Origin of the sequence: Schlegelella aquatica (genome assembly GCF_026013905.1) — a bacterium.
In the GTDB taxonomy this organism is placed as follows: Bacteria; Pseudomonadota; Gammaproteobacteria; order Burkholderiales; family Burkholderiaceae_C; genus Caldimonas; species Caldimonas aquatica.
This window is the reverse complement of sequence record NZ_CP110257.1, coordinates 508594-621306: the sequence shown is the minus strand read 5'-3', so window position 1 is coordinate 621306 and position 112713 is coordinate 508594. Positions and strand designations below refer to the sequence as shown.

The window sequence follows — 112713 nt, the reverse complement described above, 5'->3', positions numbered from 1 at the left end:
GCACCAAGGAAGGCCGGGAGGGTCGCCGCGAAGGCACGCGCGCCGAAGGTCGGACCGGCCAGGAGCGCGGCGAGCGCGCCGAGCGCCAGGACCGCCGGCCCAAACCCGAGCGCGCCGAAGCCGAGGCCGCGGAGGCGCGCCGGGAGCGCGAGCCTCGCGCCGAGCCGAGCGCTCAGGAAGGCCGCCAACGTCCCGAGCGCGAGCGCCGGGGTCCGCGTCCCGAGCGTGTCGAGCAGGAGGCGCCCGCGGCCGTCATGCCGCCGCCCGCGCAGGCCGCTAAGCCGGCACAGGAGTTCGCCGACACCGTTCCGCAGCCTGCCGGCGCCGAAGCCGGCGGTGAAGGCGCGGGGCCCCGCGAAGGGGGCGGACGCCGTCGCCGCCGCGGGGGCCGCGGCCGCCGCGGCGAGCGCGCTGCGGGCGCCGAGGGCGCGCTGGCCGATACCGGCGAGGAGCTGAGCCCGCTGGAAGCCGAAGCCGTGAGCCCGGCCGTCAGTGAGGTGGAGCCCGAGGCCGCCGCAGCGGCCGCCGCCGAAACGCCGGCCGACGACGTGCCGCGCGAGCCCGGCGAAGGCGAAGGCCGCCGGCGCCGTTCGCGCGACCGTTTCCGCCGCGAGCGCCGGGAAGGCGAAGCCGCGGCAACCCCGGAGGCTGCGGCTGAAGAGCAGGCGGCCGCGGGCGCGCCCGCGGCCGCCGAAACCGCCGCCGCGGCCCCGGCGCTGGCAGCGGCCGTCGAGCCCACCGGAGTTGCCACCGAGGCTGCGACCGGCGCGGCCCCCGAGCCCCTGGCCGAGCCTGTCTCAGCGGCCCCCGCGCCGGCCCAGGTCGAGGCGGGCCCCGCCGTGACGGCCGCCGAGTCTTACGTGCTGCCCTTGGACGAACTGCGAGCCCTGGCACAGGCAGCCGGCCTGGAATGGGTCAACTCCGACGCCGACAAGGTACGCGCGGCCCAGGAGGCGATCGCCCGTCAGCCGGCCCCGGCGCGCGTGCCCCGAGAACGCAAGCCCGCGGTGCAGATCGACAACGGGCCGCTGGTGCTGGTCGAAACGCGCCTGGACCTTGCGGACTTCAAGCTGCCGATCGACGGCGCCGGCGTGCCGGCTGCAGCGCGCGAATCGACCCCCGTCTGACAGCCCGCGGCCTCGTCCGCGTCATCGAACAGAAAGCCCCGCCTCGGCGGGGCTTTTGGTTCCACTTTACCGAGTGGCCGATGGGAGACGCACCGTGTGAAGCTCGGGCACGAGACATGTCGCGTCTTGGCGGCGGCCCCCGCCCGCCGTGCCGGCCCTCACGGCAGCCGTGACAGCGCCTGCAAGTACGGGGCGTGGTGCATCAACTCGTCCCACGGACGGGGCGCCGTCTGCGGCAGCAGGTCCAGGCGCCGGGCCTCGCTTCGCGCACAGGCCTGCCAGCGGCCCTGCTGCAACGCGTCCCACAGACCGTCCAGCAACTCGTCCACCGGGCGCCCCCCGTCGAGCGACTGGTTGCACAGCAAAACCAGGTCGCACCCGGCGTTCAGCGCGGCGAGCGCCGCCTCCACCGGGGTGCCCGCCACGCTCGCGCCTTGCATGCTGAGATCGTCGCTGAAGATCGCACCCGTGAAGCCCAGCCGCCCGCGCAGGATGTCTTGCAGCCAGCGCTCGGAGAAGCCCGCCGGCTGCTTGTCCACCTTCGGGTAGATCACGTGCGCCGGCATCACGGCGGGCAGCGAGGTGCTGAGCCATTCGTAGGGCTTGGCGTCGTCTTCGAGGATCGCCTTGAGCGAGCGGCGGTCGACCGGCACGTCCACGTGCGAATCGGCGGCCACGTAACCGTGGCCGGGGAAGTGCTTGCCGCACGATTGCATGCCGGCCAACAGCAGTCCGTGCATCACGCTCTTGGCGAGCATCGTCACCACGCGCGCGTCGCGGTGGAAGGCGCGGTCTCCGATCACGCCGCTCGGCCCGTGGTCCAGGTCGAGCACAGGGGTGAAGCTCAAGTCCACGCCGCACGCGCGCAGCTCGCTCGCCAGCACATAGCCGCAGGCGGTGGCCGCGTCGGTGGCCAGCAGCGCATCGCGCATCCACAACTCGCCGAGCGTGCGCATCGGCGGCAGGTGGGTGAAGCCGTCGGTGCGGAAGCGCTGCACGCGCCCGCCTTCGTGATCCACGCATATCAGCACATCGGGCCGGATCGACTTGATCTCGGCCGTCAGTTCGGTAAGTTGCCGGCGGTCTTCCCAGTTGCGGGCGAACAGGATCAGCCCGCCCGTCAGCGGGTGTTCCAGTCGGCGCCGGTCGTCATCGTTCAGACGGGTGCCGGCGATGTCGAGCACCACGGGGGCGTGGATGGAGTGGGTGTTGTTCATCTCGTGTCGTCGGTCAGGCAGTCGGTCGTGCATGCGATCGGGTGTCGGCAAGGCGTGCTGTCTGCAGCGCTCAGGCATCGGCCGTGGGTGTGGTCTCCACCACCACGAAGCTCGCCGCCATGTCGGTCTCGTCCGTCACGCTCACATGCGCGCGCAGCGAGCGCGCTTCGAACCAGGCCTTCAGTTCGCCGTGCAGCCGAATCTCGGGCTTGCCGCTCGGGGCCTTGACGACCTCGCAGTCGCGCCAGGTCATCGGCATGCGCATGCCCAGCCCGATCGCCTTGGAGAACGCCTCCTTGGCCGAAAAGCGCGTCGCCAGGTACCGCAGGCCGCGCGCTTCGACCCGGCTCATGCGGGCGTGGAAGACTTCCAGCTCGTGAGGTCCCAGCACCCGGCGCGCGAAACGCTCGCCATGCCTGCGCCAGGCTGCCTCGATGCGGCGCACGTCGCACAGGTCGGTGCCGATGCCGTAGATCATGCCGCCGCCCGCCGGGCTCGCACCGCCTCGGCCTTGAAGTCCGCGATCGCCTGGCGCAGTCCGACGAACACCGCCCGCCCGATGAGCGCGTGCCCGATGTGCAACTCGGCCACCTCCGGCAAGGCAGCGACCGCGGCCGTGCTGCTGGGGCGGGCCTGAGGGCCTGCATCGTCCGAAAGCGCGAGCCCATGGCCCGCATGGGTGCGCAGGCCCAGGGCGCGCGCGCGCCGCAAGCCCTCGCGCAAGCGGTCCAGTTCGCGCTGCATCCCCGCAGCATCGCCGTCCCACCAGGCGTTCGCATAGGCGCCCGTGTGCAGTTCCACGCACGGCGCGCCGGTGCCCGCGGCGGCCTCGATCTGCGCCGGCTCCGCCCCGATGAAGAGGGACACACGGCACCCCGCCTGCGCAAGGCGTTGGCAGGCCTCGCGCACACGGTCGAACTGGCCGGCCACGTCCAGCCCGCCTTCGGTGGTCACTTCCTGGCGCCGCTCGGGCACCAGGCACACATGTTGCGGCCGCACCCGCTCGATGATGCCGAGCATCTCGTCGGTGACGGCCGCCTCGAAGTTGAGCGGCACCGCGATCGCCTCCTTCAGGCGCTCGACGTCCTCGTCGCGGATGTGCCGGCGGTCTTCACGCAGGTGGAAAGTGATGATGTCGGCCCCGGCCTCGACGGCCAGGCAGGCTGCGGCGACGGGATCGGGGTGGCGCCCCCCGCGCGCATTGCGCAGCGTGGCGACGTGGTCGATGTTCACGCCCAGCAAGGGCGCGTCCGAGGGGCCGGCGAAGATCATGGCGGCAGCAGTTCGATGAGGAGTTGGCGGGTGCGCAGCACCGACGTGCCCAGATGATAGTGAAGCAGCGGCCGCAGGGCCGCCTTGAGCTCGGGCAGGGCGGCCTCACACGCCTGCTGCACGTCGGCGGGGCCACCCGTGACCGGCCACGCTTGGAGGGCTCGCTCCAGCGACCTCAGCACACGGCCCGGCACGCCGGGCTCGCCGGCCGGCGCCTCCATCACGCCTGCGTCGCCATGCACTCGGTACACCGTCTCATCGCTCACCGAGGCCTGGGTGAGCGTCACCACGTCCAGCTCGGGCAAGACACCCAGCTCGCGCAGGAGCAGCAGCTCGAAGGCGCGCAGCGCACGCTGCACCTCGCGCTCCGGCCCTCGCAGACTCGGCAGCGTGGCCGCGTAGGCATCGAAGAGCCGCGGATGCGGATCGGCCCGCGCCAGCAGCTTCATCAGCAGCTCATTGAGATAGAAGCCGGTCAGCAAGGCCGCCCCGGTGAGCATGGCTGCGCCGCCCGCCCACTCGGCCGCCTTGAGGGTGTGGACCTCGCCGCCCTCCTCCTCGCGCACGCTGAAGGCCACGGCCAGGCGCTGGAAGGGCAGCAGCGCCGAGCGCAACTGCGAATAGGGCCGCTTGGCCCCTTTGGCCACCAGCGCGACACGCCCGTGGTGACGCGTGAAGACGTCGAGGATCAGGCTGGACTCGCTCCAGTCGTACCGGTGCAGCACGTAAGCCGGCTCGCCGGTGATGCGTTGCACCGGGGTGCGCGAGCGGGCGGAGGTCACGGCAACGCGCTCCCTGGGCAGCCGGGCCTCATTCGTACCCGTAGCTGCGCAGGCGCTCCTCGTCGTCGGCCCAGCCCGAGCGCACCTTGACCCACAGCTCGAGGAAGACCTTGGCGTCGAGCAGCTTCTCCAGCTCCAGGCGCGCCTCGGTGCCGATGCGCTTGATCCGCTCTCCGCCCTCGCCGATCACGATTGCCTTGTGCGCCTCGCGCTCCACGACGATGGTGGCCGCGATGCGACACAGGCGACTCTTCAGTGCGGGGCGTCGGGGCGCGGCACCGTCCTTGGCCGCGGCTGCGCTCGCCGCTTGCATCGGCTCCTCCTCGAACTGGTCGATCACGACCGTGGAGGTGTACGGCAGCTCGTCGCCGGTCAGCCGGAAGAGCTTCTCGCGCACGATCTCGGCCGCCAGGAACCGCTCGCTGCGGTCGGTCAGCGCCTGCGGGTCGTACCACCACGGCTGCTGTGGCAGGTAGGGCCGAACGATGCCGAGCAGCTTCTTCACGTCGTCCGGCCGCTTGGCGGACATGGGCACGAACTCCGCGAAGGGATGCCGCTCCTGCATGCTCTTGAGCCACGGCGCCAGTTCGGCGCGCCGCACCACCTTGTCGAGCTTGTTGGCCACGAGCAGCGTGGGGATCTGCGACGGGATCACCGCCAGCGCCTTCGCATCGTCCAGGCCGAAGCGGCCGGCCTCGACGACGAAGAGCACGACGTCCACGTCGCTCACCGTGGCCAGCACCGTGCGGTTGAGCGTGCGGTTGAGCGCATTGCTGTGGCGCGTCTGGAAACCGGGCGTGTCCACGAACACATACTGGCTGTCGCCTTCGGTGCGGATGCCGGTGATGCGGTGGCGCGTCGTCTGCGCCTTGCGCGAGGTGATGCTGACCTTCTGGCCCACCAGCGCATTGAGCAGCGTGGACTTGCCCACGTTGGGGCGACCGACGATGGCGACGAGGCCGCAGCGCTGCGCCTCGGGAGCGATCTCGGCCGCGGAGACGGTGGAGTCCGGGGACTCGGAAGGGGTCACGGGTTCTTGGTTCACGGGTGAGGCGGTGGACGGGCCACCGGATGCGCGGGCGTCTTATCGCCCGCCAGACTTCAGTGTAGCGAGGACGGCGCGGGCGGCCTCCTGCTCGGCGGCGCGGCGCGAGCTGCCCTCTCCTTGCGCCGACACGCCCAGCGCGTCGACGCTGCAGCGGACGACGAACACCTGCTGGTGCGCGTGCCCCCGCGTCTCGACGATGGCATAGACGGGCAAGGCCATGCGCCGCCCCTGCAGCCATTCCTGCAGTTCGGTCTTCGGGTCCTTCGCGGCGGCTTGCAAGTCCGAGGCGGCGAGCGCTTGGGCGAACAGGCGTTGCACGACGGCCAGCGCGGCCGGAAAGCCCGCGTCGAGGTACACCGCGCCGACCAGGGCCTCCAGTGCGTCGGCGAGGATCGAGGCGCGCTGCGCGCCGCCGCTGCGGGCCTCGCCTTCGCCGAGGCGCAGGCAGCGGGGCAGTTCGAGTTGCAAGGCGACCTGGTGCAGGCTGTCCTGGCGAACCAGGCGTGCCCGCACGCGCGAGAGGTCGCCTTCGTCGGACGCCGCGAAGCGCTGGTACAGCAGGGCGGACATCGCCAGCCCGAGCACCGCGTCCCCGAGAAACTCCAGCCGCTCGTTGTGATCGGCCCCGAAACTGCGGTGCGTGAGCGCGGTATGCAGCAGGGCCGGGTCGCCGAAGCGATGTCCGAGGCGCTGCTGCAGGTCGTCCAGGGCGTGGGTCACGGGCGTCGGGCCGCCCCGCAAGCCGGAAGGCGGCTCAACGGGAACTGCCGGAGTACTTGATCAGCAGGTAGACCGGGCCGAACAGCTCGATCTCCTTGTCGTAGGCGAAGCTCACGACGATCTGGTCGTTGACCTTCGTCACGTCCAGATCCTTGCCCGAGATCGAGGTGATGGAGTACTCGATCTGCTTCTGCCGCTCGAAGGCCGCGCGGATCTCGGGCACCGTGGTGCCGCCTTCATGCGCCACCTTGCGCACCGTGCGCTGGATCGTCCAGTACTCGTTGAGCGTCGGGAAAACGCGCATCGCGATCAGACCCAGGAACGAGATGACGATGGCCCAGAACAACAGGCCGATGAGCGTGATGCCGCGCTGATGCCGCGCCAGGCGTGGGATCATCGGACAGCTCCTGCGAAATACGGAAAGGGTGCTCACTTGAACGAACCGATCCGGCCGAGGTTACCCAAATTCATCCAAATGAAAAAGGCTTTTCCGACGATGTTCTCGTCGGGCACGAAGCCCCAGTAGCGCGAATCTTGCGAGTTGTCGCGGTTGTCGCCCATCACGAAGTAGTGGCCGGCCGGCACCTTGCAAGCCACACCCTCGGCGGTGTAGCGGCACTGGTCGCGATGCGGGTACTCGTCGGCCGCCATCACGAAGGGCGGCGCCTCCTTCTGCGTGAGCACCCGGTGCTCCACCGCGCCCAACTGCTCGCTGAACATCTGTGCGTAACGACGGCTGTCCTCGTCGTAGTACTCGCCCAACGGCTGCGTCGGCACCGGCTTTCCGTTGATGAAGAGCCGCTTGTTCAGATAGGCCACCTCATCACCCGGCACGCCCACCACCCGCTTGATGTAGTCGATGGAGGTGTCCTTCGGGTAGCGGAAGACGATCACGTCACCACGCTCGGGCGTGTGGTTCTCGACGATCTTGGTGTTGGCCACCGGCAGGCGAATGCCGTAGTGGTACTTGTTGACGAGGATGAGGTCACCCACCAGGAGCGTGGGCACCATCGAGCCGGAAGGGATCTTGAACGGCTCGAACAGGAACGAGCGCAGCAGGAACACCGCGCAGATGACGGGAAACAGCCCCGCCGTCCAGTCGAGCCACCATGGCTGGGCCAGCACCTGCCGCCGTGCCGCCTCGACGTCACCGTCGACCTGCTGGATGCCCTGGCGAGCCAGTTCCGCCCGGCGCGCCTGCGCCTGTTGGGCCAGCCGCTCGGCGGCGCGCTCGCGGGCCGGACGGAAGTGGAAACGCTCGGCCAGCCAGTAGGCCAACGTCACCACCGTGAGGATCAGCAGCAGCAACGAGAAGTTGCCGCGCCACATTCCGAGATACCAGCCGCCCAGGTAAAAGATCAGGCAGGCGTACAACGCTCCAGTGAGCAGTCCCATCCGGGCTCCACAGGTAAAGTCAGGACCGGTCGCAGCCGAGCGAACGCGGCACTTCAATCGTCGACTTGAAGGATGGCCAGGAAGGCTTCCTGCGGCACCTCGACGGAGCCGATCTGCTTCATCCGCTTCTTGCCGGCTTTTTGTTTTTCAAGCAACTTGCGCTTGCGGGTGATGTCACCCCCGTAGCATTTTGCCAGCACGTTCTTGCGCAGCGCCTTGATCGTTTCGCGGGCGATGATGTTGCTGCCGATCGCCGCCTGGATGGCCACATCGAACATCTGGCGCGGGATGATCTCGCGCATCTTGGCCGCCACCTCACGCCCGCGGTGCTGCGCCTGCGTGCGGTGCACGATGATCGACAGTGCATCGACCCTGTCGCCGTTGATGAGCATGTCCACCTTGACGACATCGGCCGCGCGGTACTCCTTGAACTCGTAGTCCATCGACGCGTAGCCGCGCGAGACGGACTTGAGCTTGTCGAAGAAGTCCAACACGATCTCGGCCAGGGGCATGTCGTAGGTGAGCATCACCTGCCGGCCGTGGTAGGCCATGTTGAGCTGCACGCCGCGCTTCTGGTTGGCCAGGGTCATCACCGGGCCGACGTAGTCCTGCGGCATGTACAGGTGCACCGTGACGATCGGCTCGCGGATCTCGCGGATGCGCCCCTGGTCGGGCATTTTCGACGGGTTCTCGACCTGCAGCACCGTGCCGTCGTTCAACTCGACTTCGTACACCACGCTCGGCGCGGTGGTGATGAGGTCCTGGTCGAACTCGCGCTCGAGCCGCTCCTGCACGATCTCCATGTGCAAGAGGCCCAGGAAGCCGCAGCGGAAGCCGAACCCGAGCGCCTGCGACACTTCGGGCTCGAAGCGCAACGACGAGTCGTTGAGCTTGAGCTTTTCCAACGCGTCACGCAGCGAGTCGTACTCGCTCGCCTCGGTCGGGTAGAGCCCCGCGAACACCTGCGGCTGGATCTCCTTGAAGCCGGGCAGCGGCTCCGCTGCCGGCCCCAGGCAGTTCGGCGTCTTCTTCTCGTGGGTGATGGTGTCGCCCACCTTGGCCGCCTGCAACTCCTTGATGCCGGCGATGACGAACCCCACCTCGCCCGCCGCCAGCACGTCGCGGGGCACCGACTTCGGGGTGAAGATGCCCAGTTGCTCGGCCGTGTAGGCCGCCCCCGTGGCCATCAGCTTGATGCGGTCGCCGCGCCTGAGACCGCCGTCGACCACCCGCACCAGCATCACGACGCCGACGTAGTTGTCGAACCAGGAGTCGATGATCATGGCGCGCAGCGGGCCATCGGGGTTGCCCCGCGGGGGCGGCATGCGGGTGATGATGGCTTCGAGGATGTCGTCGATGCCCATGCCCGTCTTCGCGGAGCACGGGATCGCATCCGTCGCATCGATGCCGATCACGTCCTCGATCTCCGCCTTGGCCCGGTCCGGGTCCGCCTGCGGCAGATCCATCTTGTTGAGCACGGGCACCACCTCGACGCCCAACTCGATCGCGGTGTAGCAGTTGGCCACCGTCTGCGCCTCGACCCCCTGGCTCGCGTCGACCACGAGAAGCGCACCCTCGCAGGCCGAGAGCGACCGGCTGACTTCGTAGGAGAAGTCCACGTGGCCCGGGGTGTCGATCAGGTTGAGGTTGTAGGTCTGGCCGTCGCGCGCGGTGTAGGTGAGCGCGGCCGTCTGCGCCTTGATGGTGATGCCGCGCTCGCGCTCGATGTCCATCGAGTCGAGCACCTGCGCTTCCATCTCACGGTCGCTCAGGCCCCCGCAACGCTGGATCAGACGGTCGGCGAGCGTGGACTTGCCGTGGTCGATGTGGGCAATGATCGAGAAGTTGCGGATGTGGTTCATGGATGGGGACGACAGGTGCATTCACGCCGCGCCGAGCGCACCGCGCGCGCTCCTCGAGGGGCCGCCGCAGTGAAAAAAAAGGCGCGTCGAATCGGCGACGCGCCTTCCAACAAAAAGGTATGGCAACTGCTTTGTTGGACCTTCATTGTAGCCAAAACCCCTCTTCGCCAAGCCGCGCCACGTGTCGCCGGGGCCACGTTGCACGTCGCCAACAGGCTTTTTGTGAACAGCTTATCAACAGGGGCTTGTGGACGATTTGGGGATAGCCGGAAGCGGCCGGAACTACAACGAAACCGTAGCCAGAAACGCGCGCGTACCGGTTCGATTGTATCGAAATCCCGACCCAATCTCCGCCCGGCAGGCGGAAATGTTAGTGCGCACACACATCTCGCGTCGGTCGACTTGTCCACACCGCGACCCTGCTTCTCTCATCTGACGAAAAAACCCGACAACCTAGTCGGTTGCCGGGTCCACTTTACGGCGCGCGGCGTCCGAGCCCCGCCGCCCCCGCTCAGCGCGGGCGGATCACTGCGTACTGCGCCCACTCTCCTCGACGGAAGAGGACATTGAACGGTTTGGTGCGGTCCATGCGTGAGAGCAGCTGCTCGAACTGTCGCGCGTCCTTCACCTCGGTGTTGGCCACCGCAAGGATCACATCGCCCTCGCGCAGCCCGGCGCGCGCGGCCGGCCCTTCGGCCGCCTCCACACGCACGCCGCCGCGCACGTTCAGTTCGCGCTGCTGCGCGGGGGTGAGGTCGCTCACCACCAGCCCCAGCGAGCCGGCCACCCCCGCAGAAGGGCCGCTCGGGCGCGGCTCTGTGGGCGCCGCACGCGCGCTGCGCTCCGGCTCGAACTCGGCCACCGTGACGTGCATGTTGCGCGTCGCCCCGCGGCGGAAGACCTGCACCTCCACCTTGCTGCCGGGCTTGGTGTTGCCCACGATGCGCGGCAGGTCCGAGGCCTTCTCGATCGCCTTGCCGTCGAAGCGCGTGATGATGTCACCGGGCTCCATGCCGGCACGCGCCGCCGGGCCGCCTTCCTCGACGCTGCGAACCAGCGCGCCCATCGCCTTGCCGAGCCCGATGGACTCGGCGACCTCGCGGGTGACCTGGTCGATCTGCACGCCGATGCGGCCCCGGATCACGCGCCCCGTGGTGCGCAGCTGTTCGGCGACGCGCATCGCCTCGTCGATGGGGATGGCGAACGAGATGCCCATGAAGCCGCCCGAGCGGCTGTAGATCTGCGAGTTGATGCCGACGACCTCGCCGCGCATGTTGAGCAGCGGGCCACCGGAGTTGCCCGGGTTGATCGCGACGTCGGTCTGGATGAAGGGCAGGTAGTCACCCGTCTCGCGCGCCTTGGCACTCACGATGCCGGCGGTCACGGTGTTCTCCAGGCCGAACGGCGAGCCGATGGCCACGACCCACTCGCCCACCTTGAGCTTGCCGACGTCGCCGATGCGCACGGGCTGCAGGCCACTCGCGTCGATCTTGACCACCGCCACGTCGGTGCGCTTGTCGGCCCCGACGATCTTGGCCTTGAACTCGCGCTTGTCGGCCAGCGTGACGTACACCTCGTCGGCGCCGTCCACCACGTGCGCATTGGTCATGATGTAGCCGTCCGCACTCAGCACGAAGCCCGAGCCCAGTCCGCGCGGCTGCTCTTCCTCGGGCGCCTGGCGCGGCCCGCGGCGCGGATCCTGCCTCGGGCCGGGCAGCGGAATGCCGAAGAAGCGCCGGAAGAACTCCTGCATCTCCTCGTCCATCTGCGGGCCCGGCATCTGGCCGGGGCGCACCTTCTCGGTGGTGCGAATGTTGACCACCGAAGGCCCGACGCGGTCGACCAGTTCCGTGAAATCGGGCAGCGCCGCGGCCGCCTGGGCCCGTCCGGGCAGCGGCCAGAGGATCAGGCACGCCAAGGCCGCGAGCAGTGTCACGGCCAGGCGCTGCCAGCGCAGGGTCACTGCATGCGTTGTATGGGTTCTTGCAGTCATCGCTCACCTCAGGGAACACGCCGCGCGTCGCCGCGCGGCCACTCAAGGCCGCGGGACGCACTCACGGACGCCGCTCGAGGCCTTGCACGAACAGACGCAACCCCGCGGGCGGCACCTCGCCCACCGCGGTGATCCACCAATCCTTGTAGCGCTGCGTCAGGGTCTGCGTGGCGCCCATGCTCACCAGCATCTCCTTGCGATGCGGCTTCGCGTCGTAGGGTTCCACGAACAACGAGACGTGGGCCAGTCCGTCGGAGAAGATGGCCTGCAGCACCGCAGCGGGGGCCGCCTCCTCGACCTCCTGCGCCACACCCGGCTTCAACCCGCGCCGCACGACGCTGACCTGCCGGAAGCCGGGCACCTTGGCGCGGAACGTCCACCCTTCCTGCTCGAAGGAGGTCTTGACCATCTCCGGGCGTGCCACCTTGTAGCCGTCCAGCCGCTTCATCGGCCCCAGCACCGCCTCCGGCTGAGGCTTGACGCCGATGGCCACATCGGAAAAGGCCGACGACTCGAGCACCTGATCCTGCTCGTCGAGCATCTCGGCGCGCAGCAGCAGCCCCGTCTTGCGTTCGGACCACAAGCGGTAGCCGTACCGCAGCGTGTCCTTCGGCTTGACGAGCAGCACGTCCGCCTCGTGCCCCGCGACCCGCTCCACGCCCAGCCGGTGCACGTCGTAGTGGTCGGTCAGGCGTTCGCCGTCGCTTTGCAGCAGCCCGGGGAAGGTCGTCAGGGTCTCCCGATGCTCGACCATCGCCGTGCGCGAGGCGGGCCACAACGTGATGACCGTGGCGTTGTGACGAAACACCTTGCGCATCTGCCCGTCGAGCGACTCGATGCGCTCGAACTGGTTCGGGCCTTCGCAGTAGTGAACGATGCGCGCGCTGGCCACCTGCCCACCCGCGCTCACGACGAAAGTGCCCTGGAAGTTGTTGCGCCGGGCCGCCTCATGGATGCGCAGCAGCCACTCGCGCACCTCGGCCCGGCTCAGCGGTGCGGCCATCGTCTGCCCCGCCACCGCGGCACCGGCCAAAGCGAGGAACGTCCATGCCACCAACGGGGCCCACCAGCGTTGCCACTGCATCCGCACTCCCTGTCAGCGGCTCGGGCCTTCGTAGGTGGCACTGCGCAGGAAGCCCGACGGCACCCCGAGCGCCGAGCTGCCGTCGAACTGCTTGTGCGCCGAAAGGTACTGGTCGAGCCGGGCATCGCGCACCAGCGCGCCGTTGGCCAACTGGGACTGAGCGATTGGCGTGTGCACCACGACCGTTTGCGAAGCCGGCAGCGCCGGGCTCGCCGACGCCTGCAGCGCCACGGGTTGTACGGCGGCCGGGGCCGCGGGCGTGGCCCCGGTCAGGGTCAGGCCCGCGCCGCCACCGGCGGGTGCGAATTCGGGCGTGCGCGTCACACTGAGCACGCCGACCACGGCCATCACGCCGGCCGCCGTCGCCAGCGGCGCGGTCCAGGCCCGCCGGCGCCGACGCCAGACGAGCGCCCGGCGGGCCTCCTCGTCCGCCTCCGAGGGGTGCCCCTCGGCGGGCGCGGTGAGGGGCGCGGGCGCGACGATCGGCGGCTCCGCCGACAGACGCTCACGCAGCCGGGCGACGAAGACGACGTCGTCGCGCCCGCGGCCGGCCAATTCGTCGGAGCGCATCACGTCGCCAATCAGGTGATACAGATGCCAAGTCTCGCAGATGCCGGCGCGCGCGGCCGGGTCGTCCCGCCATGCGGCCAGGGTCTGCTGGAGATCCTCGGTTCCGGCTTCGCCGTCGGCCAGCGCCGACAGGCGTTCGCGCGCCTGCCGGCTCAGCCCTCGATCCACACCATCCATCGACATCTCAGCACTCCTTCGTCACCAGCGCTTGCCATCCGGCGTATCGAGCAGCGGACGCAACCGCTCGGCGATCGCCTCGCGGGCGCGGAAGATCCGTGAACGCACCGTCCCGATCGGACAATTCATCACCTCGGCGATCTCTTCATAGCTCAAGCCTTCGATCTCGCGCAGCGTGATGGCCTGCCGCAAGTCGTCCGACAGGGCTTCGATGGCCGCGTTCACCGTGTTGGCGATTTCCTTGCTCGCCAGCACGGCCTCCGGCGTTTCACCATCGCTTAGTTCGTTCTCCACACGGGAAGTTTCGTCCTCGTCCTCGAGCGAGGTGAGTGCCGACCCCGTGACGAGCGGGTCGCGCTTGAGCTCGACCAGGGACTTCTTCGCGGTGTTGACCGCGATGCGGTACAGCCAGGTGTAGAACGCGCTGTCCCCGCGGAACTGGGGCAAGGCGCGGTAGGCGCGGATGAAGGTTTCCTGCGCGATGTCCTGGATCAGATCCGGGTCGCGCACCATCCGGCCGATCAGGCGCTCGATCTTGCGCTGGTACTTGATGACCAGCAGCTCAAAAGCCTTCTGCTCTCCGCGCTTGACGCGTTCAATCAGCAGGTGGTCGGCGTCGGCGCTCATGCATCCGGGGAGTTGGAAACCGCCAGCGGGTCATCCCCGGGCGTGCGGCAATATACAGCACACCGCAAGGCATGCCAGAGAGATGGCGCATCCGAGGCGTCGACGGGCACCCATCGGCGGGGGCCCTTGCCGCCGGCCGGCAGAAGGCACAGCAGCAATCGGTCACCGAGATCGAGCACGACCTGGACGCGGCCGCTGCCGCCCACCCCGTGAACGGGGGAGACGGGACGCCAGTGCCAGCCTTGCCCGTCGAAGCGCAGGCGCAGGGGCGGCAGAGACACCGCCGCCCGCACCGCCCACAGGACGAGGGCGCACAGCAAGAGGGCCAGCGGCCAGCGGTCGGGGGCGCCGAGCACCCAGGCCGCGAGCCCGCCCAGCGCCAGGAGCGCCAGCGCGGTCACGGCGCGCCGCCACCAGCGGTGACGGTGCACCGTCAGCTCGAGCACCGGGGCGCCGCGCCGCATGGAAGGCCAAGGTCAGGGACATCGGGCGCGCCGACGCCCGGGATCGTGGCCGCGGAACCGGCCGGCCACCGAGCCGCTGCCGCGCCGCCGGCGCATGCAAGAAGACGGGTGCGCCGGGCGGCCGAGGTCACACCCGCTTGAACACCAGGGAGCCGTTGGTACCGCCGAAGCCGAAGTTGTTCTTCAGCGCCACGTCGATCTTCATCTCCCGCGCGGTGTTGGCGCAGTAGTCGAGATCGCACTCCGGGTCCTGGTTGAAGATGTTGATGGTCGGCGGTGAGACCTGGTGATGCACCGCAAGCACGGTGAACACCGACTCGATCCCGCCCGCGCCGCCGAGCAGGTGACCGGTCATGGACTTGGTCGAGTTGACGACCAGGCGCTTGGCATGGTCGCCGAACGCGAGCTTGATCGCGTTGGTCTCGTTGACGTCGCCGAGCGGCGTGGAGGTGCCGTGGGCGTTGAGGTACTGCACCTGGTCGGCGTTGACGCCGGCATTGCGCAGCGCGGCCAGCATGGAGCGCCTCGGGCCGTCCACGTTCGGGGCCGTCATGTGGAAGGCGTCGGCGCTCATGCCGAAGCCGCCCAGTTCGGCGTAGATCTTGGCGCCGCGCTTCTTGGCGTGCTCGTACTCCTCGAGCACCATCACGCCGGCGCCCTCGCCGAGCACGAAGCCGTCGCGGTCCTTGTCCCAGGGGCGCGAAGCGGTCTTCGGGTCGTCGTTGCGGGTCGACAAAGCGCGCGCCGCGGCAAATCCCCCGATGCCCAGGGGCGAGACGGTGGATTCAGCGCCGCCGGCGATCATCACGTCGGCATCGCCGTATTCGATGATGCGCGCGGCTTCGCCGATGCAGTGCAAGCCCGTCGTACAGGCCGTCACGATCGCGAGGTTCGGCCCCTTGAAGCCGTAGCGGATCGAGACGTGGCCGGAGATCATGTTGATGATCGACGCCGGCACGAAGAACGGCGAGATGCGCCGGGGGCCGCGCTCGGTGAGTTCCTTGTGGGTTTCCTCGATGAGCGGCAACCCGCCGATGCCCGAGCCCACCATGCAGCCGATGCGCTCGGCCTCCTCCTCCGCCAGCGCCTCGCCGACGGGCAGGCCGCTGTCCTGCACGGCCTGCACCGAGGCCGCAAGGCCGTAGTGGATGAAGGTGTCCATGTGCCGCGCCTCCTTGGCCGGCATGTACTCCTCGACGTTGAAGCCCTTCACCTCGCCGGCGAAACGCACGGCGAGATTGGATGCATCGAACTTGGTGACGAGGTCGATGCCGGACTTTCCGGCGAGGAGGTTGGACCAGGACTCGGCCACCGTGTTGCCCACGGGGGTCACGAGGCCCAGGCCGGTGACGACGACGCGGCGACGGCTCATGCGATGGAGGGACAGTGTAGGTTCAAGGGCGGGCGGGGAGGCGTCGGCATCCCCCGCGCGGGGCACGGCCGCACGGCGGAGCCGCCGGCCGCGCGCGGCCGCATCAGCGGCCCGCGAGGAGAAGTCGGGGCGTCAAGCCGCCTTGTAGTGCTTCTTGGCGTAGTCGATGGCCAGTTGCACCGTGGTGATCTTCTCGGCCTCTTCGTCCGGGATCTCGATGCCGAACTCGTCTTCCAGTGCCATGACGAGCTCGACGGTATCCAGCGAATCCGCGCCAAGATCGGCCACGAAGGACTTTTCGTTGGTCACTTCGCTTTCGGCCACGCCGAGCTGCTCGGCAATGATCTTCTTGACGCGTGCTTCGATATCGCTCATGACTCCTCCAGGAGGGTTTTCAGAAACAGCCCGAGATTTTACGGCCGTTGAAGTGACAACTTCCCGCCGGCCGACCGGACGGGCACCGCCGGTCGAAATTGCGCGCCGCCGCGATGGGCGGCGCCCGGTTCAGCTCATGTACATGCCGCCGTTGACGTGCAGCTGCGCCCCCGTGATATACCCCGCCTGCGGCGAGGCGATAAAGGCCACGGCGTGGGCAATGTCTTCCGGGCGGCCCAGGCGGCCGAGCGGGATCTGCGCCATCAGGGACTCGGTCTGCTGCTCCGACAGCGCGCGGGTCATGTCCGTCTCGATGAAGCCCGGCGCGACGCAGTTGACGGTGATGCCCCGGCTGCCGAGTTCGCGGGCCAGCGCCCGCGTCATGCCGGCGACGCCGGCCTTGGCGGCGGCGTAGTTGGCTTGGCCGGGGTTGCCGCTCGCGCCCACCACCGAGGTGATGTTGACGATGCGGCCGTAGCGCTGCTTCATCATCGGGCGGATCACCGCACGGCTCAGTCGGAACACGGCCTTCAGGTTGGTGTCGAGCACCGCGTCCCAGTCCTCGTCCTTCATACGCATGGCCAGCGTGTCGCGCGTGATGCCGGCGTTGTTGACCAGCACATGCAGCCCGCCGTGCTCTTTCAGGATGGCGTCGATCGCCGCTTCGACGCCTGCGGCATCGTTGACGTCGAGGCGGATGCCCCGGCAGCCCGGAAAGGCGGCCAGCGCCTCGCCGATGCTGGCCGCGCCTGCCTCGGTGGTGGCCGTTCCGATGACCTTGACGCCCTTGTGGGCGAGCTCCAGGGCGATGGCGCGGCCGATGCCGCGCGTGGCGCCCGTGACCAGGGCAACCTGCCCTTCCCAGGACATCTCGTTCATGCGAGCAATCCTTTCACTTCGCTGAGGGTGGCCGGGTCGTAGACGGTCGCGGTGACGAGCTCGGCGTCGATGCGCTTGACCATGCCGGCCAGGACCTTGCCCGGCCCGCACTCGATGATGTGCGCCAGGCCCCGGCCCTTGAGGACCTGGATCGTCTGGACCCAGCGCACCGGGCCGAAGGCCTGACGATAGAGCGCGTCGCGGATGGCGTCGGCGTCGCGCGCCTCCTGCACGTCGATGTTGTGCAGCACCGGGATGCGCGGAGCGCGGAACGGCGTGGCGGCGAGCTTTTCGCGCAGCCGCTCGGCGGCCGGCTTCATGAGGCTGGAGTGGAACGGCGCCGAGACCGGCAACGGCAAGGCGCGCTTGGCACCCGCCGCCTTGAGCACTTCGCAGGCCTTGGCAACCGCGGCGGCAGTGCCTGCGATCACGGTCTGCTTGGGGTCGTTGAAGTTGACGGCCTCGACCACCTCGCCCACGTCGGCCTGCGCCTGCGCGCAGCCGGCGCGCACGGCCTCGGCGTCCAGCCCGAGGATCGCGGCCATGCCGCCGGCACCGACCGGCACGGCTTCCTGCATCGCCTGCGCCCGCAAGCGCACCAGCGGCAGCGCGTCGGCGAATTCGAGCGCACCGGCCGCGACGAGCGCGGTGTATTCGCCCAGCGAGTGGCCGGCCACGGCGGCCGGTTCCCTGCCCGTCTCGGCGATCCACACGCGCCAGCAAGCCACGCCTGCGGTGAGCATCACGGGCTGGGTGTTGGTGGTGAGGTCCAGCTCTTCCTTCGGCCCCTGGGCGATCAGGCGGCCGATGTCCTGGCCGAGAGCCGCGGACGCCTCGGCCAGCGTCTGCTGCACGGCGGGATGATCGCCGAAGGCATCGAGCATGCCGACGGACTGGGAACCTTGCCCCGGGAAGACGAACGCGAACTGGGTCATCTCGATACTCGTCGTAGGGTCAGTGAAGACCGCGCGGGCCCGGCGAGCCCTGCCGCCGGCGCCCATCGGGCCGCTCGGCGGCTCACGCACGGGCGAGACCGGCTGCGCGGCCGGGGAGAAATCGGATCAGTAGTCGAGCAGCACCGCACCCCAGGTGAAACCGCCGCCCACGCCCTCGAGCATGAGCGTGTCGCCGCGCTGGATGCGCCCCGTGCGCACGGCGTGGTCGAGGGCCAGCGGAATGGAGGCCGCCGAGGTGTTGCCGTGCTCGTCCACCGTCACCACGAGGCGCTCGAGCGGCAGCTTCAGCTTCTTGGCGGTGCCCTGCATGATGCGGATATTGGCCTGGTGGGGGATCAGCCAGTCGATGTCCGCCTCGGTGCGGCCGGCTTTCTCGAGCACAGAACGGGCCACGTCCTCGAGGACGCTGACGGCGAGTTTGAACACCGCCTGGCCGTCCATCTTGAGCAGCGGGTCGCCCAGCACCTGGCCGCCCGAGACGGTCCCCGGTGTGCAGAGGATGCCCACGTGCCGTCCGTCCGCGTGCAACTCGCTGGCCAGGATACCGGGCGTGTCGCTCGCTTCCAGCACCACGGCACCGGCGCCGTCGCCGAACAGCACGCAGGTGGTGCGGTCGTTGAAGTCGAGAATGCGGGAGAAGACCTCCGCCCCGATGACGAGCGCACGGCTGGCGGTGCCGGCCTTGATCATGGCGTCGGCCACCGAGAGCGCATAGACGAAGCCGGAGCACACGGCCTGCACATCGAACGCGGCGCACCCGTGGACCCCCAGCTTCTGCTGCACGATGCAGGCCGTCGACGGGAAGACCATGTCGGGCGTGGAGGTCGCGACGATGATGAGATCGATCTCGGCGGGCGTGCGGCCGGCGGATTCGAGCGCCTGCCGGGCCGCCGCGACGGCCAGGTCGCTGGAGGCCACCGCGGGGTCGGCGAAATGCCGCGCGCGGATGCCCGTGCGCTCGACGATCCACTGGTCGGAAGTCTCGATCCCTCGCTGGGCGAGGTCGGCGGCGAACTCCTCGTTCGTCACGCGGCGCGGCGGCAGGCAGCTGCCGGTGCCGGTGATACGGGAATAACGGGGGGAAGAGGCGGTCATGCAGTCTTGGTCACCGGCACCGGCGTCTCGGCGGCGGGCAAGGCCTGCAGCGATTCGACGATACGGTCGTGTACCCGGTCGAGCAACCGGTTTCGGGCCGCATCATACGCTCGATGGAGGGCCTGCTCGAACGCGAAGGCATCCGCCGAGCCGTGGCTTTTGAACACCAGCCCGCGCAAGCCGAGCAGTGCCGCGCCGTTGTAGCGTCGGTGGTCGACGCGGTGCTTGAAGTGCCGCAGCACCGGCAGGGCGACCAGCGCGGCGAGCTTGGCGTAGGCGTTGCGCGTGAATTCCTGCTTGATGAAGCTCGACAGCATCGCGGCCAGCCCTTCGGCCGTCTTGAGCGCGACGTTGCCGACGAAGCCGTCGCACACCACGACGTCGGTCGTGCCCTTGAAGATGTCGTTGCCCTCCACGTTGCCGTGGAAGTTGAGCAGGCCGGCATCGGCCGCCGAGCGCAGCAGCTCGCCGGCGCGCTTGATCGTGTCGCTGCCCTTGATGACCTCCTCGCCGATGTTGAGCAGGCCCACCTTCGGATCGGGCTTGCCCTCGACGGCGGTCACCAGGGCCGCACCCATCAGGGCGAACTGCAGCAGGTGCTCCGGCTCGCAGTCCACGTTGGCGCCGAGGTCGAGCACCGTCGTGTAGCCGTCCTTCTCGTTGGGCATCACCGTGGCGATGGCCGGGCGGTCGATGCCGTCGAGCGTCTTGAGCACGTACCGCGACACGGCCATCAGTGCGCCGGTGTTGCCCGCGGAAACGCATGCGTCGGCCGGCGCCCGGCCGTCGTCGGCAGGCTTGACCTGGCTGATGGCGACCCGCATGGACGAGTCCTTCTTGCGGCGCAGCGCCACCTCGACGGGGTCGTCCATCTCGACGATCTCGGAGGCGGCGATGCGTTCGCAGCGCGCCCACCCTTCGGCCGGCGCGAGCGCCTCCGGACGCCCGACGAGCAACAGCTGGGCGTCGGGATGGCGGTCGAGAAAAGCGCGGCAGGCCGGCAAGGTGATGGACGGGCCGTGATCGCCGCCCATGCAGTCCACCGCAAGGCGCACGGGGCGACCGTCGGCCACCCCCGCAAGAGACTGCACTGAAGAAGAATTCATCATCGGCACTTCGCGCCGCCGCGAATACGCACCCCGGCGCCGACACCCGCCCACGCAGGCGCACAGCGCCGCACGCGCGACCCGGCCTCAGCACCCAGGCGGACAGGCACGACCGCGCGGGCAGCGCTCGCCGCCGCGCGTGACACACGACACCACAGCCGCACTGACGGCGCGGCATGCCCGGGGCTCGGCGCCGCCGGCGCGCGCCGGTCAGACCGCACGACGCCGATGCTCACCGAGCACCTACGCTGGCAGCGGGGTCAGGGCGATCAGGCGTCCGCCTTGGTCTTGAGGACCTTGCGGCCGCGATAGAAACCGGTCGGGCTGATGTGGTGACGCAGGTGGACTTCGCCCGTGGTGGGCTCAATCGCGGTCGGCGGGTTCTCGAGGTGCTGGTGGGCACGATGCATCCCGCGCTTCGACGGCGACTTCTTGTTCTGTTGAACGGCCATGGCTCGCTCCTTGGAAAACCCTCGATTCTAGCATGGCGCGGCAGCCTCCCCCCCGGTGCGGCGGAAGGGGCAGCACCGCAAGCTTCACGCCTTCGGGGTCTTCTTCAGCGCGGCCAGTGCGGCGAAGGGGTTGGGGCGCGGCTCCTCGTCCTGGTCGAAGTCCGCGTCGCGCACCGCGCCCCCGAGCGGCATGGCGCAGTCGGCGTGGCGGGGCACGATCGGCAGGGCCAGCAGGAGTTCGTCCTCGACCAGGGCGTGCAGGTCGAGTGAACGCGTCAATGCGAGGACGTCCTCCTCGCTGTCGAGGTCGGCCTCGGCGGCGCGGGTCTCGTCGCGCTCGAAGCGATACTGGCGGTCCACGTCCAGTGCGACTGCGACGGGCCGCAGGCAGCGCTGGCATTCGAGCGAGATGGACGTGCGGGCGCGCAGGTGCAGCCAGACCTGCGGCTCGTCGCCGGGGCGCGGCCGCAGTTCGCCTTCGGCGGACCAGGTGACGGCCGTCTCGGCGACCGGGGCCTCCTCGTGGGCCTCGCGGGCCATGCGTTCCATCCCGGCGAGCGGCCAGGCCCCCTCGAGGCGAGCGTCGGCGCGCGCGAAGGCGGCCACGTCGAGGTGCAGCGGGTCGAAATCTTTGGCGGGCATGGTCCAGGGCGTGTGAACGGCCCTCAGTGTACCGAGCGCCGGAGCGCGCGGCCTTGCCCGACAATGCCGGCATGTCTTCCATTGCACCCCCTCCCCTGGTACTCGGCTCGACCTCGCGCTACCGGCGCGAGCTGCTCGAGCGGCTGCGACTGCCCTTCGATGTGGCGGCCCCGCAGGTGGACGAAACCCCGGCCCCAGGCGAAGCCCCGCGCGAGCTGGCCCTGCGCCTGGCGCTGGCCAAGGCCCGGGCGGTGGCCGCCTTGCGCCCCGAAGCCGTCGTGATCGGATCGGACCAGGTGGCCGACCTGGAGGGTCAGCCGATCGGCAAACCGGGCACGCACGAACGCGCGGTGGAGCAGTTGCGCCGCATGAGCGGGCGCAGCGTGGTGTTCCACACCGCCGTCGCCGTGGTGCGGCCGGTCACCGGCTTCGAGCGTGTCGACCTGGCACCGGTGACGGTGCGTTTTCGCACCCTGGACGATCGCGAGATCGAAGCCTACCTGCGGGCGGAGCAGCCTTACGACTGCGCGGGCAGCGCCAAGTCGGAGGGCCTGGGCATCGCGCTGCTCGAAGCGATCGAGTCTGACGATCCGACGGCGCTCGTGGGGCTGCCGCTCATCCGCACCTGCGCGTTGCTGCGGGCCGCGGGGCTGCCGGTGCTGCGGGCATGAGGCCCGGCGCTCGGGCGCCCGGAGCCGGGCCGTTACCCGCGTGGGGGGTGGGCGCACGCGCCGGGGGCGAAGATTTAAGGGCCGTCCTGCGGCCGCCCCTGAGGGCGTTCCAAGAGAGCCAGGGCCAAGAGGGCCATCGTCGCTGCGCGGGCAGGCGGTCGTGCAGCGGTCGGAGGGCAGTGCGATGAGGGACTCGGCCGGCGGATCCGGGCCGCGGGGCACGCTGTACCTCGTGCCCACGCCGTTGGATTTCGGCATCGCGGCAGCGGCCACGCCGCTGGAGGACGTGCTGCCGCTGGGCGTGCTGCGCCGTGCAGCGTCGTTGCGGCACTGGGTGTGCGAGAACGCCAAGACGGCACGAGCCTTCCTCAAGCGGGTCGACGCGGTTGTGCCTCTTTCCACCGCCTTGCAGGCACTCGACATCCGCGAGCTGCCGCGCCCACGCAAGGGCGAGCGCCACGCGAGCGTCCCGGACGAGGCACTGGCCGCGCTGCTGGCCCCCGCCTTGCAGGGCGAGGATGTGGGCCTGTGTTCGGAGGCCGGGATGCCGGCCGTGGCCGACCCCGGCGCCGAACTGGTGGCGCTGGCGCAGCGCGAGGGCGTGGCCGTGGTGCCCCTCGTGGGGCCGTCGGCGCTCCTGCTGGCGCTGGCGGCCAGCGGCATGAACGGCCAGAGCTTCGCTTTCGTCGGCTACCTGCCGGTGGAGGAAGCGGCGCGCGCGGCGCGGGTGCGGGAGCTGGAGGCCCTGGCGCGGCGACAGGGGCAGACGCAACTGATGATCGAAACGCCTTACCGGAATGGGGCCTTGCTGCAGGCCCTGCTCACGCACCTGGGACCGCAGACGCGGCTGTCGATCGCCTGTGCGCTGACGACGCCCGCGGGCTGGACGCGCACGCGGCAGGTGCAGGAGTGGCGGCGTTCGCCGCCCGCCTTGCCGAACGACCAGCCGGCGGTCTTCGCGATCCACGGCGGCTGAGGGGCAGCCCTCGGCGGGCCCTCAGCACGCGACCGCGGCCACCACGTGCTCTTCGAAGAATCCCACGCTGCCCTGCAGTTCGTGCCCGGCCGGGAAGGCGGGCGCCAGCGTCTTGCGCAAGGTGAGCCGGGCGGGCTGTGAAGGATCGCCGCTCCAGCGGACCCACGCATCCTCGAAGTCGATCCAGCCGCCGACGAGCGGCTGCAGGCACTTGTAGAGCGACTCCTTGAGCGCAAAGCCGCCGAGCAGGCCGTGGGGACAGGCGGCCAGCCCACGGCGCTCGTCCTCGTCGAAACAGGCTTCGATGGCGCGCACCGCCTCGGGGTCGGGGGCCAGCGACTCGAGATCGACCCCGACCGATCGCACGCCGGTGGAGGTGGACGCTGCGACGGCCAGCACGAGGGAGTCCGTGTGGCTGAGGGAGCCCGTCATCCCGGCGGGCCAGACGGGCCGACGCTCGGCCTGACCCGCCCATGCTTGCGTCGCAGGGCAGCCGGCGGCCTTCAGGGCTTCGTGAGCGGCGAGGCGGCCGAGCAGGAATTCCTGCTGTCGTTTGGGCACGGCCCGCGGCAGCCCCGCGATCAGTTGGGCTGGCAGCGCGAAGAGGGGCGCCTGCCAGCCTGGGGCAGGCAGCTGTCTGCGCAGCAGCACGGTGTGAAGCCCAGGCCACGGCGCGCGATGGGACCAGTCGCCGGCCAGTGGGAGACGTTCGGCGTCCAGAAGGCGCAGCAGGGTGGGGACAGGGATCGAAGGCATCGGATCGCGCAAGGGCAGTCACTCGGCGGGCGGGCCCGCGCGGACGCGAGCATTGTGAGGCGGCTGGGGGCTTTTCTGCAGGGCCGGCGCCGAGGTTCAGTGGAAATCCCGGCTCGCGGTGCCGAGTCGGCCCAGCCACGAGGTGCAGTCCTCCAGGCGCTCGGCGATGAGGTGCGAGACGCCCTTCTCGCGTTGCCAGGTGCCGGTGACCATGAGCAGCCGCGATTCGAGCAGCGCCCGGCGCTGGCGCTCGCGCAGACTGGGCCAGACGATCACGTTGACCGCGCCGTGCTCGTCTTCGAGGGAGACGAAGATGGTGCCGTGGGCGGTGCCGGGTTGCTGGCGCACGGTGACGAGGCCGCAGGTGCGAACGCGCCGCCCCCCGGGCACGGCCGCCAGCTCGCGCGACGAAAGCACGCCGCGGCGCGCCAGGCGCGCACGCAGCAGTGCCAGCGGATGACGCCGCAGCGTGAGCCCCAGCGAGGCGTAGTCGAAGACGATCTCCTCGCCCTCCGGGGCGGGCAGCAGCTCGAGTTGGGCCTCCTCGATGGGTGCTTCGGCGAGCAGGTCGGTCTCCGTCTGCCAGGCGGCGGCCTCCCACATCTGCTGCCGGCGGTGCCCCGCCAGCGAGACCAGCGCGTCGGCACTGGCCAAGAGTTGCAGATCGCGCGGCTGCAGGGCGGCCCGGCGAGCGAGGTCCTGCACGTCGCGGAAGGGGCCCGCCCGGCGCGCCTGCACGATGCGTTCGGCCGCAGCGCCGGCGAGCCCCTTGACCACACGCAGCCCCAGGCGCACCGCGGGCTGGGCAGAAGGCGGCGCGCCCTGGGCCGGGGTCGTCAGAGCCCCGTCGGGCCCGGGGGACGCCGAGGAAGCGGAGGGCGGGGTCCCTCGTGAGCGCTGCGGCAGATCTTCCAACGTGCAATCGACCTCGCTCGCCTGCACGTCCACTGGGCGCACCTCGACGCCGTGCCGGCGCGCGTCCTGCACCAGCTGGCTGGGCGAATAAAAGCCCATCGGCTGCGAATTGAGCAGACCGGCGAGGAAGGCCGCCGGCTCGTGGCACTTGATCCAGCTGCTGGCATAGGCCAGCAACGCGAAAGACGCGGCGTGGCTCTCGGGGAAGCCGTAGTCGGCGAAACCTTCGATCTGCTGACAGATGCGCCGTGCGAACTCCTCGCTGTAGCCATTGCGCTGCATGCGCTGAAAGATCATGTCCTGGAACGGCCGCAGGTCGCCGTCGCGTCGCCACGCGGCCATCGAGCGGCGCAGGCGGTCGGCCTCGCCGGGCGTGAAGTCGGCGCAGTCCATGCACAGCTGCATCACCTGCTCCTGGAAGATCGGCACGCCGAGCGTGCGTCCCAGCGCGTTCTTGAGCCGTTCGTCCTCGATCGGCAGCGACCCTTCACCGCGCGAAAGACGCTGGGCCTCTTCTTCGCGGCGTCGCAGGTAAGGGTGCACCATGCCGCCCTGGATGGGCCCGGGCCGCACGATGGCGACCTCCACCACCAGGTCATAGAAGGTGCGCGGTTTCAGGCGCGGCAGCATGCTTTGCTGGGCGCGGCTCTCGATCTGGAACACGCCCACCGTGTCGGCGCGGCAGATCATCTCGTAGGTGGCCGGGTCCTCGGCCGGGATGTCCTGCATCGTCCAAGGCCGGCCGTGGCGTTGCGAGACGAACTCCAGCGAGCGCCGGATCGCGCTCAGCATGCCCAAGGCCAGCACATCCACCTTCATGAGCTTGAGGGTGTCCAGGTCGTCCTTGTCCCATTCGATCACGGTGCGTTGGGGCATCGCCGCGTTCTCGATCGGCACGATCTGGCTGAGCTTGCCGCGCGCGATGACGAAGCCGCCGGTGTGCTGGCTCAGGTGCCGTGGAAAGCCGCGCAACTGCCAGGTGAGCTCGATCCACTGCCGCACGCGCAGGTCGGCGAGGTCCAGCCCCTGCTCGGCCAGACGTTCAGGCAGCACCGCCGGGCTGTCCCACCAGTAGTGGCTCTTGGCCAGCGCGTCGATCTGCGCCTCGTCGAAGGCGAGCGCCTTGCCCACGTCGCGGATGGCGCTGCGCATGCGATAGCAGATGACGGTGGCGGTGAGCGCGGTGCGGTCGCGTCCGTACTTCTGGTAGAGGTACTGGATGACCTCCTCGCGCCGTTGGTGCTCGAAGTCCACGTCGATGTCCGGCGGCTCGTCGCGCTCATGGCTGATGAAGCGTTCGAACAGGGTGTTGCTGCGCGCGGGATCGACTTCGGTGATGCCCAGGCAGTAGCAGACGGCCGAATTGGCCGCCGAACCCCGGCCCTGGCAGAGGATCTTCAGCTCCTTGCGGGCATGGCGCACGATGTCGTAGACGGTCAGGAAGTACTTTTCGTACTTCTTGGCCGCGATGAGGGCGAGCTCCTTCTCGATTTGCTCGCGCACCTTGTCGGGCAGGCCCGCGGGGTAGCGCTCCTTCGCGCCCTCGTAAGTCGAGCGGCGCAGGTACGAAGCCGGTGTCTCGCCAGGCGGCACCACCTCCTCGGGGTATTCGTACGAGAGCTCATCCAGGGTGAAGGTGCATTTCGCCGCCACCGTGAGCGTGGCTTCGAGCAGGTCGAGGGGGTAGATCTGCGCAAGGCGCAGCCGGGTGCGCAGGTGCCGCTCGGCATTGGGTTGCAAGGCGGTGCCGCACGCGGCCACGGGGCGCCCCAGCCGGATGGCGGTGAGCACGTCCTGCAAAGGCTTGCGCGAACGCACGTGCATGTGCACGTCGCCGGCCGCCACCAGCGGCACGCCGGTGAGCCGGCCCACCTCGCGCAGCTGCTGCAACCAGGCCGCGTCGTCCGCCTCGCGCAGCAGTTCCACCGCAAGCCACCCCTGCTCGCCGAACGCCTGCCGCAGCCAGCGCGCCTGCGACCACACCGCCTCGAAGGAAGCGGTGCGCTCGGGCACCAACAGCACCTCGCAATCGCGCAACCGCGCGGGCCACACCTGCTCCCACTGCAACCGGTATCGGCCTTTCTCGGGGCTGGCGCGGCGCAGGCGGGTGATGAACTCGCACAGGTGCGCGTAGCCGTGGCGGTTGTGCGCCAGCACCACCAGCCGGAAGGAGGCAGGCTCCCGGGCCTGCTGCCCTGGGCAGGCGCCGGCTCCCGGCGAGGCCGAACCGGGGGTCGATAGGGCGGAGGCGGACACGTCCACCCGGAACTCGCTGCCGATGAGCAACCGCAGTCGGGGCTCGGGCTGCCCGCACTCCTGGGCCCGGGCGCGCAAATCCTTCCACGCCTGATGGGCCCGCACCACGCCGGCCAGCGAACATTCGTCGGTCAAGGCGAGCGCCGCATAGCCCAACGCGTGGGCCCGCTGAACCAGCTCGCGCGGATGCGAGGCCCCTCGCTGGAAGCTGAAGTTGCTGAGCGCATGCAGCTCGGCATAGTCGGGCAAGGCCGTCAACGCAAACTCCTTCGATCCTCGCCGCCGGGCTCCCACCTGCCGGGCGGCCCGCTCACCCGAACACTCCCTGCAGGAACCATCCCCCCCTTTCGCCGCTGGTGGACGCAGGATCGCGCGGGGGCATGGCATCGCGGCGCTCCCGGTACACCCACAGCAGGCCCACCTGCTCGCCATGCGCGACGAAATAGTCGCGGGCGACGGAAGCTGTCTCGCCGTCCCACCATCCGGTCTCGACGCGGTGCGGGCCGCTCAACAGCCGCAGCGGGCCGTGGTGATGAGGGCGCCCCTGCCGGGTGGACAGGGGCAAGGGCTGGGGCAGCCACCAGGTGGGCCGCGGGCCTGCAGGCAGCGCGTCGTCGGGCAAGGGCGCGGGCGTCGTCCAGCCAGCGGCCGGCACCCACCGTTCGCACTGCGGCAAGCGGTGGTCCGAACGCAACACGGGCCGCAGCACCTGCTCGGCCCCCAGCCGGGCCGACAACCGCTCGAGCAGTTGCACGAGCGACTCCCCTTCGGCAGGCGGACGCTCGGCCTCGAGCGCCAGCGCGCGGTTGTCGGGCGACCACGGCTCCACCGTCTCGGCCCTCAGTCGCAACTCGCCCACCGGGCCGGCCAAAGGCATACGGGCGAGCCGCTCGCTCATCAGACGCAACAGATGGCCGGGCTCGCGCGTCAACTCCGCGGTGCGAATGCACAGCTCGCCCGCATCGTCCACCCCCGGGCGATGGAAATCGTGCCGCCACTGCAGCACCACCTCGCGCACGCCGGCCTGACGCGCGGCCAGCCAGCCGCACAATTGCAGCACCAGACGGCGGGCCCCGAAGAGCAGGCCTGTGGCGTCCTCCACCCGGCCGGGCAATTCCAGCCGCGCCGCGAAGACCTCCGGCAACTGCAGCCACTCGAACCGCTCCGGCTGCAAACCGTAGGCCCGGTCGAGGGCCTGCAGCACCTGCGGGCCGAACCGCCTGGCCACCCCCCCGCGCGGCAAGCGCCGCACGTCGCCCAGCGTGCGGCAGCCGAGCCGCGCGAGCACCGGCTGGTGCCGTGCCAGCCCGGGCAGGCATTCCAGCGGGACGGCGTCCAGGCGCAAGGTCCAGCGCCCCTGCGGCAGCCGCAGGCCCCGGGCATGGCACCGGGCCACCGCCAGCGCCCCCCAGGCCGTCGGGGCGACGGCCGCCGCCTGGCAGCCCAGCTCGGCGGCCTCGCGCACCACCCGCTCGCGCAAGGCCTGCGCACCGCCGAAAAGCCGCAGACTGGCTTGCACCTCGAAGAGCACGCACTCCTCCCACAAGGCGACCCGGGGCGTGAATTGCAACGCCCACCACCCGAGCGGGGTGACCTCGTCGGCATGCGACCGCTCGGCAGGCGAAGCCTCAGTCGACGAGGTCGAGGGGCCGATCAGCGCGAACCAGTACGGCATCGGTGCGCTCCGGGGTGGGGGGCGAAGAAGAAAGAGATGGCGATGGCATGGCCCCCGCCACGGAAGGCGTCGGGACCGATCCCGGGGCGGCATTTCCGCGAGGGGCCTGTGCCGTCGGGAGCTGTTGACGCAGCCTGGGGGCCATGACCCGGGCGAGACCGGGTGGCAGGACGTGAAGCTCGATCTCGCCCTCGTGCCAGGGCCCGCGGCGCTTCAGCAGGCGGACCGACAAGCTCGTGGGAGAACGCTGCGCGACCTGCACCCGCAAAGGCGCCGGTGAGCTTTCGCGAGCCGCCGCCTCGGGACGGAACACGAACACACAGGCGCGGCCCCGCTGGGCCTGTGCCTGCAACCGCCGCAAGGCCGGCGCACGCACCTGCGGCAACCAGGCCAACACCGCCCCCACCTCGTGGCACTGGAGGGCCTGCTCCGCCGCCCAGAGGGCGTCTTGCAGGGTGCGCGGCACCACCCGCACGAGCTGGCTCGCCTCCATGTCCCAGCGATGCAGCCCGGCCATGCAGGGCCGGCGCGCCTCGCCGGGCGCCTCGATCATGACGATGGCGGGCCGTCGCACCGGGACGGCGCGGCCCGCGGGGGAGGGCTCGCCCCCGCCCCCCAGCTGGCGAAGGGCCGGCATGAGCAGGCGCCACTCGCACCCGGCCAGCGGGGGCAGCAGCACTTCGGTCAGCGCCCGCACCGGCCAGCCGCCGCCGGGCAGCTCACGGTCCAGCACGGCATGTCCGGTGGGCAGCACCCGCTCCAGGCGGCGACCGAGGCGGTCTCCCCGCCACAGACGATCCCCCCACGCGGCCTCCCATTCGGCCCGCCCCCCCGCGGCCGGCTCGCCGGGCGCGAAGCCGGCCCCCGCGGGATCGGCCGCCCCGGCCCCGCCCTCCCCAGGGACGGCGCCGGACGCCTGGCAGGACGAGACACCCCGAGGCGACGGAGGCAGGAAGGAGCAAGAAGGGCCAGACATGGGGATGAAGCGCCCCCGACCGAGGGCGCCGCCAGGGCGCACCCGGGAACGCGGGGACGATGAATGACTGTACGAATATACAGTATTCGAGGCACCCCTCCCATGCCCCTGCTCCAGCCGGGGCCGCACTCTGTCACACCGAGGGCACCCAAGCAGAGCCTCGGCCTCCATCGCCTGCTCCTGCGCGCTTCCCGGCCTGCCGGTCCGGCCCCCGGTCAGGCTCCCCGTGCCAAGCGACAACTTCTGGACGACGGCTCACGACGAGGCGGGACCGGCCACCCGCCGACGCGCCTTCGCCATCGTTCGAGCTGGCGCAATGATCCGTTTCCAGAGACGGCCTTTTTGCAAACTGGTGGAAACCCTAATCTCTCGACATCGGATCGGCAGATGCCTCGCTCACCCGACCCACCGGTCGCCAGGAGTCGGGGCGCCTGCCAGGGCACCGCGGGCCATGCCCCGGTCCCATCCGACCGTCACGACACATCGAAAGGAACCACCATGAACAAGCTGTTTGCCTCTGCCCTCGTCGCCTCTGCCACGCTGCTGTCCTTCGGTGCGCAAGCCCAGGAAGCGACCCCGTTCCCCGAGTCCAACGCCGCCTCGACCAAGAGCCGCGCCGAAGTGATGGCCGAGCTGCGCCGCGCCCAGGCGAATGGCGAGATGAAGGTGTACGAGGAAGGCTACTTCCCCCAGGCCCGCAGCACGCGCACCCGCGCCGAGGTGGTGGCTGAGCTGCGTCGCGCGCAAGCCAACGGCGAGTACGCGCTGCTGCAATCGGAGGCCTTCGACCCGGTGGCCTACGACACGCTCGTGGCGAAGAACCGCGCCGCCGAGGCCACCCGCCTGGCGACCCAGCCTGCGCCTGCGGTTCGCTGAGCCGCGCCCGCCGGCCGCCGTGCCCCTCGCCACGAGGCAGGCGCGGCGAGTCGTGCCAGCCCGGCCGGCTGGGGCGGCCCGGCTGCCGGCTCTTTGGCTCCTACGAGCGCTTGGCGGCCTGCGCCAGGCGCTGTTCCAGCTGGTCGGCGCCGATGGCGCCCGGCACGCGGGTGCCGTCCTCGAACACGAGCGTGGGCGTGCCGGTGATACGGTGCTTGCGCGCGAACTCGGTGTTGCGGGTCACCGCCCCGGTGTCGCACTTCGCGCCCTGCGCAGGCGGCACGTCGCGCAGCATCCAGTCCTGCCATGCCTTCAGACGATCCTTCGCGCACCAGACGGCGTGCGACTTCTCGACCGAGTCGGCACCGATGGGCACCGGATAGAGGAAGGTGTAGACGGTGACGTCCTTGACCGACTGCAAGTCCCGCTCGAAGCGCTTGCAATAGCCGCAGTTGGGGTCGGCGAACACCGCCAGCTTGCGCTTGCCGTTGCCGCTTTTCCAGACGACGGCGTCCTTGAGCGGCAGGCTGGCGAAATCGATCGCGGTGAGCTTGGCCAGGCGCTCCTCGGTAAGGTTGCGCCGCGCCTTGGTGTCGAAGATCTGCCCCTGGATCAGGTAGTTGCCCTCGGCATCGGTGTAGAGCACGTCGGTGCCGATGCGCACCTCGTACAGGCCGGCCACCGGCGTCTTGCTGACCTCGTCGATGGTGGGCAGGTTGGGCAGGCGCTCGGCCAGGTTCTTGCGGATGGTGGCCTCCTGCGCGGCGGCCCACGGAGCGACGCAGGCCAGCAAAGCGGCAGCGGCCGCGAGACGATGCTTCATGAAAGATTCCTCGAGGCGAACGAAACGAACCACCGGCGAGCCCGACGCCCGAAAGCGCGCCCAGGCACCGCAGGCGCGGCGGGTGCGCTCATGAGTCGAGCGCACGCGCCGTCAGCCAGCGCTTGAGAAGCCCCAGCCGATTGACCAGACCCAGGCCGCGGTTGCGAAGTTCCCGCAGCGGAGCGCCTTGGTGCGCGAAAAGATGCAACAGCCCGTCGGTGACGCGGCCCATCGCCCAGGTGGGCGCGGCGCGCTCGCGCTCGTAGCGCCGCAGCAACTTCTCGTCGCCCAGCGCTCGCCAGGGCTCCCTGTCCTGCAGGATGCGGGCGAGGGCTTCCACATCGGCCAGCCCCAGGTTCAAGCCCTGCCCCGCCAGCGGGTGGACGACATGAGCCGCATCGCCGAGCAGCACCCACCCCGGCCCGCACCAGCGGCTGGCGCGCGCCAGCGCCAGCGGCCAGGCCGCGCGGGTCGAGCGCAGTTGCAGGTGGCCGACCTCCTCGCCGCAGGCGGACTGCAACTCGTGCAGGAAGGCGGCATCGTCCAGGGCCATCAGCTCGGCTGCGCGCGCCTGCGGCAGCGACCACACCAGCCCGTAGGAGACCTCGGGCTCGGGACGGCCGAACGGCAGCAGAGCCAGGATGTCGGGCGAGCGGAACCACTGACGCGCCACACCCGCGTGCGGGCGATCGGCCACGAGGCGCGCCGCGATCGCCGTCTGGCCGTAGCCGAAACGCTGCCATTCCACGCCCAGAGCCGCCCGCGCCGCCGACTCCTTGCCTTCGCAGATGGCGGTGAGGTCGGCCTCGACGGGCGCGTCGACTTCCGTCACGTGGGGCTGGTAGCGCAGCGCCTGCGCCAGCGCGACTTCGAGCGCGGCCGCATCGACGATCCAGGCGAGCTCGCCCACGCCCTGCTCCCAGGAGGAAAACTCCAGCGCTCCGGCGCCGCGCAGATCGCCTTCGATGCGCATCTCGTACACCGGGGTGGCCGCCGCCGGCGGCAGGGCGTCCCACGCCTTGACGGCGCGCAGGAGTGCGACCGACTTCTCGCTGAGCGCGTAGGCGCGCACGTCCTCCTGCCCGGGCAGCCCGTGCCCGGGGCGCAGGGCCCCTGGGCCGGTCGGCACGCGGGTGATCGCGACGGAAAGACCGAGACGGGCAAGCGCGAGGGCGAGCGTCTTGCCCACGATGCCGCTGCCGCGCACGAAGACGTCGTAGCCGGAGTTCATCGCGCCATTGTAGGGAGCCCCTGCCCCTCGAAACCCGCGCGCAGCACCACCCCGCGGCGCCTCGGGGCAGCCGGCGTTCGTGCCGGCGTCGGCGGCGCAACCCCGGCACAATAGCTGGGACCATGGACACGAGAATGAAACGATGGGCGCAGTGGGGGGCGCTGGGGCTGGGCGGCGTGGTGCTGCTCGCCGGCGCGATCGGCGCCTATCTCGTGGCGACGTTCGACGCCGATCGCTACAAAGGCGTGCTGATCGAGTGGGTGCGAGAGCATCGCCAGCGCGAACTGCGCATCGAAGGCCCCCTGGAACTCGAGCTCTGGCCGCGCCTGCAAGTCCGGCTGCAAGGCGTCTCCCTCAGCGAGCACCGACGCCCGCAGGAAACCTTCCTCGCCCTGCGCGATGCCCGGCTGGCCGTGGAGGTGTGGCCGCTGCTGCGCAAGTCGCTCGTGATCGACCGCATCGAGGCCCGCGGATTGACGCTGCGCTACCTGCGCGACGCGCAGGGCCGCAGGAACATCGACGATCTGCTGGGGCGCGACGACGGCCCCGAAGACAGCGCGGGCAAGAGCGGCCCCCTGCACTTCGACGTCGCGGCGCTGGACCTCTCGGACGCGACCGTCACGGTGCACGACGAGCTCGGCGGATTGCGCGGCGATGTCGTCGTGCGGCGGCTGCAGAGCGGGCGCCTGGCCGACCAGCTGAGCGCACCGGTCGAGGTCGACGCCACGCTCGAACTGCTGCAGCCCGGGGTGCAAGGGCGCCTGTCGGGGAAGACCCGGCTGCGCTTCGACCGGGCCGCCTCGCGCCTGACACTCTCGGACATGCACCTCGCCTACCGGGGCGAGGCGCTCGGCGTGCGCGGGCTGGACGCCGGCATGCAAGGCTCGCTGGTGTACGAGGCGGGGTCGCGTGCGCTGCAGGCCGAGAACCTCGTCCTGCGCACCCGAGCCGAGATCGGCTCGCTCAGGTTCGAGCCCTCCGAGCTGAAGGCGCGGCGCTTCGCGTATGACCCGGCCCGTCGCGCGCTGCGGCTCGAAGAGCTCGACGTACAGCTCGATGCGGTGCGCGACAAGCATCCGCTGAAGGCCCAGCTGCGCTGGCCCGCGTTGGAGGTGACCGGCGAGCGTCTGACGGGAAGCGCGATGCAAGGCCAGGTGGAGCTCAAGGGCGAACAGCCGTTGCGAGTGACGTTCTCGTCGGCCGCGCCCGTGGGCAATTTCGATCTGCTGCGCCTGCCGGGTTTCGAGGCACGGCTGGAGGGCACGGGGCCGCGCAAGCTGACAGGCGAGCTGAGGGCCGATCTCGCGCTGCAACCCGAGAAGGGCTCGGTCGCGCTCGACGCGCTCGCAGGCAGGCTGCGCATCGAAGACCCCAAGCTCAAGCCGCTGGACGCGCGGCTCGGCGGGCGCGCGACGGCCTCTCCCCAGGCCGCGCAGTGGCAGCTCGAAGGCGCCTTGAACGACAACGAGTTCGACACTCGAGGACGGGCCCTCTTCACGGGGACGGTGCCGACTGTGCACATGCAAGGGCGCTTCGCCCGGCTCGATCTCGACCGGCTGCTGCCCGAGCGGGCGGAGCGGCCCGCCTCGGCCGCGGCCTCGCCCACCCCCACGCCGCCCGACACGCCGGTGGACCTCTCCGTGCTGCGGGAATGGCAGGGCAGCCTCGCGCTCACGGCCGGTGAGCTGAGCTGGAAGCCCTACCGGCTGCGCGACCTGCGCCTGGACGCCAACCTGGAAGGCGGGATGCTTCGCGTGCCGCGCTATGCAGCCGGCCTGTGGGGCGGCCGCGTCGAGGGCAGCGCCTTCGCCGATGCGCGCGCCCAGCGGGTCGTGCTGAAGGCGCAAGCGCAGCAGATCGACGTTGAAGCGGCGTTGCGCGACGTCGCCCGCAAAGACCTGCTGCGCGGCACCGGGCGCTTGCAGCTCGACGTGGAAAGCGCCGGTCGCAGCCTGCAGGAGATGAAGTCGCGGCTTGCGGGCAAGGCGACGGTGCAGGTGCGCGACGGCGCCATCAAGGGCGTGAACCTCGCCCGCACGCTGCGCGAGGCCAAGGCCGCGCTGTCCCTGCGCCAGGACGCCCTGCAGCGGGCGAGCCAGACCGAGGAAACCGACTTCAGCGAGCTTTCGGCGACCTTCGACATCGCGCAAGGGGTGGCGCGCAACGACGACCTCGACGCCAAGAGCCCCTTCCTGCGGCTCGGCGGTGCCGGGGCCATCGACATCGGACGCAATCGCATCGACTACACGCTGCGCGCCACCGTGACCGACACCTCCAAGGGCCAGGGCGGGAGCGACCTCGCCCGGCTGCGGGGGTTGACGTTGCCGGTGCGGCTGACGGGGCCGCTGGAGGCGGTGGACTGGCAGATCCAATGGTCGGCCGTCGCCGCCGCGGCGGCCGAGGCGGCCGTCAAGAGCCGGATCGAGGACAAGCTGCGCAAGGAGCTGGGCCTGCCCTCCCCGCCGGAGGGCGCGGCCTCCGAGCCCGTCCGCCCGCGCGATCGACTCAAGGACACACTGAAGGGACTGATCCGCTGACGTCACGAGCGGCCGCCCATCCTCAGGGGCCGGCCGCCGCATCTGCACCTCGCGACATCACCGCCCCCCGCTTCCACACCGCCGAGGCATGCCTGTGAACGAGGACTTGCGCTTTCGCATCCACTCCCTGTACGTCTACCCGGTCAAGTCCTGCGCGGGCGTCGCGCTCGACGAAGCCCTGCTCGTTGAAACCGGCCTGGAGCTCGACCGCGCCTGGATGGTGGTGGACGAGACGGGGGAGTTCCTGACTCAACGGCAGCGGCCGCGCCTGGCGCTGGTGCGGCCGCAACTGCGCCCGCACGACATGGTGTTGCGCGCGCCCGGCATGATCGCGCTGCACATCGCCTACGACACGGTGGAGGCGCCCACGCGCGTGCGCGTGTGGGACGACGAGGTGGCTGCCTACGACATGGGCGACCTGGCGGCGCAATGGTTCAGTGACTTCCTGGGCCAGCGCGTGCGACTGGTGCGCTTCGACCCCGAGCAACGCCGCCTCTCGAGCCTGCGTTGGACAGGCGGGCGCGAGGCGCTCAACCAGTTCAGCGACGGCTATCCCTTGCTCGTCACCTCGCAATCGGCGCTCGACGAGCTCAACACCCGGCTCGCCGCGGCCGGGCGCGCGCCGGTGGGCATGGAGCGCTTCCGCCCCAACCTGGTGATCGACGGTGGGGACGAGCCGCTCGATCCTCACGCCGAAGATCACCTGGACGAGTTGGAGATCGACACGCCGCAGGGCACGGTGCGATTGGCCCTCGTCAAACCCTGCGCGCGCTGCCCCATCCCCAACGTCGACCCGGCCACGGGCACGCCGGGCCACGAGCCGGGCGACACGCTGGCCGGCTACCGGCGCGACCCTCGGCTCGACGGGGCCATCACCTTCGGCATGAACGCCATCATCCTCGAGGGCGTCGAGTGCCTGCTCCAGCCCGGCATGCGGGGACGGGCCCGGTACAAGTTCTGAAGGCGGCCGGCGGCCCGCCGGCCATTCCCGCTTTCGGCGCCGGGCGTGCGCCCCCGCATAAAATCGCGCGTTTCCCCCAACGCCTCGAAAGACGCCCGCCATGAGCCTCAAATGCGGCATCGTGGGGCTGCCGAACGTCGGCAAGTCCACCCTCTTCAACGCCCTGACCAAGGCCGGCATCGCGGCCGAGAACTACCCGTTCTGCACCATCGAGCCCAACGTGGGCGTCGTCGAGCTGCCCGACCCGCGCCTTGCCAAGCTGGCCGAGATCGTCAAACCCGAGCGCGTGGTGCCGGCCATCGTCGAGTTCGTCGACATCGCGGGGCTGGTGGCGGGGGCGTCCAAAGGCGAAGGGCTGGGCAACCAGTTCCTCGCGCACATCCGCGAGACGGACGCCATCGTCAACGTCGTGCGCTGCTTCGACGACCCGAACGTCATCCACGTGGCCGGCAAGGTCGACCCGATCGCCGACATCGAGGTGATCCAGACCGAACTGTGCCTGGCCGATCTGGCCACCGTCGAGAAGGGCCTGCAGCGCTACACCAAGGTGGCCAAGGCCGGCGGCGACAAGGAGGCGCAGCGCCTGGTGGACGTGCTCGACAAGTGCCAGGCGGCGCTCAACGAAGGCCAGCCGGTGCGCACCATCGACTTCAGCAAGGAAGAGCTCGCCGTGCTCAAACCGCTGTGCCTCATCACGGCCAAGCCGGCGATGTTCGTCGGCAACGTCGCCGAGGACGGCTTCGAGAACAACCCGCTGCTGGACCGGTTGCGCGAATACGCGGCCAAGCAGAACGCGCCGGTGGTGGCGATCTGCGCCAAAACCGAGGCCGAACTCGCCGACATGAGCGACGAGGACAAGCTCATGTTCCTCAAAGAGATGGGCCAGGACGAGCCGGGCCTCAACCGCCTCATCCGCGCGGCCTTCAAGCTGCTGGGGCTGCAGACCTACTTCACCGCCGGCGAAAAGGAAGTGCGCGCCTGGACCGTCCCCATCGGCGCCACCGCCCCGCAGGCCGCAGGGGTCATCCACACCGACTTCGAACGCGGGTTCATCCGCGCGCAGACCATCGCTTACGAGGACTTCGTCGCCCACGGCGGCGAGCAGGGCGCCAAGGACGCCGGCAAGATGCGCGCGGAAGGCAAGGAGTACGTCGTCAAGGACGGCGACGTGATGCACTTCCTGTTCAACGTCTGAGTCTGCGCGACGTCTGGGTCTGCACAGCGCAGGCGCGCCGGCCCCCGCCCGCCCCCCGGCACACGGGGGAGCCACCCTTGAAACGCCGGGCTGCGTCCCTATAATCAGCTGCTGTTAGCACTCTCCATTGGCGAGTGCTAGTAACGCCGCCGGCACTGCGGTGCGCGGCGGCACAGGAATGTGAATGAGCGCTCACATGCGCTCATTGCATTTGAGAGAGAGCCTTCTCATCCAAGGAGATGCAATGAAACTTCGTCCGTTGCACGATCGCGTGATCGTCAAGCGCCTCGAGAACGAAACCAAGACCGCTTCCGGCATCGTGATCCCCGACAACGCCGCTGAAAAGCCCGACCAGGGTGAGGTGCTGGCCGTCGGCCCGGGCAAGCGCAATGAGAAGGGCGATTTCGTGGCCCCGAACGTGAAGGTCGGCGATCGCGTGCTGTTCGGCAAGTACAGCGGCCAGACGGTCAAGGTCGATGGCGAGGAGCTGCTGGTGATGCGCGAGGAAGACCTCTTCGCCGTGATCGAGAAGTAAAGCCGGTACCCCCACCACTCAAGGAATTCGGAGAAACGTTATGGCAGCTAAAGACGTCGTGTTCGGCGGCGAAGCCCGGGCCCGCATGGTCGAGGGCGTGAACATCCTGGCCAACGCGGTCAAGGTCACCCTGGGCCCGAAGGGCCGCAACGTGGTCCTGGAGCGCTCGTTCGGCGCCCCCACCGTCACCAAGGACGGTGTCTCGGTCGCGAAGGAAATCGAGCTGAAGGACAAGCTCCAGAACATGGGCGCCCAGATGGTCAAGGAAGTGGCTTCCAAGACCAGCGACAACGCCGGTGACGGCACCACCACCGCCACCGTGCTGGCCCAGGCCATCGTGCGCGAAGGCATGAAGTACGTGGCCGCCGGCATGAACCCGATGGACCTCAAGCGCGGCATCGACAAGGCCGTGACCGCGCTGGTCGAGGAGCTGAAGAAGATCAGCAAGCCGACCACCACCAGCAAGGAGATCAGCCAGGTCGGCTCGATCTCGGCCAACAGCGACGAGTCGATCGGCCAGATCATCGCCGAGGCGATGGACAAGGTGGGCAAGGAAGGCGTGATCACCGTCGAAGACGGCAAGTCGCTGCAGAACGAGCTCGACGTCGTCGAGGGCATGCAGTTCGACCGCGGCTACCTGTCGCCCTACTTCATCAACAACCCCGACAAGCAGGCCTGCGTGCTGGAGAACCCGTACGTCCTGCTGCACGACAAGAAGATCAGCAACATCCGTGACCTGCTGCCGGTGCTCGAGCAAGTCGCCAAGGCCGGCCGTCCGCTGCTGATCGTCGCCGAAGAAGTCGAGGGTGAAGCCCTGGCCACGCTGGTGGTCAACACCATCCGCGGCATCCTGAAGGTGTGCGCCGTCAAGGCCCCTGGCTTCGGCGATCGCCGCAAGGCCATGCTGGAGGACATCGCCATCCTGACCGGCGGCAAGGTCATCTCCGAGGAAGTGGGCCTGACGCTCGAGAAGATCACGCTGGCCGACCTGGGCCAGGCCAAGCGCGTCGAGGTGGCCAAGGAGAACACCACGATCATCGATGGCGCCGGTGCCGCCGCCGACATCGAAGCGCGCGTCAAGCAGATCCGCGTGCAGATCGAGGAAGCGACCTCCGACTATGACCGCGAGAAGCTGCAAGAGCGCGTGGCCAAGCTGGCCGGCGGTGTGGCGGTGATCAAGGTCGGTGCCGCGACCGAGGTCGAGATGAAGGAGAAGAAGGCCCGCGTCGAAGACGCGCTGCACGCCACCCGTGCGGCCGTCGAAGAGGGCATCGTCCCCGGCGGTGGCGTGGCGCTGCTGCGCGCCAAGCAGGCTGCCGGCCAGATCAAGGGCGACAACCCCGACCAGGAAGCCGGCATCAAGATCGTGCTGCGCGCGGTCGAGGAGCCGCTGCGCCAGATCGTGGCCAACGCCGGCGACGAGCCGAGCGTGGTGATCGCCAAGGTTCTGGAAGGCAAGGGCAACTTCGGCTACAACGCCGCCAACGGCACCTATGGCGACATGATCGAGATGGGCATCCTGGATCCGACCAAGGTGACCCGCACCGCGCTGCAGAACGCCGCGTCGGTCGCCGGCCTGATGCTCACGACCGAGGCCATGGTCGCCGAGGCGCCGAAGGACGAGACCCCCGCCGCCGGCGCCGGCATGGGTGGCATGGGCGGCATGGGCATGGACATGTGATGTCCGCCTGAGCGCCTGCGCTCTCGCACGAAAGGGCTGCCTGCGGGCAGCCCTTTTTCTTTGCCCCCTCTCTTTACTCCCTCTGGGCTCCCGGGCGGTTTTGCCAACTTTGCCCGCCGGTCATCGGACGGCCCGCGCCGTCTGGCCCCTGTCTGATGCAACCCCGTCACCGCCGGGCCGGGGTCGGCTCATAATCGCGCATTTCGTGCGCGTCTTTTGGCTCATCGATGACCGCCCCTCACGCCTTGCAGCTGCATCTGGAACCCGTGCTCGCGGGCCTACCCGACTTCGCGCGGCGCGTGGTCGCGGCCACCCTCGAGTCACTGCGCAGCAGCAGCATGGCGCTGGCCGTCGCGCAGGACCGCCAGCAGGTCTTCGCCGCCATGGAGGCGCTCAACCGCCACGGCGCACGGTGGGTCGAGTCGTTCGCGAGCCACCTCGACCAGGCCGTGCGAGAAGCCATGGACGATCGAGCCGCCGCGCGCGGCCGCTCGATCGGTCGTCTGCGCGTCGACGAGCTGACCCTGGTCGACGAGCGCCAGGCCGAGGAAGACATCGAGACCTCGCGCACGGTCATGCAGATCGAAGAGCTGGCGGAATGGGAGTTGCGCGAGGTGCAGGCCTACATGGCGGCCCTGCGGGGTGAAACCACCATCCGGCGCGAGGCGAATCCGTTGCGCCCCGAGGTATATGCCCGGGCCTTGAGCCATTCGAGCCGGGTCCTGCCGCTGGACACGGCTCCGAGGATGCTGCTGCTGCGCACGGCAGGCAGCGAGATGGGGCGCCTGCTGCGCGAGGCGTACGCCAGTCTGTGCCGCGGCCTGGAGCAAAAGGGGGTGGAGCCGTTGTCGTTCCGGGCCGTGCCCACCCCCGCCAGCCCGGCGCCCGCGCGCGATCCGTTCGGCCAGGTGCTGGGCAAGTTGCGGGCGGCCGCTCCTGCGGGCGCGCCCGCGGTCCCCGGAGGGCTGGAGGCGCGGCTCGCCGAGCTGAACCGCCGCATCGCCCCGGACAGCCTGCCCGTCCCGCTCGATGCGCCGCACGTGACCGTACCCAATGTGCTGCAGCAGCTGCAGGCCCCCGCCGCCGGGGCCGCGCCGACAAGCCCGGACCCTGAGCTGGTGTCGCTGCTGTCCAAACTGTTCGATCAGATCTTGGCCGACCCTCGCCTGCTGCCCCCGGTGCGCAGCGTGCTCGGCCGGCTGCAAGTCTCGGTGCTGCGCGTCGCCTTGCAAGACCCGACCCTGCTCACCGAGCAACAGCACCCGACCTGGCTGCTGCTCGATCGCATCGCCTCTCACTGCGCAGGCTATGCCGATGTGAAGGACGAGCGCCTGAGCGGCTTTCTCGCTTTCGTCGAACAGCTCGTCGGACGCGTCGCGGCGCAAGACAAGCCGGACGCGACGCTCTACCGCCGGGCCTTGCAGGAAGTCAACGACTACATCGATGCCAAGGCCCGCGAGGCGATCGAACGCTCGCGCGCGGCGGTCGAGAAGCTCCAGCGCATCGAGCGCGCCGAGCAGTTGCGCAGCGTGTTGCGCCAGCAGATGCGCCAGTGGCAAGGGCCGCCCATCAGCCAGAGCCTGCGCGACTTCCTCTTCGGCCCCTGGGTGGACGTGCTGGTCGAGGCGATGAGCCGCTACGGCGAGGACGGGCAGGAGACGTCGGAGCTGCTGCACACCGTCGACGAGCTGCTGTGGAGCCTGCAGCCGATGCGCAATGCCGAGGACCGCGCCCGGCTGCGCGCCCTGTTGCCGCTCATGACCGAGCGCCTGCAGCGCGGGCTGGACCTGATCGGCATGCCGACCGAGCAGCGGGCCGCGGTGCTGGCGGAGCTGCGCGCGATGCACACCAAGCACATGCGCGAGCCGGCCCCGGAGGATCTGACACCCGAGCAACTGGTGCAACGGTTGCGCGAGGAGGAGGACTCGGGCCCGCTGTGGTTCGATTCCGGCGAGGACGTGGACCGCAGTGTCCTGCCCACCGTGCCGATCGGCCTGATGTCTCACCCCGAGACGGAGGCCGGCCGCCTGGCGCGCGAAGCCTGGCAGTCCCGGCTGGTGCCCGGCACTTGGTACCTGATGTTCGTCCAGGGCCGCTGGGTCACGGCGCAGCTCACCTGGGTGAGCGACAACAAGCAGTTCTTCCTGTTCTCCAGTCAGCAGGTGGGGCATTCGCACTCGATGACCCGGCGCGCGCTGGAGCGCCTCCTGCGCGAAGGACTCGTCACCGTGCTGGAAGACCGCTCGCTGCTGCAGCGCGCGGCAGACAGCATGTTGCAGGACCTCGACGGCCCCCGATGAGGGGCCGATACGGGCCGCGCGGCGCCGCCCGGCCTGCAGCGCGAGCGGCAAGGCCGCCTCGCCCCGCCCTCAGAGACGGCCGTCCAGGAAGGCTTCGATCTGCTCGGCCACCCACTGCGGCTCCTCGTGCAGGATCCAGTGCGTGGCATGAGGCCGGCGGCGCACGGTGAGCCTCGGCACGTAGTCCTCCAGCCCGTCGAGCAATGCAGGCGGCAGCGCCGTGTCGGCCTCGCCCCACAGCACGAGCGTGGGCACCCGGACGGTCACCTGCTCGGGGCGCAGTTCCACGCGGGTGGCAGCCGCGTCCCGGTCGGTGGGCGGGCGCAGCGGCGAGGCGCGGTAGTAGTTGAGCGGCCCGGTCAGGCCCTGGCGCCAGACCTCCCGGTAGCGCTCGCGCATCGCCTCGTCGAGCCAGCCCCCCTCTGCGGCCGCGCCCATGCGCTCGAAGAACGGCCACAGGCGCGCGTAGTCGTCGGCCGCCAGCAATTGCTCGGCGTCGGGGCGGCACAGGAAGTTCATGTAGGCGCTGGCCGCCTGCTGGGCGGGGTTGTGCTTGAGCTCCCGCAGGAAGGTGGCCGGATGGGGCGAATTGACGATCACCAGGCGCTCGATCAGTTCCGGCTGCTGCACCGCGAGGTTCCAGGCCACCGCACCGCCCCAGTCGTGGGCGACGAGCGCCGCCACGGGCGCGCCGAGCTGGCGCAACAGCTCGGCGACGTCCTGCACCAGGTGCTTCGCGCGGTAGGCTTCCACGTCCTTCGGCGTCGAGGAGCCGGCGTAGCCCCTCAGGTTGGGCGCCACCACCCGCCAGCGCGGCGCCAGGCGGGCCGCCACGTCGTCCCACGCGAAAGCCGCTTCCGGAAAGCCGTGCAGCATCACCAGCACGGGCGCGCCCGCCGGCCCCGCACGCCGGCACACCAGCCGGATGCCGTGCGCAAGCTCTGCGGTGAAAGTCTCCATCTCGACAGGGCTCATCGGTTCCTCCTCGGACGCCGCGCTCTTGCGGCGCGAGACACAGTATCCCGGCCGGCCCCGGCCCCCACCGTCACCTAGGCGACGGGATGCGCCCAGTGATGGAGGGTCAGCGCCAGGTCGTCCAGCCCGGTGCGGTTCAGCGACGAGAACAGCAGCAGGCCCACGTCGGCGTGCTCGGTCACGAACTCACCCACCACCTGCTCGGCAGCGCGCAGCGAGCGCTGGGCCTCGTGCCGGCTCAACTTGTCGGCCTTGGTGAGCGCCACCAGCAGGCGCACCTCCCCGGTTCCGACCCGCGGCGCGACGAACCGCAGCAATTGCTGGTCCAGCTCGGTCGGCCCGTGGCGCGCATCGACGAGCAGCACCACGCCCCGCAACTGAGAGCGCTCGGCCAGGTAGCGGGCCATCACCTCCTGCCAGCGCAGCTTGGCGGTGCGCTCGACCGCCGCGTAGCCGTAGCCGGGCAGGTCCGCCAGCACGGCGTCGGCCGCCTGGCGGGGGCCCAGCTCGAACAGGTTGATGTGCTGCGTGCGGCCGGGCGTCTTGGATGCGAAGGCGAGCCGGCGCTGCTGCGTCAGCGTGTTGATCGCGGTCGACTTGCCGGCGTTGGAACGGCCGACGAAGGCGATCTCGGGCAACGCGTGCTGCGGCAGCTGATGCAACTGGCTGGCGGTGACGAGGAAACGGGCGGTGTGGGCCCAGGCGAGCGCCCGCTTGGCGTCGGGCCCGGGCGCGGCAGCCGCCCCGGAGGGGGTGACATCGGACATCGTGGCGGCCATTGTAAAATCCCCGGGTTTTGCAGCTGGCCCACGAAAAATTCCTCCCATGAAATCGATCGCTACCCTGATGCTCGCCGCTGCCGCGCTGGCTCCCGCCTTTGCGGCCGATGCACCTGCCCAAGCCCCGGCCCAGCCCGACCTCGCCAAGGGCCAGGCGATCGCCACGCAGGTGTGCGCGGCCTGCCATGCGGTGGACGGCTCGCGCGGCAGCCCCGCCAACCCGATCCTCGCGGGTCAGCATCCGGAGTACATCGTCAAGCAGCTCACCGAGTTCAAGTCGGGCAAGCGCAAGAACCCCGTCATGCAGGGCTTCGCCTCCGCGCTCAGCGAGGCCGACATGAAGAACGTGGCCGCGTTCTACGCCAGCAAGCAGGCCAAGTCCGGCTTCGCCAAGGACAAGGCACTGGTCACGCTGGGCGAGCGCATCTACCGCGGCGGCATTGCCGACAAGCAGGTGCCCGCGTGCGCCGGTTGCCACAGCCCCACGGGCGCCGGCATCCCCTCGCAGTACCCCCGCCTGAGCGGTCAGCACGCCGAGTACACCGAGGCTCAGTTGGTCGCCTTCCGCGGCGGCGCGCGCGACAACAACGCCCAGATGACGGCGATCGCGGCCAAGATGTCGGACCGCGAGGTCAAGGCGGTGGCCGACTACATCGCGGGTCTGCGCTGATCCCGCGCCGGCCACGCGCCGACACCCAGCCGACACAGCCAACAAGAACGAGGCGGGCCCCGGGAGGGATGCCCGCCTTTTCTTTTCCGTGAACCCCGGTATTGCCGCGACTCGATAATCGCCCCATGTCCAGCTCCACCACCGGTCTCGAGGTCCGTTCCGGCGCGCGCGCATGGCGCGAGGCGGTGGAGCTCGTCTCGTCGATGCGCTTTGCGATCGCGCTGTTGACGGTCATCTGCATCGCCTCCGTCATCGGCACCGTCGTCAAGCAGCACGAGCCCTGGGTCAACTACGTGAACCAGTTCGGCCCCTTCTGGGCCGAGGCGTTCGGCGCGGTGCGGCTGTACTCGGTGTACAGCGCGTGGTGGTTCCTGCTCATCCTCGCGTTCCTGGTCGTCTCGACGAGCCTGTGCATCGCCCGGAACACGCCGAAGATCCTGCACGACCTCAGGACGTACAAGGAGCATGTGCGCGAGCAGAGCCTGCAAGCCTTCCATCACAAGGCGAGCGCGGAACTCGCCGCGCCCCGCGACGAGACCCTGCGGCGAGTGACGGCCCTGCTGCAGCGCAACGGCTGGAAGGCGCGTGCCGATGTGCGGACACAAGGCGTGATGGTCGCAGCCAAGAAGGGCGGTGCCAACCGCATCGGCTACCTGGCGGCGCACTCGGCGATCGTGCTGATCTGCCTGGGCGGTCTGTTCGACGGCGACCTCATCGTGCGCGCGCAGATGTGGTTCGCCGGCAAGGAGCCCTATGCCGGCTCAGGGCGCGTCAGCGAAGTGCCGGCCAAGCACTGGCTCAGCATCGACAACCCGACCTTCCGCGGCAACATGCTGGTGCCCGAGGGCGCCCGCTCCGACACGGTGATCCTCAACCAGTCCGACGGCGTGCTGCTGCAACCGCTGCCCTTCGACATCGAGCTGAAGAAGTTCATCGTCGAGTACTACGAGACGGGCATGCCCAAACTCTTCGCCAGCGAGATCGTGATCCACGATCACGAGACGAAGCAGGCGATCCCGGCGACGGTGAAGGTCAACCAACCTGCGTTCCATCGGGGCGTGGCGATCTACCAATCCAGCTTCGACGACGGGGGCTCCCGCGTGGTGCTGCAAGCCCAGCCCCTGCAAGGCGCAGGGCAGCCTTTCACCGTGGAAGGCCGGGTCGGCGACGCGACCACGCTGCGCAACGGCAACGAGCAGCTGACGCTGGAATTCACCGGCCTGCGCGTCATCAATGTCGAGAACCTGGGCGCGGCCGGCGCCGGGGCCGACGTGCGCAAGGTGGATCTGATCGGCAGCCTCGACAAGCACCTGGGCTCCAGCGCGAAGCCCCCCGGCGACAAGACGCTGCGCAACGTGGGGCCCTCGGTCACCTACAAGCTGCGGGACGCCAGCGGCCAGGCGCGCGAGTTCCACAACTACATGCTGCCGATCGAACTCGACGGCCAGCGCGTGTTCCTGGCCGGCGTGCGCGACAGCCCGGCCGAGTCGTTCCGGTACCTGCGCATCCCCGCGGATGACCGCGACAGCATGGACGGCTGGCTGCGCCTGCACAGTGCGTTGCTCGATGCCTCGTCGCGCGAGCAGGCGGTGCAGCGTTACGTGCGCCAGGCGGCCCCGCCCGGCAAGCCGGAGCTGGCCGAGCAGTTGCAGGTGTCGGCGCGGCGCGCGCTCGGGCTCTTTGCCGGCGCCGAGGCGGTGCGCGCAGGCGGGCCGCCCTCGGCCGGCCTGCAGGCGATCGCCGACTTCATGGAAGAGCACGTGCCCGAGCCGGACCGCGCCCGCACCTCGGAGGTGCTGGTGCGGATCCTCAACGGTGTGCTGTTCGAGCTCGCGCAGCTCACCCGCGAACGGGCCGGCCTGCCGCCGCTCGCCCCCGATGACCGGACCCAGGCCTTCATGACCCAGGCCGTGCTCTCGCTGTCGGACGCCTTCTTCTACCCTGCCCCGCTGATCCTCGAGCTCAAGGACTTCCAGCAGGTGCAGGCCAGCGTCTTCCAGTTGGCGCGTGCGCCGGGCAAGAAGCTGGTGTACCTGGGCTGCCTGCTGCTGGTGCTGGGCGTCTTCGCCATGCTCTATGTGAGGGAACGCCGGCTGTGGATCTGGCTCCAAGGCACCGAGGCCGGCACCACCCGGTTGGTGGCGGCACTGTCGTCCACCCGCAAGACGCTGGACGCCGACCGAGAGTTCGACTCCCTGAAATCCGCCCTGCTGACGGCTGCGGCCGCGCCCACGGAGGCCCGATGAACACGACCACCCTGCAACTCGACGCGCCCGGCTATTTCGCGCGCCGCACCTGGTTGGACTGGCTCTTTGCAGTGCTGGCAGTCGTCGGCGCGGCGGTGGCTTTCTCGCGCTACGGCGCCTCGATGGACGTCTACGAGAAGGGCATCCTGATCGGTGCCGTGCCGGCCGTGATCGGCCTGGGCTGGTTCTGGCCGCCGTTGCGCGTGCTGATGCTCGCAGTCGGCGCCGCCTCGTTGCTGGCGATCGGGCTGTATGCGCGCGTGCACGACGCCTTCGGGGCCGACTTGGCCGCCGGCGAGAACGTCTTTCTGCTCAAGTACTTCCTCTCCAGCCAGAGCGCCATCCTCTGGATGAGCGTGCTGTTCTTCATGAGCACGGTGTTCTACTGGATCGGCTACTTCGCCCGCGAGCGCGGTGCCACCGCCGAGCGGATCGGCTCGAAGCTCGCCTGGGCGGCGGTCACGATGGCGTTGATCGGCACGCTGGTGCGGTGGTTCGAAAGCCACCAGATCGCCCCCGACATCGGCCACATCCCGGTGAGCAACCTGTACGAAGTGTTCGTGCTGTTTTGCTGGCTGACCGCGCTCTTCTACCTCTACTACGAAGACCAGTACCGCACGCGGGCCCTGGGCGCCTTCGCCATGCTGATCGTGAGCGCCGCGGTGGGCTTCCTGCTGTGGTACACGGTCGTGCGGGGGGCGCACGAGATTCAGCCGCTGGTGCCGGCGCTGCAGAGCTGGTGGATGAAGCTGCACGTGCCCGCCAACTTCATCGGCTACGGCACCTTCGCGCTCGCCGCGATGGTGGCGTTCGCCTACCTCATCAAGCAACAGGCCGGCGAGACGCGCTGGTGGCGCCTGGCGCCGCTGTGGCTGCTCGGTGTGGTGCTGTGCTTCGAGCCGCTGGTGTTTCGGCGCTCCGGCGAGGGCGGCAGTGCCTACTGGATGGTCTATTTCGGCGTGTCGGCCTTGGCCGTCGGCGGCATTCTCCTGGCCCGGCGCCGCATCGCCGAGCGCCTGCCGGCGCTGGAGGTGCTCGACGACGTGATGTACAAGTCCATCGCGGTGGGCTTCGCGTTCTTCACGATCGCCACCATCCTGGGCGCGCTGTGGGCGGCCGAGGCCTGGGGCGGCTACTGGAGCTGGGACCCGAAGGAGACCTGGGCGCTGATCGTCTGGCTCAACTACGCCGCCTGGCTGCACATGCGGCTGATGAAGGGGTTGCGCGGCACGGTCGCGGCGTGGTGGGCCCTGGTGGGCCTGGCCGTCACCACCTTCGCGTTCCTCGGCGTGAACATGTTCCTCTCGGGGCTGCACTCCTACGGCGAGCTCTGACGCGGCCCGGGCGCCCCGCCTTCCGGCGCGCCCGGTGCATCCTGCGCGGAACCGACGCACACTAGCGGCTTCCAACGAGGACACCGCCGTCCGGAAAGGGCCGCCATGCACCTGCGCAAGTTCCGCCACTACGAACACCCGGTCGCCTCGGAAATCACCCCGCAGGCGGTGTACGAATCGCGTCGCGACTGGCTGCGCTGGATGGCCACCGGCGCTGCGGGGGCGGCCTTGGCCGCCTGGGCCAATGGCGAGGCGCTCGCGCAGGCCGTCCCCTCGCGACCGGGCAAGCTGCCCCCGCTCGACGCCGTGCGCAGCGCCGTGCCGGGCGCGGTGACGATGGAAAAGCCCACCGCCTACCAGGACGTCACCACCTACAACAACTTCTACGAGTTCGGCACCGACAAGAGCGATCCTGCCCGGCTGGCCGGCGCGCTGAAGACCCGCCCCTGGACGGTGGCCGTCGAAGGCGAGGTGCGCAAGCCCAAGGTCTACGACATCGAGGAGCTCCTCAAGCTCGCGCCGATGGAGGAGCGCATCTACCGGCTGCGCTGCGTGGAAGGCTGGTCGATGGTGATTCCCTGGGTGGGTTATTCACTGGCCGAGCTGATCCGGCGCGTGGAGCCGACCGGCAACGCCAAGTACGTCGAGTTCCACACCCTGGCCGACAAGGCGCAGATGCCCGGCGTGAGGTCGTCGGTGCTGCTGTGGCCGTATGTGGAAGGGCTGCGGCTGGACGAGGCGATGCATCCGCTCACGCTGCTCGCGTTCGGGCTGTATGGCGAGGTGCTGCCCAACCAGAACGGCGCCCCGGTGCGGCTGGTGGTGCCCTGGAAGTACGGCTTCAAGTCGGCCAAGTCCATCGTGCGGGTTCGCTTCGTCGAGAAGCAGCCGACCACCGCATGGAGCGCCGCGGCGCCGCACGAGTACGGGTTCTATTCCAACGTCAACCCGAAGGTGGACCACCCGCGCTGGAGCCAGGCCACCGAACGGCGCATCGGCGAGGACGGCCTTTTCCAGCGCAAGCGGCCCACGCAGATGTTCAACGGCTACGAGGCCCAGGTGGCGCATCTGTATGCCGGGATGGATCTCAAGAAGTTCTACTGACCGCCGCGGCGGCCGGGCGATGCATCTGCTGTTGCACCCGCTGGCCAAGCCGCTCGCGCTCGTGCTGCTGTGCGCGCCCGGTGCGACGCTGCTGTGGGGCGCCGCGGCCGGCCAGCTCGGGGCCAACCCGGCGGAGGCCCTCATCCGGTCGCTCGGCGACTGGGCGCTGCGGTTGCTGTGCCTCACGCTGGCCGTCACGCCGCTGCGGCTGTGGACCGGCTGGCATGCGCTGGCGCGCTTCCGGCGTATGCTGGGCGTGGCGAGCTTCTTCTACGCAGTGCTGCACTTCCTGGCCTACGCCTGGCTCGATATGGGCCTGTACCTCGACGACATCCTGCGCGACATCGGCAAAAGACCCTTCATCCTGGTGGGCTTCGCCGCCCTGCTCGGGTTGCTGCCGCTGGCGGCCACCTCCTTCAACCGGGCGATCCGCGCGCTCGGTGCGGCCCGCTGGCAGCGGCTGCATCGCCTCGTCTACGTGATCGCGCCTCTGGCGCTGCTGCACTTCTATTGGATGCGGGCGGGCAAGAACGACTTCGCCGAGGTGTATGTCTACGCGACGATCGTCGCGGTGCTGCTGATGGCCCGACTGGCGCGTGCCCGCCGGGCTGGGCCGGCCGCCACACGCCGGGCTTGACGCACCGCAGCCGTCCGCAGGCCGGACGGCCCTACACTGCAGCGACATCGCAGCCCCCCCCGCGTTGCCGCCCCATGTCGGCCCACCCCGCCCTTGCCGTCGAACGCCACACCGCCTTCGAGGACGCCCAAGCCCTCGTGACGGGCACCCTCTTCATTGCGCTGGGCGTCGCGCTGTTCAAGCACGCCGGCCTGCTCACCGGCGGCACGGCGGGGCTGGCCTTCCTGCTCCACTACGCCACCGGCTGGAGCTTCGGCGCGGTGTTCTTCGTGCTGAACCTGCCCTTCTACTGGCTCGCGTGGCGGCGTATGGGGGCGGCCTTCACCGTCAAGACCTTCGTCGCCGTCGCGCTGCTGTCGGTGTTCACCGAACTGCAGCCATGGGTCATCGGGTTCCAGGCCCTCACGCCGGCCTATGCCGCGGTGATGGGCGGGCTGCTGATGGGCGCGGGATTCCTGATGCTGTTCCGCCACCGGGCGAGCCTGGGCGGGGTGGGCATCCTGGCCCTCTACCTCCAGGACAGCCGGGGATGGCGGGCCGGGAAGGTGCAGATGGCCATCGACTGCGCGATCGTGGCCGCCGCTTTTGCGATCGTCGACCCGCAGCGGGTGGTCTACTCGGTGGTGGGCGCCGTGGCGCTCAACCTCATCCTGGCGATCAACCACAAGCCGGGGCGTTACGTCGCGATGTGAGAGGCGCCTCGCCCCAGACGGTCAGCGCGGGGCTTTCCACTCCTCGATCTCCACCTCCACCGTCTGGCGCTCGTGACCGAGCCAGACCTGCCCGTCTTGGACGGTGCATTGCAGTCGCAGCGTCCGCTCCACCAGCGCGGCAAGCGCCTCGATGCTGGCCGGCCGCACGTGCAGGACGCGCAAGTGCGGCAGTCGTTCGAGCAGGGTGCGGTTCTGCGCCCACCACACCGGGGCCTGGCGCCCGAAGCTCAGCACGACGACCTGCTGCGCCCGGTGCGCCGCCCGACGCACCAGTTTCTCCTCCGGCTGCCCGACGTCGATCCACAGCTCCACCTGGCCGGTGAGGTCGCGACGCCAGAGGTCGGGCTCGTCGGTGTCCGTGAGCCCGTTGGCAAAGGCCAGCCGCTCGTGCGCATGCAGCGCGAAGGCGAGCACCCGCGCCATCAGGCGTTCGTCGTTCTCCGAAGGATGACGGGCGAGGGTCAACGCGTGATCGGCGTAGTAGCCGCGGTCCATGTCGGCGACCTGCAGGTCGACCTTGAAGACGGTGGATTTGAGAGCCATCCCCACAGTCTGACATGGCAAGCCGCCTGAGCAGGCGTAGGATGGGGGTGCAACGACACCAGGCGCACCCGGCGCACGAGGAAGGAACGGATTTGCCCACGCCCAACTACGCGTTCGAGAAGCGCCAGCGCGAACTGGCGAAAAAGCGCAAGAAGGAAGAGAAACTCAAGCGCCGCGCCGAACAGAAGCACGGAGCGGCCACGGCTGAAACGCCCGAGGCCGCGGCGGACCAGCCCGATGCACCGGACGCGGTGGAGATCCGCGCCGACGAGGGGCCGGACGCGGTCGAGACGCCCGCCGACGAAGCCCCGGACGCCGAGCGCGAGTGACTGCGCGGGGGAACGGCTTCGGCCCCTGATGCCGCCCTGTCTGGCGGCGCACGGCGCACCGAGCGGTGTCCGACGTGCGAGCGCAGCGCACCGTTGCGCGACCGCCGACTCTTCGCCCCTCGGAGGGGGTGCGTTCACCCCCCGACCGCCTTCTCCTCGGAGGAGGCGCTTTGCTGCATGGCCCACATGCGCGCGTACCGCCCGCCCCGGGCGAGCAGATCATGGTGGCGGCCCCGCTCGACGATGCGGCCGTCCTCCAGCACCAGGATCTCGTGTGCATCGACCACCGTGGACAAGCGGTGGGCGATCACCAGCGCCGTCTTGTTGCGCGCGGCGCAGGCCAGCTCGGCCTGGATCGCGCGCTCGTTTGCCGAGTCGAGCGCCGAGGTCGCTTCGTCGAAGATCAGGATCGGTGGGTTCTTGAGCAGCGTGCGCGCGATTGCGACCCGCTGCTTCTCGCCGCCCGACAGCTTGAGCCCGCGCTCGCCCACCATCGTGTCGTAGCCCTGCGGCGTGGATGCAATGAAGTCGTGGATGTGCGCAGCCCGCGCCGCGGCCTCCACCTCCTCCCGCGTGGCCCCGGGCCGGCCGTAGGCGATGTTGTACTCGATCGTGTCGTTGAAGAGCACCGTGTCCTGCGGCACGATGCCGATCTGGCGCCGCAGGCTCGCTTGGGTCACGCGCTTGAGATCCTGCCCGTCGATCGTGATGCGGCCGCCTTGCACATCGTAGAAGCGAAAGAGCAGACGTGCGAGCGTCGACTTGCCCGCGCCCGAAGGGCCGACCACCGCGACCGTGCGGCCGGCCGGAATCTCGAAACTCACGCCCTTGAGGATGGGCCGGGCCGGGTCGTACCCGAAGTGCACGTCTTCGAAACGAACCACGCCCTCGCGGACCACCAACTCCGTCGCATCGGGCGCGTCGGCCACCTCGCGCTCGCGGTCGAGCAGGCCGAACATGCGGTCCAAGTCGGTCAGCGACTGCTTGATCTCGCGATAGACCACGCCGAGGAAGTTGAGCGGGATGTACAGCTGGATCATGAAGGCGTTGATCATGACCAGGTCGCCCAGCGTCATGGTGCCCGCGACCACGCCCTCGGTGGCCCGCCACAGCATGGCGATCAGCGCCACGGCGATGATGAGCTGCTGGCCGGCGTTGAGCAGCGACAGCGTGGATTGCGACTTCAGTGCCGCGCGCCGCAGCCGCTCGAGGCTCTCGTCGTAGCGGCGCGCCTCGAAGTCCTCGTTGTTGAAGTACTTGACCGTCTCGTAGTTGAGCAGCGAGTCGATGGCGCGCGTGTGAGCCTTGGAGTCGAGCTCGTTCATCTGGCGACGGAACTGCGTGCGCCACTCCGTCACGCTCACGGTGAACGCGATGTAGGCCACCAGCGCGGTGACGGTGATCCAGACGAACCACAGGTCGAAGCGCGTGCCCAGCAGCGCCAGCACCAGGGCCACTTCGATGATCGTCGGCAAGATGCTGTAGAGCGAGTACGAGATCAGCGAATGCACCGCGCGCGTGCCGCGTTCGATGTCGCGCGTCATGCCGCCCGTCTGCCGCTCCAGGTGGAAGCGCAGGCTGAGCGCATGGAGATGGCGGAACACCTCCAGCGAGATGCTGCGCGCCGCGCCCTCGGTGGCCTTGGCGAAGACCAGCTCGCGCAACTCGGTGAAAAGCGAGGTGGCCAGGCGCAGGGCACCATACGCGACGAGCAGGCCCACCGGCACCACCACGAAAGCGCGCGGATCGCCGGGCGCGATGGACAGCGCATCCACCAGCCGCTTGAGCAGCAAGGGCACGCCCACGTTGGCGAGTTTGGCCCCCACGAGGAAGGCCAGCGCGATGGTCACCCGCCAGCGGTAACGCCAGAGGTAGGGGAACAGCCGCCGCAGGGTGCCCCAGTCGGAGCGGGGACCGGCGGCGGGGGGCGGGGCCACCTCGGGCAAGCTCATTGCTGCACGGCGCATCGTGGACAATCCATGTGTCGAATACTTCGTCAAGTGGTGCCGATGCCCGACCCTACCAGCCCTGCCTCGACCCTGCCCGTCAGTTTGCCCAATGACATGGAACTCGTCCTGCGGGTCCTGCCCTTGCCTGCCGACGCCAATGCCAACGGCGACATCTTCGGCGGCTGGATCATGGCCCAGGTGGACCTGGCCGGCTCGGTGCTGCCAGCGCGCATCGCCAAGGGCCGGATCGCCACCGTTTCGGTCAACCAGTTCATTTTCAAGCAGCCGGTCTCCATCGGTGATCTGCTCTCGTTCTATGCCCGCGTCGAGCGGATCGGCCGCACGTCCATCACGGTGCACGTGGAGGTCTATGCCGAGCGCAATCCGGCGGACTTGCAGGTCGTCAAGGTCACCGAGGCCAATCTGACGTACGTCGCGATCGACCGCGAGGGCAAGCCCCGGGAGATTCCCCGCTCTTGAAATCCGGACGGCAGCCCTCATCTCGCCGTCGGCTTCGACCGACGACGGAGGCTGCATGAGGATTGCGCAGGTCGCACCCTTGTTCGAAAGCGTGCCGCCGAAGGCGTACGGAGGCACCGAACGGGTCGTGTCCTACCTGACCGAAGCACTGGTCGCGATGGGCCACGACGTCACCCTGTTCGCCAGCGGGGATTCCATCACCTCGGCCGAGCTCGTCCCCATCGTGGAACGCAGCCTGCGACTGGACCCGCGACACCCCGATTGGCTGCCCTGGCACACCATCATGCTCGACGAGGTGTTCCGCCGGGCCGCCCGGTTCGACGTGATCCATTTCCACGTCGATTTCCTGCACTACCCGATGGCACGCCGCTGCCCGACCCCGTGCCTGACGACCTTCCACGGGCGCCTGGACCTGCCCGACCTCGCCCCGCTGCACCGGCATTTCGCCGACGTGCCGGTGGTCTCGATCTCGGACCATCAGCGCCAGCCGCTGCCGCACGCGCGCTGGATGGGCACGGTCTATCACGGCCTGCCCGGGGGCTTGTACCGCTTCCAGCCACAGCCGGACGACTACTTCGCGTTCGTCGGCCGCATCTCGCCGGAAAAGCGGGTGGACCGCGCGATCGAGATCTCCAAGGCCTGCGGCACCCGGCTGCGCATCGCCGCCAAGGTCGACGAGGCCGACCGCCGCTACTTCGAGCAGCAGATCCGCCCGAGGCTGGACGACCGGCTCATCGAGTTCGTCGGCGAGATCGATGACCGTCAGAAGAACGAGTTCATCGGCCGCGCCCGCGCGCTGCTGTTCCCCATCGACTGGCCCGAGCCCTTCGGCCTGGTCATGATCGAGGCTTTCGCGTGCGGCACACCGGTCATCGCCTTCCGCTGCGGCTCCGTGCCGGAGGTGATGGTCGACGGCGTGACCGGCTTCGTGGTGGACACGATGGAGGAGGCCGTCGCCGCCGCCCGACGGGTCGGCCAACTCGAGCGCCGGCGCTGCCGCGAAGTGTTCGACACGCGCTTCACCGCGCCGGTCATGGCCGAGCGCTATCTCGACATCTACCGACAGCTGCGGGTTGAATGGCCCACCCGCGCGACCCCTGGGGCGTGGGCGGGCACCGCCTGGCGGGATGAAGGCGCCTGGCGCCCGGCCGGCCTCGGCCACACGCCGCAGGTCGCCTGAGCACGCCGGCCGGGGAGTTGGTGCAACGAAGTGCCCGCCGAGAGCGAGGAGGTGCGCTTCGTCAGGCCGCGGCTGCCCGGCGTCGCCCGCCTTCTTGCTACTGGAACTTCGTGAAATCGGGCTTGCGCTTCTCGAAGAAGGCCTGGAAGGCCTCGCGCGCCTCGGGGCTGCGCAGGCGCTGGCCGAAGATCTCGCCCTCGACCGCGATCGTTTCCTGCACCAACTGCGCGTGGGCGCGGCGCATGAGCTTCTTGGTCTCGCGCACGGCCGCCGGCGGCAGCTGCGTGAAGCGCTCGGCCACGCGGCGGGCGTGGTTCACCACCTCCGCGGCCGGCAGGATCGCATTGACGAGCCGCATCTCCTGCGCCTCCTCCGCCCCGAAGGGGTCGCCCAGCAAGAGCTTCTCGGCCGCCTTCACATGGCCGGCATACAGGGGCACCAGCAGGCTGGAGGCGAACTCGGCCACCAGCCCCAGGCTGGTGAACGGCATCGCGAACCGCGCGTCGTCGGCCGCATAGACCAGGTCGCAGTGCAGCAGCATGGTCGTACCGATGCCGATGGCCGCGCCCGTCACGGCCACGACCACCGGCTTCTCGCAGGCCAGCAGCGCCTGCATGAACTGGAACACCGGCGAGTCGAGCCCTTGAGGCGGGCGCTGCATGAAGTCTTCCAGGTCATTGCCCGAGGTGAAGATGCCGGGCTGCCCGGTGATGAGGACGGCGCGCACCGCGGAGTCGGCCTGCGCCGAGCGCAGCGCCTGCGCCATCGCCTCGTACATCGCCATCGTCAGGGCGTTCTTCTTCTCGGGTCGTGCGATCTCGATGGTCTGCACGCCGTTGAGCAGCGCCGTCTTGATGTTCATGTCGTCTCCAATCCGTGTGAGGGAAAGCATTGGAACAGTTGCACCGCACGCATCCACAGCGTCGGGCGGAACTGCTCGCGAAAGAATCCGAAATGCCCGATGCGACGGGCGCTGACATCGGCCGGCGTGATGCGTTCGAGCCGCTTGGGGGCCGCCGCGTACAGCTCCATCAGCGCGCGGGTGCCGCGCTCGGTCATCAGCTCGTCGTCGGCGATGGACCAGGCCACCACCGGAAAACGCGCCGTTTCGAAGGCGCGCCTCACGGCCTCGCCCTCCGCGCCCACATGGTAGCGGGGGTGCAGGCACCAGCGGCGCCATTGCAGCATCACGCCTCGCGGGATGTCGCCGATCTTGCGCAGGCGCCGGCCGGGAAAGTAGCCGCACAAATGGGTGGCCACCGGCACGATCACGTGCCAGAACAGCAGCACCGCGCGGCGCACGCGCGGCGCGTTGTCGCGCCAGTAGCCGCTGCCCGCGGCGATCGACAGCATCCCCGCGATGCGGTCGCGCTGTGTCAGCATCCCGGGCAGTTGCGCCCCCAGGCTGTGTCCCACGAGAAAGAGCGGCACGGGGCCCGCCCGCCGCGCGACCTCGGCGACGACCGCATCGTAGTCGTGCGCCCAGTCGTACAGATCCGCCTCGAAGCCGCGCAGGCTGCGCTGCCAGCGGGCCGGCCTCGAGTCGCCCACCCCCCGGTAGTCGAAGGTGGCGACGAGAAACCCCTGCTCGGCCAGCCAGGCGGCGAACTCGCGGTAATAGTCCTGACGCACGCCCATCGCCGGGCCGATCACGACGGCGGCGCGCGGGTCGCACGACTGCGAGTCCGGTCGGAACAGGCGCACGGCGAGCGTCGCCCCGGCCGGGGTGTCCAGTTCGATGCGTTCCATTCGCCCTCCTCGCCGCCCGCGCCGGCCCGCGCCCCGCGCCGGACCCCAGACACGAAGGGCCGCTGGCGCGGCCCTTCGGACGTCGTCACACCCGTTCGAAGATGCCCGCCGCCCCCTGGCCGGTGCCGACGCACATCGTCACCATGCCGTACTTGAGGTTGTGGCGGCGCAGCGCATGGACCACCGTGGCCGAGCGGATCGCGCCGGTCGCGCCCAGCGGGTGACCCAGCGCGATCGCGCCGCCCATCGGGTTGACCTTGCTGCGGTCGATGTCGAGCGTGTTGAGCACGGCCAGCGATTGCGCCGCGAAGGCTTCGTTCAGTTCGATCCAGTCGAGCTGGTCCTTCGTCAGGCCCGCATAGCGCAGCGCGGCGGGAATCGCCTCGATCGGGCCGATGCCCATGATCTCCGGCGGCACGCCCTTGATCGCGAAGCTGACGAAACGCGCGAGCGGCTCGAGGCCGTACTGCTTGATCGCGCGCTCGGAGGCGAGGATCAGGCAGCCCGCGCCATCGGAGGTCTGCGAGCTGTTGCCCGCCGTCACCGAGCCCTTGGCGGCGAACACCGGCTTGAGCTTGGCCAGCGCCTCGGCCGTGGTGTCGCGCCGGGGCCCCTCGTCCACGTCCACCGTGCGGGTGCGCACCGTGACCGAGCCGTCCGCCAGGTTCGGCAGGCGCTCGACCACTTCCACCGGCGTGATCTCGTCGCGGAACTCGCCGGCTTCGATCGCCTTGATCGCCTTCATATGCGACTGCAGCGCGAACTCGTCCTGCGCCTCGCGCGAGACCTTCCACTGCTCGGCCACCTTCTCGGCCGTCAGGCCCATGCCGTAGGCGATGCCGATGTTCTCGTCGCGCGTGAAGATCGCCGGGTTCATCGAGGGCTTGTTGCCGCTCATCGGCACCATGCTCATCGACTCGGTGCCGGCGGCGATCATCACGTCGGCCTCGCCGACGCGGATGCGGTCGGCCGCCATCTGCACCGCTGTCAGGCCCGAGGCGCAGAAGCGGTTGACCGTCACGCCGCCGACGGTGTTGGGCAGGCCCGCCAGCAGCGCTGCGATGCGCGCGACGTTCAGGCCCTGCTCGCCCTCGGGCATCGCGCAGCCGACGATCGCATCCTCGATCGCTTTCGGGTCGAGGCTCGGCACCTGCTTGAGCGCGCCTTGGATCGCCGCCACCAGCAGATCGTCCGGGCGGGTGTTCTTGAAGTAGCCGCGGCCCGACTTGCCGATGGGCGTGCGCGTCGCCGCGACGACGTAGGCCTCTTGCACTTGTTTGGTACTCATGTCTTTCACTCCAGTTGAGTCGCCTCAATCAAGCGGCCACCGCGGACCGGACCGTGCCGGCCCGCCGGTGGCGCCCCCTTGAGGGGGAGCGCCGAAGGCGCTACGGGGTGGGTCAGTTCCTGACGGGCTTGCCGGTCTGCAGCATGCCCATGATGCGTTCCTGCGTCTTGGGATGGTTCAGCAGCGAGCAGAAGTGCTTGCGCTCCAGCGCCATCAGGTACTCCTCGCTCACCAGCGAGCCGGCCTCCACCTCGCCGCCGCACACCACGTCGGCGATCAGGCTCGCGATGTGGAAATCGTGCTGGCTGATGAAGCCGCCGTCGCGCATGTTGACCAGCTGCCCTTTGATCGTCGCCACACCGGAACGGCCGGCCACCGGGAACAGACGCTTGAGCGGCGCGCGGTAGCCGCTTTCGAACATCGCCTTGGCCTGCTGGATCGCCACGTACAGCAGTTCGTCCTTGTTGGGCACGATCACATCGTCGTCGAGCAGGAAGCCCAGCTTGCGCGACTCGATCGCGCTCGTGCCCACCTTGGCCATCGCGGCGCTCGTGAAGCCATCCTTCACGAAGGTGAGGATGTCCGCGCCGGCGTTGCCGGCCGAGGCCATCTCGGCGGCGCGGCGCGCGATGTAGGTCAGGCCGCCCGCGCCGGGGATCAGGCCCACGCCCACCTCGACCAGACCGATGTAGCTTTCCATCGCCGCGACGCGCTTGGCGCAGTAGACGGCCAGCTCGCAGCCGCCGCCAAGCGCCATGCCGCGGATCGCGGCCACCGTCGGCACGTTGGCGTAGCGCAAGCGCAGCATCGCATCCTGCAGCTTCTTCTCTTCCGGCTCGATCGCCTTGGCGCCACCGGCCATGAAGGCGGGCAGCATGGCCTGCAAGTCGGCGCCCGCCGAGAACGGCTCGTCCGGCGACCAGACCACCACACCCTTGTACTGGCGCTCGGCCAGGTCCACCGCCTGCAAGAGCCCTTGCACGACGCCCGGCCCGATGGCATGCATCTTCGTCTTGATGCTGAGGATCACGACCTCGTCGTCCAGCGTCCACAGGCGCACCGAGTCGTCCTCGTGCAGCGTCTTGCCGGCTTGGTGCGGCGTCACCGCGCCCGAGCCGAGCACGTTCTCCGGGAAGAACTGGCGGCGGTAGACCGCGAGGTCGCTGCGCGGCACGTAGGTCTTCTTGGCCGGGGACCACGAGCCCTCGGGCCTGTGCACGCCGTCGCGGCCGTCGAACACCCACGCGGGCAGCGGCGCCTTCGAGAGCGCCTTGCCGGCCTCGATGTCCTCCTGGATCCACTGGGCGACCTGCTTCCAGCCGGCCTCCTGCCACAGCTCGAAGGGCCCCTGCTTCCAGCCGAAGCCCCAGCGGATGGCGAAGTCCACGTCACGCGCGCTGTCGGCGATCGACTCCAGGTGCACCGCGCAGTAGTGGAAGCCGTCGCGGAAGATCGACCACAGGAACTGCGCCTGCGGGTTGCTGGACTCGCGCAGCAGCTTCAAGCGTTCCGCCCCCGGCTTCTTCAAGATGCGGCCGATGATCTCGTCGGCCTTGGCACCGGAGGGGACGTACTCGCCCTTGGCCGGGTCCAGGCGCAGGATGTCCTTGCCGACCTTCTTGTAGAAGCCCGCACCGCTCTTTTGCCCCAGCGCGCCCTGCTCGATGAGCTTGGCCAGCACCGGCGGCGTCTGGTAGGTGGGGTAGAACGGATCGTCGGCCAGGTTGTCCTGCAGCGTCTTGATGACGTGCGCCATCGTGTCCAGGCCCACCACGTCGGCCGTGCGGAAGGTGCCGGAGCTGGCGCGGCCGAGCTTCTTGCCCGTGAGGTCGTCCACCACGTCGTAGCTGAGGCCGAACTTCTCCGCCTCGATGATGGTGGCCAGCATGCCGGCGATGCCCACGCGGTTGGCGATGAAGTTGGGCGTGTCCTTGGCGCGCACCACGCCCTTGCCGACGCTGGTGGTCACGAAAGTCTCGAGCTGGTCGAGGATGTCTGCGCGCGTGGCCGGGGTCGGGATCAGCTCGACCAGGTACATGTAGCGCGGCGGATTGAAGAAGTGGATGCCGCAAAAGCGCGGCTTGATCTCCTCCGGCAGCGCTTCGGACAGCTTCGTGATCGACAGGCCCGAGGTGTTGGACGCGACGATCGCGTGCGGCGCCACGTAGGGCGCGATCTTCTTGTACAGGTCCAGCTTCCAGTCCATGCGCTCGGCGATCGCCTCGATCACCAGATCGCAGTCTTTCAGGAGCTCGAGGTGCTCCTCGTAGTTGGCCTGCTGGATGAGCGCCGCGTCCTCGGGCACACCCAGCGGCGAGGGCTTGAGCTTCTTGAGCCCTTCGACCGCCCGGGTGACGATGCCGTTCTTCGGGCCCTCCTTGGCGGGCAGGTCGAACAGCACGACCGGCACCTTGACGTTGACCAGATGGGCGGCGATCTGTGCGCCCATCACGCCGGCACCGAGCACGGCGACTTTGCGGACTTGGAAACGACTCACGGATTTCTCCTTCAGGGATACGCAGCGGCCCGGGGGTGCGGGCCGCATCAATTCATTCCACCCGTTGCCACACCTGCGTGCGGCCGAGCAGCGGGGCGCCGATGTATCCTCGCACCTCCAGCCTCCGGCCGCCGTCCACCGGCTTCATGCGCACGCGGTACACCTTGCCGTTGTTCGGGTCGAGGATGTCGCCCCCGTCCCACAGCGCGGCATCGTCCCCGTTCTTCTTCACATTGCGAATGATCGTCAGGCCCACGATAGGCTGGTTCTTGCGGTCGTCGGAGCACTTCTCGCACACGGCGTCAGGCTTGGCCTCGGGATCGAGGATCTTCTCGACCTTGCCCGTCAGCACGCCGGAGGACTCGCTGATGCGCACCAGCGACTTCTCCTTCCTGGTGCCGTCGTCGATGGTCTTCCACAGTCCCACGGGCGTCTCCTGTGCGCCCGCGGCGGCGGCAAAGGCCACCAGCGCCAGCGCGATCGACTGCTTGTTCATGCTGCCTCCTTGGAGTGGTTGTGAAGGGGGTGGGGTGATGTGCGCGGCGGCGCGCCGCCGTACCGCACGGCGCGCCGCGGACCGAGCCGGCGGGTGCGGCTCAGAACAAGGCCTCTTCCATCTCCATCAGCGGCTTGAGACCCGCGCGGGCGGAGCGGATCAATCCGGCCGTCTCGGGCAGCAGCTTGGCGAAGTAGAAGCGCGCGGTGGCCAGCTTGGCCTTGTAGAACGGATCGCCGGAATCGAGCTTCTCGAGCGCGACCTTGGCCATGCGGGCCCAGAAGTAGGCGAAGACGAGGTGCCCGCACACGCGCAAGTAATCGACCGCCGCGGCGCCGACCTCGTCGGGGTTGCCGAAGGCTTTCATGCCGATCTCGGTGGTGAGCTTGGTCACCTTGTCGCCGAGGTCCGCCAGCGGGTTGACGAACTCCTGCATCTTCTCGTTGACGCCTTCGGCCTCGACGAACTCCTGCACCATCTTGCCGAACTTCTTCAGCTTGGCGCCGTTGTCGGCCAGGATCTTGCGGCCCAACAGGTCCAGCGACTGGATCGTGTTGGTGCCCTCGTAGATCATGTTGATGCGGGCATCGCGCACGTACTGCTCCATGCCCCATTCCTTGATGTAGCCGTGGCCGCCGAACACCTGCAGGCAGTGCGAGGTGGCGATCCAACCGTTGTCGGTCAGGAAGGCCTTGACGATGGGCGTGACCAAGGCGACGAGATCGGCGCAGTCCTTGCGCACCTGCTCGTCACCGCTGGACAACTCCTTGTCGATCTGCAGCGCCGTCCAGATCGCCAGCGCCCGGCCGCCCTCGGCATACGCGCGGGCGGTCAACAGCATCTTGCGCACGTCGGGGTGCACGATGATCGGGTCGGCGGGCTTGTCCGGCGCCTTGGGGCCGGAGAGCGAGCGCATCTGCAGGCGGTCCTTCGCGTAGGCCACGGCGTTCTGGTAGGCCACTTCGGTCAGGCCGAGCGACTGCATGCCCACGCCCAGGCGCGCGGCGTTCATCATCACGAACATCGCCTGCAGGCCGCGGTGGGGCTCGCCCACCAGCGTGCCGACCGCGCCGTCGAGGATCATCTGGCAAGTGGCGTTGCCGTGGATGCCCATCTTGTGCTCCAGGCCGCCGCAGTAGATCTTGTTGCGCTCGCCGAGCGAGCCGTCGGCGTTGATGAGGAACTTGGGCACGACGAACAGCGAGATGCCCTTGCTGCCGGCCGGCGCGTCGGGCAGACGGGCCAGCACCAGGTGGACGATGTTCTCGGCCAGGTCGTGCTCGCCGGCCGAGATGAAGATCTTCTGGCCGGTGATCTTGTAGGTGCCATCGGCCTGCGACTCGGCCTTGGTGCGCAGCAGGCCCAGGTCGGTGCCGCAGTGCGGCTCGGTCAGGCACATGGTGCCCGTCCACTCGCCGCTCGTGAGCTTGGGCAGGTACAGGCGCTTCTGCTCAGGCGTGCCGTGCTCGTGCAGGCACTCGTACGCGCCGTGCGACAGGCCGGGGTACATCGTCCACGCCTGGTTGGCCGAGTTGAGCATCTCGTAGAAGCACTGGTTGACCACCACCGGCAGGCCCTGGCCGCCGAACTCCGGGTCGCACGACAGCGCCGGCCAACCGCCCTCCACATACTGCTTGTAGGCCTCTTTGAAGCCCTGGGGCGTGCGCACCTCGTGCGTGGTCTTGTCCAGCGTGCAGCCTTCCTCGTCGCCCACCTGGTTGAGCGGGAACACCACCTGGGCCGCGAACTTGCCGCCTTCCTCCAGCACCGCGTTGACGGTGTCGGCGTCCATCTCGGCGTGCCGGGGCATTTGCTTGAACTCGTCGACGACGTTGAGCACTTCGTGCAGGACGAACTGCATGTCGCGCAGCGGCGGGGTGTATTGAGGCATGGGATGCTCCTTGGGACGAAGGTGGGTTATCGGGAGGAGGTGGATTTCGACGTGGCCTTGCGCGCCACGGGGGCCGCAGGCGGTCGGATCGGGGGGGCCTTGTCCGTGGCATGGCGCGCGATCACCGACTCGAACCCCTTGCGAGCCCGGTCGAGCGCTCCCGCGGAGCGCAAGAAGCGCGCGTCGTGGTGCAGCGCCAGGATGAGGCCATGGATCTCGAACAGCATCTGCAAGGGATCGGTGTCGGGGCGCAGATGCCCCTCTTCGATCGAAATGCTGATGGCGCGCCCCATCGCGCGATGCCACGCGCGCACCATCTCCGCCAGCGCATCGCGCACGGGGCCGGGGCGGTCGTCGAACTCGACGGCCCCGCTGATGTAGATGCAGCCGGAGTCGATCTCGACCGAGACGCGCCGCACCCAGCGCTCGAACAAGGCGCGCAGCCGGGGCAGGCCGCGAGGCTCGAGGATGGCAGGGAAAAACACCTCTTCCTCGAACTTCGCGTGATACTCACGGATGACGGAGATCTGGAGTTCCTCGCGCGAGCCGAAGTGGGCGAACACGCCCGACTTGCTCATGCCCATGACCTCGGCGAGCGCGCCGATGGACAAGCCCTCCAGTCCGACCTGCGAGGCGAGCCGCAGCGCCGCCTCCAGGATGGCGGCACGGGTCTGCTGACCCTTCTGCAGGTGTCGCGCGGGCTTGGGTTGGGGAGTGGCACTCACGGTGGGCCCAAAAATAGAACGAACGATCGTTCTATTTTGCAGAAATGCAGGCCGCTTCAGCGAACCCGACCCCGCTATTTCTAGAGAGCTTCCCCTAAAAGCAACAGTTCCGCGCCCCAGGCGGCAGGTCGGGCCCGGCAATCTCAGTGTTTACCCGCAGGTCCGAAGGCACGGGAGGTGGGGACCGCCGGGCCGCTCGCGCCCGCGGTGCGGACCGGCCAGACGCAGTGATGCCCTCGGCATCGTGAACTCGGGCGCGGCGTGCGCGGCTCGAACCTTGAGGAACGGCGCCGTTGTGCTCTATGCTGGCGCGTGGTTCCTGCGTGCGGCTGGTGGCCGCCCGCGGGACACGACGGGGACGCCGTCTCGACGGCGTCGCGGCCACGGTGACTGCACGATCCGCCGGCTGGGCGCGCCGGGCGGACCGGCATAACGCGAGGCATGCAAGGAGTCGCCCAGGGCCGGCTCTCTTCGGACCGGGCCCGGAGTGGCAGCCGCCGGACTCGGGTGGCGACCCGGGCATGCCGTCCGAGGAGGCTCGACGGTGCCAGTGGTGGATGTGCTGCAGCTCGACGTGTCCGGCCGACCGCAGGCCTGGATCACGCCCAAGGAAGCGGCCGTGCTGTATGCCAGCGACGGCATCGCCTGGACGCTGGGCGACCCGGTGGTGGTGCTGCGCGGCGGCATGCAGCGCTCGAGCGGCCGACAGTCGCGCATCGAGGTGCATCCCATCGTGGCGGTGCGCGGCGCGGTGCCGAGCCGGGCGTGGCGCCAGACGCCCGCGCTGTCCAACCTCAAGCTCTTTGCGCGCGACCGCCACCTGTGCGCCTATTGCGGCGGTCAGTTCACTCTGGAGGAACTGACGCGCGAACACATCGTGCCAACCTCTCGCGGCGGGCGCGACACCTGGATGAACTGCATCACGGCGTGCCGCGCGTGCAACGGCCGCAAGGGCAACCGCACTCCCGAGGAGGCTCGCATGCCGCTGCTGTACCTGCCCTACGTGCCGAACCTGCACGAGGACATGATCTTGCGGGGGCGCCGCATCCTGGTCGACCAGATGGAGTTCCTCCTCGCCAGCGTCCCGCGCACGAGCCGGCTGCACGCGTAGCCCGCGGGCGGCGCATCCCGCCCTCATGCACATTCCGACTAAGTTCAGAAGTTTTTAATCGTTGCTCGCATAAGGCGCCCTGTTCAGAATCGTGCTCCTCATCACGCAGGCCGCCAGCGACGACGCCATGAACTTCCAGCAGCTTCGCTCCGTGCGCGAGACGGTGCGGCGGGGGTTCAACCTGACCGAAGTGGCCCACGCCTTGCACACCTCCCAGCCCGGTGTGAGCCGGCAGATCCGCGAACTCGAAGACGAACTGGGCATCGAGTTGTTCGTGCGGGCGGGCAAGCGGCTGACCGGGCTGACGCCCCCGGGGGCGCAGGTGCTGCCCATCATCGAGCGCATCCTGCTCGACGCCGAGAACCTGCGCCGCGCCGGGGAGGACTACGCGCAGCAGTCGCGCGGCAAGCTGGCCATTGCCACCACCCACTCGCAAGCGCGCTATGCGTTGCCCGCGGCGGTGAGCGACTTCCGCAAGCGCTATCCCCAGGTCACGCTGAACCTGCACCAGGGCTCGCCGGCGCAGGTGGCGCAGATGCTGTTGGCCGGCGAGGCGGACATCGGCATCGCCACCGAGGCGCTGTCGAGGTACGAAGAGCTGGTGGCCCTGCCCTGCTACCGCTGGACGCACTGTGTCCTCGTGCCGCCCGGGCACGAGCTGCTGGACGGGCAGCCGCTGACGCTGGAGCGGCTCGTCAAGCACCCCCTCGTCACCTACGACGTCGGCTACACCGGGCGCACGCACATCGACGAAGCCTTTGCCCGCGCCGGTCTGCATCCCGAGATCGTGCTCACGGCGATGGACGCCGACGTCATCAAGACCTACGTCGAACTGGGCCTGGGCATCGGCATCGTCGCCTCCATCGCCTACGACGAGGAACGCGACCGTCAGTTGCGTTCGCTCGATGCGCGTCATCTCTTCACGGTCAACATGACGCGGCTGGCGATCCGGCGCGGCGCCTACCTCAAGGCCTATGTCTATGGCTTCATCGAGGCCTTCGCGCCGCCCTTGACCCGCGCCGTGGTGGAGCGAGCGCTGAAGGCCGAGCCGGGCGAGCACTTCGAGATCTGAGCACCGCGCTTGCAGACTGCCGGCGACCTACCGCCCGTTACGGCCGCGGGCGCGCCGCTGCGTAGAGTGGGCGGGTGGCGACGACGACACGAGGCGGCAGATGAACGGCAAGGCCGGACGCATCCGGGTGGGCATCGGCGGCTGGAACTACGAGCCGTGGCGCCAGACGTTCTACCCGCCCGGCGTGCCGCAGCGCAAGGAGCTGCACCACGCCAGCCGCGTGCTGGGCGCCATCGAGATCAACAGCAGCTTCTACCGCATGCCCGCGGCGCAAACGTTCGCCAAGTGGCGCCACGAGACGCCGCCGGGCTTTCTCTTCTCGGTGAAGGCCCCTCGCTACCTCACGCACCGCAGGCACCTGGCCGAAGGGCTCGCGCTGGCCGGACGGTTCGCCTCGGTGGCCGCACACCTCGAGGACCGGCTCGGCCCGCTGTTGTGGCAGCTTTCGCCGGAGCAGACCTTCGACGCGGAGGATCTCGAGCGCTTCTTCGCGGGGCTGCCCCGCGAGGTGGAGGGACGCGCGCTGCGCCACGCCATCGAGGTGCGGCACGAGAGCTTCCTGTGCGCCGGTTTCGTCGAGCTGGCGGCGCGGCAAGGCATTGCGATCGTGCACACCGATTCACCGAAGTACCCGCAGCTCGCCGACCTCACGGCCGACTTCGTCTATGTGCGCCTGATGCGATCTCAAAGCGAGCTGGCCACCGGCTACCCCGCGGGAGCGTTGGACACCTGGGCCGAACATGCGAGACGATGGGCCGTGGGGGAAGACCGCGAGCCGCTGCCGCACGTGTGTCCCCGGGCAGCGGTGGAGCCGCGCCCGCGCGACGTGTTCATCTACTTCATCGACGGGGCCAAGGAGCGCGCGCCGGCAGCGGCACAAGCCCTGATCGAGCGGCTGCCGGGCGGCGCCGTGGCGGGCTCCTGAGGGGCTCCTGGCGTCACGCCGCCTGCGCGAATCGCGTCGCCCGGCGTGGGCGCAGGTGCACGGTGGCTCCCGGCCGCAGCCCCTGGTGCTCGCGCAGCCGCAGGTACTCCTCGCGCGGCAATTCGACGTCCACGTAGCTGCCGTCGTCCTGGCGGCGGAACTCCACGCGGGTGCGGGGCCCGACGGTGAGGACCTGCGACAGCACCGCCGCCCAGCTGCCGGGGACCGGCTGGGCCAGGACCTCGATCTCGTGCGGGCGCACGTAACTCACCTCCTCGCCCGCGGGGCTGCCCGGGCCGTGGGACAGTCGCCCGTGGAAGACGTTGACGTCGCCCAGGAACTGAAGGACGAACGGCGTGGCCGGGTGGTCGTACACCTCGTCGGGTGCGCCCACCTGTTCGATGCGCCCGTGGTTCATCAAGACGATGCGATCGGCCACCTCCATCGCCTCCTCCTGGTCATGGGTGACGAACACGGTGGTCACGTGCATCTCGTCGTGCAGGCGGCGCAGCCAACGGCGCAAGTCCTTGCGGACCTTGGCGTCGAGTGCGCCGAACGGCTCATCGAGCAGGAGTACGCGCGGCTCCACCGCCAGCGCCCGGGCCAGGGCGATGCGCTGGCGCTGACCGCCGGAGAGCTGGTGCGGGTAGCGATCGGCGATCCAGTCCAGTTGCACCAGCCGAAGCAGCTCCGACACCTTGGCACGGATCTCGCGCTCGCTCGGGCGCGTGGCGCGCGGGCGCACGCGCAAGCCGAAGGCCACGTTCTCGAAGATGGTCATGTGGTTGAACAGCGCGTAGTGCTGAAACACGAACCCCACATTGCGCTCGCGCACCGAGGTGTGGGTGGCCTCCTCGCCGTGGAACAGCACCGCGCCGCTGTCGGGCTGCTCCAGGCCCGCGATGATGCGCAGCAAAGTGGTCTTGCCCGAACCCGAGGGCCCGAGCAGGGCGACCAGCTCGCCCGAAGGAATGTCGAGATTCAGGTCGTCGCAGACGACCGTGGCGCCGAAGCGCTTGTGGAGGTGGCGGACTTCGATGCTCATGGGATCACTTGGCGTTGGTGGCCAGGGACTTCTCCTCCTCGACACGGCGCTCGACGAGGAACTTCAGCACCAGCGTGACCAGCGCCAGCCCGGCCAGCAGCGAGGCGACGGCGAAGGAGGCGGCGAACTGGTACTCGTTGTAGAGGATCTCGATGTGCAGGGGCATGGTGTTGGTCTGGCCGCGGATGTGGCCCGAGACCACCGACACCGCACCGAACTCGCCCATCGCGCGCGCATTGCACAGGATCACGCCGTACAGCAGCGCCCATTTCACGTTGGGCAGAGTCACACGCCAGAAGATCTGCCACCCGGAGGCGCCCAGCACGCGCGCGGCCTCCTCCTGCTCCTGGCCCTGGGCCTGCATCAGCGGGATCAGCTCGCGGGCGATGAAGGGAAACGTCACGAACACGGTGGCGAGCACGATGCCGGGCACCGCGAAGATGACCTTGAGGTCGTGGTCGCGCAGCCACTCGCCCCACCAGCCCTGCAGACCGAAGACCAGCACGTAGATGAGGCCGGCGATCACCGGCGAGACGGAGAACGGCAGGTCGATCAGCGTCAGCAGCACGCTCTTGCCACGAAAGTCGAACTTGGCGATGGCCCAGGCCGCGGCCACACCGAACACCAGGTTGGCGGGCACGGCGATGGCCGCGGCGATCAGCGTGAGCCGGATCGCCGACAGCGCGTCCGGCTCGGTGATGGCGGCCACATACACCTGCCAGCCCTTCTTCAGCGCCTCGTGGAAGACGGTGGCCAGCGGCACGAAGAGAAAGAGCGACAAGAACGCGATGGCGACGGCGATCAGCGTGCAGCGCACCCAACGCGGCTCGGCCGTGGCGGCGGCGACGCGCAGCGCCGGTGCAGGCGCAGCGGCTGCAGGGGTGGGGCTCGGCATGGTGGCGGTGTTCATGAGCGGCGGCACCTCCGGTCAGCCGCCCTGGCGCTGGCGCGCCCAGGTTTGCAGCAGGTTGATGAGCAGCAGGAGCGAGAACGAGATGACCAGCATCACCACCGCGATGGCGGTCGCGCCGGTGTAGTCGTACTGTTCGAGCTTCGTGATGATGAGCAGCGGTGTGATCTCGGACACCATCGGCATGTTGCCGGCGATGAAGATCACCGAGCCGTACTCGCCCAGCGCCCGCGCGAACGCCAAGGCAAAGCCGGTGAGCAGCGCCGGGGTGAGGAGAGGAAAGATCACCCGCGTGAAGGTTTGCCACCGGCTGGCGCCGAGCGTGGCGGCGGCTTCCTCCAGCTCGGTGTGCAAGTCCTCGAGCACCGGTTGGAGCGTGCGCACGACGAAAGGCAGCCCGATGAAGGTGAGCGCGACGAACACACCCAGCGGCGTGAACGCGACGCGGATGTCCCACGGCGCGAGCCACCGGCCGACGACGCCGTGGGTCGAGTAGATCGCCGTGAGCGCGATGCCGGCCACCGCGGTGGGCAAGGCAAAAGGCAGATCGACGAGCGCATCGACGATGCGCCGGCCGGGGAAGTCGTAGCGCACCAGCACCCACGCGACGACCAGCCCGAACACCGCGTTGACCATCGCGGCGGCCAACGAGGCGCCGAAGGTGAGGCGGTACGACGCGAGCACGCGCGGCGACGTGACGGCCTCCCAGAACGCCGGCCAGGTCATGGTCGCCGTCTTGAGAAAGGCGGCCGACAGCGGGATCAGCACGATGAGGCCGAGATACAGCAACGCGAAGCCCAGGGCCAGGTCGAAGCCGGGCAGCACGGAGTGGCGCTTGAGCAGGGTGCGGGTGAAGATCATGGACGACGACGGCGACGGTGCGGAAGATGGTAGGCACGCGCGCCGCTGCGAGGAACGAAGCCTTGCGCGGCTGCTTATGCGAGAACCGGATATGCGCCGGGCCCTGGGTCGCCCGGCGCGCGCCGCCGCCTTCAGCGGCGCGTGTAGATGCGGTCGAACACCCCGCCGTCGGCGAAGTGCGTCTTCTGGGCCCGGGTCCAGCCGCCGAAGGCCTGGTCGATCGTGAACAGCTCCAGCTTGGGGAACTGGCCGGCGTACTTGGCCGCCACGCGTGGGTCGGTGGGGCGGTAGTAGTTGCGGCCGGCGATGTCCTGCCCTTCGGGCGAGTACAGATACTCGAGGTAGGCCTGCGCGACCTGCCGTGTGCCGCGCTTGTCGACGACCTTGTCGACCACGGCAACGGGCGGCTCGGCCACAATGCTGATGCTGGGCACCACGATGTCGAACTTGGCAGGCCCCAGCTCCTTCAACGCGAGCAAGGCCTCGTTCTCCCAGGCGATCAGCACGTCGCCGATGCCGCGCTCGACGAAGGTGGTCGTCGAGCCCCGCGCGCCGGAGTCGAGGACCGGGACATTGCCGAACAGCCGGGCGACGAACTCCTGCGCGCGCTGCTCGGAGCCGTACTTCTTCTGCGCATATCCCCAGGCGGCCAGGTAGTTCCAGCGCGCGCCGCCCGAGGTCTTCGGATTGGGCGTGATGACCTGCACGCTCGGCTTGACCAGGTCGTCCCAGTCCTTGATGCCCTTGGGGTTGCCCTTGCGAACGAGGAAGACGATGGTCGAGGTGTAGGGCGCGCTGTTGTGCGGGAGTCGCTTTTGCCAATCCGGCGCGAGCAGCTTGCCGCGCTGCGCGATCTCGTCGATGTCGTACGCGAGCGCGAGGGTCACGACGTCGGCTTCGAGCCCGTCGATCACCGAGCGGGCCTGTTTGCCCGAGCCGCCGTGGGAGCCTCGCACGACGACGGTGTCGCCGCTCTTGCCCTTCCAGTACTTGGCGAAGGCGGCGTTGTAGGCCTGATAGAACTCCCGCGTGGGGTCGTAGGAGACGTTCAACAAGGTGATGTCGCGGGCGCTGGCAGCGGCTCCAGCGACCGCGAGTGCAGTGAGCAGGCCCAAGCGCAGGAAACGGCCGATCATGGCGTACGACTCCTCAGCGATGCTGTCGATGCGGTGCATCGTAGGAGTCGACGCTCGGGCAAGGAACGAAGGGATGCTTCGATCCTTATGAGAATTTCGGCGCCGTGTCGGCCGCGACGGGGTGCGAGCCCCGGCGGCACTGCTCGAGCAGCCATTCGCGCCACGCCACGAGCGCCGGCCGTTCGCGCCCTTGCACGGCATAGCACAGGTGGTAGCCGCGTTCGATGCGCACCGGCTGGTCCAGCGCGAGGGCGATGCGGCCTTCGCGCAGGTCGTCCTCGATGAGGCAACGCTGAACGACTGCCAGACCGAGGCCTGCGATCACCGCCTCGACCAACATGGAGACCTGGTCGAACTGCGCGGCCGGCCGCAGGGTCACGTCATGCAACCCGCAGCCGCAGAACCAGTCGGCCCAGTTGCCCGGGTAGTGGCTGTGAAAGAGGAGCGGCCGGCCGAGCAGGTCGCGGGGCTCGCGAGGCGCATCGGCGCCCAGCAGATCCTGCGGTCGGCAGATCGGCACCAACTCGCGCCCGAGGAGGTAGTCGGCTGCGATGCCGGCCGGCCAGCGCTCGCCCCCGCTGCGTATCCAGGCGTCGGCCTCGGCGGGGTCGAACGGAGCCTCACGACGATAAGGCACGAACTCGAGCGCGACCGCGGGATGACGGGCGCGAAAATCGGGCAGGCGCGGAATCAGCCACTTGCTGAAGAGAGACGGCGTGACGCTCACGCGCAGCGCCCAGCGTCCCGGCAGACCGAACACCTCGGCAGCGGACTCGAGCTGCGCCAGCGCGGGCGCGATGACCTCGAAGTAGGCGCGCCCGGCGGGGGTGAGCACGCTGCCGCGGCCCTGCCGCTGCACAAGGGGCTGCCCCAGATGGGCCTCCAGGCGAGCCACCGCGCGGCTCACCGCGCCCTGCGTCACGCACAGCGCCTGCGCGGCACGGCCGAAGCTGCCACTGCGGGCGACGGCCGCGAAGGCGTGCAGTTCGGGCAAGGACGGGGAGCGGATGCGCACGACGGAGGCATGACCTGCGGTAATGGGACGAGGCGATTTTGTCGCTTTTTGAGGCCGGTGCGGCTCGCCAGAATCGGTTTCATCGCCGATCAGGAGACATACATCATGCTTACGCGCCGTCGCGCCATGCAGGTCCTCGGGTGGGGCCTTGCCTCTGGCCTTTCGCTCGGGCTCGCCACGCCCGTGTCCGCTCAGGGCTACCCGGAGCGAACCGTCAAGCTGGTCGTGCCCTTCGCCGCCGGAGGCTCCACCGACCTCGTCGCGCGCCTGCTGGCCGACAAGATGGGCCCTATTCTCGGGCAGACCGTGATCGTGGAGAACCGCGGTGGGGGCGGAGGCACCTTGGGGGCCGATGCGGTGGCCAAGGCCAAGCCGGACGGCTACACCATCGGCATGGCGACGATGAGCACGCACGGCTCCAACCCGGCCGTCTACACCCGCCTGCCTTACGACCCGATCAAGGACTTCGCGCCGATCACCAACGTGGTGTCGGTGCCCAGCGTGTTCGTGGTGCACCCGAGCGTTCCCGCGCAGACGATGAAGGAGTTCATCGCGCTCGCCAAGGCCGCGCCGGGCAAGTACACCTTCGCCTCGCCCGGCAACGGCTCCCTGGGCCACGCCAACATCGAGCAGTTCATGGACCTCGCCGGCATCCAGCTGCTCCACGTGCCGTACAAGGGCGCCGGGCAGGCGGCCACCGATGCGTTGGCCGGCGTCGTGCACGCCATGACCGACAACCTGCCGTCCACGCTGCCCAACATCAAGGCGGGCAAGCTGCGCGCGCTGGCGGTGCTCGCGCCGCAGCGCTCGCCGGTGTTGCCCGACGTGCCGACCTACCGCGAGCTCGGCTTCGAGGAGATGTCCGAAGGCGGTTGGTTCGGTCTCGTCGCGCCGGCCGGCACGCCGCCGGCCGTCATCAAGCGGCTGCACGAGGCGGCGCACAAGGCCATGGCGACTCCCGAGTTCAAGGAGAAGCTCGCGGCGATGTCCGGCATCCCGATGGCCAACTCGCCCGAGCAGTTCGCGGCGCAGATCCGCGTGGCGATCGAGAAGTACCGCCGCATCGCCAAAGCGGCCAACATTCGCATCGAATGAGCGCCGGCCTCCCTTCGCAGGCGCCCGGCGCGGCCCAGCCAGTCAACACCGGGGCGCCGTCGCCAGGCGGGGCGTGCGACGCGCCCGGTGCCGTGACGGTGAGCCCGCCTGCCGGCGCGGCGCTGCCCATCGTGTGCGACTCGCCGCACAGCGGCACCCACTACCCGGAGGACTTCGCCCCTGCCGTGCCGCTTGCGCTCCTGCGTCGCGGAGAGGACACGCACGTCGAGGCGTTGTGGGCCGATGCGCCGCGCCACGGGGCCACGCTGATCGCGGCGCACTTCCCCCGCACCTACATCGACCCCAACCGCTCGCTCGACGACCTGGACCCGGAATTGCTGGACGGCCCCTGGCCCAGCCCCATCGCGCCGGGCCCCAAGTCGAAGTTGGGGTTCGGGCTCGTGTGGCGGCAGCTCGACGCGCGCACGCCGATCTACGCACGCAAGCTGAGCCCGGAGGAAGTCCGCGGCCGCATCGAGCGCTGCTGGAAGCCCTATCACCGCGCTCTTGCCGAGGCGGTGGACCAGGCGGTGCGCGACTTCGGCTGCCTGTGGCACCTCAACCTGCACTCGATGCCCGACGATGCCTACGCGCGGCTGGGACTGGCGAGCAGCGCGCCGCTGGCGGATTTCGTCCTCGGCGACCGCGACGGCACCACCTGCGATCCGGCTTTCGTGGCCCTGGTCGCCGACACGCTGCGCGACCTTGGCTACCGGGTGGCCGTGAACGACCCGTACAAGGGCGTGGAGCTGATCGGGCGCATCGGCCGACCCGAGCTGCGACGGCACAGCCTGCAGATCGAGATCCGCCGCCCGCTCTACATGGACGAGAGCACGCGCGAGCGCCACGCCGGCTTCGAGCGCGTGCGACGCGACCTCGACACGCTCTTGGACCACATCGCGGCCCATGTGCGCGAGCAGCTGCGCTGAAGCCGCGCCTCTTGCCAAGCGGGCGAGCGAACCGGCTATAATGGCGGTCTTTGGCGCTTTAGCTCAGTCGGTTAGAGCGACGGAATCATAATCCGCAGGTCCGGGGTTCGAGTCCCTGAAGCGCCACCAAGATCCCCCGCCCCGCAGGTCGTGTGCCTGGCGGGGCGTTTTGCTTGGCCCCTCGCGCGGCCCCCTCTGTGGCTCCTGCCCTCCTTCCTCGGCGCGTCTTCGCATCCTGTCGGTTCTCGGCTGGCACCCGGGTCTCGACGCTCTGCGCGGGCCCCGCTTGCCTATCGGCGCCATCGTGAAATTCAATCGCCCGGCCGGGCCATGGGATCGGCGTTTGCCGCGCCGGGGAGCGTCGCGCCTGGAGCGCGCGCAGCCCACGAAAGGAGCCGATCCCATGTTTGCCCACAACAAGCGATTGCAGTACACCGTTCGCGTGAGCGAGCCCAACCCGGGCCTGGCCAACTTGCTGCTCGAGCAGTTCGGCGGGCCGCAGGGCGAGTTGGCCGCAGCCTGCCGCTACTTCACCCAGGCCCTCGCCGAGGACGACCCGGGCCGCAAGGACATGCTGATGGACATCGCGACCGAGGAGCTGAGCCACCTCGAGGTCATCGGCACGCTGGTGGCGATGCTGAACAAAGGCGCCAAGGGCCGTCTGGCGGAGGCGGTCGACGGCGAAGCCGAGATGTACCGGCGCATCACGGGGGCGGGCAACGATTCGCACGTCACGCAGGTGCTCTATGGCGGGGGACCCGCCCTCACCAATTCCGGCGGCCAGCTCTGGACGGCCGGCTACATCGACACCATCGGCGATCCCTCGGCCGACTTGCGCTCCAACATCGCGGCGGAGGCTCGCGCGAAGATCATCTACGAACGCCTCATCAGTTGCACCGACGACCCCGGCGTCAAGGAGGCGCTCGGCTTCCTGATGACCCGCGAAGTGGCGCACCAGCAGTCGTTCGAGAAAGCGCTGTATGCCATGCAGCCCAACTTCCCGCCCGGCAAGCTGCCTGGCGATCCGCGCTTTGCCAACGTGTACTTCAACATGTCGCAAGGCGAAGGCGACCTGCGCGGCCCGTGGAACAGCGACACCCACTTCGAGTACGTGTCCGACCGCGACCAGCAGATGGCCGTCGACGGCGGCACCGGGATGCCGGAGGTGACGCTACCCGAGGACGAGGCGCAGGTGCTGCGGCAGATGGCCGAACGCACCCAGTCCGACCTGGACAGCGACCCCACCACCGGCGCCGAGCTCGGCATGGGCAACGGACCGGTGGCGGGCGGCGCGCCCCCTGCCAAGCCCGGCCGACGCAGCAGCCGCACTTCCAGCCGTTCGCACTGAGGAGGACGGCATGCGGTCCCCCGATCGCTCTCCCCTCGGTGGCGCGACGGTCAAGCGAGCGCCGTCTTCGCCCGGCGCCGCATCGCCGCTCGCCGGGATCGCGGCCGGGGGCCGCCGGCTGGCGCTGCTCACGGCGACGGCGCTGCTGCTCGGCTTGGTCGCGTGGGCGGGCTGGGGACTGCACGCCGCTTCGTGGCCGCAGCCCGTGGGCGACGCGCTGCTCGGCGGGCTTGCGGCCGCGCTGGCCACGGCCCTGGGCACACTGCCCGTGCTGTTGGCTCAGCCCCCGGCCGAGCGCAGTCGCGATGCCATGCTCGGCTTCGGCGCCGGCGTGATGCTGGCCGCCACGGCGTTCTCCCTCGTGTTGCCTGCGCTGGAGGCCGCGACCGCGCGCGGCGCGGGGCCCTGGGGCGCGAGCCTGATCGTCGCGGCCGGCATCGTGCTCGGAGCGGCGCTCGTGCTGTCGTTGGACCGGTGGCTGCCGCACGAGCACTTCGTCAAGGGGCGCGAGGGCCGGCAGGCCCACATGCTGCGCCGCACGTGGCTGTTCGTGTTCGCCGTGGCATTGCACAACGTGCCCGAGGGGCTGGCGATCGGGGTCGCCTTCGCCGGGCCCTCGGCCGCCTCGGCCAGCGCGCTGGCCACGGGCATCGCCGTCCAGGACGTGCCGGAAGGACTGGTGGTGGCGCTGGCCCTGCGCAGCGCCGGCTACGGGCGCGCGGCTGCCGCCGGCCTGGGAGCGGCCTCGGGCCTCGTCGAGCCCGTCGGCGCCGTGCTGGGCGCCGCCGTCGTGTCCGCCTCGGCGGTGCTGCTGCCTTGGGGGCTGGCCTTTGCAGCGGGTGCCATGCTGTTCGTGATCAGCCACGAGATCATCCCCGAGTCCCACCGCCAGGGCCACGAGGCCTGGGCCACCGGTGGCCTCGTGCTGGGCTTCATCGTGATGATGGTGCTGGACACCGCGCTCGGCTGATGCCTGCGCGGCGGTCACCGATCGCCCCCCGCGGTCCCTCAGTAGCCGATCGCGAAGGCCTGACCCCGGAAGCGGAACACCGCCTGTCGCGGCTGGATCTGCTCAAGCGTGAGCTCGGGGGCGAGCCGGTCGCCTTCCTGGTAGGGGCGACCGTTGACGATCACGACCCGATCGGCGCGCTGGGGCGAGTAGACCGACCCGCCGATGGCCAGCGACGGGAGGTGCTGCTTCAGCTCGGGCGGCAACTCCTGCAGCAAGGGCACCCGTTGAGGCGCGGGTGAAGCGGGCGCGGCCGATGCCGCTGCGGGCGCCGCGGCGAGGGTATCGCCCCGCGACCTCGTTCCAGTCCCGTCTGCGGAGACGGCTGGCCCCGCTGTCGGGCGCCCCCTGCGCTCCGGCGCCGGCTCCCCCCGGCCCGCTTTGGCGGGCGCAGGCGATCGATCGTCCGCACGCCCCCCTTGCGCCGCGGGGGCAGCCCGCGGAATCGAGGCAGCGCCTTGCTGCGAAGGCGTCGTTGCCGCCGTGGCCGGCTCATCGCGCGGGGGCGGCGCCGGGGCCGCCCTGCGGGTTTCGGCAAGGGGCGGCGCGGCGGCGGGGGCGACGCCGGCCACCGCCTGAGGCGGCGAGCGCTCGGGCGAGGCCGACAGCTCGGCGGGCTGGACGGCGGCGCGCCGGTTCGCCCACCACACCGCCCCGCCCAGCGGCAGCGCCAGACCGAGCGCCACGCCCAGTGCGATCCACGCCCGCCCGGGGCGACGGCGCGGGACGAGCTGCTCGTCGGTGGGGCCTGCAAACGTCTGCGAGTGCAGGCTCGGCACCGCACCGCGCTCCCGCTCGGCGTCGGCGCGACGCAAGGCATCGAGGATGTAGGACATCGTTCAGTGCTCCAGGCGCGGTTCGTCCACGCCGCTGGCGCGGTTGAGTCGCATCAGCGTCACCGGCCCGGCCCGCCCGTCGGGCTCGAGGCCCTGGGCGACCTGGAAGGCCTGGATGCGCGATTTCAGCGGCGCATCGGCACCGCTCGCCGGACCGGCGTGCGACAGCCGCTCGGCCAGCCAGCGGGCCAGCGCGCCCTCGGTCATGTCGCTGGCCTTGCCTTCGTATCCCGGCGGGCTGCGCCACAAGGTCGCGAACTCGCCCAGCCACCACGACGCCAGGGCCGCGGCGGGGAGCAAGAGCTCGCCCTGCGCGGTGCGCAATCGCAGCTTCTCGCCTTCGAGCCCGGCCAGAAGGACGTAGCCGATGCCATGCTGGGGGTCGCGCAGCGTCAGCACACCGGGCCGGTCCAAGAGGCGGATCGAGGTCAGGCTGGTGCGGGTGCTGCGAAAGCATTGCAGTTGCGCCTCCTGCCAGGCCTCGCAGGGCGCTCCCGCGACAGCGGGTGCATGCCAGGACGCGCCGAGCGCGCGCCAAGCCTGTTGTTCGTCGCGCCAAACCCCGGCCCACAGCGCCTGCGCTTCGTCCGGGCCCGCGCCCTCGGATGCCACTGCGGAGGAAGGCGCTGCCGCCGCAGGCACGGCCGAGGCCGCGCCGGCGCCGGCGGCGGGCACCGGGGCCTCGGCACGGGACGACGCTTCCACCGGCGGCGTCGTGCGGGCCCTCCAGCCCTGCTGCACGCCGTACGCGATGCCGCCAAAGGCCGCGCTGCCCAAGAGCAGCAACGCCGACCAGCGCCATCGCGAGTCCCGCCATGCGTCCACCCAACCCCGGTGCGCCCGCCCGGCCTCCTCGAACACCTCGGCGGCGGCACGATCGACGATCTGGCGGTCGATGCGTCGGCGACCCGTCGCGTAGGCACCCAGCATCGCGCGGTCGCACAACAGGTTGATGCGCCGCGGCACGCCGCGCGACCAGTGATGAACGCGCCGCAAGGCCTCGGGCTCGAAGGGCATCTCGTCGGGCATGCCGGCCACGGCCAAGCGGTGGCGCACGTAGCGCAGGGTGTCTTGCTCGGTGAGCGCTTCCAGATGGAACCGCGCGATCACCCGCTGCGCGAGCTGCTCGAGTTCGGGGCGGGCGAGCATGCTGCGCAGCTCGGGCTGTCCGATCAGCACGATCTGCAGCAGCTTGCGTTCGTTCGTCTCGAGGTTGGTCAGCAGGCGCAGCTGCTCCAGCACGTCGGGCGCGAGGTTCTGCGCCTCGTCGATGATCAGCACGTTGTTCTGCCCCACCGCGTGCGTACGCAGCAGGAACTCGTTCAACGCGTCGACGTGGTCCTTGACGCTGGCCTGGCCCGACACCGGCTGCGCGACGGTGATGTGGAACTCCTCGCACACCGAGCGCAGCAGCTCCGTCACCGTGAGCTTGGGGTTGAAGATGTACGCGACGTTGCAGCGCTTGGGGATCTGCTCGAGAAAGCAGCGGCACACCGTCGTCTTGCCGGCCCCGATCTCGCCGGTGAGCAGCACGAAGCCGCCGCCACTCTTGACGCCATAGAGCAGGTGCGCCAACGCCTCGCGGTGGCGCTCGCTCATGTAGAGGTAGCGTGGGTCGGGCGCGATCGAAAAGGGCTCGTGCTTGAGGCCGAAGAACCGGGCGTACATGCGGCAGCGCAGTGCTGTTGTGCCGAGGCGGGCAGACAGTCTATCGCCGCCGTCCGGGACGGGCGCCGCCACGGCCCGTAAAATGTGGTTCGGCCCGTCGCCTCGCGCGGCGGCTTCCAACAGCCCCTGGATCTACACCATGCCCCGCTGTTCGTTGCCGGCCTGGGTGCTCGCGCTTGCGCTGCCCGTGGCCGTTCATGCCCAGACCGTCGTGCAACGTGCCTTCCCCCAAGACGCGCTGCGCGGCGAGATCGTCGTCACGGCCCCTCCCGAGATCACCCTCAATGGCGAACCGGCCCGCCTCGCCCCCGGTGCACGCCTGCGCGGGCAGGACAACCTGCTCGTGATGTCGGGCGCCGTCGTCGGCGAGAAGCTGCCCGTGCTCTACACGCTCGACACCTACGGCCTCGTCAAGGACGTGTGGATCTTGCGCGCCGACGAGCAGAAGAAGCTCTGGCCCAAGACGCGCCAGGAGGCTGCCGCGTGGGCGTTCGACCCCGCCGCCCAGGCGTGGGTCAAGCGCTGAAGGCCGCGCTGCACACCCCCGCCCGCAATCGGCCTCGCACACCAGGGCCGCCTGCACCGCTTCAGCCCGCCTCGCACGCGGCGGCGCCTGTGCTTGAAGTTTGAAGAGCCTCGCCCCTGAGGGCGAAAGGACCCGCGATGAACGAGCAGACCCCGCAAGGCGGCAAGAAGGTCTACATCAAGACCTTCGGCTGCCAGATGAACGAATACGACTCCGACAAGATGGCCGACGTGCTGCGTGCGGCCCAGGGCTACACGCCCACCGACAACCCCGAGGAGGCCGACCTCATCCTCTTCAACACCTGCTCGGTGCGCGAGAAGGCGCAAGAGAAGGTCTTCAGCGACCTGGGCCGCCTCAAGCACCTCAAGAAGAAGGGCGTGAAGATCGGCGTGGGCGGGTGCGTCGCCAGCCAGGAAGGCGCCGCGATCATCGAGCGCGCGCCCTACGTGGACGTCGTCTTCGGCCCCCAGACGCTGCACCGCCTGCCCGACATGCTGGCCCGGCGTGACGCGATCGGACGCCCGCAGGTGGACATCAGCTTCCCCGAGATCGAGAAGTTCGATCACCTGCCGCCCGCGCGCGTGGAAGGCGCCTCGGCCTTCGTCTCGATCATGGAGGGCTGCTCCAAGTACTGCTCGTACTGCGTCGTGCCCTACACCCGCGGCGAGGAGGTCTCGCGCCCCTTCGAGGACGTGCTCGTCGAGGTGGCCGGCCTCGCGCAGCAGGGCGTCAAGGAAGTGACGCTGCTGGGTCAGAACGTCAACGCCTACCGAGGCAAGATGGGCGAGAGCGGCGAGATCGCCGACTTCGCGCTGCTGATCGAGTACGTCGCCGAGATCCCCGGCATCGAGCGCATCCGCTACACGACCAGCCACCCCAACGAGTTCACGCAGCGCCTCATCGACGTCTATGCCCGCGTGCCGCAGCTCGTGAGCCACCTGCACCTGCCCGTGCAGCACGGCAGCGACCGCATCCTCGCCGCGATGAAGCGCGGCTACACGGCGCTCGAGTACAAGAGCATCGTGCGCAAACTGCGGGCCGTGCGCCCCGGCATCAGCCTGTCGTCGGACTTCATCGTCGGCTTTCCCGGCGAGACGGAGGAGGACTTCGCCAAGCTGATGAAGCTGGTGGAAGACGTCGGATTCGACGCGTCCTTCAGCTTCGTCTTCAGCCCGCGCCCCGGCACGCCGGCCGCAGCCCTGGAGGACACCACCCCCAAGGACGTCAAGCTCGCACGTCTGCAGCGTCTGCAAGCCGCCCTGGAGGACCACGTGCGGCGCATCAGCGAAAGCCGCGTCGGCACGGTGCAACGCATCCTCGTCGAGGGCCCCTCGAAGAAGGACGCGAACGAGTTGATGGGGCGCACCGAGTGCAACCGCATCGTCAATTTCCCGGGCGGGCCGCACGCGCAGCGCCTCGTGGGCCAGATGATCGACGTGCGCATCACGCAAGCCTTGCCGCACTCGTTGCGCGGCGAGGTCGTGATCCGCGAGGACGAGACGAGTCGCTGACGGCCTCGTTCAGCGCCGCCTGCGTGGGGCCACGCCAGCGCCGGTGGCCCGGGATCGCCGCGTGCGCCTCAGCGGCCGCGCCGCAGTCCCCAGCCGGCGCCCCATTGCGCCAAGGCCACGGCGGCCAGCATCGCAGCGTAGGTGGCCATCTTGCCGTCGCGGCCCAGCCACCAGAGCCCGGCCAGCAGGGCGAGCGCCGCGGCTGCGCTGCTCCATGCGGCCAGGCGGGCCCACGGCACGCCCGCCAGCGACCGACGCCACAGCAGCTTGACGGCCAAGCTGCTGACGGTCCCGACGAAGACCGCCGGCGCGAAGAAGTTGGCGAGGTGCCAGAAGGCGTCCAGAGGGCCCATCGATGGTCGTTGCGTGGTGGTCAGCGTGAGTGCGTTGCGAGCGCGAAGGCCACGAGGCCCGTTCGCATGGGAGGCCTGCCGCAGCCGGGCGGCCCGGCTTGACGCACATCAAGCCGATAGGTCCCCACTAAGTACTTGAAACACCTCGAAATTTTATAATCGCGCCATGAGCGTCTTCGCCCTCGGCCTGAACCATCACACCGCCCCTGTCGATCTGCGGGGCCGGTTCGCGTTCACGCCGGAGCAGTTGGGGCCCACGCTGAAGGCGCTGCGCGAGCGGTTCAGCCTCAAGCCCGAGGCGGCCCTGCTGTCCACCTGCAACCGCACCGAGCTCTACTGCGCCGCACCGACCGAGCTGGTGCGCCCGGCGACCGATTGGCTGGCCGGCCTGCGCGGCGTGCCGGGCGATGAACTGAGCCGCCACCTCTACGTGCTCGAAGGCCCTCAGGCCGCGCGCCATGCGTTCCGCGTGGCCAGCGGTCTGGATTCGATGGTGCTCGGCGAGCCGCAGATCCTCGGCCAGATGAAGCAGGCCGTGCGCGAGGCCGACGCTGCCGGCACGCTGGGCACGACCTTGCACCAGCTCTTCCAGCGTTCGTTCGCGGTGGCCAAGGAGGTGCGCACCTCCACCGAGATCGGCGCGCATTCGATCAGCATGGCGGCCGCGGCCGTCCGGCTGGCCGGCCAGCTCTTCGAGGACCTGCGCGAGATCAAGGTGCTGTTCGTCGGCGCGGGCGAGATGATCGAGCTGGCGGCCACCCACTTCGCTGCCAAGACGCCGAAGGCGATGGCGGTGGCCAACCGCACGCTCGAACGGGGCGAGAAGCTCGCGACCCGCTTCGGCGCGGAAGCCATGCGCCTGGCCAATCTGCCCGTGCGCCTGGCCGAGTTCGACGTCGTCGTCTCGTGCACGGCCAGCTCGCTGCCCCTCATCGGGCTCGGCGCGGTCGAGCGCGCCCTCAAGCAGCGCAAGCACCGCCCGATGTTCATGGTGGACCTCGCCGTGCCGCGCGACATCGAGCCCGAGGTGGCGACGCTGGACGACATCTACCTGTACACGGTGGACGACCTCTCGGCGGCGGTGCAGGTCGCCGGCGAGAAGCGCCAGGCTGCGGTCGCGCAGGCCGAGGCCATCATCGAAACCGGCGTGCAGAGCTTCCAGCACTGGCTGGACCAGCGCGCCGCGGTGCCCCTCATCCAGGCCCTGCACCGTCAGGCCGACGACTGGCGCGCCGTGGAGTTGGCCCGCGCCCGCAAGGCGCTGGCCCGCGGCGAGGACGTCGAGGCCGTGCTGGAGGCCCTCTCGCGCGGCCTCACCCAGAAGATGCTGCACGGCGCGCTGGCCGAGTTGCACAGCGCGCCCGACGCCACCCACCGTCAGCAGATCGCCGAATCGATCTCGCGCCTGTTCCTGCGCAGCGCGTCGCGTCCCACCGGGCGCGGGTAGCGGCGTTTGCCGCCCCCTCTTTGCGGCCGCCCGCCGGCCCCCGGCTCTGCGCCCTCCTCACCCACTTTCCTGGCTTGCGCCGCACGATGAAAGACGCCCTGCGCCGACAACTGGACCGCTACCTCGAACGCCTGCAGGACCTCGACCGGCTGCTGGCCGCCCCGGACATCGCCAGCGACCTCGACCGCTTCCGCGGCCTGACCCGCGAGCATGCCGAGGTGGCCGCGGTGGCCCAGCGCTACGAGCGCTTCCTGCAACGCGAGTGCGACCTCGCCGCCGCCCGCGAGCTGCTGGCCGACCCCGAGATGGCGGCCATGGCGCAGGAAGAGATCGCCGCCGCCGAAGCCGATCTCGCGCGTCTGGAGGACGAACTTCAGCGCGCCGTGCTGCCCAAGGACCCGGACGACCGGCGCAATGCCTTCCTCGAAATCCGCGCCGGCACGGGCGGCGACGAGTCGGCCCTTTTCGCCGGCGACCTGCTGCGCATGTACCTGCGCTACGCCGAACGGCAGGGCTGGAGCAGCGAGGTGATGTCCGCCAGCGAGTCGGACCTGGGCGGCTACAAGGAGGTGGTCGTGCGCATCGCCGGCGACGAGGTGTATGGGCGGCTCAAGTACGAGTCGGGCGGCCATCGGGTACAACGCGTGCCGGCCACCGAATCGCAAGGGCGCATCCACACCAGCGCCTGCACCGTGGCCGTGATGCCCGAGCCCGACGAGGCCGAAGAGATCAGCATCAACCCCGCCGAGCTGCGCATCGACACCTTCCGGGCGAGCGGTGCGGGCGGGCAGCACGTCAACAAGACCGAATCGGCCATCCGCATCACCCACCTGCCCACCGGCCTCGTGGCCGAATGCCAAGACGACCGTTCGCAGCACCGCAACCGCGCCAAGGCGATGGCCGTGCTCGCAGCTCGTCTCAAGGAGAAGGAGCGGCAGGAACGCCAGGCCAAGGAGGCCGCCACCCGCAAGAGCCTCATCGGCAGTGGCGACCGCTCCGACCGCATCCGCACCTACAACTTCCCGCAAGGCCGGCTCACCGACCACCGCATCAACCTCACGCTCTACAAGCTCGGCCAGATCATGGACGGCGAGCTCGACGAGGTGGTGAGCGCCCTGCGCACCGCACGGGAGGCCGAGCTGATCGCCGAGCAGCTCGCCGGCCTGGAACAGGGGGGCCGATGAACCGCACGCTCGCCGCGGCCTGGCAACAGGCGGTGCAGCAGTCGGGGCTGGAACGGCTCGATGCACAGCTGCTCCTGCTGCACGCCCTCGGCCGCGACACCGGCGGTGGCGGGCGTGCGTGGCTGCTGGCGCACGACGCCGACCCGCTGCCCGCCGATGCAGCCCGGCGCTACGACACCCTGGTGCAGCGCCGCGCGCGGGGCGAGCCGCTCGCCTACCTCGTCGGCTGGCGCGAGTTCTACGGCCTGCGGCTGGAAGTGAACCCCGACGTGCTCGTCCCGCGCCCCGACACCGAGACGCTGGTCGAGTGGGCGCTCGACTGCCTGCCTCGCCCCCCGGCCGCGCCGCAGGTGCTAGACCTCGGCACCGGCAGCGGCGCGATCGCGCTGGCACTCGCCCATGCGGCACCGCATGCCCACGTGACCGGCACCGACTGCAGCGGCAAAGCGCTCGCCGTGGCGCGTCGCAACGCCGAGCGCCTGGGCCTCGCGGTCCGCTGGCGCGAGGGCCGATGGTTCGAGGCCGTCGCCCGCGACGAGGTCTACGACCTCATCGTCAGCAACCCGCCCTACATCGCCGAGGGCGACCCGCATCTGCCCGCCCTCGCCCACGAGCCGCGCTCGGCCCTCGCCGCGGGGCCGCACGGCCTGAACGACCTGGCGACCATCGTCGCCGACGCGCGAGCCCACTTGCGGGCCGGCGCCTGGCTGCTGCTGGAACACGGGCATGACCAGGCCGAGGCCGTGCAACGGCTGCTGCGGGAGCACGACTATGCCGACGTCGCCACCCGCAGCGATCTCGCCGGCCGGCCTCGCTGCACCGGGGGCCGGCGTCCGTAACACTCGGTCACGACGAGAACCGCGAACGGCGCCGCTCGCCGCATGAACGGGGGGTGCGCCCCTTGGCGGACGAAGGCGCCCCTTCTACGATGGGACGTCCCAGGTCTCGGGATTTGCGCGGGCGGGCCCCGCAGCCACGAGGGGAGCGGACGATGAACACGAAGCGTGTCAGGGCGATGGGTCAATGCGCGGCGCTGGCGTGGGCGGCTGCGTTGAGCGGCTTGGCGTCCCACGCACACGCCGACGGCGAACTTGCGTTGCGCGTGGACGGGCCGCGTGTGCGTTTGAGCTACAGCCTGCCCCTGCAGCCCGGCACGCAACTCGGCGTCGAGCGCGTGCGGGTCCGCCTCGGTGGGCTGAGCCTCTACGACAGCCAGCCCCCAGGCGTGCAACGGCCCGCGTTGAGCGAGTGGTCCGTCACCGGCAACTACCGCTTCGGCCCGGCGCTCGGCTGGCGTGCCACCGGCGGTGTGCTGCGCGGCGAATCGCTGGAACGCTCGACCATCGCGCCCGGCGCCCCCCGGAACCAGGAGGCCGCCTCGGTGTCGCTCCTCGACAGCCGCAGCGTCGCCGTTCCCTACTTGGGGCTCGGCTACTCCAGCCGGCCGCAGGGCGGGGCGTGGGCGTGGCATGCGGACCTCGGCGTGGTGATGCTCAAGCCCCGCTCCGCGATCCGTCTGGGGGCCAACGGCACCTCGGCCCTCAGCTACGACACCGCCGCCCGAGAAGGCGACCTGCGGTTGCCGGCCGGGCTCGGCGACTGGCGCGTCTCGCCGGTGATGCAGTTGGGTGTCTCGTACTCGTTCTGAGCGACGGCGCCGGGTGGCAGCACCTTCTGACCGTGCGCAAAGGGCATCGGCCGGCCGAGCCCACGTCGGTGGGCGTTGCCGCTTACACTTGATATCGTCCCGAGGGCCCCGCCGCGCCACCGTCTTTCAGGGCGGGCTTGGCGCAGGGCCTCCTCCTGTGCACCCCCTTACCTTGCGACGACCATGAGCGACGTTCACCAGCGTATCGACGACCTCGTGAAGAACCACCGCGTGGTGCTCTTCATGAAGGGCACGGCGCAGTTCCCGATGTGCGGCTTCTCCGGCCGCGCGGTCCAGATCCTCAAAGCCTGCGGCGTGACCGATCTCAAGACGGTCAACGTCCTGGAGGACGAGGAGATCCGCCAGGGTGTGAAGGAGTACGCCAACTGGCCGACCATCCCTCAGCTCTACGTCAACGGCGAATTCGTCGGCGGCTCCGACATCATGATGGAGATGTACGAGTCCGGCGAGCTGCAGCAATTGCTCGGCACCGCACAGGCCTGACGCCGCGGCGATGACGGCACCTCGCATCGTCGTCGGCATCACCGGGGCCACCGGTGCCGTCTATGGCGTGCGGCTGCTGCAGCGCCTGCGCTCGATGGGCGCCGAGACGCACCTCGTCGTCACGCCGGCCGGCGTGCTCAACGCGCACCATGAGCTCGGCCTGGACCGGCGCGAACTCGAGGCGCGGGCCGACGTGGCCCATGCGCCCGGCGACGTCGGTGCGGCCATCGCCAGCGGCAGCTTCGAGACGGCCGGGATGGTGGTCGCGCCCTGTTCGATGAAGACGCTGGCGGCGATCGCGCACGGCCTGAGCGACAACCTGCTCACCCGCGCCGCGGACGTCACGCTCAAGGAGCGCCGGCGTCTGGTGCTGATGGTGCGCGAGACACCCTTCAACCTCGCTCACCTGCGCAACATGACGGCCGTCACCGAGATGGGCGGCATCATCTTTCCGCCGCTGCCCGCGTTCTACCACCGGCCGACCACCCTCGACGAGCTGATCGACGACACCGTCGAACGCGTGGCCTCGCTGGTCGCGCCCGGCGCCCGGCCGAAGCCCTGGCAGGGGCTGTGAGGCAGGCTCTGCGGCGCGTGCGAGCCGCAGCGCGGCGTCACACCCGCGCGTCGGCGAACTCCCACTGCCGGCGCGCCGCGAACACCGCATTCGGGTACTCGGGCTTGCCCCGGCTGCCGTTGTAGCGACCGAGCGCAAGGAACAGGTCGCCGCGTTCCATGTCGAGGTAATGCCGCAGGATCACGCAGCCGAAGCGCAGGTTCGTCTGCATGTGGAACAGCTTGCCCGCGTCGCCGTCGCCGATGAGCCGGCTCCAGAAGGGCATGACCTGCATGTACCCCCGGGCGCCGACCGGGCTGATGGCGTACTTGCGAAAGCCGCTTTCGACCTGGATGAGCCCGAGCACGAGCGCCGTGTCCAGCCCCGCGCGCTTGCTCTCGTACCAGACGGTCTCGAGGAAGTCCACGCGCGTCTGGGGCTCGGGCTTGCGGCGGCGCAGCCGCTCGCTCATCGCCCCCAGCCACCGAAGGTAATGCAGCCGCTCCTCGATGTGGCGAAACTGCGGCTTGGGCGGCGCATTGTTCGCGATCGCCGCCGAGAGCGCCGTGCGCACCGAGTCGGCCAGCGGCTCCTCGATCTGCCCCCCGGCCCGGGCGGCAGGCGCTGCCGCCCATCCGATGACCCCGACCAGCCAGGCGCGCCGCCCGACGAAACCGAGTGGGCGCGCGGCAGCCCCCCCGGCGGTCGTCACCCGCCCGGTGTCCTGCCCGTGTGCTCCGTTCAGACCGACAACTTCCCCTGCAGCCACGCCACCACCTCGCCCGCGGCCACGGCGGTGGCCTGCGCATCGCGACGGCCCTGATATTCCACCTTTCCGTCCTTCAGGCCGCGGTCGGAAATCACGACCCGATGCGGAATGCCGATCAGCTCCCAGTCCGCGAACATCGCGCCGGGGCGTTCTCCGCGATCGTCGAGCATCACGTCCACACCCAGCGCCTGCAGCTCGCCGTGCAGCCGGTCGGCCGCGGCGCGCACCTCTTCAGAGCGGTCGTAGCCGATCGGGCAGATCACGACCGTGAAGGGAGCCATGGCGTCGGGCCAGATGATCCCGCGCTCGTCGTGGTTCTGCTCGATCGCCGCGCCGAGGATGCGGGTGACCCCGATGCCGTAGCAGCCCATCTCCATCAGCCGGGGCTTGCCGGTCTCGTCGAGATAGGTGGCGTTCATCGCCTTGGAGTACTTGGTGCCGAGGTAGAACACATGCCCGACCTCGATGCCGCGCTGGATCGCCAGCCGTCCCTTGCCGTCGGGCGAAGGGTCGCCTTCCACGACGTTGCGGATATCGGCGACGAGGTCGGGTTCGGGCAGGTCGCGGCCCCAGTTGACGCCGGTGTAGTGGAAGTCGGCCTCATTGGCGCCACAGACGAAGTCGCTCATGTTCGCCACCGTGCGGTCGGCCACCACCTTGACGGGCTTTCTCGTGCCGATCGGGCCCAGGTAGCCCGGCTTGCAGCCGAAGTGCTCGACGATCTCCGCCTCGGTGGCGAAGCGAAAGCCGTTCTTCAGCCCGTCGAGCTTGCCGGCCTTGATTTCGTTGAGGTCGTGGTCGCCGCGCACCAGCAGCAGCCACACCTGCGTGCCCACCACCTCGCCGGCGTCGTTCTTCTCGTCGGTGGCCATCACGAGGGACTTGACCGTGCGCGCCAGCGGCAGCCCCAGCAACTCGGCCACCTCGGCGCACGTGCTCTTGCCGGGTGTGGGCGTCTTCTCCAGTGCCTGGGAGGCAGCGGCCCGCTCGGCGATGAGCGCCACGGCTTCGGCCAACTCGATGTTGGCGGCATAGTCCGACTCGGGGCAGTACACGATCGCGTCCTCGCCAGTGTCGGCGATCACCTGGAACTCGTGCGAAAGGTCACCACCGATCGCACCGGTGTCCGCCGCCACCGCGCGGTACGTGAGCCCGAGCCGGTCGAAGATGCGGCAGTACGCCGCGTACATCGCCTCGTAGCTCTTCTTCGCGCCCTCGACGTCACGGTCGAAGGAGTAGGCGTCCTTCATCGTGAACTCGCGCCCGCGCATCACGCCGAAGCGCGGCCGGCGCTCGTCGCGGAACTTCGTCTGGATGTGGTAGAAGTTCTTGGGCAGCTGCCGGTAGCTGCGCAGTTCCTGGCGCGCGATGTCGGTGATGACCTCCTCCGAGGTCGGCTGGATCACGAAGTCGCGCTCGTGGCGGTCCTTCACGCGCAGCAGCTCCGGGCCCATCTTGTCCCAACGACCCGTCTCCTGCCACAACTCGGCCGGCTGCACCACCGGCATCAACAGCTCGATCGCGCCGGCGCGGTCCATCTCCTCGCGGATGATGCGCTCGACCTTGCGGATCACCCGCAGCCCCATCGGCATGTAGTTGTAGATGCCCGCGCCGAGCCGCTTGATCAGGCCCGCGCGCATCATCAGCTTGTGGCTCACGATCTCCGCATCGGCGGGGGCTTCTTTCAGGGTCGAGATGAAGAACTGGGACGCTTTCATGTGCGCTGGGGCCTGCCCCCTGCAAAAGCGGAAACAGGCAACGAATGGCAGGGCTTCGGAGGGGTTGAAACCGCACCGGCCGGTGCAATAATGGTTTCAGTCAAAGATTTTGAGGTTCGATTATGCTCGACCGGGAAGGCTTCCGGCCCAACGTCGGCATCATCTTGCTGAACCACAAGAACCAGGTCTTCTGGGGCAAACGCATCCGGACGCACTCCTGGCAGTTCCCTCAAGGCGGCATCAAGCACGGCGAAACGCCCGAACAAGCGATGTACCGGGAGCTGCACGAGGAAATCGGGCTGCGGCCGGAGCACGTGCGCATCATCGCCCGCACCCGCGACTGGCTGCGCTACGAGGTGCCCGAGCACTACATCCGGCGTGAGGCCCGCGGCCACTACCGCGGCCAGAAACAGATCTGGTTCCTGCTGCAGCTGGTGGGCCGCGACAGCGACATGAACCTGCGGGCCACCGATCACCCCGAGTTCGACGCCTGGCGGTGGAACGACTACTGGGTGCCGCTGGACGTCGTGATCGAGTTCAAGCGCGACGTCTACCAGATGGCGCTCACCGAACTCGCGCGCTACCTGCCCCGCATCAATCCGCACAACCGCTACCTGCGCTCGGGCATGCGTCCCCACCATCGCGAGGACCATCCCCGCGAGGAAGCCCGCACCCCGCGGGGCGCCGTCACCCACGCTGGGAGCCCTGCACAGCCCGAAGCGGCACTCGACGCCGCCACGCCGCGCGCCCCGCAGGTCGAAGAGCCCTGAGGTGCGAGGCGCTGGCGCGATGTGAGCCTGCACCGCAACCTGGTGCTCTTTGAGCGGCCCTGTCAGCACGACGGTGCCAGCCCAGGGCGGTGGGGCGCGCAGGCGCAGGACATCAAGGAGGAGGCGGCGGCCACCGGCCGGCGCCGGGGGACAGTCCGGCGACTGCGTGCCCCGCCGCCCTGGGCTCGCTCGACCTCCGATCGACCCTCGGACGCCCTGCCGCCCGGACTCTCAGGCCCTGCGCGATGTGAGCCTGCGCCGCAACCTGGTGCTCTTTGAGCGGCCCTGTCAGCACGACGGTGCCAGCCCAGGGCGGTGGGGCGCGCAGGCGCCGGACATCAACGAGGAGGCGGCGGCCACCGGCCGGCGCCGGGGGACAGTCCGGCGACTGCGTGCCCCGCCGTCCTGGGCTCGCTCGACCTTCGATCGACCCTCGGACGCCCTGCCGCCCGGGCTCTCAGGCCCTGCGCGATGTGAGCCTGCACCGCAACCTGGTGCTCTTTGAGCGGCTCTGTCAGCACGACGGTGCCAGCCCAGGGCGGCGGGGCGCGCAGGCGCAGGACATCAAGGAGGCGGCGGCGGCCACCGGCCGGCGCCGGGGGACAGTCCGGCGACTGCGTGCCCCGCCGCCCTGGGCTCGCTCGACCTCCGATCGACCCTCGGACGCCCTGCCGCCCGGACTCTCAGGCCCTGCGCGATGTGAGCCTGCACCGCAACCTGGTGCTCGTTACACGAGCCGGGCCGTTGTGGCTTCGGCCGGCACATTCGCGCCTTCACATCGCTGCGCGATGTGAGCCTGCGCCGCAACCTGGTGCTCGTTACACGAGCCGGGCCGTTGTGGCTTCGGCCGGCGCATTCGCGCCTTCACATCGCTGCGCGATGTGAGCCTGCGCCGCAACCTGGTGCTCGTTACACGAGCACCAGGTTGTCCCGGTGGATCATTTCGGGTTCGCCGGTGAAGCCGAGCAGGCGCTCGAACTCGCTGGAGGGCTTGCGTGCGATGAGGCGGGCCTCGGCGCTGGAGTAGTTGGCCAGCCCGCGGGCGATCTCGGTCCCGTCTTTCGCGCGCACGGCGATCACGTCGCCACGGGCGAACTCGCCGACGACCTCCATCATGCCGATCGGCAGCAGGCTCTTGCCCTCGTGCCGCACCTTCGCGGCCGCACCCTCGTCAACGACCACCGCGCCGCGCAGCTGGAGGTGGTCGGCCATCCACTGCTTGCGCGCGGCGAGCTTGGGGGTCGTCGCGACCAGCAGCGTGCCGATCGACTCACCGGCGGCCAGCCGCAGCAGCACGTCCGGCTCGCGCCCCCAGGCGATGACGGTGGAGGCACCGCTGCTCGCGGCCCGCTTGGCCGCGAGCACCTTGGTGATCATGCCGCCCTTGCCGATCGCCGAGCCCGCGCCGCCGGCCATCCGTTCGAGCTCCGGGTCGCCCGCCTGCGCTTCATGGATGAAGCGCGCGCCCGGGTCCTTGCGCGGGTCGGCCGAGTACAGGCCCTTCTGGTCGGTGAGGATCACCAGCACGTCGGCCTCGACGAGGTTGGCGACGAGCGCGCCCAGCGTGTCGTTGTCGCCGAACTTGATCTCGTCGGTGACCACCGTGTCGTTCTCGTTGATCACCGGCACCACCTGGTGCGACAGCAACGTCAGCAGCGTCGAGCGGGCATTGAGGTAGCGCTCGCGGTCGGCCAAGTCGGCGTGCGTGAGCAGCACCTGCGCGCTGCGCAGGCCTTGCTCGCGCAACTGCGTCTCGTACATCTGCGCCAGGCCCATCTGCCCGACCGCGGCAGCGGCCTGCAGCTCGTGGATCTCCTTGGGACGCACGCTCCAGCCCAGGCGCTTCATCCCTTCGGCGATCGCGCCGCTGGACACCATCACCACCTCGCGCCCCTGCGCGGCCAGCCCGGCGAGCTGGCGGCTCCAGTGGGCGATGGCCTCGGCGTCCAGGCCGCGGCCCTCGTTGGTCACCAGGCTGGAACCCACCTTCACGACGATACGGCGGGCGGTCTTGAGGACGTCACTCATGGCAGCAAGGAAGGAGCGGTCGGAAGGAGCAGTCGGGCAAGGAAGATCGATCAACGAAAGCGCGGGTCGTCGGCCTCGGGGCGCGCCGGCGCAGCCTGCGGCTCGTGGTCGAAGCGCGGGTCGGGCTCCTTGGCCTCGGGCTCGCGCAGCGACTCCAGGTACTGGTGGATCGCCTGCACCAGCGGCTCGCAGCCCTCGCGCGTGAGGGCCGAGATCTGGTAGACCGGCCCTTTCCACTTGAAGCGTTTGACGAAGTCCTTGACGCGCTGCGCTCGCTCCTCGACCGGGACCATGTCCAGCTTGTTGAGCACCAGCCAGCGCGGCTTGTCGGCGAGCCTGCTGCCTCGCCCCACGCCTCGCGCATCATCGGCACCGCTCGGCCCGCCGGCTTCGTCGCCCCCGGCGGCCTGCGCCGCGGCTTCCATGGCCTCGTCGTACTTTTTCAGCTCGGCAACGATGGCCTGCGCCTGCGCGACCGGGTCCACACTCTCGTCGAAGGGCGCGAGGTCCACCAAATGCAACAAGAGCCGCGTGCGCTGAAGGTGCCGCAGGAACTGGTGCCCGAGGCCCGCCCCTTCGGCCGCGCCCTCGATGAGGCCCGGCACGTCGGCGATCACGAAGCTCTGCCCCGGCCCGACGCGCACGACGCCGAGATTCGGATGCAATGTCGTGAACGGATAGTCGGCGATCTTGGGCCGCGCGTTCGAGACCGCCGCGATGAACGTCGACTTGCCCGCGTTCGGCATGCCCAACAGGCCCACGTCCGCGAGCACGCGCAGCTCCAGCTTGAGGCGCCGCTGCTCGCCGGGCCATCCCTTGGTGCTTTGCCTCGGCGCGCGGTTGGTGCTGGACTTGTAGTGCAGGTTGCCGAAGCCCCCGTCGCCGCCCTTGGCCAGCATCACGCGCTGGCCGGGCACGAGCAGTTCGGCCACCACCTCGCCGGTGTCGACATCGGTGATGATCGTGCCCACCGGCATGCGCAGCTCGACGTCCTCGCCCGCTGCGCCGAATTGGTCCGAGCCGCGGCCGTGCTCGCCGTTGCGCGCCTCGTGGCGCCGCGCGTAGCGGTAGTCCACCAGGGTGTTCAGGTTGCGGTCGGCGATCGCCCAGACGTGACCGCCCCGGCCGCCGTCGCCCCCGTTGGGGCCGCCGAACGGGATGTACTTCTCACGGCGAAAGCTCACGCAACCGTTGCCCCCGTTGCCGGCGGCGACGTCGATGTACGCCTCGTCTACGAACTTCATGATGGTGATGTGCGGCAACGGCGCCGCGGGCCTTCAACAGGCCCCGGGGCGACCGTCAGCAGGCCCTGCGAAAGGCCCGGGTCTCGTCGAGACGGCATCGTACTGCACCGACGCCGGCGCAGCCGACGGGTTCAAACGACAAAGCCCCGGCAACCGGGGCTTTGTCTGAAGCGGCGAAACGACGCCTTGGGGGCATCGTGCAGCCGCGGGTCACACCGGGGTGACGCTGACGACCTTGCGGTTGTGCGGGCCCTTCACGTCGAAGGACACCTCGCCGTCCACGAGCGCGAACAGCGTGTGGTCGCGGCCGCAGCCGACGTTGGTGCCCGCATGGAAACGGGTGCCGCGCTGGCGCACGATGATCGAGCCGGCCGGAACGACTTGGCCGCCGAACACCTTCACACCCAGCATCTTCGGTTGAGAGTCGCGGCCGTTCCGGGTGGAACCGCCGCCCTTTTTCTGTGCCATGGTCTATAGCTCCTTGAACTCAGCTGCGACGTCGATCAGGCGTTGACCGCGCTGATCTGCAGTTCGGTGTAGGTCTGGCGATGACCTTGGCGCTTCTGGTAGTGCTTGCGACGACGCAGCTTGAAGATGCGCACCTTGTCGTGCTTGCCATGGGCCACGACGGTGGCCTTCACGCTCGCGCCAGCAACCAAGGGCGTGCCGACCTTGAGTTCCGCGCCGTTACCCACGGCGAGCACCTGGTCGATCACGATCTCTTGGCCGACTTCCGCAGCAATCTGTTCTACCTTGATCTTTTCGCCGGCAGCCACTTTGTACTGCTTGCCGCCGGTTTTTATGACCGCGTACATATCAGCCCCTCGCAGGCGTTGAGCCTGCATCCAACATGGGCCGTGCGACCGAACCCGAGCGCAACGCCCGGATGCGGCCTCCCCGGCCCGACCCTGCCCCCGGCGCGGCCGCCAAGACCCGGCACCGGAGGACCGGCCGAGCCGTCGGCATGCGCCCGCAAAGCAACCTTGCCTGGCGCGCCACGGCAACTCTGAGCCGCCATGACACACCCCCGGCCCCCAAAGGCCGAGCCTGAAAGTATAGCACGGGGGGCCCTGCCGGCCCCGACCTCCCACCGAGGCGCACCCTCCGGAATGAACAGAAAGGGCGGCGGCCGGCGCCGGCCGGCCGGAAATCCGAGGGTCCTCCCTATAATTTCACGACTTGCTGAAGGGCTTCCGTGTCTCTCGCTTCCCCCGTCTCTTCCGCTTCTGCGCTGGCCGTCATCGCGCCTGACATGGCCGAGGTCGACACCGTCATCCGTGAACGGCTGGCATCCGAGGTGGTCCTCATCAACCAGATCTCGCACTACATCGTGAGCGCCGGCGGCAAGCGCATCCGGCCGATGCTGGTGCTGCTGTTCTCGCGCGCGCTCGGCTTCGAGGGCCGCGAGCAGCACGAGTTGGCGGCCGTGGTGGAGTTCATCCACACCGCGACGCTGCTGCACGACGACGTCGTCGACGAATCGGACCTGCGGCGCGGCCGCCAGACGGCCAATGCCTTGTTCGGCAACGCGGCGAGCGTGCTGGTCGGCGACTTCCTCTATTCGCGCGCCTTCCAGATGATGGTGTCCGTCGACCGCATGCGCGTGCTGCAAGTGCTCGCCGATGCGACCAACACCATCGCCGAAGGCGAGGTGCTGCAGCTGATGAACATGCACGACCCGGACATCGACATTCCGGCGTACCTCAAGGTCATCCGCTACAAGACGGCCAAGCTGTTCGAGGCGAGCGCCCAGCTCGGCGCAGTGCTCGCCGGCGCACCCAGCGAGGTGGAGGAGCGTTGCGCGGAATACGGGCGCTCGCTGGGCACCGCCTTCCAGCTCATCGACGACCTGCTCGACTACGAAGGCAACACGGCCGAACTGGGCAAGAATGTCGGCGACGACCTGCGCGAAGGCAAACCGACGATGCCCCTGCTCGTCGCCATGCAGCGCGGCGACGACGACGAGCGCCGCTTCGTGCGCGAAGCCATCGAGCAGGGCTCGGTCGAGCGGCTGCCGCAGATCATCGAGATCGTGCGCAAGACCGGGGCGCTGGAAGCCACGCGCGAGGCCGCACGGGTCGAGGCCGATCGCGCACGCCGCGCACTCGAGGTGCTACCCCTTTCGCCTTATCGAGAAGCTCTGCTAGAATTATGTGTTCGATCGGTTGATCGCTCGTCTTGAGCGTGGCCGGTTCATCACGGGGTGTAGCTTAGCCTGGTAGAGCGCTACGTTCGGGACGTAGAGGCCGGAGGTTCGAATCCTCTCACCCCGACCAGAATGCCTTGTCCCTGAAGGACACCTGAAGCCCCGAACGTCGGGGCTTCGTCGTTGGTGCCCGTCGCTCGTTTCCTCGCCTGTCTCGTCTCCCATCGGCTGGTGGCAGCGCTCGGTGGCCGGCACGGCGCGTTCGTGAACGGGCGCGGCGATCCCGTGGAAGTCGCCCCTCTCCTGTGCGCGCGTGCGGGCCCACACGACGCTTTCGTGTGACCCGTCCTGCTGCCTGTGCAAGCGTCTGCCGCATTTCGCCCATGCCTCTGCGAAACTTCGGGCACCGATGCTTCACATCCACTTTTCGAACCGCTTCGAGGTGCTGGCCGAGCAGCTGCTGTCGCGGCTCACTCTGGAGCCGGCCGCGCCCTTGCAGGCCCAGCACGTCATCGTGCCCAGTGCCGCGGTGCGCCGGCGGCTTGCATTGCTGCACGCCGATCGACACGGCGTGTGCGCCCAGGTGCGCTTCGACTACCTGGCGCGCTGGCTGTGGGAGCACCTGCGCGGGCTGGCGGGCGGTGTGCGCGGGCCCTGGCCCTTCGAGTCGGGTGCGCTCAAGTGGGCGGTTTACGAAGAACTGCAGGACGGCGGCTGGACGGACGAGCATCCCCGCCTGGCCGGCTTCCTCGCCGCGGGTGACGAACGCATGCGCTTCGAGTTGGCCGAGCAGGTCGCCTCGGTGCTCGACCAGTATCTGACCTATCGGCCCGAGTGGCTCGACGCCTGGGCACGGGGAGAACCGGGCTACGAGCCCGCGGACGCGCAGGCGCGCGAGGACCGCGACTGGCAAGCCGCCCTGTGGCGGCGTCTCAGCGAAAGACTGGAGACCGGCGGGGCGCATCCGGCGCTGCACTTCGTCGAGGCGCTGGCCTCGGCGGCACCGGGCGCGCTGGGGGCAAGGCTCCCGCCGAGCCTGCACGTGTTCGCGCTGCCCACCATCCCGCCCTTGCACGTGCGGCTGCTGTCTCTGCTCGGCCGTCACGCGCAGGTGCACGTCTATGCGCTGAACCCTTGCGAGGAGTACTGGTTCGATGTGGTCGACCCCCGGCGCCTGGCCTACCTGGCCGCCCGCGGCCGGGCAGAGCACCTCGAAGTGGGGCACTCGCTCCTCGCGCGGTGGGGCCGGCAGGCGCAGTCGCTGTTGGCGCTCCTGGTCGATGCGGCAGGCGAGCAGGCGGTGGACGATGCGCAGTTCGTCGAGCCCAAGGGCGCGACGCTGCTCGAGCGTTGGCAGGCGGGCATCCTTCGGCTGACCGAGCCTGCGCCGGGCTCCCTCGTGCTCGACCCTGCGGACCGCAGCATCGAAGTGCACGTGTGCCACTCGCGGATGCGCGAGCTGGAGGTGCTGCACGACCGGCTGTTGGGCCTGTTCGCGCAGGACCCGTCCCTCGCCCCCGGCGACGTGCTGGTGGCCACGCCCGATCTGGAGTCGGTCGCGCCGCTCGTCGACGCCGTGTTCGGCACGGCGCCGCGCGAGCGCTACATCCCCTACTCCATCACCGGCCGGGGCGATGCCCGGGTGCGCACCGTGGTCAAGGTCCTGCTCGATACGCTGGAGCTGGTGGACTCGCGCTTTGCTGTCAGTGCGGTGTATGGGCTCTTGCAGCAGGCGCCCGTGGCCCGGCGCTTCGGGCTCGATCCGTCGGCATTGGAGGCCGTGCACGCGTGGCTCAAGGACGCGGCCGTGCACTGGGCGCTGGATGCAGACCATCGCGCCGGGATGGGACTGCCCGCCCGCGAGCGCCACACGTGGGCGGACGGCTTGGAACGGCTGGTGCTCGGACATGCCTTGCCCGATGGATGGCAGCAGCCCTTTCTCGGCAAGTTGCCCGCGCTGGGCGTCGAGGGCGGCGAGGCGAGCGCGCTGGGCGGCCTCTGGGCGTATGTGCGCGCGCTGGCGACACTGCGAGAACGCCTCGCCCAGCCTTGGCCCGCAAGAGCGTGGCCGCAGCTCTTGGCCGACGTGCTGGCGGCCCTGGTGGCCGCAGCCGACGACGAACTCGACGACTTGCGCGAAGTGCACCAGGCCATCGACGCGCTCGCTGCCCAGTGGCACGCAGCCGGCACCGACGACTCCCGGCCGCTGCCGCTCGCCGTGGTGCGCGAGGCGCTGGCCGACGTGCTGGAAGACGCCGCGCGCGGGGGCGTGCCGACGGGCGCCGTGACCTTCACGAGCATGCACAGCCTGCGGCAGCTGCCGTACCGCGTCGTGTGCATCGTCGGGATGGACGATGGGGCCTACCCCTCCTCGGGGCGGCCGCCGGAGTTCGACCTCGTCGCCCTGGCCCCTCGCGCTGGAGACCGGCAGCGCGCACTCGACGAACGCAACGTCTTTCTCGACCTGCTGCTCGCCGCGCGCGACGTCGTGCACCTGAGCCACGTGGGCCGCAGCGTGCGCGACAACGCGCCCTTGCCCCCGTCGGTGCTGGTGTCGGAGCTGCTGGACCTCCTCGTCGCCGCGATCGCGCCCGCACCGACCGACCCGGCTTCGCTGGCCCAGGCGCGCCGCCGCCTGGTGGTCGAGCATCCGCTGCAACCGTTCTCGATCGCGGCCTTCCGCACCGACGCCGACCCTCGCACCCGCAGCCACCGCGCCGAGTACGCCGACGCCTTGCGGCGGCTGGCACAGCATACGCGCGCACCCACCGCCGAAGAGGCCGCGCCCAGCGACGCCGGAGTCGAAGTCTTCGGCGACTTGGCCGACGAGGACGCGGCCGACGATGCTGTGGGCGCAGTGACGGGCGGGGCCGCGCCCGCCTTCTTCACGGCGCGGCTGCCCGAGCCCGAGCCGCCATGGCGAGAGGTGGCCCTCGCGGACCTGGTGCGCTTCTTCCGTCACCCGTGCCGCTATCTGCTGGAACGGCGCCTGGGCCTCGTGTTGCCAGAGGCGCCGGACGAACTCGACGACGACGAGCCCTTCGTGCCGAAGCGGCCGATGCAGTGGGCGCTGGCCGACCGGCTGCTGCCGCCGTTGCTCGCCGGCGAGTCGCCGGATCGCGTGCGGGCCTGGGCCGAGGCCGGCACCGACCTGCCCGCCGGCGCCCCGGGGACGCGGTGGCTCGAACGCGAGCTGCGCGAGCTCTTCGCGTTCGCCGAGCGGCTCAGGCCCTGGCAGGTCGGCCCGCTCCTCGAGCCCCACGCCTTCCGCATCCCGGTGCCGCTGTGCGGCTCCGAGACCTGGACCCTGCACGGCGCCCACACCCCTTTGCGGGCCCAGGGGCTCGTCCGGTGGCGCTACGGCGAACGTCAGCCGAGCGATCTTCTGGCCGCATGGATCGCGCACCTCGCGCTCTGTGCGGACCCGCCGCCCGGCGTGGAGCCGAAGACGCACCTGCTCACGCTCGACGTCCACGCCTGCTTTCGGCGGTGCGAACGGCCGATGGACCACTTGCGTGACTTGCTGGAGCTGTACCGCCAGGGGCTGTGCGAGCCGCTCTACTTCTTCCCCCGCACGGCCTGGGCGGTCGTCGAGCACGACGAGAACCCGCACAAGGCGGCTCAGGTGTGGCTGCCGCAACAGGATCGTCGGGGCGAGTCGCAGGATGCCGCCTTGCGGCTGGCCCTGCGCGGGCGCCCCGACCCCCTCGAAGGCCCGGGCTGGGAGGCCCTGCTGAACGCCGCGCGTCGCGTATACGGTCCGTTGCGCGCCCACCTGAGCGAGACGCAGCCGACGCAGGTGCAGGAGGAGGCATGAACCCGCAGCGAGACCTCTTCACCGAGACGACCGAGACGAACGAGACGACCGAACCCATCGAAGCGCGCGACACCATGCCGGCAACGACGCCAGCGGCCGAACGCGAAGACGCCCTGCGCCCGCTCGACGTCTTCCACTGCCCGCTCGACGGACTGCGATTGATCGAGGCCTCGGCCGGCACCGGCAAGACCTGGAACATCTGCGGCTTGTACCTGAGGCTGCTGCTGGAACGAGGGCTCGACGTCTCGCAAGTGCTCGTCGTCACCTTCACCAACGCCGCCACGGCCGAGCTGCGGGAGCGCATCCGCCAGCGTCTGCTGGACACCTGGCTGCACGTGCAGGGCCGTGGCCCGGCCACGGCCGACACCTTCGTGCCGCGGCTGCTCGACGCGCTGCGCGGTCGAGGGCTGCCCGACGAGGTGCTCGCCAAGAGGCTGCAATGGGCCCTGGCGGGATTCGACGAGGCGGCGATCTTCACGATCCACGGCTTTTGTCAGCGGGCACTGGCCGACACGCCCTTCACGGCGCGCGTGCCGATGCGCGCCGAGCTGCTCCAGGACGACCGCGAGTTGCTGCTCGAAGCCGTGCAGGACTTCTGGCGGCTGCGCGTCGAAGACCTGCCACCCGCGCTCGCGGCCTACCTGCTCACCCGCGGGGACAGCCCGGCGCGCTGGGCCGCACTGCTCAAGCGTCACCTCGCCAAGCCGCTGGCCGAGGTGCGCTGGCCCGAGGGCCTGGAAGAAGCGCAGGAGCTCGACGTGGCCGAGCTGGAGCGCACGCATGCCGTCGCTCGCCAGGCCTGGGGCGCGGCTCGCGAGGAGGTGGTCCGCCTGCTCGAGGCGGCCCGCCCGCGGCTGCATGCGACGCACTACAAGCCGCAGGCCCTCGCGCGGGCCATTGCCTCTTGGGACGGCTGGATGGCGTGCGAAAGCGCGACCGCCGGGTTGGACGAGGACTTTCCCAAGCTCGAGCTGCTGACCGCGGCGAAGCTGAGGGCCTGCACCAAGGCCCGGCAGACGACGCCGGAGCACCCCTTCTTCGACGTGGCCGAGGCCGCCCATGGGGCGCTGGTGCGCGCCGAGTCGGCGCTCGCCTACGCGCGAGTCGCCCTGCTGCGGGAGATGATCGGTCATTGCACCGAGACCCTGAAGGCGCTCAAGCGCAGACGACGCGTGATCGCGTTCGACGACATGCTCTCCAACCTGCATGCGCGGCTGCACGGCCCCGACGGGCCGGTCCTCGCCTCGACGCTGCGGGCACGCTTTCCGGCTGCGCTGATCGACGAGTTCCAGGACACCGACCCGCTGCAGTTCGCCATCTTCCACAGGCTCTATGCCACGCCGCAGCGTCCGCCGCTCTTTCTCGTCGGCGACCCGAAGCAGGCGATCTACCGCTTCCGCAACGCCGACCTGCACACCTACCTCGCGGCCCGGCGGCACGCGGACGCGCAGTACACGCTCGAGGCCAACCAACGGTCGAGCGGGCCGCTCGTGCGCGCGCTCAACGCGCTGTTCGGTGAGAATCCGCGCCTCTTCATGCTCGAGGGGCTGCGCTACCACCCGGTGACCGTGGGCGACAAGCCGCGCCCGGCCCTTCACGATGGCGGGCCGGCACGTGCGCCGTTGCAGGTGTGGTGGCTGCCGCACCAGGAAGACGGCAGCCTGCTCGAATGGCGCGCCGCGGAACGGCTCGTGACGCAGCGCGTCGCGGCCGAGATTGCGCGCCTTCTCGCCAGTGCCCGCCGCGGCGAGGTGCGCATCGGCGAAAGGCCGCTCGGCGCGGGCGACATCGCCGTGCTGGTGCGCTCGCACGCCGAAGGCAGCCGCATGCGCCGGGCGCTGGCCGCGCTGGGCGTGGGCAGCGTGGAGCTCTCGCAGTCCAGCGTGTTCGCCAGCGCCGAGGCGGAGGAGCTCGATGCCCTGCTCGGGGCGATGCTCGAGCCGGGACGCGAAGGCCGGCTCAAGGCGGCGCTCGCCACCACCCTGATGGGCCGCGACGCCGGTGCACTCGACGCGCTGGCGAACGACGAGGAGGCGATGATCGAGCAGGTGCAGCGCTTCGAGGACTACCGGCGCGCCTGGTTGGCACGCGGGGTCGGGCCGATGCTGCGCGAATGGATGGCCCGCGAAGGCGTGGCCGAACGGCTGCTCGGCTGCCCCGACGGCGAGCGCCGCATGACCAACCTGCTGCACCTCATCGAATGCCTGCAGCAGGCGAGCAGCCAACACCCGAACCCCGATGCGCTGCTGCGCTGGCTGCAGGTGCAGCGCCACGACCCCCGCCCGGACGAGGCCACGCAGCTGCGGCTGGAGTCGGACCGGCACCTGGTGCAGATCGTCACGATCCACCGCTCCAAGGGCCTGGAGTACGGCATCGTGTTCTGCCCCTTCCTCTGGAGGTCCCGCCGCGCGCCCTCCGCCTCGGGCGACGCTGTCGAGTACCACGAGCAGGGCCGCACCGTCATCGACTACCGCAAGGACCTGGACCCGGCCTTCGACGATCAGGCCATCCGGCGCATCCAGCGGCTGGAAGACGCCTCCGAGTTCCTGCGCCTGCTGTATGTGGCGCTCACGCGCGCCGTGCACCGATGCGTGCTGGTGGCAGGCTGCTACCTGGCACACAGCGGGCCAGCCCTGAAGCCCACCGAGAGCGCGCGCGGCCTGCTCAACTGGGTGGTGGCCGGCGCCGGCCTCAGCCCTGAGGAATGGATGGACGGCGAGCGCGAGATCGGCTCCATCCGCACCGACTGGGAGGAGTGGGCGCGCCGGGCCGCGCCGCATGTCAGCTTCGAGGTGCTGCCTGCCATCACGGCCGAGCCCCTGCCAGCGGAGGCCGCCGAACCGGCCGCGATCGCGGCGCTGCCTGCGCCGGGGCACCTGCCCTCGCCGTGGTGGATCGGCAGCTACAGCGCGCTCGTGCACGGCGCAGCGCACGAGGCAGCGGCGCTCGAGCGCGACCAGCGCACCGCCGACGACGAGGGCGTGGACGCCGCCAGCGAGCCGGCCGTCGAACTCGACGAGGACGACCCGCTGCGCTTTCCCCGCGGTGCGGCCGCCGGGGAGTGCATGCACACCGTCTTCGAGCTCGCCGACTTCGCGGACCGCGGCACCTGGGCGAGCGCCATCGCCACCGGCTTGCGCCGCCTGCGCGGTGCCGAGCCCCACGGCGAAGAACCCGCTGCCGCCGCGCAGACGCGCATGCTCGAGCGACTGCTCGCCCAGGTGTTGCACAGCGAGTTGCCGCTCGGCCCACGTGCGCTGCGGCTGGCGGACCTGTCGGCCGGCTCCCGCGTGCACGAGATGGAGTTCTATCTGCCTGCGCCACGCCTGGAGCCGGCTCGCCTGCAACGCCGGCTGCAGGCGGCCGGCTATGCGGTGCCGGCCCTGAGCGCGCATGCCTTGCAGGGCTACCTGCGCGGCTTCATCGACATGGTGTTCGAACACGAGGGGCGCTACTACGTGCTCGACTGGAAATCCAACCACCTGGGCGAGTCGCCCTCCGCCTACGGGCGCGACCGCCTGGCCGCCGTGATGGCTCGCGAGGGCTACCACCTGCAGGCCCTGCTGTACCTGGTGGCGCTGCACCGTCACCTCGCGCTGCGCCTGCCCGGCTACGACGCGCAGCAGCATCTGGGCGGCGCGGTGTACCTCTTCGTGCGCGGTGTGCGGCCCGACTGGCGCGACGCCGAGGGTCGCCCCGCCGGCGTGTACCTCGACCGGCCCGACGCCGCGCTGATCGAAGACCTGTCGCGGCTGCTGGACGCAGACGGAGGGCCGGCATGAAGCGCCGCGCGCTGGCGCTGCCCGACGCCTCCGCCCGCTGGGCCGACGCCTTCGCGGCGCAGGTGGAGGCCTGGTCGCTCGCAGCAGGTGCGCCGCCCGCGCACGCGCAACTCGCACGGCGGGCCGCCCGGGCCCTGCTGCTCGCGATGCAAGAGGGCCACGTGTGCCTGCCGCTCGGCACGCTGGTCGACGCCGAGCCCGGGCTCGCCCGCGCCAGCCTGCTGCGCAGCGGCGTCGTGGGCACGCCGCGAGATCCCGGGTCGATGCCCCTCATCCTCGACGACGAGGGTCGCCTCTACCTGCATCGCTACTTCGACTACGAGCGCCGGCTGGCACGCCGCCTGGTCGACGCCGCCCGCCCCGCCGAGCCGCCTTCGCCCGCCGCGCTGCAGTGGCTGCGCGCAGCCTTCGTCCCGCCCCCCGGCGCCGCCTCGCCGCAGGTCGACTGGCAGCAGCTGGCTGCCGCCCTGGCGTTGCGACAGCGGCTGGCCGTCATCAGCGGCGGACCGGGCACTGGCAAGACGACCACGGTCGTCCAGCTGCTGGCCTGCCTGATCGTGCAGCGCCCGGATTGCCGCATCGCCCTGGCGGCACCCACCGGCAAGGCCGCCGCGCGGCTGGTGGAAGCCCTGCGGTCGCGCGCCGCCGGGCTGCCGGCCCACATCCGCGAGCGCCTGCCTGCGCAGGCCTCCACCGTGCACCGCCTGCTCGGCATGCGCGGCGACGGCCGCTTCGTGCACGGGCCCGAGCGGCCGCTGCCCATCGACGCGCTGGTGCTCGACGAGGCCTCGATGCTCGACCTCGCCCTGGCCACCCGGCTGCTCGAGGCCGTGCCCGCCCACGCGCGCATCGTGTTGCTGGGCGACAAGGACCAGCTCGCCGCCGTCGAAGCGGGTGCGGTGTTCGCCGAGCTGAGCGCCGATCCATCCCTCGGCGACGCCTGCCGGGCCGATCTCGCGGCGTGGTGCGGTCTGCCGGCGGGTGCCGTCACGGTTCCCGCACCCGCCGCGCGCGGGGCGCTCGCCGACACCACGGTGTGGTTCACCCGCAACTTCCGCTTCTCGGCCGAGGGCGGCATCGGCCGCCTGGCCGCCGAGGTGAACGCGGGCCGCGCCGACGAGGCCCTGGCTTGGCTGCGCGAAGGCCGCGACCCGGCGGTGCGCTGGGTCGAGGACGGCGGCGCCGAGCTCGCCCCCGACACCTGGGCCCAGTTGCTGCAAGGCTACGGCGCGTACCTGGAGGCGTTGCGCCGCGCCCCCCGCGACGTCGCCTCGGTCACCGCCGCCTTCGGGCGCTTCCGGGTGCTGGCCGCGCTGCGTGCCGGCGCGCGCGGCGTGGAGCAGCTCAACGCCCGCATCGAGGCCGAGCTGCGCCGCCTTCTGGGTGCCGCAGCCGCGCAGACGGACCCGCGCTCGCCATGGTGGGTCGGCCGGGCGGTGATGGTGCAGCGCAACGACCCGGTGATGCGGCTTTACAACGGCGATGTCGGCATCGCGCTGCCGGGGGCCGACGGCGCGTTGTCCGTGCACTTCCCCCAGCCCGACGGCAGCTTCCGGGCGGTCGCGCCGGTGCGGCTGCCCCCGCACGAGACGGCCTTCGCGATGACCGTGCACAAGTCGCAGGGCTCGGAGTTCGAGAGCGTGTTCGTCGTGCTCCCCTCGCAGCCCGGACGCCTGCTGACGCGCGAGTTGCTCTACACCGCGATCACCCGCGCTCGCGAGCGCGCGGTCCTGGCTTCACCCGCCGGCGTGCTGGCCGCCGCCATCGCCTCGCCCACACGGCGCGACTCCGGGCTCCAAGCCCGCCTGCGGGAGGCGGCGAGCCCCGCCGGCTAGGACTTACACCGATTCGGGCCCGGTAGCAGAAGATTTCACGATACAAGGCGTTTCAGAGCGCAAAGTTGCGGTTTTTGCACGCCGGGCGATGACTTACCGAGGTTTACAGTCCCCTGTCGATAAGCGATCATTCGCCCGCCATGGGGCGCCGGGGCGACCCTGCGTCCTCGCACCCCGTTGCACGCATCACTCCCTGCATGGACACACTCGCTGAGGCTCCCCAAAGTACCCTGACCGGGGTGGCGCGGGTACTGGTCAACGCGGGCAAGCTGAACGCCCGCACCGCCGAAGAGCTCGCCAAGACCGCGCAGGACAAGCGCATCAGCTTCATCTCTGCCGTCATCGCGGCCGGCGCGGTCTCGGCCAGCGACTTGGCCCACGCCCTTTCGCACGCGTTCTCGCTCCCGCTGGTCGATCTCAATGCGATCGACCTGCAGCGGCTGCCCCGGGGCGTCGTCGACAACAAGCTGGCCGCGCAGTACCAGGTGGTGGTGCTCGGCAAACGCGGCAGCCGGCTGTTCGTCGGCGGGGCCGACCCCACCAACCAGGAAGCGCTGGAGCGCATCAAGTTCGCCACCCAGCTCACGCCCGAATGGATCATCGTCGAGCACGACAAGCTCACCAAGCTGCTCGAGACGATGGGCACGAGCGCGGCGGAGGCCCTCGAGAGCATCGCCGGCGGGGACTTCGAGTTCGACGTCTCCGAGGAGGACGCCACCCAGGAAGCGGCCGACGTCTCCACCGACGTCGAAGACGCCCCGGTGGTGCGCTTCCTGCAGAAGATGCTGATCGACGCGATCAACATGCGCGCGTCCGACCTGCACTTCGAGCCCTACGAATACAACTACCGGGTGCGCTTCCGCATCGACGGCGAACTGCGCGAGATCGCCCAGCCGCCGATCGCCATCAAGGACAAGCTCGCCTCGCGCATCAAGGTCATCTCCAAGCTCGACATCGCCGAAAAGCGCGTGCCGCAAGACGGCCGCATGAAGCTGAAGTTCGGCAGCAAGGCGATCGACTTCCGCGTCAGCACGCTGCCCACGCTGTTCGGCGAGAAGATCGTCATCCGTATCCTGGACCCGTCGTCGGCCAAGCTCGGCATCGACGCGCTGGGCTACGAGAAGGAGGAAAAAGAGCGCCTGCTGCGCGCCATCGAGCGGCCGTACGGGATGATCCTGGTCACCGGCCCCACCGGCAGCGGCAAGACGGTCTCGCTCTACACCTGCCTGAACCTGCTCAACAAGCCGGGCGTCAACATCTCCACCGTCGAAGATCCGGCGGAAATCAACCTGCCCGGCATCAACCAGGTCAACGTCAACGACAAGGCGGGTCTGACCTTCGCCGCCGCGCTCAAGGCCTTTCTGCGACAGGACCCGGACATCATCATGGTCGGTGAGATCCGCGACCTGGAGACGGCCGACATCGCGATCAAGGCGGCGCAGACGGGTCACCTGGTGATGTCCACGCTGCACACCAACGACGCGCCGACGACGCTCACGCGGCTGCGCAACATGGGCGTCGCACCGTTCAACATCGCGTCCAGCGTGATCCTCATCACCGCCCAGCGCCTGGCGCGCCGCCTGTGCGAGAACTGCAAGACGCCCGCGGTGTACCCGCGCGAGGCCCTGCTGCGCGCGGGCTTCAAGGAAGAGGATCTGGACGGCAGCTGGAAGCCGTACCGCGCCGTGGGCTGCTCCAGCTGCAACAATGGCTACAAGGGCCGCGTCGGCATCTACCAGGTCATGCCCATCTCGGAGGAGATCCAACGCATCATCCTGGCCGACGGCAGCGCGATGGACATCGCGGCGCAGGCCCAGAAGGAGGGCGTGCGGGACTTGCGACAGGCGGGCCTGCACAAGGTCAAGCTCGGCGTCACCTCGCTCGAGGAAGTCATCTCGGTCACGAACGAATAAGCACGAGCGAACTTTGGGGGCGGACGGCCCCGGAGGCACTATGGCAACGGCTGCTGCGGCAAAGAAGGTTCAGGATTTCGTATTCGAGTGGGAGGGCAAGGACCGCAACGGCAAACCGGTGCGCGGCGAGATGCGCGCCGGCGGCGAAGCCATGGTCAGCGCCAGCCTGCGTCGCCAGGGCGTCCTGGTCACCAAGGTGAAGAAGCGTCGCCTGAGCGGCGGCAAGAAGATCACCCAGAAGGACATCGCCGTCTTCACCCGCCAGCTCGCGACGATGATGCGCGCCGGCGTGCCCCTGCTGCAGGCCTTCGACATCGTGGGCCGCGGAGCCTCCAACCCGCGCCTGACGCGCCTGCTCAACGACATCCGCAGCGACGTCGAGACGGGCACGAGTCTTTCGGCCGCCTTCCGCAAGCATCCGCTCCACTTCGACGCGCTCTACTGCAACCTGGTGGAGGCCGGCGAGGCGGGCGGCATTCTCGAGACGCTGCTCGACCGGCTGGCCCAGTACCAGGAAAAGACACTCGAGATCAAGCGCAAGATCAAGTCCGCGCTGATCTACCCGGTCGCGGTGCTGGTGGTGGCCTTCGTCGTGGTCGCGATCATCATGATCTTCGTGATCCCCGCGTTCAAGGACATCTTCACCTCGTTCGGTGCCGACCTGCCCGCGCCCACGCTGCTCGTGATCGCGATGTCCGAGTTCTTCGGCCCGCTGGTGCACAAGGCCGCGGTGGCGCGCTGGACGCGCACGCTGGCCACGATGTTTTCCGCCGGCGTGCCGCTCGTCGAGGCGCTCGACTCGGTCGGCGGTGCGTCGGGCAACGCGGTCTTCCTCGAAGCCACGGAGAAGATCCAGAAGGACGTGGCCACCGGCTCCAGCCTGACCATGTCGATGCAGCAGACCGGCGTCTTCCCGACCATGGTGCTGCAGATGTGCGCCATCGGCGAGGAGTCCGGCTCGATCGACCACATGCTCAACAAGGCGGCCGAGTTCTACGAGGCCGAGGTGGACGAGGCGGTCAAGGGCCTGTCGAGCCTCATGGAGCCCATCATCATCGTCGTGCTGGGCACGCTCATCGGCGGCATCGTCGTGGCGATGTACCTGCCCATCTTCAAGCTCGGCCAGGTGGTCTGACGCCCGATGGACCAGGAATCCTTGCGCTGGTGGCTCTCGCCGGCCACCTTGGGCCTGCTCGGCCTCGTCATCGGCAGCTTCCTCAACGTGGTGATCCACCGCCTGCCCCTCATGCTGGAGCGGCAGTGGCGGCGCGACAGCGCCGAGATGCTCGGCCAGCCGCTGCCCGAGGAAGGGCCGCCGCTCAACCTGGTCCGACCGCGCTCGCGCTGCCCGCACTGCGAGCGTCCGGTGCGCTGGCACGAGAACATCCCGGTGCTCGGCTGGCTGCTGCTGCGCGGCCGCTGCGCCGGCTGCCGCCAGCCGATCTCGCTGCGCTACCCGGTCATCGAGCTGCTCACGGGCGCGCTGTTCGCGCTGGCCGCCTGGCGCGTCGGGCCGCAGCTGCCGGTGCTGCTGTGGTGCGCCTTCCTGGCCGTGCTGGTCGCGCTGGCCTTCATCGACTGGGACACCACCTTGTTGCCCGACGACCTCACCCAGCCGCTGCTGTGGGGCGGGTTGATCGTCTCCGCGCTGGGCTGGACGGTGCCGCTGCCTTCGGCGCTGTGGGGCGCGGTGGCCGGCTATCTCGCGCTGTGGGGGGTGTACTGGCTCTTCAAACTCACCACCGGCAAGGAAGGCATGGGCTACGGCGACTTCAAGCTGCTCGCGGCCATCGGCGCGTGGCTGGGGCCCTCGATGCTCTTGCCGGTGCTGATCGGCGCGTCGGTGCTCGGCACGGCCGTCGGTCTCGTGATGAAGGCCAGCGGCGCCTTGCGCGAAGGCCGCTATGTGCCTTTCGGCCCCTTCCTGGCGGGCGCGGGCGGCGCCGTCTTCCTCCTCGGCACGCAGACCGTGCTGGAATGGCTGGGCTTCGGGTTCTGACGCTCTTCTCGCCCCCGCCTGCGCCAGCCCGCTTCGGGTGACGATCGGGCACACTGCCGGGCATGAAACGCCCCACCCGCATCGGACTGACCGGCGGCATCGGCAGTGGCAAGAGCACTGTCGGCCGCATGCTCGTCGACCTCGGCGCCTGGCTGGTCGACACCGACGCGATCTCGCGCGCGCTGACGGCCGCCGGCGGCGCGGGGATCGGGCCCATCCGCGAGACGTTCGGCCCCGACTTCATCGACGCGGCGGGTGCGCTGGACCGCACCCGCATGCGCGATCTGGTGTTTCGCGATCCCGACGCGCGGCGCCGGCTCGAGTCGTTGCTGCACCCGCTCATCGGCCAGGAGACGCTGCGGCAGGCCTCCCAGGCGCTGCCCGGCCAGCCGGTGGTGTACGACGTGCCGCTGCTGGTGGAGTCCGGCCGCTGGCGAGCCCTCGTGGACCGGGTGCTGGTGGTGGATTGCACGCCGGCCACCCAGATCGAGCGCGTGGTGCAGCGCTCGGGGCTCGCCGCCGTCGAGGTCGAGCGCATCATCGCGCAGCAGGCGTCTCGCGAGGCGCGGCTGCGGGCGGCCGACGCCGTGATCTTCAACGACGGGCTGGACCTCGACCAGCTGCGCGAAGAGGTGCGCGCGCTGTGGGCCGGCTGGGGTGGGTGATCGCGCGCCCGCGCGGCTGACGCCCCGCGCCCCTGGCGGCGCTTCGGCCCGGCACGGCGGCTCTCACCGCCCCGCCCGGTGACCTCCTGTCACGGTGGAAATGCCCCCCTGTCCTTGGTGGCCGCCAAGCCCGTGTGAAACAATGCCGGGCAGCACGAGGAAGCAGCCTTGATACGCTACGAATACCCCTTCAACGAGAGCATCCGCACGATGCTCAGGCTCGAGCACCTGTTCGATCGGCTCGGGCAGTTGATGCCCCGGGAAGCAGCGGTGGACCACCACTTCGCGTTGGCCACGCTGTTCGAGATCATGGACGTCTCCTCGCGGGCCGACCTCAAGTCCGACTTGCTCAAGGAACTGGAGCGGCAAAAGGCCGTGCTCAACGGCTTCCGTGGCAACCCCTCCATCCAGGAGGAGGTGCTCGATCAGGTGATCGGGCGCATCGAGCACGCCTTCCAGGCGCTGAACCAAGCGCCTGGCAAGGCCGGACAGTCGCTCACGACCAACGAGTGGCTGATGAGCATACGCAGCCGCATCAGCATCCCGGGCGGGACGTGCGAATTCGACCTGCCCGCCTACTACGCCTGGCAGCAATCGGCGCCCGAGCGCCGGCGTGCCGACCTGCAGCACTGGGTCGCCACGCTCGCGCCGTTCGCGGAAGCCTTGCAGCTGCTGCTCGGGCTGCTGCGCGACTCCGGCATCCCGCACAAGGTCTATGCGCAGCAGGGGCAGTACCAGCAGAGCCTGCCGGCCGGCAAGACCTATCAGTTGCTGCGCATGCGCATCGACCCGTCGCTCGGATTGATCCCCGAGATCAGCGGACATCGCCTGATGGTGTCGATCCGCCTGATGCGGCAGGAACCCGACGGGCGGCTGAGGCCTGCCAACGAAGACGCCAGCTTCGAACTCACCTTGTGTTGAGATGGCGACGCACCGCCCCTCGCCGGCCCGCAAGCTGATCGTGCCCTGCCCCACCTGCGGGGGCGACAGCGTGTACGGGCCCGAAAACCCCTTCCGCCCGTTCTGCAGCGAGCGCTGCAAGAACATCGACCTGGGCGCCTGGGCGAGCGAGAGCTATCGCGTGGGGGTCAAACCCGATCCGGACCAGGGGCCGGACGAGGACCGGCCGCCCCCGGGCCACCCCGAGGGGAAGGGCTGAGGCCCGGCGCTCGCCCGCCCGGAGCCGGGCCGTGACCCCCGTGGGGGGTGGGGCGTAGGCCCCGGGGGCAAAGATACAAGGCCGCCCCTCACTCGACGTGCGTGGGGCCCTGGTGGGCCCGCTCCTCGGCCAGCCAGCGCAGTACCGGCACCGTGCCCGGCAGCACCGGGCGCACCCGCACCGGCAGCTCCTGCCAGCTCATGGCCTGGCGCTCGCGCATCTCGAACTCCCCGGACCACCGGTACACCTTGCAAAAGTGCAGGCGCACGAGCGCATGCGGGTAGTCGTAGAGCTCCACTTTCCACGGCTGGGCCGGCCCGATCGTGATGCCCAGCTCCTCGTGCAGCTCGCGCCGCAGCGCCTCTTCCACCGTCTCGCCGGCCTCGAGCTTGCCCCCCGGGAATTCCCAGTACCCTGCATACACCTTGCCCTCGGGACGCGAGGTCAGCAGGAAGCGGCCCTGGCGGTCGATCAGCACGCCGACGGCGACGTCCACCGGGGTGCGCTCGCCGCACCGGTCGGCGCTGCCTCCCGCACTCACAGCCCCTCCCGCCCGAGCCGCCCGGCGTAATCGCGCGCGAACTGGTAGGCCACCCGCCCCGAGCGCGAGCCGCGCTCCAGCGCCCACACGAGCGACTCCTGCCGCGCGGCGGCGATCACCTCGTCGTCCAGGCCGAAGTGGCGCAGCCACTGGGCGACGATGGCCAGGTACTCCTCCTGGCTGAACGGGTAGAAGCTGATCCACAGGCCGAACCGCTCGGACAGCGAGATCTTCTCCTCCACCACCTCGCCCGGATGCACCTCACCGTCTTCGGTGTGCGTGTAGGTGAGGTTCTCCTTCATGTACTCCGGCAGCAGGTGCCGGCGGTTGGAGGTGGCGTAGATGAGCACGTTGGCCGTGGCCGCCGCCACCGAGCCGTCGAGGATCGACTTGAGCGCCTTGTAGCCCGGCTCGCCCTCGTCGAAGCTCAGATCGTCGCAGTAGACGATGAACTTCTCGGGCCGCTCGGCCACGAGGTCCACCAGGTCGGGCAGGTCCACCAGGTCGGCCTTGTCCACCTCGATCAGCCGCAGCCCCTGCGGCGCGAACTCGTTGAGGCAGGCCTTGATGAGCGAGGACTTGCCGGTGCCGCGCGCGCCGGTCAGCAAGGCGTTGTTGGCGCTGCGCCCCGCCACGAACTGCGCGGTGTTGCGTACCAGGCGCTCCTTCTGCGCATCCACTTCGCGCAGGTCCGCGAGGCGGATCGGCGAGACGTGACGCACGGGCTCCAGCGCGGCGCGCGCGCCTCGGCGCCGGTAGCGAAAGGCGATGGAGGCAGACCAGTCGGGCGCGACCGGCGGCTGAGGCAGCACCGCCTCGAGCCGCTCCAGCAGCCGTTCGGCGCGGACGACCAGGGTTTCGAGCGAAGCAGACATGGATCGAGCGAGCAAGGAGGCTCGAGAGTGTACCGGCCGGGCGCGGCGATCGGGCCTTGTATCCGTGCCCCCGGGGCGTGCGCCCCACCCCCCACGGGGGTCACGGCCCGGCTCCGGGCGGCCGAGCGCCGGGCCTTGCATCTTTGCCCCCGGGGCTGCGCCCCACCCCCCACGGGGGTCGCGGCCCGGCTCCGGGCGGCCGAGCGCCGGGCCTCAACCCGCCACTTGCAGCACGCGATCGTCGGCAATGGCGTACAGGCGGTCACCGGGCGCCGCGCGCACCGGCATCATGCCGGTGAACTCGCCGAACGCGGGCAATACGCCGAGCCGGGTTCCGAACCAGTAGCAGGGCAGCCGCAGCCGCTCCCGCGCCCGCCCGGCCACCCGCACGCAGGGGTGCAGGTGCCCGCACAGCACGTAGGCGTCGGGCAGGTCTCGGGGTTCGTGGCACAGCGCCAAACCGCCCAGCCGCAGCGGCTCGTCGACGCATTCGATGCCGAGCCAGGGGGGTGGGTCGCCCGCGCGCGCGTCGTGGTTCCCGCGCACCAAGGTGAGCCCGAGCCCGGCATGGCGTTCACGCCAGTGCGCCAGCGCCTCCATCGTGCCCGGTGCATCGGAGCGCTCGGAGTGCATCAGATCGCCGAGGAACACGACGCGACGCGCGCCGGTGCGGTCGAGCAGGCGCGACAGACGCCCGAGCGTCCCCCCTGTGGTGCCGCGAGGCACCGGCACACCCCAGCGGCGAAAGGACGCGGCCTTGCCCACGTGGGCGTCGGCCACCAGCAGCGTCTCGTGGCGTGGCAGGTACACCGCCTTGTCGGCCCACAACTCGGCGGGCTCGCCCGCCACCTCCATGCGCAGCATCGAGCGAGCATAGCCGAGGGGTGCTGCGGCACTGGAGGGCCTCATCGCGCGCCCTCCGCGAAGGTGTGACCGAATCCCCCCCGGGGACGGATCTTCACGGCTCGCGTCAGCCCAGCAACAGGGCCAGGCTCGCGTCCAGATGCTCGGTGGGAGGCCGCTTGAACCCGGAGCGGCAATACCGGTGCAGCCGGCCGACCACGAAGGCCGCGAGCGCCGAGGCGCGCGCGACGGCATCCACGGTGGGCGTGGCCGAGCCCGCCTCGTCGGCGGCCAGCCGCAGGCTCTGGCGCAACTGCGACTCGATGCGATCGAAGAACTGGTTCATCCGTGCGCGCAGCCGCTCATGCTCATGCACCAGCGCGTCGCCCACCATCACACGTGTCATGCCCGGGTTGCGCTCTGCGAACTGCAGCACCACCGCCACGATCTTGTGCGCCTGCGCGCGCCCGTCGACCTCGCGCTCGGTGATCTGGTTCACGAGGCTGAAGACGCTGTGCTCGATGAACTCGATCAGGCCTTCGAACATCTGCGCCTTGCTGGCGAAGTGACGATAGAGCGCGGCCTCGCTCACCTCCAGTCGAGCCGCGAGCGCGGCGGTGGTGACCCGCTCGTCGCCGGGTTGCTCCAGCATCGCGGCCAGCGTCTGCAGGATCTGGATGCGGCGCTCCCCCGGCTTCGGACGCTTGCGCGCCATCGGGCCGCCGAGCGTGACCGACTCGGCACCCTCGGCCGGGGCAG

The 112713-nt window shown here is 69.9% G+C and carries 102 protein-coding genes and 2 tRNA genes (2 of these 104 cut by a window edge); 47 read left to right on the top strand and 57 right to left on the bottom strand.

Annotated elements, in window-relative coordinates; genetic code table 11:
* A protein-coding gene (locus OMP39_RS02810) for an Rne/Rng family ribonuclease (protein ID WP_264893291.1) crosses the window boundary here: on the top strand, positions 1-1127 show its 3' end. 1885 nt of this gene lie to the left of the window's left edge; the window shows 1127 of its 3012 coding nt (coding positions 1886-3012); the start codon falls outside the window, past its left edge; its stop codon occupies positions 1125-1127.
* 158 nt (positions 1128-1285) lie between these two features.
* Here the strand turns inward: OMP39_RS02810 and nagZ are convergent, their stop codons facing one another.
* From nagZ to OMP39_RS02700, 22 genes are all read right to left on the bottom strand, one after another.
* Positions 1286-2344 (bottom strand): beta-N-acetylhexosaminidase, encoded by a 1059-nt coding sequence (gene nagZ, locus OMP39_RS02805; protein ID WP_264893290.1) that lies wholly within the window; start codon positions 2342-2344, stop codon positions 1286-1288.
* Between the two features lie 70 nt (positions 2345-2414).
* Positions 2415-2822 carry a holo-ACP synthase gene (acpS, locus tag OMP39_RS02800; RefSeq protein ID WP_264893289.1) on the bottom strand — a complete coding sequence of 136 codons (408 nt, stop codon included), beginning with the start codon at positions 2820-2822 and terminating at the stop codon, positions 2415-2417.
* Positions 2819-3616: a pyridoxine 5'-phosphate synthase gene (locus OMP39_RS02795; RefSeq protein ID WP_264893288.1), complete on the bottom strand. Its 798-nt coding sequence runs from the start codon at positions 3614-3616 to the stop codon at positions 2819-2821. Before OMP39_RS02795 ends, acpS begins: the two co-directional genes overlap by 4 nt.
* On the bottom strand, positions 3613-4398 hold the full coding sequence (recO, locus tag OMP39_RS02790; protein ID WP_264893287.1) for a DNA repair protein RecO: 786 nt from the start codon (positions 4396-4398) through the stop codon (positions 3613-3615). The genes OMP39_RS02795 and recO overlap by 4 nt, the downstream gene beginning before the upstream one ends.
* Positions 4399-4426: 28 nt before the next feature.
* Positions 4427-5428 carry a GTPase Era gene (era, locus tag OMP39_RS02785; RefSeq protein ID WP_264893286.1) on the bottom strand — a complete coding sequence of 334 codons (1002 nt, stop codon included), beginning with the start codon at positions 5426-5428 and terminating at the stop codon, positions 4427-4429.
* A 54-nt stretch (positions 5429-5482) separates the two neighbouring features.
* Positions 5483-6166: a ribonuclease III gene (rnc, locus tag OMP39_RS02780; protein ID WP_264893285.1), complete on the bottom strand. Its 684-nt coding sequence runs from the start codon at positions 6164-6166 to the stop codon at positions 5483-5485.
* Between the two features lie 34 nt (positions 6167-6200).
* On the bottom strand, positions 6201-6563 hold the full coding sequence (locus OMP39_RS02775; protein WP_264893284.1) for a DUF4845 domain-containing protein: 363 nt from the start codon (positions 6561-6563) through the stop codon (positions 6201-6203).
* Positions 6564-6595: 32 nt separating this feature from the next.
* Positions 6596-7561: a signal peptidase I gene (gene lepB, locus OMP39_RS02770; RefSeq protein WP_264893283.1), complete on the bottom strand. Its 966-nt coding sequence runs from the start codon at positions 7559-7561 to the stop codon at positions 6596-6598.
* Between the two features lie 53 nt (positions 7562-7614).
* Positions 7615-9423, bottom strand: a complete 1809-nt coding sequence (lepA, locus tag OMP39_RS02765) for a translation elongation factor 4 (protein WP_264893282.1) — start codon at positions 9421-9423, stop codon at positions 7615-7617.
* Positions 9424-9934: 511 nt separating this feature from the next.
* A complete protein-coding gene (locus OMP39_RS02760; RefSeq protein WP_264893281.1) occupies positions 9935-11416 on the bottom strand; it encodes a DegQ family serine endoprotease in 1482 nt (493 codons plus the stop codon).
* Between the two features lie 61 nt (positions 11417-11477).
* The gene (locus OMP39_RS02755) at positions 11478-12500 is read right to left on the bottom strand and encodes a MucB/RseB C-terminal domain-containing protein (protein WP_264893280.1); all 1023 of its coding nucleotides are present in this window, start codon (positions 12498-12500) and stop codon (positions 11478-11480) included.
* Positions 12501-12512: 12 nt separating this feature from the next.
* Positions 12513-13253: a sigma-E factor negative regulatory protein gene (locus OMP39_RS02750; protein WP_264893279.1), complete on the bottom strand. Its 741-nt coding sequence runs from the start codon at positions 13251-13253 to the stop codon at positions 12513-12515.
* A 15-nt stretch (positions 13254-13268) separates the two neighbouring features.
* Entirely contained in the window at positions 13269-13874 is a 606-nt protein-coding gene (gene rpoE, locus OMP39_RS02745) for an RNA polymerase sigma factor RpoE (RefSeq protein WP_264893278.1), read from the bottom strand.
* Positions 13871-14338: a hypothetical protein gene (locus OMP39_RS02740; RefSeq protein WP_264893277.1), complete on the bottom strand. Its 468-nt coding sequence runs from the start codon at positions 14336-14338 to the stop codon at positions 13871-13873. The genes rpoE and OMP39_RS02740 overlap by 4 nt, the downstream gene beginning before the upstream one ends.
* Before the next feature lie 127 nt (positions 14339-14465).
* Positions 14466-15710, bottom strand: coding sequence for a beta-ketoacyl-ACP synthase II (gene fabF, locus OMP39_RS02735; protein WP_264893276.1), 1245 nt, complete (start codon positions 15708-15710; stop codon positions 14466-14468).
* A 132-nt stretch (positions 15711-15842) separates the two neighbouring features.
* Positions 15843-16085 (bottom strand): acyl carrier protein, encoded by a 243-nt coding sequence (gene acpP, locus OMP39_RS02730; protein WP_264893275.1) that lies wholly within the window; start codon positions 16083-16085, stop codon positions 15843-15845.
* Positions 16086-16214: 129 nt separating this feature from the next.
* Positions 16215-16964 (bottom strand): 3-oxoacyl-ACP reductase FabG, encoded by a 750-nt coding sequence (gene fabG, locus OMP39_RS02725; protein WP_264893274.1) that lies wholly within the window; start codon positions 16962-16964, stop codon positions 16215-16217.
* Complete coding sequence (gene fabD, locus OMP39_RS02720; protein WP_264893273.1) at positions 16961-17899, bottom strand: ACP S-malonyltransferase; 939 nt, start codon at positions 17897-17899, stop codon at positions 16961-16963. The genes fabG and fabD overlap by 4 nt, the downstream gene beginning before the upstream one ends.
* 126 nt (positions 17900-18025) lie before the next feature.
* Positions 18026-19015, bottom strand: a complete 990-nt coding sequence (locus OMP39_RS02715) for a beta-ketoacyl-ACP synthase III (RefSeq protein ID WP_264893272.1) — start codon at positions 19013-19015, stop codon at positions 18026-18028.
* Positions 19012-20121: a phosphate acyltransferase PlsX gene (plsX, locus tag OMP39_RS02710; RefSeq protein WP_264893271.1), complete on the bottom strand. Its 1110-nt coding sequence runs from the start codon at positions 20119-20121 to the stop codon at positions 19012-19014. The genes OMP39_RS02715 and plsX overlap by 4 nt, the downstream gene beginning before the upstream one ends.
* Before the next feature lie 269 nt (positions 20122-20390).
* Positions 20391-20573 (bottom strand): 50S ribosomal protein L32, encoded by a 183-nt coding sequence (gene rpmF, locus OMP39_RS02705; RefSeq protein ID WP_264893270.1) that lies wholly within the window; start codon positions 20571-20573, stop codon positions 20391-20393.
* An 84-nt stretch (positions 20574-20657) separates the two neighbouring features.
* Positions 20658-21215, bottom strand: coding sequence for a YceD family protein (locus tag OMP39_RS02700; protein ID WP_264893269.1), 558 nt, complete (start codon positions 21213-21215; stop codon positions 20658-20660).
* A 71-nt stretch (positions 21216-21286) separates the two neighbouring features.
* Here OMP39_RS02700 and OMP39_RS02695 point away from each other — a divergent pair, with 71 nt between their 5' ends.
* On the top strand, positions 21287-21886 hold the full coding sequence (locus OMP39_RS02695; protein WP_264893268.1) for a Maf family nucleotide pyrophosphatase: 600 nt from the start codon (positions 21287-21289) through the stop codon (positions 21884-21886).
* A gap of 184 nt (positions 21887-22070) precedes the next feature.
* Positions 22071-22862: an SAM-dependent methyltransferase gene (locus OMP39_RS02690; RefSeq protein WP_264893267.1), complete on the top strand. Its 792-nt coding sequence runs from the start codon at positions 22071-22073 to the stop codon at positions 22860-22862.
* 21 nt (positions 22863-22883) lie between these two features.
* Here OMP39_RS02690 and OMP39_RS02685 read toward each other — a convergent pair whose 3' ends face one another.
* The 4 genes from OMP39_RS02685 to imuA all read right to left on the bottom strand — a co-directional run bounded on the left by OMP39_RS02685 (position 22884) and on the right by imuA (position 29440).
* Positions 22884-23618, bottom strand: a complete 735-nt coding sequence (locus OMP39_RS02685) for a 4'-phosphopantetheinyl transferase family protein (protein WP_264893266.1) — start codon at positions 23616-23618, stop codon at positions 22884-22886.
* 96 nt (positions 23619-23714) lie between these two features.
* Positions 23715-27047, bottom strand: coding sequence for an error-prone DNA polymerase (locus tag OMP39_RS02680; RefSeq protein ID WP_264893265.1), 3333 nt, complete (start codon positions 27045-27047; stop codon positions 23715-23717).
* Positions 27048-27099: 52 nt separating this feature from the next.
* Positions 27100-28464: a Y-family DNA polymerase gene (locus OMP39_RS02675; RefSeq protein WP_264893264.1), complete on the bottom strand. Its 1365-nt coding sequence runs from the start codon at positions 28462-28464 to the stop codon at positions 27100-27102.
* Entirely contained in the window at positions 28418-29440 is a 1023-nt protein-coding gene (gene imuA / locus OMP39_RS02670; protein WP_264893263.1) for a translesion DNA synthesis-associated protein ImuA, read from the bottom strand. The genes OMP39_RS02675 and imuA overlap by 47 nt, the downstream gene beginning before the upstream one ends.
* Before the next feature lie 498 nt (positions 29441-29938).
* On the opposite strand from imuA, the gene OMP39_RS02665 reads away from it, so the two are divergent.
* Positions 29939-30316, top strand: a complete 378-nt coding sequence (locus tag OMP39_RS02665) for a DUF4148 domain-containing protein (protein WP_264893262.1) — start codon at positions 29939-29941, stop codon at positions 30314-30316.
* 100 nt (positions 30317-30416) lie between these two features.
* On the opposite strand, the gene OMP39_RS02660 is transcribed toward OMP39_RS02665, so the two are convergent.
* Both OMP39_RS02660 and OMP39_RS02655 read right to left on the bottom strand, forming a co-directional pair.
* Positions 30417-31139 (bottom strand): DsbC family protein, encoded by a 723-nt coding sequence (locus tag OMP39_RS02660; protein WP_264893261.1) that lies wholly within the window; start codon positions 31137-31139, stop codon positions 30417-30419.
* A gap of 88 nt (positions 31140-31227) precedes the next feature.
* Positions 31228-32370, bottom strand: coding sequence for an FAD-dependent monooxygenase (locus OMP39_RS02655; protein WP_264893260.1), 1143 nt, complete (start codon positions 32368-32370; stop codon positions 31228-31230).
* A 134-nt stretch (positions 32371-32504) separates the two neighbouring features.
* Between OMP39_RS02655 and OMP39_RS02650 the strand changes: the two genes are divergently transcribed.
* The 6 genes from OMP39_RS02650 (at position 32505) to OMP39_RS02625 (ending at position 41579) form a co-directional block, all read left to right on the top strand.
* The gene (locus OMP39_RS02650; RefSeq protein ID WP_264893259.1) at positions 32505-34907 is read left to right on the top strand and encodes an AsmA family protein; all 2403 of its coding nucleotides are present in this window, start codon (positions 32505-32507) and stop codon (positions 34905-34907) included.
* 94 nt (positions 34908-35001) lie between these two features.
* Entirely contained in the window at positions 35002-35868 is an 867-nt protein-coding gene (locus OMP39_RS02645) for an MOSC domain-containing protein (protein ID WP_264893258.1), read from the top strand.
* Positions 35869-35968: 100 nt separating this feature from the next.
* A complete protein-coding gene (gene ychF / locus OMP39_RS02640; protein ID WP_264893257.1) occupies positions 35969-37063 on the top strand; it encodes a redox-regulated ATPase YchF in 1095 nt (364 codons plus the stop codon).
* A 244-nt stretch (positions 37064-37307) separates the two neighbouring features.
* Positions 37308-37598 (top strand): co-chaperone GroES, encoded by a 291-nt coding sequence (gene groES, locus OMP39_RS02635; RefSeq protein ID WP_264893256.1) that lies wholly within the window; start codon positions 37308-37310, stop codon positions 37596-37598.
* 40 nt (positions 37599-37638) lie between these two features.
* Positions 37639-39279 (top strand): chaperonin GroEL, encoded by a 1641-nt coding sequence (groL, locus tag OMP39_RS02630; protein ID WP_264893255.1) that lies wholly within the window; start codon positions 37639-37641, stop codon positions 39277-39279.
* 227 nt (positions 39280-39506) lie between these two features.
* A complete protein-coding gene (locus tag OMP39_RS02625) occupies positions 39507-41579 on the top strand; it encodes a DUF1631 domain-containing protein (protein ID WP_264893254.1) in 2073 nt (690 codons plus the stop codon).
* Positions 41580-41648: 69 nt separating this feature from the next.
* Here OMP39_RS02625 and OMP39_RS02620 read toward each other — a convergent pair whose 3' ends face one another.
* Positions 41649-42554: an alpha/beta fold hydrolase gene (locus OMP39_RS02620; protein WP_264893253.1), complete on the bottom strand. Its 906-nt coding sequence runs from the start codon at positions 42552-42554 to the stop codon at positions 41649-41651.
* A 74-nt stretch (positions 42555-42628) separates the two neighbouring features.
* Positions 42629-43321, bottom strand: a complete 693-nt coding sequence (yihA, locus tag OMP39_RS02615; protein ID WP_264893252.1) for a ribosome biogenesis GTP-binding protein YihA/YsxC — start codon at positions 43319-43321, stop codon at positions 42629-42631.
* Between the two features lie 58 nt (positions 43322-43379).
* On the opposite strand from yihA, the gene OMP39_RS02610 reads away from it, so the two are divergent.
* From OMP39_RS02610 to OMP39_RS02585, 6 genes are all read left to right on the top strand, one after another.
* Complete coding sequence (locus OMP39_RS02610) at positions 43380-44003, top strand: c-type cytochrome (protein ID WP_264893251.1); 624 nt, start codon at positions 43380-43382, stop codon at positions 44001-44003.
* A gap of 125 nt (positions 44004-44128) precedes the next feature.
* Positions 44129-46249: a cytochrome c biogenesis protein ResB gene (locus OMP39_RS02605; protein WP_264893250.1), complete on the top strand. Its 2121-nt coding sequence runs from the start codon at positions 44129-44131 to the stop codon at positions 46247-46249.
* Positions 46246-47583 (top strand): c-type cytochrome biogenesis protein CcsB, encoded by a 1338-nt coding sequence (gene ccsB / locus OMP39_RS02600; RefSeq protein ID WP_264893249.1) that lies wholly within the window; start codon positions 46246-46248, stop codon positions 47581-47583. The genes OMP39_RS02605 and ccsB overlap by 4 nt, the downstream gene beginning before the upstream one ends.
* A gap of 105 nt (positions 47584-47688) precedes the next feature.
* Positions 47689-48687, top strand: coding sequence for a protein-methionine-sulfoxide reductase catalytic subunit MsrP (gene msrP, locus OMP39_RS02595; protein ID WP_264893248.1), 999 nt, complete (start codon positions 47689-47691; stop codon positions 48685-48687).
* 19 nt (positions 48688-48706) lie between these two features.
* Positions 48707-49324, top strand: a complete 618-nt coding sequence (locus OMP39_RS02590) for a protein-methionine-sulfoxide reductase heme-binding subunit MsrQ (RefSeq protein ID WP_264893247.1) — start codon at positions 48707-48709, stop codon at positions 49322-49324.
* A gap of 74 nt (positions 49325-49398) precedes the next feature.
* Positions 49399-50016, top strand: coding sequence for a YitT family protein (locus tag OMP39_RS02585; protein WP_264893246.1), 618 nt, complete (start codon positions 49399-49401; stop codon positions 50014-50016).
* A 21-nt stretch (positions 50017-50037) separates the two neighbouring features.
* Here OMP39_RS02585 and OMP39_RS02580 read toward each other — a convergent pair whose 3' ends face one another.
* Positions 50038-50580, bottom strand: a complete 543-nt coding sequence (locus OMP39_RS02580) for a YaeQ family protein (RefSeq protein ID WP_264893245.1) — start codon at positions 50578-50580, stop codon at positions 50038-50040.
* Between the two features lie 47 nt (positions 50581-50627).
* Here OMP39_RS02580 and OMP39_RS02575 point away from each other — a divergent pair, with 47 nt between their 5' ends.
* Positions 50628-50909: a hypothetical protein gene (locus tag OMP39_RS02575; protein ID WP_425340655.1), complete on the top strand. Its 282-nt coding sequence runs from the start codon at positions 50628-50630 to the stop codon at positions 50907-50909.
* Positions 50910-51043: 134 nt separating this feature from the next.
* On the opposite strand, the gene OMP39_RS02570 is transcribed toward OMP39_RS02575, so the two are convergent.
* Complete coding sequence (locus OMP39_RS02570; protein WP_264893244.1) at positions 51044-52876, bottom strand: ABCB family ABC transporter ATP-binding protein/permease; 1833 nt, start codon at positions 52874-52876, stop codon at positions 51044-51046.
* Between the two features lie 96 nt (positions 52877-52972).
* Between OMP39_RS02570 and OMP39_RS02565 the strand changes: the two genes are divergently transcribed.
* Both OMP39_RS02565 and OMP39_RS02560 read left to right on the top strand, forming a co-directional pair.
* Entirely contained in the window at positions 52973-53338 is a 366-nt protein-coding gene (locus OMP39_RS02565; protein WP_264893243.1) for an acyl-CoA thioesterase, read from the top strand.
* Between the two features lie 55 nt (positions 53339-53393).
* A complete protein-coding gene (locus tag OMP39_RS02560; RefSeq protein WP_264893242.1) occupies positions 53394-54518 on the top strand; it encodes a glycosyltransferase family 4 protein in 1125 nt (374 codons plus the stop codon).
* 97 nt (positions 54519-54615) lie between these two features.
* On the opposite strand, the gene OMP39_RS02555 is transcribed toward OMP39_RS02560, so the two are convergent.
* The 7 genes from OMP39_RS02555 to OMP39_RS02525 form a co-directional block, all read right to left on the bottom strand.
* Positions 54616-55380, bottom strand: a complete 765-nt coding sequence (locus OMP39_RS02555; protein WP_264893241.1) for an enoyl-CoA hydratase — start codon at positions 55378-55380, stop codon at positions 54616-54618.
* Positions 55377-56267 (bottom strand): alpha/beta hydrolase family protein, encoded by an 891-nt coding sequence (locus tag OMP39_RS02550; protein WP_264893240.1) that lies wholly within the window; start codon positions 56265-56267, stop codon positions 55377-55379. The genes OMP39_RS02555 and OMP39_RS02550 overlap by 4 nt, the downstream gene beginning before the upstream one ends.
* Before the next feature lie 85 nt (positions 56268-56352).
* The gene (locus OMP39_RS02545; RefSeq protein ID WP_264893239.1) at positions 56353-57555 is read right to left on the bottom strand and encodes an acetyl-CoA C-acyltransferase; all 1203 of its coding nucleotides are present in this window, start codon (positions 57553-57555) and stop codon (positions 56353-56355) included.
* A 112-nt stretch (positions 57556-57667) separates the two neighbouring features.
* Positions 57668-60052: a 3-hydroxyacyl-CoA dehydrogenase/enoyl-CoA hydratase family protein gene (locus tag OMP39_RS02540; protein ID WP_264893238.1), complete on the bottom strand. Its 2385-nt coding sequence runs from the start codon at positions 60050-60052 to the stop codon at positions 57668-57670.
* 52 nt (positions 60053-60104) lie between these two features.
* Positions 60105-60548, bottom strand: coding sequence for a DUF2147 domain-containing protein (locus OMP39_RS02535; RefSeq protein ID WP_264893237.1), 444 nt, complete (start codon positions 60546-60548; stop codon positions 60105-60107).
* A 100-nt stretch (positions 60549-60648) separates the two neighbouring features.
* Positions 60649-62439, bottom strand: a complete 1791-nt coding sequence (locus OMP39_RS02530; RefSeq protein ID WP_264893236.1) for an acyl-CoA dehydrogenase C-terminal domain-containing protein — start codon at positions 62437-62439, stop codon at positions 60649-60651.
* 26 nt (positions 62440-62465) lie between these two features.
* Positions 62466-63164 carry a TetR/AcrR family transcriptional regulator gene (locus OMP39_RS02525; protein WP_264893235.1) on the bottom strand — a complete coding sequence of 233 codons (699 nt, stop codon included), beginning with the start codon at positions 63162-63164 and terminating at the stop codon, positions 62466-62468.
* A gap of 553 nt (positions 63165-63717) precedes the next feature.
* On the opposite strand from OMP39_RS02525, the gene OMP39_RS02520 reads away from it, so the two are divergent.
* From OMP39_RS02520 to OMP39_RS02510, 3 genes are all read left to right on the top strand, one after another.
* Positions 63718-64275 (top strand): HNH endonuclease, encoded by a 558-nt coding sequence (locus OMP39_RS02520; RefSeq protein ID WP_264894630.1) that lies wholly within the window; start codon positions 63718-63720, stop codon positions 64273-64275.
* Positions 64276-64402: 127 nt separating this feature from the next.
* Positions 64403-65347, top strand: a complete 945-nt coding sequence (locus OMP39_RS02515; protein ID WP_264894629.1) for a CysB family HTH-type transcriptional regulator — start codon at positions 64403-64405, stop codon at positions 65345-65347.
* Between the two features lie 100 nt (positions 65348-65447).
* Positions 65448-66272, top strand: coding sequence for a DUF72 domain-containing protein (locus OMP39_RS02510; protein ID WP_264893234.1), 825 nt, complete (start codon positions 65448-65450; stop codon positions 66270-66272).
* Between the two features lie 13 nt (positions 66273-66285).
* Here the strand turns inward: OMP39_RS02510 and OMP39_RS02505 are convergent, their stop codons facing one another.
* The 5 genes from OMP39_RS02505 to OMP39_RS02485 form a co-directional block, all read right to left on the bottom strand.
* Entirely contained in the window at positions 66286-67317 is a 1032-nt protein-coding gene (locus tag OMP39_RS02505; RefSeq protein WP_264893233.1) for a sulfate/molybdate ABC transporter ATP-binding protein, read from the bottom strand.
* 4 nt (positions 67318-67321) lie between these two features.
* Complete coding sequence (cysW, locus tag OMP39_RS02500) at positions 67322-68212, bottom strand: sulfate ABC transporter permease subunit CysW (protein ID WP_264894627.1); 891 nt, start codon at positions 68210-68212, stop codon at positions 67322-67324.
* A 33-nt stretch (positions 68213-68245) separates the two neighbouring features.
* Positions 68246-69088: a sulfate ABC transporter permease subunit CysT gene (cysT, locus tag OMP39_RS02495; protein ID WP_264893232.1), complete on the bottom strand. Its 843-nt coding sequence runs from the start codon at positions 69086-69088 to the stop codon at positions 68246-68248.
* A 131-nt stretch (positions 69089-69219) separates the two neighbouring features.
* A complete protein-coding gene (locus OMP39_RS02490; protein ID WP_264894626.1) occupies positions 69220-70224 on the bottom strand; it encodes a sulfate ABC transporter substrate-binding protein in 1005 nt (334 codons plus the stop codon).
* Between the two features lie 85 nt (positions 70225-70309).
* A complete protein-coding gene (locus OMP39_RS02485; RefSeq protein ID WP_264893231.1) occupies positions 70310-71239 on the bottom strand; it encodes a LysR substrate-binding domain-containing protein in 930 nt (309 codons plus the stop codon).
* A 105-nt stretch (positions 71240-71344) separates the two neighbouring features.
* On the opposite strand from OMP39_RS02485, the gene OMP39_RS02480 reads away from it, so the two are divergent.
* From OMP39_RS02480 to OMP39_RS02460, 5 genes are all read left to right on the top strand, one after another.
* Positions 71345-72334 carry a tripartite tricarboxylate transporter substrate binding protein BugE gene (locus OMP39_RS02480; RefSeq protein ID WP_395140728.1) on the top strand — a complete coding sequence of 330 codons (990 nt, stop codon included), beginning with the start codon at positions 71345-71347 and terminating at the stop codon, positions 72332-72334.
* Positions 72331-73263 (top strand): N-formylglutamate amidohydrolase, encoded by a 933-nt coding sequence (locus OMP39_RS02475; protein ID WP_264893230.1) that lies wholly within the window; start codon positions 72331-72333, stop codon positions 73261-73263. The genes OMP39_RS02480 and OMP39_RS02475 overlap by 4 nt, the downstream gene beginning before the upstream one ends.
* A gap of 52 nt (positions 73264-73315) precedes the next feature.
* Positions 73316-73392: transfer RNA gene (locus tag OMP39_RS02470), tRNA-Met, on the top strand.
* A gap of 274 nt (positions 73393-73666) precedes the next feature.
* Complete coding sequence (locus OMP39_RS02465; protein ID WP_264893229.1) at positions 73667-74611, top strand: manganese catalase family protein; 945 nt, start codon at positions 73667-73669, stop codon at positions 74609-74611.
* A gap of 10 nt (positions 74612-74621) precedes the next feature.
* Positions 74622-75581 (top strand): ZIP family metal transporter, encoded by a 960-nt coding sequence (locus OMP39_RS02460; protein WP_264893228.1) that lies wholly within the window; start codon positions 74622-74624, stop codon positions 75579-75581.
* 38 nt (positions 75582-75619) lie between these two features.
* On the opposite strand, the gene OMP39_RS02455 is transcribed toward OMP39_RS02460, so the two are convergent.
* Complete coding sequence (locus tag OMP39_RS02455) at positions 75620-76456, bottom strand: general secretion pathway protein GspB (protein WP_264893227.1); 837 nt, start codon at positions 76454-76456, stop codon at positions 75620-75622.
* Positions 76457-76459: 3 nt separating this feature from the next.
* Entirely contained in the window at positions 76460-78124 is a 1665-nt protein-coding gene (locus OMP39_RS02450) for an ExeA family protein (protein WP_264893226.1), read from the bottom strand.
* 139 nt (positions 78125-78263) lie between these two features.
* Here OMP39_RS02450 and OMP39_RS02445 point away from each other — a divergent pair, with 139 nt between their 5' ends.
* Complete coding sequence (locus OMP39_RS02445) at positions 78264-78650, top strand: hypothetical protein (RefSeq protein WP_264893225.1); 387 nt, start codon at positions 78264-78266, stop codon at positions 78648-78650.
* 137 nt (positions 78651-78787) lie between these two features.
* On the top strand, positions 78788-80161 hold the full coding sequence (miaB, locus tag OMP39_RS02440; protein WP_264893224.1) for a tRNA (N6-isopentenyl adenosine(37)-C2)-methylthiotransferase MiaB: 1374 nt from the start codon (positions 78788-78790) through the stop codon (positions 80159-80161).
* 68 nt (positions 80162-80229) lie between these two features.
* On the opposite strand, the gene OMP39_RS02435 is transcribed toward miaB, so the two are convergent.
* Entirely contained in the window at positions 80230-80514 is a 285-nt protein-coding gene (locus OMP39_RS02435; protein ID WP_264893223.1) for a hypothetical protein, read from the bottom strand.
* Positions 80515-80680: 166 nt separating this feature from the next.
* Between OMP39_RS02435 and hemA the strand changes: the two genes are divergently transcribed.
* The 6 genes from hemA to OMP39_RS02405 all read left to right on the top strand — a co-directional run bounded on the left by hemA (position 80681) and on the right by OMP39_RS02405 (position 85871).
* Positions 80681-81961 (top strand): glutamyl-tRNA reductase, encoded by a 1281-nt coding sequence (gene hemA, locus OMP39_RS02430; protein ID WP_264893222.1) that lies wholly within the window; start codon positions 80681-80683, stop codon positions 81959-81961.
* A gap of 86 nt (positions 81962-82047) precedes the next feature.
* On the top strand, positions 82048-83145 hold the full coding sequence (gene prfA / locus OMP39_RS02425) for a peptide chain release factor 1 (RefSeq protein ID WP_264893221.1): 1098 nt from the start codon (positions 82048-82050) through the stop codon (positions 83143-83145).
* Entirely contained in the window at positions 83142-83984 is an 843-nt protein-coding gene (gene prmC, locus OMP39_RS02420) for a peptide chain release factor N(5)-glutamine methyltransferase (RefSeq protein ID WP_264893220.1), read from the top strand. The genes prfA and prmC overlap by 4 nt, the downstream gene beginning before the upstream one ends.
* A gap of 152 nt (positions 83985-84136) precedes the next feature.
* Positions 84137-84793 (top strand): hypothetical protein, encoded by a 657-nt coding sequence (locus tag OMP39_RS02415; RefSeq protein ID WP_264893219.1) that lies wholly within the window; start codon positions 84137-84139, stop codon positions 84791-84793.
* 183 nt (positions 84794-84976) lie between these two features.
* Positions 84977-85297, top strand: a complete 321-nt coding sequence (grxD, locus tag OMP39_RS02410) for a Grx4 family monothiol glutaredoxin (protein ID WP_264893218.1) — start codon at positions 84977-84979, stop codon at positions 85295-85297.
* A 10-nt stretch (positions 85298-85307) separates the two neighbouring features.
* A complete protein-coding gene (locus OMP39_RS02405; RefSeq protein WP_264893217.1) occupies positions 85308-85871 on the top strand; it encodes a UbiX family flavin prenyltransferase in 564 nt (187 codons plus the stop codon).
* Between the two features lie 37 nt (positions 85872-85908).
* Here the strand turns inward: OMP39_RS02405 and OMP39_RS02400 are convergent, their stop codons facing one another.
* Positions 85909-86562, bottom strand: a complete 654-nt coding sequence (locus OMP39_RS02400) for a lytic transglycosylase domain-containing protein (protein WP_425340654.1) — start codon at positions 86560-86562, stop codon at positions 85909-85911.
* Between the two features lie 29 nt (positions 86563-86591).
* A complete protein-coding gene (locus tag OMP39_RS02395; RefSeq protein ID WP_264893216.1) occupies positions 86592-88337 on the bottom strand; it encodes a proline--tRNA ligase in 1746 nt (581 codons plus the stop codon).
* Positions 88338-88459: 122 nt separating this feature from the next.
* Between OMP39_RS02395 and OMP39_RS02390 the strand changes: the two genes are divergently transcribed.
* Positions 88460-89107 carry an RNA pyrophosphohydrolase gene (locus OMP39_RS02390; RefSeq protein WP_264893215.1) on the top strand — a complete coding sequence of 216 codons (648 nt, stop codon included), beginning with the start codon at positions 88460-88462 and terminating at the stop codon, positions 89105-89107.
* A gap of 909 nt (positions 89108-90016) precedes the next feature.
* Here OMP39_RS02390 and proB read toward each other — a convergent pair.
* The 4 genes from proB to rplU form a co-directional block, all read right to left on the bottom strand.
* Positions 90017-91135, bottom strand: coding sequence for a glutamate 5-kinase (proB, locus tag OMP39_RS02385; RefSeq protein ID WP_264893214.1), 1119 nt, complete (start codon positions 91133-91135; stop codon positions 90017-90019).
* Between the two features lie 50 nt (positions 91136-91185).
* Entirely contained in the window at positions 91186-92379 is a 1194-nt protein-coding gene (cgtA, locus tag OMP39_RS02380; RefSeq protein WP_264893213.1) for an Obg family GTPase CgtA, read from the bottom strand.
* Between the two features lie 210 nt (positions 92380-92589).
* Positions 92590-92847 (bottom strand): 50S ribosomal protein L27, encoded by a 258-nt coding sequence (gene rpmA, locus OMP39_RS02375; RefSeq protein ID WP_264893212.1) that lies wholly within the window; start codon positions 92845-92847, stop codon positions 92590-92592.
* A gap of 35 nt (positions 92848-92882) precedes the next feature.
* Positions 92883-93194, bottom strand: a complete 312-nt coding sequence (gene rplU / locus OMP39_RS02370) for a 50S ribosomal protein L21 (protein WP_264893211.1) — start codon at positions 93192-93194, stop codon at positions 92883-92885.
* A 380-nt stretch (positions 93195-93574) separates the two neighbouring features.
* Here rplU and ispB point away from each other — a divergent pair, with 380 nt between their 5' ends.
* From ispB to OMP39_RS02315, 11 genes are all read left to right on the top strand, one after another.
* A complete protein-coding gene (ispB, locus tag OMP39_RS02365; RefSeq protein WP_264893210.1) occupies positions 93575-94561 on the top strand; it encodes an octaprenyl diphosphate synthase in 987 nt (328 codons plus the stop codon).
* A gap of 17 nt (positions 94562-94578) precedes the next feature.
* A tRNA-Pro gene (locus tag OMP39_RS02360) sits at positions 94579-94655 on the top strand.
* A 279-nt stretch (positions 94656-94934) separates the two neighbouring features.
* Positions 94935-98342 carry an exodeoxyribonuclease V subunit gamma gene (gene recC / locus OMP39_RS02355; protein ID WP_264893209.1) on the top strand — a complete coding sequence of 1136 codons (3408 nt, stop codon included), beginning with the start codon at positions 94935-94937 and terminating at the stop codon, positions 98340-98342.
* Positions 98339-102124 carry an exodeoxyribonuclease V subunit beta gene (recB, locus tag OMP39_RS02350; RefSeq protein ID WP_264893208.1) on the top strand — a complete coding sequence of 1262 codons (3786 nt, stop codon included), beginning with the start codon at positions 98339-98341 and terminating at the stop codon, positions 102122-102124. The genes recC and recB overlap by 4 nt, the downstream gene beginning before the upstream one ends.
* Positions 102121-103959, top strand: a complete 1839-nt coding sequence (gene recD / locus OMP39_RS02345; RefSeq protein ID WP_264893207.1) for an exodeoxyribonuclease V subunit alpha — start codon at positions 102121-102123, stop codon at positions 103957-103959. The genes recB and recD overlap by 4 nt, the downstream gene beginning before the upstream one ends.
* Before the next feature lie 197 nt (positions 103960-104156).
* Positions 104157-105872 (top strand): type IV-A pilus assembly ATPase PilB, encoded by a 1716-nt coding sequence (gene pilB / locus OMP39_RS02340; RefSeq protein ID WP_264893206.1) that lies wholly within the window; start codon positions 104157-104159, stop codon positions 105870-105872.
* A 40-nt stretch (positions 105873-105912) separates the two neighbouring features.
* On the top strand, positions 105913-107007 hold the full coding sequence (locus OMP39_RS02335; protein WP_264893205.1) for a type II secretion system F family protein: 1095 nt from the start codon (positions 105913-105915) through the stop codon (positions 107005-107007).
* A 6-nt stretch (positions 107008-107013) separates the two neighbouring features.
* Positions 107014-107871: a prepilin peptidase gene (locus tag OMP39_RS02330; protein ID WP_264893204.1), complete on the top strand. Its 858-nt coding sequence runs from the start codon at positions 107014-107016 to the stop codon at positions 107869-107871.
* 62 nt (positions 107872-107933) lie between these two features.
* Positions 107934-108536: a dephospho-CoA kinase gene (gene coaE / locus OMP39_RS02325; protein ID WP_264893203.1), complete on the top strand. Its 603-nt coding sequence runs from the start codon at positions 107934-107936 to the stop codon at positions 108534-108536.
* Positions 108537-108704: 168 nt separating this feature from the next.
* Positions 108705-109457 (top strand): cell division protein ZapD, encoded by a 753-nt coding sequence (gene zapD, locus OMP39_RS02320; RefSeq protein ID WP_264893202.1) that lies wholly within the window; start codon positions 108705-108707, stop codon positions 109455-109457.
* A gap of 1 nt (position 109458) precedes the next feature.
* Complete coding sequence (locus OMP39_RS02315; protein WP_264893201.1) at positions 109459-109695, top strand: DNA gyrase inhibitor YacG; 237 nt, start codon at positions 109459-109461, stop codon at positions 109693-109695.
* Between the two features lie 88 nt (positions 109696-109783).
* Here OMP39_RS02315 and OMP39_RS02310 read toward each other — a convergent pair whose 3' ends face one another.
* The 4 genes from OMP39_RS02310 to slmA all read right to left on the bottom strand — a co-directional run.
* Positions 109784-110236, bottom strand: a complete 453-nt coding sequence (locus tag OMP39_RS02310) for an NUDIX domain-containing protein (protein ID WP_264893200.1) — start codon at positions 110234-110236, stop codon at positions 109784-109786.
* Complete coding sequence (locus tag OMP39_RS02305) at positions 110233-111111, bottom strand: ATP-binding protein (RefSeq protein WP_264893199.1); 879 nt, start codon at positions 111109-111111, stop codon at positions 110233-110235. Before OMP39_RS02305 ends, OMP39_RS02310 begins: the two co-directional genes overlap by 4 nt.
* A 213-nt stretch (positions 111112-111324) precedes the next feature.
* Complete coding sequence (pdeM, locus tag OMP39_RS02300) at positions 111325-112020, bottom strand: ligase-associated DNA damage response endonuclease PdeM (protein WP_264893198.1); 696 nt, start codon at positions 112018-112020, stop codon at positions 111325-111327.
* A 61-nt stretch (positions 112021-112081) separates the two neighbouring features.
* Positions 112082-112713, bottom strand: partial view of a nucleoid occlusion factor SlmA gene (gene slmA, locus OMP39_RS02295; protein WP_425340653.1) — the 3' portion only. Its footprint extends 22 nt past the window's final position; only the last 632 of its 654 coding nucleotides appear in the window; the start codon falls outside the window, past its right edge — the gene reads right to left on this strand; the stop codon is at positions 112082-112084.

Excerpts from the sequence above, each read along its gene's own strand:
- nagZ (WP_264893290.1), bottom strand. The coding sequence starts at position 2,344 with ATGAACAACACCCACTCCATCCACGCCCCCGTGGTGCTCGACATCGCC.
- acpS (WP_264893289.1), bottom strand. The coding sequence starts at position 2,822 with ATGATCTACGGCATCGGCACCGACCTGTGCGACGTGCGCCGCATCGAG.
- OMP39_RS02795 (WP_264893288.1), bottom strand. The coding sequence starts at position 3,616 with ATGATCTTCGCCGGCCCCTCGGACGCGCCCTTGCTGGGCGTGAACATC.
- OMP39_RS02775 (WP_264893284.1), bottom strand. The coding sequence starts at position 6,563 with ATGATCCCACGCCTGGCGCGGCATCAGCGCGGCATCACGCTCATCGGC.
- lepB (WP_264893283.1), bottom strand. The coding sequence starts at position 7,561 with ATGGGACTGCTCACTGGAGCGTTGTACGCCTGCCTGATCTTTTACCTG.
- lepA (WP_264893282.1), bottom strand. The coding sequence starts at position 9,423 with ATGAACCACATCCGCAACTTCTCGATCATTGCCCACATCGACCACGGC.
- OMP39_RS02760 (WP_264893281.1), bottom strand. The coding sequence starts at position 11,416 with ATGACTGCAAGAACCCATACAACGCATGCAGTGACCCTGCGCTGGCAG.
- OMP39_RS02755 (WP_264893280.1), bottom strand. The coding sequence starts at position 12,500 with ATGCAGTGGCAACGCTGGTGGGCCCCGTTGGTGGCATGGACGTTCCTC.
- OMP39_RS02750 (WP_264893279.1), bottom strand. The coding sequence starts at position 13,253 with ATGTCGATGGATGGTGTGGATCGAGGGCTGAGCCGGCAGGCGCGCGAA.
- rpoE (WP_264893278.1), bottom strand. The coding sequence starts at position 13,874 with ATGAGCGCCGACGCCGACCACCTGCTGATTGAACGCGTCAAGCGCGGA.
- OMP39_RS02740 (WP_264893277.1), bottom strand. The coding sequence starts at position 14,338 with ATGCGGCGCGGCGCCCCGGTGCTCGAGCTGACGGTGCACCGTCACCGC.
- fabF (WP_264893276.1), bottom strand. The coding sequence starts at position 15,710 with ATGAGCCGTCGCCGCGTCGTCGTCACCGGCCTGGGCCTCGTGACCCCC.
- acpP (WP_264893275.1), bottom strand. The coding sequence starts at position 16,085 with ATGAGCGATATCGAAGCACGCGTCAAGAAGATCATTGCCGAGCAGCTC.
- fabG (WP_264893274.1), bottom strand. The coding sequence starts at position 16,964 with ATGAACGAGATGTCCTGGGAAGGGCAGGTTGCCCTGGTCACGGGCGCC.
- fabD (WP_264893273.1), bottom strand. The coding sequence starts at position 17,899 with ATGACCCAGTTCGCGTTCGTCTTCCCGGGGCAAGGTTCCCAGTCCGTC.
- OMP39_RS02715 (WP_264893272.1), bottom strand. The coding sequence starts at position 19,015 with ATGACCGCCTCTTCCCCCCGTTATTCCCGTATCACCGGCACCGGCAGC.
- plsX (WP_264893271.1), bottom strand. The coding sequence starts at position 20,121 with ATGAATTCTTCTTCAGTGCAGTCTCTTGCGGGGGTGGCCGACGGTCGC.
- rpmF (WP_264893270.1), bottom strand. The coding sequence starts at position 20,573 with ATGGCCGTTCAACAGAACAAGAAGTCGCCGTCGAAGCGCGGGATGCAT.
- OMP39_RS02700 (WP_264893269.1), bottom strand. The coding sequence starts at position 21,215 with ATGCCCGCCAAAGATTTCGACCCGCTGCACCTCGACGTGGCCGCCTTC.
- OMP39_RS02695 (WP_264893268.1), top strand. The coding sequence starts at position 21,287 with ATGTCTTCCATTGCACCCCCTCCCCTGGTACTCGGCTCGACCTCGCGC.
- OMP39_RS02690 (WP_264893267.1), top strand. The coding sequence starts at position 22,071 with ATGAGGGACTCGGCCGGCGGATCCGGGCCGCGGGGCACGCTGTACCTC.
- OMP39_RS02685 (WP_264893266.1), bottom strand. The coding sequence starts at position 23,618 with ATGCCTTCGATCCCTGTCCCCACCCTGCTGCGCCTTCTGGACGCCGAA.
- OMP39_RS02675 (WP_264893264.1), bottom strand. The coding sequence starts at position 28,464 with ATGCCGTACTGGTTCGCGCTGATCGGCCCCTCGACCTCGTCGACTGAG.
- imuA (WP_264893263.1), bottom strand. The coding sequence starts at position 29,440 with ATGTCTGGCCCTTCTTGCTCCTTCCTGCCTCCGTCGCCTCGGGGTGTC.
- OMP39_RS02665 (WP_264893262.1), top strand. The coding sequence starts at position 29,939 with ATGAACAAGCTGTTTGCCTCTGCCCTCGTCGCCTCTGCCACGCTGCTG.
- OMP39_RS02660 (WP_264893261.1), bottom strand. The coding sequence starts at position 31,139 with ATGAAGCATCGTCTCGCGGCCGCTGCCGCTTTGCTGGCCTGCGTCGCT.
- OMP39_RS02655 (WP_264893260.1), bottom strand. The coding sequence starts at position 32,370 with ATGAACTCCGGCTACGACGTCTTCGTGCGCGGCAGCGGCATCGTGGGC.
- OMP39_RS02650 (WP_264893259.1), top strand. The coding sequence starts at position 32,505 with ATGAAACGATGGGCGCAGTGGGGGGCGCTGGGGCTGGGCGGCGTGGTG.
- ychF (WP_264893257.1), top strand. The coding sequence starts at position 35,969 with ATGAGCCTCAAATGCGGCATCGTGGGGCTGCCGAACGTCGGCAAGTCC.
- groES (WP_264893256.1), top strand. The coding sequence starts at position 37,308 with ATGAAACTTCGTCCGTTGCACGATCGCGTGATCGTCAAGCGCCTCGAG.
- groL (WP_264893255.1), top strand. The coding sequence starts at position 37,639 with ATGGCAGCTAAAGACGTCGTGTTCGGCGGCGAAGCCCGGGCCCGCATG.
- OMP39_RS02625 (WP_264893254.1), top strand. The coding sequence starts at position 39,507 with ATGACCGCCCCTCACGCCTTGCAGCTGCATCTGGAACCCGTGCTCGCG.
- OMP39_RS02620 (WP_264893253.1), bottom strand. The coding sequence starts at position 42,554 with ATGAGCCCTGTCGAGATGGAGACTTTCACCGCAGAGCTTGCGCACGGC.
- yihA (WP_264893252.1), bottom strand. The coding sequence starts at position 43,321 with ATGTCCGATGTCACCCCCTCCGGGGCGGCTGCCGCGCCCGGGCCCGAC.
- OMP39_RS02610 (WP_264893251.1), top strand. The coding sequence starts at position 43,380 with ATGAAATCGATCGCTACCCTGATGCTCGCCGCTGCCGCGCTGGCTCCC.
- OMP39_RS02605 (WP_264893250.1), top strand. The coding sequence starts at position 44,129 with ATGTCCAGCTCCACCACCGGTCTCGAGGTCCGTTCCGGCGCGCGCGCA.
- ccsB (WP_264893249.1), top strand. The coding sequence starts at position 46,246 with ATGAACACGACCACCCTGCAACTCGACGCGCCCGGCTATTTCGCGCGC.
- msrP (WP_264893248.1), top strand. The coding sequence starts at position 47,689 with ATGCACCTGCGCAAGTTCCGCCACTACGAACACCCGGTCGCCTCGGAA.
- OMP39_RS02590 (WP_264893247.1), top strand. The coding sequence starts at position 48,707 with ATGCATCTGCTGTTGCACCCGCTGGCCAAGCCGCTCGCGCTCGTGCTG.
- OMP39_RS02585 (WP_264893246.1), top strand. The coding sequence starts at position 49,399 with ATGTCGGCCCACCCCGCCCTTGCCGTCGAACGCCACACCGCCTTCGAG.
- OMP39_RS02580 (WP_264893245.1), bottom strand. The coding sequence starts at position 50,580 with ATGGCTCTCAAATCCACCGTCTTCAAGGTCGACCTGCAGGTCGCCGAC.
- OMP39_RS02570 (WP_264893244.1), bottom strand. The coding sequence starts at position 52,876 with ATGCGCCGTGCAGCAATGAGCTTGCCCGAGGTGGCCCCGCCCCCCGCC.
- OMP39_RS02565 (WP_264893243.1), top strand. The coding sequence starts at position 52,973 with ATGGAACTCGTCCTGCGGGTCCTGCCCTTGCCTGCCGACGCCAATGCC.
- OMP39_RS02560 (WP_264893242.1), top strand. The coding sequence starts at position 53,394 with ATGAGGATTGCGCAGGTCGCACCCTTGTTCGAAAGCGTGCCGCCGAAG.
- OMP39_RS02555 (WP_264893241.1), bottom strand. The coding sequence starts at position 55,380 with ATGAACATCAAGACGGCGCTGCTCAACGGCGTGCAGACCATCGAGATC.
- OMP39_RS02550 (WP_264893240.1), bottom strand. The coding sequence starts at position 56,267 with ATGGAACGCATCGAACTGGACACCCCGGCCGGGGCGACGCTCGCCGTG.
- OMP39_RS02545 (WP_264893239.1), bottom strand. The coding sequence starts at position 57,555 with ATGAGTACCAAACAAGTGCAAGAGGCCTACGTCGTCGCGGCGACGCGC.
- OMP39_RS02535 (WP_264893237.1), bottom strand. The coding sequence starts at position 60,548 with ATGAACAAGCAGTCGATCGCGCTGGCGCTGGTGGCCTTTGCCGCCGCC.
- OMP39_RS02530 (WP_264893236.1), bottom strand. The coding sequence starts at position 62,439 with ATGCCTCAATACACCCCGCCGCTGCGCGACATGCAGTTCGTCCTGCAC.
- OMP39_RS02515 (WP_264894629.1), top strand. The coding sequence starts at position 64,403 with ATGAACTTCCAGCAGCTTCGCTCCGTGCGCGAGACGGTGCGGCGGGGG.
- OMP39_RS02510 (WP_264893234.1), top strand. The coding sequence starts at position 65,448 with ATGAACGGCAAGGCCGGACGCATCCGGGTGGGCATCGGCGGCTGGAAC.
- OMP39_RS02505 (WP_264893233.1), bottom strand. The coding sequence starts at position 67,317 with ATGAGCATCGAAGTCCGCCACCTCCACAAGCGCTTCGGCGCCACGGTC.
- cysW (WP_264894627.1), bottom strand. The coding sequence starts at position 68,212 with ATGCCGAGCCCCACCCCTGCAGCCGCTGCGCCTGCACCGGCGCTGCGC.
- cysT (WP_264893232.1), bottom strand. The coding sequence starts at position 69,088 with ATGATCTTCACCCGCACCCTGCTCAAGCGCCACTCCGTGCTGCCCGGC.
- OMP39_RS02490 (WP_264894626.1), bottom strand. The coding sequence starts at position 70,224 with ATGATCGGCCGTTTCCTGCGCTTGGGCCTGCTCACTGCACTCGCGGTC.
- OMP39_RS02480 (WP_395140728.1), top strand. The coding sequence starts at position 71,345 with ATGCTTACGCGCCGTCGCGCCATGCAGGTCCTCGGGTGGGGCCTTGCC.
- OMP39_RS02475 (WP_264893230.1), top strand. The coding sequence starts at position 72,331 with ATGAGCGCCGGCCTCCCTTCGCAGGCGCCCGGCGCGGCCCAGCCAGTC.
- OMP39_RS02465 (WP_264893229.1), top strand. The coding sequence starts at position 73,667 with ATGTTTGCCCACAACAAGCGATTGCAGTACACCGTTCGCGTGAGCGAG.
- OMP39_RS02460 (WP_264893228.1), top strand. The coding sequence starts at position 74,622 with ATGCGGTCCCCCGATCGCTCTCCCCTCGGTGGCGCGACGGTCAAGCGA.
- OMP39_RS02455 (WP_264893227.1), bottom strand. The coding sequence starts at position 76,456 with ATGTCCTACATCCTCGATGCCTTGCGTCGCGCCGACGCCGAGCGGGAG.
- OMP39_RS02450 (WP_264893226.1), bottom strand. The coding sequence starts at position 78,124 with ATGTACGCCCGGTTCTTCGGCCTCAAGCACGAGCCCTTTTCGATCGCG.
- OMP39_RS02445 (WP_264893225.1), top strand. The coding sequence starts at position 78,264 with ATGCCCCGCTGTTCGTTGCCGGCCTGGGTGCTCGCGCTTGCGCTGCCC.
- miaB (WP_264893224.1), top strand. The coding sequence starts at position 78,788 with ATGAACGAGCAGACCCCGCAAGGCGGCAAGAAGGTCTACATCAAGACC.
- OMP39_RS02435 (WP_264893223.1), bottom strand. The coding sequence starts at position 80,514 with ATGGGCCCTCTGGACGCCTTCTGGCACCTCGCCAACTTCTTCGCGCCG.
- hemA (WP_264893222.1), top strand. The coding sequence starts at position 80,681 with ATGAGCGTCTTCGCCCTCGGCCTGAACCATCACACCGCCCCTGTCGAT.
- prfA (WP_264893221.1), top strand. The coding sequence starts at position 82,048 with ATGAAAGACGCCCTGCGCCGACAACTGGACCGCTACCTCGAACGCCTG.
- prmC (WP_264893220.1), top strand. The coding sequence starts at position 83,142 with ATGAACCGCACGCTCGCCGCGGCCTGGCAACAGGCGGTGCAGCAGTCG.
- OMP39_RS02415 (WP_264893219.1), top strand. The coding sequence starts at position 84,137 with ATGAACACGAAGCGTGTCAGGGCGATGGGTCAATGCGCGGCGCTGGCG.
- grxD (WP_264893218.1), top strand. The coding sequence starts at position 84,977 with ATGAGCGACGTTCACCAGCGTATCGACGACCTCGTGAAGAACCACCGC.
- OMP39_RS02405 (WP_264893217.1), top strand. The coding sequence starts at position 85,308 with ATGACGGCACCTCGCATCGTCGTCGGCATCACCGGGGCCACCGGTGCC.
- OMP39_RS02395 (WP_264893216.1), bottom strand. The coding sequence starts at position 88,337 with ATGAAAGCGTCCCAGTTCTTCATCTCGACCCTGAAAGAAGCCCCCGCC.
- OMP39_RS02390 (WP_264893215.1), top strand. The coding sequence starts at position 88,460 with ATGCTCGACCGGGAAGGCTTCCGGCCCAACGTCGGCATCATCTTGCTG.
- proB (WP_264893214.1), bottom strand. The coding sequence starts at position 91,135 with ATGAGTGACGTCCTCAAGACCGCCCGCCGTATCGTCGTGAAGGTGGGT.
- cgtA (WP_264893213.1), bottom strand. The coding sequence starts at position 92,379 with ATGAAGTTCGTAGACGAGGCGTACATCGACGTCGCCGCCGGCAACGGG.
- rpmA (WP_264893212.1), bottom strand. The coding sequence starts at position 92,847 with ATGGCACAGAAAAAGGGCGGCGGTTCCACCCGGAACGGCCGCGACTCT.
- rplU (WP_264893211.1), bottom strand. The coding sequence starts at position 93,194 with ATGTACGCGGTCATAAAAACCGGCGGCAAGCAGTACAAAGTGGCTGCC.
- recC (WP_264893209.1), top strand. The coding sequence starts at position 94,935 with ATGCTTCACATCCACTTTTCGAACCGCTTCGAGGTGCTGGCCGAGCAG.
- recB (WP_264893208.1), top strand. The coding sequence starts at position 98,339 with ATGAACCCGCAGCGAGACCTCTTCACCGAGACGACCGAGACGAACGAG.
- recD (WP_264893207.1), top strand. The coding sequence starts at position 102,121 with ATGAAGCGCCGCGCGCTGGCGCTGCCCGACGCCTCCGCCCGCTGGGCC.
- pilB (WP_264893206.1), top strand. The coding sequence starts at position 104,157 with ATGGACACACTCGCTGAGGCTCCCCAAAGTACCCTGACCGGGGTGGCG.
- OMP39_RS02335 (WP_264893205.1), top strand. The coding sequence starts at position 105,913 with ATGGCAACGGCTGCTGCGGCAAAGAAGGTTCAGGATTTCGTATTCGAG.
- OMP39_RS02330 (WP_264893204.1), top strand. The coding sequence starts at position 107,014 with ATGGACCAGGAATCCTTGCGCTGGTGGCTCTCGCCGGCCACCTTGGGC.
- coaE (WP_264893203.1), top strand. The coding sequence starts at position 107,934 with ATGAAACGCCCCACCCGCATCGGACTGACCGGCGGCATCGGCAGTGGC.
- OMP39_RS02315 (WP_264893201.1), top strand. The coding sequence starts at position 109,459 with ATGGCGACGCACCGCCCCTCGCCGGCCCGCAAGCTGATCGTGCCCTGC.
- OMP39_RS02305 (WP_264893199.1), bottom strand. The coding sequence starts at position 111,111 with ATGTCTGCTTCGCTCGAAACCCTGGTCGTCCGCGCCGAACGGCTGCTG.
- pdeM (WP_264893198.1), bottom strand. The coding sequence starts at position 112,020 with ATGAGGCCCTCCAGTGCCGCAGCACCCCTCGGCTATGCTCGCTCGATG.